Source organism: Erysipelothrix sp. HDW6A, assembly GCF_011400295.1.
GTDB lineage: Bacteria > Bacillota_I > Bacilli_A > Erysipelotrichales > Erysipelotrichaceae > Erysipelothrix.
This window is the reverse complement of record NZ_CP049859.1, coordinates 1,614,802-1,730,144: the sequence shown is the minus strand read 5'-3', so window position 1 is coordinate 1,730,144 and position 115,343 is coordinate 1,614,802. Positions and strand designations below refer to the sequence as shown.

Annotated in this window: 116 protein-coding genes and 2 riboswitches (2 of these 118 only partly in view); of the genes, 96 read left to right on the top strand and 20 right to left on the bottom strand. The window is 35.1% G+C overall.

Annotated features, from left to right (window positions below):
- From G7059_RS08875 to G7059_RS08815, 13 genes are all read left to right on the top strand, one after another.
- Positions 1-789, top strand: the 3' portion of a protein-coding gene (locus G7059_RS08875) for an SIS domain-containing protein (protein WP_166081735.1). It extends 189 nt beyond the left edge of the window; only the last 789 of its 978 coding nucleotides appear in the window; the start codon falls outside the window, past its left edge; it ends in the stop codon at positions 787-789.
- A gap of 3 nt (positions 790-792) precedes the next feature.
- A complete protein-coding gene (locus tag G7059_RS08870; RefSeq protein WP_166081737.1) occupies positions 793-1,449 on the top strand; it encodes an HAD family phosphatase in 657 nt (218 codons plus the stop codon).
- A complete protein-coding gene (locus tag G7059_RS08865; protein WP_166081735.1) occupies positions 1,446-2,423 on the top strand; it encodes an SIS domain-containing protein in 978 nt (325 codons plus the stop codon). The genes G7059_RS08870 and G7059_RS08865 overlap by 4 nt, the downstream gene beginning before the upstream one ends.
- A 3-nt stretch (positions 2,424-2,426) precedes the next feature.
- The gene (locus tag G7059_RS08860) at positions 2,427-2,834 is read left to right on the top strand and encodes a PTS sugar transporter subunit IIA (protein ID WP_166081734.1); all 408 of its coding nucleotides are present in this window, start codon (positions 2,427-2,429) and stop codon (positions 2,832-2,834) included.
- A 16-nt stretch (positions 2,835-2,850) separates the two neighbouring features.
- Positions 2,851-3,312, top strand: a complete 462-nt coding sequence (locus G7059_RS08855) for a PTS sugar transporter subunit IIB (protein ID WP_166081733.1) — start codon at positions 2,851-2,853, stop codon at positions 3,310-3,312.
- Positions 3,313-3,330: 18 nt separating this feature from the next.
- Positions 3,331-4,074: a PTS sugar transporter subunit IIC gene (locus G7059_RS08850; protein WP_166081732.1), complete on the top strand. Its 744-nt coding sequence runs from the start codon at positions 3,331-3,333 to the stop codon at positions 4,072-4,074.
- Position 4,075: 1 nt separating this feature from the next.
- Complete coding sequence (locus G7059_RS08845; protein WP_166081731.1) at positions 4,076-4,900, top strand: PTS system mannose/fructose/sorbose family transporter subunit IID; 825 nt, start codon at positions 4,076-4,078, stop codon at positions 4,898-4,900.
- Between the two features lie 527 nt (positions 4,901-5,427).
- Complete coding sequence (locus tag G7059_RS08840) at positions 5,428-5,634, top strand: helix-turn-helix transcriptional regulator (protein ID WP_166081730.1); 207 nt, start codon at positions 5,428-5,430, stop codon at positions 5,632-5,634.
- The gene (locus tag G7059_RS08835; protein WP_166081729.1) at positions 5,631-6,731 is read left to right on the top strand and encodes a DNA cytosine methyltransferase; all 1,101 of its coding nucleotides are present in this window, start codon (positions 5,631-5,633) and stop codon (positions 6,729-6,731) included. Before G7059_RS08840 ends, G7059_RS08835 begins: the two co-directional genes overlap by 4 nt.
- Positions 6,718-7,953, top strand: a complete 1,236-nt coding sequence (locus tag G7059_RS08830; RefSeq protein WP_166081727.1) for a DNA cytosine methyltransferase — start codon at positions 6,718-6,720, stop codon at positions 7,951-7,953. The genes G7059_RS08835 and G7059_RS08830 overlap by 14 nt, the downstream gene beginning before the upstream one ends.
- A 2-nt stretch (positions 7,954-7,955) precedes the next feature.
- Positions 7,956-9,692, top strand: a complete 1,737-nt coding sequence (locus G7059_RS08825) for an AAA family ATPase (RefSeq protein ID WP_166081726.1) — start codon at positions 7,956-7,958, stop codon at positions 9,690-9,692.
- Between the two features lie 10 nt (positions 9,693-9,702).
- The gene (locus G7059_RS08820) at positions 9,703-10,926 is read left to right on the top strand and encodes an LlaJI family restriction endonuclease (RefSeq protein ID WP_166081725.1); all 1,224 of its coding nucleotides are present in this window, start codon (positions 9,703-9,705) and stop codon (positions 10,924-10,926) included.
- Positions 10,927-11,441: 515 nt separating this feature from the next.
- Complete coding sequence (locus G7059_RS08815) at positions 11,442-14,069, top strand: PRD domain-containing protein (RefSeq protein ID WP_166081724.1); 2,628 nt, start codon at positions 11,442-11,444, stop codon at positions 14,067-14,069.
- 61 nt (positions 14,070-14,130) lie between these two features.
- On the opposite strand, the gene G7059_RS08810 is transcribed toward G7059_RS08815, so the two are convergent.
- Positions 14,131-14,559 carry a DUF3284 domain-containing protein gene (locus G7059_RS08810; RefSeq protein WP_166081723.1) on the bottom strand — a complete coding sequence of 143 codons (429 nt, stop codon included), beginning with the start codon at positions 14,557-14,559 and terminating at the stop codon, positions 14,131-14,133.
- A gap of 308 nt (positions 14,560-14,867) precedes the next feature.
- Here G7059_RS08810 and G7059_RS08805 point away from each other — a divergent pair, with 308 nt between their 5' ends.
- The 9 genes from G7059_RS08805 to G7059_RS08765 all read left to right on the top strand — a co-directional run bounded on the left by G7059_RS08805 (position 14,868) and on the right by G7059_RS08765 (position 23,432).
- Positions 14,868-15,200, top strand: coding sequence for a PTS lactose/cellobiose transporter subunit IIA (locus G7059_RS08805; RefSeq protein ID WP_166081722.1), 333 nt, complete (start codon positions 14,868-14,870; stop codon positions 15,198-15,200).
- A gap of 3 nt (positions 15,201-15,203) precedes the next feature.
- Complete coding sequence (locus G7059_RS08800) at positions 15,204-15,503, top strand: PTS sugar transporter subunit IIB (protein ID WP_166081721.1); 300 nt, start codon at positions 15,204-15,206, stop codon at positions 15,501-15,503.
- A gap of 14 nt (positions 15,504-15,517) precedes the next feature.
- Positions 15,518-16,846, top strand: a complete 1,329-nt coding sequence (locus tag G7059_RS08795; RefSeq protein ID WP_166081720.1) for a PTS sugar transporter subunit IIC — start codon at positions 15,518-15,520, stop codon at positions 16,844-16,846.
- A 49-nt stretch (positions 16,847-16,895) separates the two neighbouring features.
- Positions 16,896-18,332, top strand: a complete 1,437-nt coding sequence (locus G7059_RS08790; protein WP_166081719.1) for a glycoside hydrolase family 1 protein — start codon at positions 16,896-16,898, stop codon at positions 18,330-18,332.
- 13 nt (positions 18,333-18,345) lie between these two features.
- Positions 18,346-19,827 (top strand): family 1 glycosylhydrolase, encoded by a 1,482-nt coding sequence (locus G7059_RS08785; protein ID WP_205700204.1) that lies wholly within the window; start codon positions 18,346-18,348, stop codon positions 19,825-19,827.
- A gap of 6 nt (positions 19,828-19,833) precedes the next feature.
- On the top strand, positions 19,834-21,306 hold the full coding sequence (locus G7059_RS08780) for a glycoside hydrolase family 1 protein (RefSeq protein ID WP_305038674.1): 1,473 nt from the start codon (positions 19,834-19,836) through the stop codon (positions 21,304-21,306).
- Entirely contained in the window at positions 21,303-21,611 is a 309-nt protein-coding gene (locus G7059_RS08775; RefSeq protein WP_166081716.1) for a PTS sugar transporter subunit IIB, read from the top strand. The genes G7059_RS08780 and G7059_RS08775 overlap by 4 nt, the downstream gene beginning before the upstream one ends.
- A complete protein-coding gene (locus G7059_RS08770; protein WP_166081715.1) occupies positions 21,612-22,322 on the top strand; it encodes a glucosamine-6-phosphate deaminase in 711 nt (236 codons plus the stop codon).
- Positions 22,323-22,451: 129 nt separating this feature from the next.
- A complete protein-coding gene (locus G7059_RS08765; RefSeq protein ID WP_166081714.1) occupies positions 22,452-23,432 on the top strand; it encodes an EcsC family protein in 981 nt (326 codons plus the stop codon).
- Between the two features lie 15 nt (positions 23,433-23,447).
- On the opposite strand, the gene G7059_RS08760 is transcribed toward G7059_RS08765, so the two are convergent.
- Positions 23,448-23,993 (bottom strand): glutathione peroxidase, encoded by a 546-nt coding sequence (locus G7059_RS08760; protein WP_166081713.1) that lies wholly within the window; start codon positions 23,991-23,993, stop codon positions 23,448-23,450.
- 175 nt (positions 23,994-24,168) lie between these two features.
- Between G7059_RS08760 and G7059_RS08755 the strand changes: the two genes are divergently transcribed.
- The 6 genes from G7059_RS08755 (at position 24,169) to kdpC (ending at position 31,864) form a co-directional block, all read left to right on the top strand.
- Positions 24,169-26,769: a sensor histidine kinase KdpD gene (locus G7059_RS08755; protein ID WP_166081712.1), complete on the top strand. Its 2,601-nt coding sequence runs from the start codon at positions 24,169-24,171 to the stop codon at positions 26,767-26,769.
- Positions 26,744-27,430: a response regulator transcription factor gene (locus G7059_RS08750; protein WP_166081711.1), complete on the top strand. Its 687-nt coding sequence runs from the start codon at positions 26,744-26,746 to the stop codon at positions 27,428-27,430. The genes G7059_RS08755 and G7059_RS08750 overlap by 26 nt, the downstream gene beginning before the upstream one ends.
- A 97-nt stretch (positions 27,431-27,527) precedes the next feature.
- Positions 27,528-27,605, top strand: a complete 78-nt coding sequence (gene kdpF, locus G7059_RS10695) for a K(+)-transporting ATPase subunit F (RefSeq protein WP_166082103.1) — start codon at positions 27,528-27,530, stop codon at positions 27,603-27,605.
- A 15-nt stretch (positions 27,606-27,620) separates the two neighbouring features.
- A complete protein-coding gene (gene kdpA, locus G7059_RS08740) occupies positions 27,621-29,258 on the top strand; it encodes a potassium-transporting ATPase subunit KdpA (RefSeq protein WP_166081710.1) in 1,638 nt (545 codons plus the stop codon).
- A gap of 15 nt (positions 29,259-29,273) precedes the next feature.
- Positions 29,274-31,301 (top strand): potassium-transporting ATPase subunit KdpB, encoded by a 2,028-nt coding sequence (kdpB, locus tag G7059_RS08735; protein ID WP_166081709.1) that lies wholly within the window; start codon positions 29,274-29,276, stop codon positions 31,299-31,301.
- 8 nt (positions 31,302-31,309) lie between these two features.
- Positions 31,310-31,864, top strand: coding sequence for a potassium-transporting ATPase subunit KdpC (gene kdpC, locus G7059_RS08730; protein WP_166081707.1), 555 nt, complete (start codon positions 31,310-31,312; stop codon positions 31,862-31,864).
- Positions 31,865-32,013: 149 nt separating this feature from the next.
- Here the strand turns inward: kdpC and G7059_RS08725 are convergent, their stop codons facing one another.
- The gene (locus tag G7059_RS08725; RefSeq protein ID WP_166081706.1) at positions 32,014-33,543 is read right to left on the bottom strand and encodes a PTS transporter subunit EIIC; all 1,530 of its coding nucleotides are present in this window, start codon (positions 33,541-33,543) and stop codon (positions 32,014-32,016) included.
- Positions 33,544-33,565: 22 nt separating this feature from the next.
- Positions 33,566-34,891 (bottom strand): 6-phospho-alpha-glucosidase, encoded by a 1,326-nt coding sequence (locus G7059_RS08720; RefSeq protein ID WP_166081705.1) that lies wholly within the window; start codon positions 34,889-34,891, stop codon positions 33,566-33,568.
- 148 nt (positions 34,892-35,039) lie between these two features.
- On the opposite strand from G7059_RS08720, the gene G7059_RS08715 reads away from it, so the two are divergent.
- From G7059_RS08715 to G7059_RS08630, 18 genes are all read left to right on the top strand, one after another.
- Entirely contained in the window at positions 35,040-35,816 is a 777-nt protein-coding gene (locus G7059_RS08715) for a MurR/RpiR family transcriptional regulator (RefSeq protein ID WP_166081704.1), read from the top strand.
- Entirely contained in the window at positions 35,803-36,558 is a 756-nt protein-coding gene (locus tag G7059_RS08710; protein ID WP_166081703.1) for a MurR/RpiR family transcriptional regulator, read from the top strand. The genes G7059_RS08715 and G7059_RS08710 overlap by 14 nt, the downstream gene beginning before the upstream one ends.
- 85 nt (positions 36,559-36,643) lie before the next feature.
- On the top strand, positions 36,644-37,045 hold the full coding sequence (locus G7059_RS08705; protein ID WP_166081702.1) for a hypothetical protein: 402 nt from the start codon (positions 36,644-36,646) through the stop codon (positions 37,043-37,045).
- Between the two features lie 346 nt (positions 37,046-37,391).
- Positions 37,392-37,877 carry an LURP-one-related/scramblase family protein gene (locus G7059_RS08700; RefSeq protein WP_166081701.1) on the top strand — a complete coding sequence of 162 codons (486 nt, stop codon included), beginning with the start codon at positions 37,392-37,394 and terminating at the stop codon, positions 37,875-37,877.
- A 107-nt stretch (positions 37,878-37,984) separates the two neighbouring features.
- Entirely contained in the window at positions 37,985-38,353 is a 369-nt protein-coding gene (locus G7059_RS08695) for a YegP family protein (RefSeq protein ID WP_166081700.1), read from the top strand.
- 210 nt (positions 38,354-38,563) lie between these two features.
- Positions 38,564-41,662 carry an ABC transporter ATP-binding protein/permease gene (locus G7059_RS08690; RefSeq protein ID WP_166081699.1) on the top strand — a complete coding sequence of 1,033 codons (3,099 nt, stop codon included), beginning with the start codon at positions 38,564-38,566 and terminating at the stop codon, positions 41,660-41,662.
- 77 nt (positions 41,663-41,739) lie between these two features.
- Positions 41,740-42,732: a macro domain-containing protein gene (locus tag G7059_RS08685; protein WP_166081698.1), complete on the top strand. Its 993-nt coding sequence runs from the start codon at positions 41,740-41,742 to the stop codon at positions 42,730-42,732.
- Between the two features lie 73 nt (positions 42,733-42,805).
- Positions 42,806-43,450, top strand: a complete 645-nt coding sequence (locus G7059_RS08680) for a vWA domain-containing protein (RefSeq protein ID WP_166081697.1) — start codon at positions 42,806-42,808, stop codon at positions 43,448-43,450.
- Between the two features lie 190 nt (positions 43,451-43,640).
- Positions 43,641-45,257: a peptide ABC transporter substrate-binding protein gene (locus G7059_RS08675; RefSeq protein ID WP_166081696.1), complete on the top strand. Its 1,617-nt coding sequence runs from the start codon at positions 43,641-43,643 to the stop codon at positions 45,255-45,257.
- Between the two features lie 69 nt (positions 45,258-45,326).
- Positions 45,327-46,280, top strand: a complete 954-nt coding sequence (locus tag G7059_RS08670) for an ABC transporter permease (RefSeq protein ID WP_166081695.1) — start codon at positions 45,327-45,329, stop codon at positions 46,278-46,280.
- Positions 46,273-47,280, top strand: coding sequence for an ABC transporter permease (locus G7059_RS08665; RefSeq protein WP_166081694.1), 1,008 nt, complete (start codon positions 46,273-46,275; stop codon positions 47,278-47,280). The genes G7059_RS08670 and G7059_RS08665 overlap by 8 nt, the downstream gene beginning before the upstream one ends.
- 8 nt (positions 47,281-47,288) lie before the next feature.
- Positions 47,289-48,365: an ABC transporter ATP-binding protein gene (locus tag G7059_RS08660; protein ID WP_166081693.1), complete on the top strand. Its 1,077-nt coding sequence runs from the start codon at positions 47,289-47,291 to the stop codon at positions 48,363-48,365.
- Entirely contained in the window at positions 48,362-49,288 is a 927-nt protein-coding gene (locus tag G7059_RS08655; protein ID WP_166081692.1) for an ABC transporter ATP-binding protein, read from the top strand. The genes G7059_RS08660 and G7059_RS08655 overlap by 4 nt, the downstream gene beginning before the upstream one ends.
- 136 nt (positions 49,289-49,424) lie before the next feature.
- Positions 49,425-50,090, top strand: a complete 666-nt coding sequence (locus tag G7059_RS08650) for a peroxiredoxin (RefSeq protein ID WP_166081691.1) — start codon at positions 49,425-49,427, stop codon at positions 50,088-50,090.
- 121 nt (positions 50,091-50,211) lie between these two features.
- A complete protein-coding gene (locus tag G7059_RS08645) occupies positions 50,212-51,045 on the top strand; it encodes a Nif3-like dinuclear metal center hexameric protein (protein WP_166081690.1) in 834 nt (277 codons plus the stop codon).
- A 10-nt stretch (positions 51,046-51,055) separates the two neighbouring features.
- Positions 51,056-52,438, top strand: coding sequence for a DUF2130 domain-containing protein (locus tag G7059_RS08640; protein ID WP_166081689.1), 1,383 nt, complete (start codon positions 51,056-51,058; stop codon positions 52,436-52,438).
- A gap of 85 nt (positions 52,439-52,523) precedes the next feature.
- A complete protein-coding gene (locus tag G7059_RS08635; RefSeq protein ID WP_166081688.1) occupies positions 52,524-53,063 on the top strand; it encodes a hypothetical protein in 540 nt (179 codons plus the stop codon).
- Between the two features lie 25 nt (positions 53,064-53,088).
- Positions 53,089-53,709: a nitroreductase family protein gene (locus tag G7059_RS08630; RefSeq protein ID WP_166081687.1), complete on the top strand. Its 621-nt coding sequence runs from the start codon at positions 53,089-53,091 to the stop codon at positions 53,707-53,709.
- 22 nt (positions 53,710-53,731) lie between these two features.
- On the opposite strand, the gene G7059_RS08625 is transcribed toward G7059_RS08630, so the two are convergent.
- On the bottom strand, positions 53,732-54,478 hold the full coding sequence (locus G7059_RS08625) for an NADPH-dependent oxidoreductase (protein WP_166081686.1): 747 nt from the start codon (positions 54,476-54,478) through the stop codon (positions 53,732-53,734).
- A 108-nt stretch (positions 54,479-54,586) separates the two neighbouring features.
- On the opposite strand from G7059_RS08625, the gene G7059_RS08620 reads away from it, so the two are divergent.
- From G7059_RS08620 to G7059_RS08560, 13 genes are all read left to right on the top strand, one after another.
- Positions 54,587-55,381, top strand: coding sequence for a MerR family transcriptional regulator (locus G7059_RS08620; RefSeq protein ID WP_166081685.1), 795 nt, complete (start codon positions 54,587-54,589; stop codon positions 55,379-55,381).
- A 50-nt stretch (positions 55,382-55,431) separates the two neighbouring features.
- Positions 55,432-55,884, top strand: a complete 453-nt coding sequence (locus tag G7059_RS08615) for a hypothetical protein (RefSeq protein ID WP_166081684.1) — start codon at positions 55,432-55,434, stop codon at positions 55,882-55,884.
- 106 nt (positions 55,885-55,990) lie between these two features.
- Positions 55,991-57,328: an FGGY family carbohydrate kinase gene (locus G7059_RS08610; RefSeq protein ID WP_166081682.1), complete on the top strand. Its 1,338-nt coding sequence runs from the start codon at positions 55,991-55,993 to the stop codon at positions 57,326-57,328.
- A 135-nt stretch (positions 57,329-57,463) separates the two neighbouring features.
- Positions 57,464-57,561, top strand: a riboswitch (purine riboswitch).
- Between the two features lie 46 nt (positions 57,562-57,607).
- Positions 57,608-58,441, top strand: coding sequence for an ABC transporter permease (locus G7059_RS08605; RefSeq protein WP_166081681.1), 834 nt, complete (start codon positions 57,608-57,610; stop codon positions 58,439-58,441).
- On the top strand, positions 58,434-59,213 hold the full coding sequence (locus G7059_RS08600; protein ID WP_166081680.1) for an ABC transporter permease: 780 nt from the start codon (positions 58,434-58,436) through the stop codon (positions 59,211-59,213). Before G7059_RS08605 ends, G7059_RS08600 begins: the two co-directional genes overlap by 8 nt.
- Positions 59,214-60,188 (top strand): ABC transporter ATP-binding protein, encoded by a 975-nt coding sequence (locus tag G7059_RS08595; RefSeq protein WP_166081679.1) that lies wholly within the window; start codon positions 59,214-59,216, stop codon positions 60,186-60,188.
- Positions 60,189-60,197: 9 nt separating this feature from the next.
- Complete coding sequence (locus G7059_RS08590) at positions 60,198-61,241, top strand: ABC transporter substrate-binding protein (RefSeq protein WP_166081678.1); 1,044 nt, start codon at positions 60,198-60,200, stop codon at positions 61,239-61,241.
- Positions 61,241-62,908 carry an adenine deaminase C-terminal domain-containing protein gene (locus G7059_RS08585; RefSeq protein ID WP_166081677.1) on the top strand — a complete coding sequence of 556 codons (1,668 nt, stop codon included), beginning with the start codon at positions 61,241-61,243 and terminating at the stop codon, positions 62,906-62,908. The genes G7059_RS08590 and G7059_RS08585 overlap by 1 nt, the downstream gene beginning before the upstream one ends.
- 29 nt (positions 62,909-62,937) lie before the next feature.
- Positions 62,938-64,191: an amidohydrolase family protein gene (locus G7059_RS08580; RefSeq protein ID WP_166081676.1), complete on the top strand. Its 1,254-nt coding sequence runs from the start codon at positions 62,938-62,940 to the stop codon at positions 64,189-64,191.
- A 63-nt stretch (positions 64,192-64,254) separates the two neighbouring features.
- Complete coding sequence (locus tag G7059_RS08575) at positions 64,255-64,530, top strand: rhodanese-like domain-containing protein (protein ID WP_166081675.1); 276 nt, start codon at positions 64,255-64,257, stop codon at positions 64,528-64,530.
- A complete protein-coding gene (locus tag G7059_RS08570) occupies positions 64,520-66,163 on the top strand; it encodes an FAD-dependent oxidoreductase (protein ID WP_166081674.1) in 1,644 nt (547 codons plus the stop codon). The genes G7059_RS08575 and G7059_RS08570 overlap by 11 nt, the downstream gene beginning before the upstream one ends.
- 3 nt (positions 66,164-66,166) lie before the next feature.
- Complete coding sequence (locus G7059_RS08565; RefSeq protein WP_166081673.1) at positions 66,167-66,460, top strand: rhodanese-like domain-containing protein; 294 nt, start codon at positions 66,167-66,169, stop codon at positions 66,458-66,460.
- The gene (locus G7059_RS08560; RefSeq protein WP_166081672.1) at positions 66,450-66,701 is read left to right on the top strand and encodes a metal-sensing transcriptional repressor; all 252 of its coding nucleotides are present in this window, start codon (positions 66,450-66,452) and stop codon (positions 66,699-66,701) included. Before G7059_RS08565 ends, G7059_RS08560 begins: the two co-directional genes overlap by 11 nt.
- Positions 66,702-66,892: 191 nt before the next feature.
- On the opposite strand, the gene G7059_RS08555 is transcribed toward G7059_RS08560, so the two are convergent.
- From G7059_RS08555 to G7059_RS08545, 3 genes are all read right to left on the bottom strand, one after another.
- Positions 66,893-67,225 carry a hypothetical protein gene (locus G7059_RS08555; protein WP_166081671.1) on the bottom strand — a complete coding sequence of 111 codons (333 nt, stop codon included), beginning with the start codon at positions 67,223-67,225 and terminating at the stop codon, positions 66,893-66,895.
- A gap of 229 nt (positions 67,226-67,454) precedes the next feature.
- Positions 67,455-68,003 carry a hypothetical protein gene (locus G7059_RS08550; RefSeq protein ID WP_166081670.1) on the bottom strand — a complete coding sequence of 183 codons (549 nt, stop codon included), beginning with the start codon at positions 68,001-68,003 and terminating at the stop codon, positions 67,455-67,457.
- A 273-nt stretch (positions 68,004-68,276) separates the two neighbouring features.
- Positions 68,277-69,485: a M20 family metallopeptidase gene (locus tag G7059_RS08545; RefSeq protein WP_166081669.1), complete on the bottom strand. Its 1,209-nt coding sequence runs from the start codon at positions 69,483-69,485 to the stop codon at positions 68,277-68,279.
- A 199-nt stretch (positions 69,486-69,684) separates the two neighbouring features.
- Between G7059_RS08545 and nagA (G7059_RS08540) the strand changes: the two genes are divergently transcribed.
- From nagA (G7059_RS08540) to G7059_RS08530, 4 genes are read left to right on the top strand one after another with little or no spacing between them, the layout of a single operon-like run.
- On the top strand, positions 69,685-70,842 hold the full coding sequence (nagA, locus tag G7059_RS08540) for an N-acetylglucosamine-6-phosphate deacetylase (RefSeq protein ID WP_166081668.1): 1,158 nt from the start codon (positions 69,685-69,687) through the stop codon (positions 70,840-70,842).
- Positions 70,839-70,961 carry a hypothetical protein gene (locus G7059_RS10600; RefSeq protein ID WP_255489624.1) on the top strand — a complete coding sequence of 41 codons (123 nt, stop codon included), beginning with the start codon at positions 70,839-70,841 and terminating at the stop codon, positions 70,959-70,961. Before nagA (G7059_RS08540) ends, G7059_RS10600 begins: the two co-directional genes overlap by 4 nt.
- Complete coding sequence (locus G7059_RS08535) at positions 70,919-71,575, top strand: copper homeostasis protein CutC (RefSeq protein ID WP_370519191.1); 657 nt, start codon at positions 70,919-70,921, stop codon at positions 71,573-71,575. The genes G7059_RS10600 and G7059_RS08535 overlap by 43 nt, the downstream gene beginning before the upstream one ends.
- The gene (locus G7059_RS08530; protein WP_166081667.1) at positions 71,565-72,713 is read left to right on the top strand and encodes a MalY/PatB family protein; all 1,149 of its coding nucleotides are present in this window, start codon (positions 71,565-71,567) and stop codon (positions 72,711-72,713) included. The genes G7059_RS08535 and G7059_RS08530 overlap by 11 nt, the downstream gene beginning before the upstream one ends.
- Positions 72,714-72,716: 3 nt before the next feature.
- Here the strand turns inward: G7059_RS08530 and G7059_RS08525 are convergent, their stop codons facing one another.
- On the bottom strand, positions 72,717-73,211 hold the full coding sequence (locus G7059_RS08525; RefSeq protein ID WP_166081666.1) for a hypothetical protein: 495 nt from the start codon (positions 73,209-73,211) through the stop codon (positions 72,717-72,719).
- A 116-nt stretch (positions 73,212-73,327) separates the two neighbouring features.
- Here G7059_RS08525 and G7059_RS08520 point away from each other — a divergent pair, with 116 nt between their 5' ends.
- From G7059_RS08520 to G7059_RS08465, 12 genes are all read left to right on the top strand, one after another.
- Entirely contained in the window at positions 73,328-74,062 is a 735-nt protein-coding gene (locus G7059_RS08520) for a sugar isomerase domain-containing protein (protein WP_166081665.1), read from the top strand.
- Positions 74,059-74,586 (top strand): hypothetical protein, encoded by a 528-nt coding sequence (locus tag G7059_RS08515; protein WP_166081664.1) that lies wholly within the window; start codon positions 74,059-74,061, stop codon positions 74,584-74,586. The genes G7059_RS08520 and G7059_RS08515 overlap by 4 nt, the downstream gene beginning before the upstream one ends.
- On the top strand, positions 74,586-75,515 hold the full coding sequence (locus G7059_RS08510; RefSeq protein WP_166081663.1) for a hypothetical protein: 930 nt from the start codon (positions 74,586-74,588) through the stop codon (positions 75,513-75,515). Before G7059_RS08515 ends, G7059_RS08510 begins: the two co-directional genes overlap by 1 nt.
- A gap of 481 nt (positions 75,516-75,996) precedes the next feature.
- Positions 75,997-76,491, top strand: coding sequence for a PTS sugar transporter subunit IIB (locus G7059_RS08505; RefSeq protein WP_166081661.1), 495 nt, complete (start codon positions 75,997-75,999; stop codon positions 76,489-76,491).
- Positions 76,492-76,550: 59 nt separating this feature from the next.
- Positions 76,551-77,351, top strand: coding sequence for a PTS sugar transporter subunit IIC (locus tag G7059_RS08500; protein ID WP_166081660.1), 801 nt, complete (start codon positions 76,551-76,553; stop codon positions 77,349-77,351).
- Complete coding sequence (locus G7059_RS08495; protein ID WP_240920487.1) at positions 77,341-78,225, top strand: PTS system mannose/fructose/sorbose family transporter subunit IID; 885 nt, start codon at positions 77,341-77,343, stop codon at positions 78,223-78,225. Before G7059_RS08500 ends, G7059_RS08495 begins: the two co-directional genes overlap by 11 nt.
- A 66-nt stretch (positions 78,226-78,291) precedes the next feature.
- Positions 78,292-78,696: a PTS sugar transporter subunit IIA gene (locus G7059_RS08490; protein WP_166081657.1), complete on the top strand. Its 405-nt coding sequence runs from the start codon at positions 78,292-78,294 to the stop codon at positions 78,694-78,696.
- Positions 78,697-78,841: 145 nt separating this feature from the next.
- Positions 78,842-80,083 (top strand): neutral/alkaline non-lysosomal ceramidase N-terminal domain-containing protein, encoded by a 1,242-nt coding sequence (locus G7059_RS08485; RefSeq protein ID WP_166081656.1) that lies wholly within the window; start codon positions 78,842-78,844, stop codon positions 80,081-80,083.
- 99 nt (positions 80,084-80,182) lie between these two features.
- Positions 80,183-80,407 carry a hypothetical protein gene (locus G7059_RS08480; protein ID WP_166081655.1) on the top strand — a complete coding sequence of 75 codons (225 nt, stop codon included), beginning with the start codon at positions 80,183-80,185 and terminating at the stop codon, positions 80,405-80,407.
- The gene (locus G7059_RS08475) at positions 80,389-80,916 is read left to right on the top strand and encodes a hypothetical protein (protein WP_166081653.1); all 528 of its coding nucleotides are present in this window, start codon (positions 80,389-80,391) and stop codon (positions 80,914-80,916) included. Before G7059_RS08480 ends, G7059_RS08475 begins: the two co-directional genes overlap by 19 nt.
- A gap of 9 nt (positions 80,917-80,925) precedes the next feature.
- Complete coding sequence (locus G7059_RS08470) at positions 80,926-81,675, top strand: sugar isomerase domain-containing protein (protein WP_166081652.1); 750 nt, start codon at positions 80,926-80,928, stop codon at positions 81,673-81,675.
- The gene (locus tag G7059_RS08465) at positions 81,675-82,400 is read left to right on the top strand and encodes a sugar isomerase domain-containing protein (protein ID WP_166081651.1); all 726 of its coding nucleotides are present in this window, start codon (positions 81,675-81,677) and stop codon (positions 82,398-82,400) included. The genes G7059_RS08470 and G7059_RS08465 overlap by 1 nt, the downstream gene beginning before the upstream one ends.
- 52 nt (positions 82,401-82,452) lie before the next feature.
- On the opposite strand, the gene G7059_RS08460 is transcribed toward G7059_RS08465, so the two are convergent.
- Entirely contained in the window at positions 82,453-83,166 is a 714-nt protein-coding gene (locus G7059_RS08460) for a GntR family transcriptional regulator (protein WP_166081649.1), read from the bottom strand.
- Between the two features lie 88 nt (positions 83,167-83,254).
- On the opposite strand from G7059_RS08460, the gene G7059_RS08455 reads away from it, so the two are divergent.
- The 3 genes from G7059_RS08455 (at position 83,255) to G7059_RS08445 (ending at position 86,260) form a co-directional block, all read left to right on the top strand.
- Positions 83,255-84,052, top strand: coding sequence for an HAD family hydrolase (locus G7059_RS08455; RefSeq protein WP_166081648.1), 798 nt, complete (start codon positions 83,255-83,257; stop codon positions 84,050-84,052).
- Between the two features lie 15 nt (positions 84,053-84,067).
- Positions 84,068-84,919, top strand: a complete 852-nt coding sequence (locus tag G7059_RS08450; RefSeq protein WP_166081647.1) for a MurR/RpiR family transcriptional regulator — start codon at positions 84,068-84,070, stop codon at positions 84,917-84,919.
- Between the two features lie 147 nt (positions 84,920-85,066).
- Positions 85,067-86,260 carry a coenzyme F420-0:L-glutamate ligase gene (locus G7059_RS08445; RefSeq protein ID WP_166081646.1) on the top strand — a complete coding sequence of 398 codons (1,194 nt, stop codon included), beginning with the start codon at positions 85,067-85,069 and terminating at the stop codon, positions 86,258-86,260.
- 29 nt (positions 86,261-86,289) lie between these two features.
- On the opposite strand, the gene G7059_RS08440 is transcribed toward G7059_RS08445, so the two are convergent.
- From G7059_RS08440 to G7059_RS08425, 4 genes are all read right to left on the bottom strand, one after another.
- Positions 86,290-88,038 (bottom strand): ABC transporter ATP-binding protein, encoded by a 1,749-nt coding sequence (locus G7059_RS08440; RefSeq protein WP_166081645.1) that lies wholly within the window; start codon positions 88,036-88,038, stop codon positions 86,290-86,292.
- 84 nt (positions 88,039-88,122) lie between these two features.
- Positions 88,123-89,298, bottom strand: coding sequence for a M20 family metallopeptidase (locus G7059_RS08435; protein WP_166081644.1), 1,176 nt, complete (start codon positions 89,296-89,298; stop codon positions 88,123-88,125).
- Positions 89,298-90,038: an amino acid ABC transporter ATP-binding protein gene (locus G7059_RS08430; protein ID WP_166081643.1), complete on the bottom strand. Its 741-nt coding sequence runs from the start codon at positions 90,036-90,038 to the stop codon at positions 89,298-89,300. Before G7059_RS08430 ends, G7059_RS08435 begins: the two co-directional genes overlap by 1 nt.
- Before the next feature lie 12 nt (positions 90,039-90,050).
- Positions 90,051-91,601 (bottom strand): ABC transporter substrate-binding protein/permease, encoded by a 1,551-nt coding sequence (locus tag G7059_RS08425; protein WP_166081642.1) that lies wholly within the window; start codon positions 91,599-91,601, stop codon positions 90,051-90,053.
- A 68-nt stretch (positions 91,602-91,669) separates the two neighbouring features.
- Positions 91,670-91,835: riboswitch (Lysine riboswitch) on the bottom strand.
- Positions 91,836-92,062: 227 nt separating this feature from the next.
- On the opposite strand from G7059_RS08425, the gene G7059_RS08420 reads away from it, so the two are divergent.
- From G7059_RS08420 to G7059_RS08365, 12 genes are all read left to right on the top strand, one after another.
- On the top strand, positions 92,063-92,824 hold the full coding sequence (locus tag G7059_RS08420) for a MurR/RpiR family transcriptional regulator (protein WP_166081641.1): 762 nt from the start codon (positions 92,063-92,065) through the stop codon (positions 92,822-92,824).
- Between the two features lie 118 nt (positions 92,825-92,942).
- Positions 92,943-94,268, top strand: coding sequence for a 6-phospho-alpha-glucosidase (locus tag G7059_RS08415; protein WP_166081640.1), 1,326 nt, complete (start codon positions 92,943-92,945; stop codon positions 94,266-94,268).
- A gap of 1 nt (position 94,269) precedes the next feature.
- Entirely contained in the window at positions 94,270-95,442 is a 1,173-nt protein-coding gene (locus G7059_RS08410) for an NADP-dependent malic enzyme (protein WP_166081639.1), read from the top strand.
- A gap of 110 nt (positions 95,443-95,552) precedes the next feature.
- Positions 95,553-97,106 carry a PTS transporter subunit EIIC gene (locus G7059_RS08405; protein ID WP_166081638.1) on the top strand — a complete coding sequence of 518 codons (1,554 nt, stop codon included), beginning with the start codon at positions 95,553-95,555 and terminating at the stop codon, positions 97,104-97,106.
- Between the two features lie 57 nt (positions 97,107-97,163).
- A complete protein-coding gene (locus G7059_RS08400) occupies positions 97,164-97,535 on the top strand; it encodes a hypothetical protein (RefSeq protein WP_166081637.1) in 372 nt (123 codons plus the stop codon).
- Between the two features lie 23 nt (positions 97,536-97,558).
- Positions 97,559-98,377: an amidohydrolase family protein gene (locus G7059_RS08395; protein WP_166081636.1), complete on the top strand. Its 819-nt coding sequence runs from the start codon at positions 97,559-97,561 to the stop codon at positions 98,375-98,377.
- A complete protein-coding gene (locus G7059_RS08390; RefSeq protein WP_166081635.1) occupies positions 98,370-98,852 on the top strand; it encodes a PTS glucose transporter subunit IIA in 483 nt (160 codons plus the stop codon). Before G7059_RS08395 ends, G7059_RS08390 begins: the two co-directional genes overlap by 8 nt.
- Positions 98,853-99,620, top strand: coding sequence for a hypothetical protein (locus G7059_RS08385; protein ID WP_205700202.1), 768 nt, complete (start codon positions 98,853-98,855; stop codon positions 99,618-99,620).
- On the top strand, positions 99,617-100,807 hold the full coding sequence (nagA, locus tag G7059_RS08380) for an N-acetylglucosamine-6-phosphate deacetylase (RefSeq protein ID WP_166081633.1): 1,191 nt from the start codon (positions 99,617-99,619) through the stop codon (positions 100,805-100,807). The genes G7059_RS08385 and nagA (G7059_RS08380) overlap by 4 nt, the downstream gene beginning before the upstream one ends.
- Positions 100,791-102,005, top strand: a complete 1,215-nt coding sequence (locus tag G7059_RS08375; RefSeq protein WP_205700201.1) for an MFS transporter — start codon at positions 100,791-100,793, stop codon at positions 102,003-102,005. The genes nagA (G7059_RS08380) and G7059_RS08375 overlap by 17 nt, the downstream gene beginning before the upstream one ends.
- Before the next feature lie 75 nt (positions 102,006-102,080).
- Positions 102,081-102,686: an HAD family phosphatase gene (locus tag G7059_RS08370; RefSeq protein WP_166081631.1), complete on the top strand. Its 606-nt coding sequence runs from the start codon at positions 102,081-102,083 to the stop codon at positions 102,684-102,686.
- A gap of 130 nt (positions 102,687-102,816) precedes the next feature.
- On the top strand, positions 102,817-103,749 hold the full coding sequence (locus G7059_RS08365; RefSeq protein WP_166081630.1) for a dipeptidase: 933 nt from the start codon (positions 102,817-102,819) through the stop codon (positions 103,747-103,749).
- 14 nt (positions 103,750-103,763) lie between these two features.
- On the opposite strand, the gene G7059_RS08360 is transcribed toward G7059_RS08365, so the two are convergent.
- The 5 genes from G7059_RS08360 to G7059_RS08340 form a co-directional block, all read right to left on the bottom strand.
- Complete coding sequence (locus G7059_RS08360) at positions 103,764-104,006, bottom strand: (4Fe-4S)-binding protein (RefSeq protein ID WP_166081628.1); 243 nt, start codon at positions 104,004-104,006, stop codon at positions 103,764-103,766.
- A 7-nt stretch (positions 104,007-104,013) separates the two neighbouring features.
- The gene (locus G7059_RS08355; RefSeq protein WP_166081627.1) at positions 104,014-104,217 is read right to left on the bottom strand and encodes a DUF4649 family protein; all 204 of its coding nucleotides are present in this window, start codon (positions 104,215-104,217) and stop codon (positions 104,014-104,016) included.
- Between the two features lie 119 nt (positions 104,218-104,336).
- Positions 104,337-104,612: a DUF1294 domain-containing protein gene (locus G7059_RS08350; RefSeq protein ID WP_166081626.1), complete on the bottom strand. Its 276-nt coding sequence runs from the start codon at positions 104,610-104,612 to the stop codon at positions 104,337-104,339.
- A 27-nt stretch (positions 104,613-104,639) separates the two neighbouring features.
- The gene (locus tag G7059_RS08345) at positions 104,640-105,596 is read right to left on the bottom strand and encodes a helix-turn-helix domain-containing protein (RefSeq protein ID WP_166081625.1); all 957 of its coding nucleotides are present in this window, start codon (positions 105,594-105,596) and stop codon (positions 104,640-104,642) included.
- A gap of 175 nt (positions 105,597-105,771) precedes the next feature.
- Positions 105,772-105,987, bottom strand: a complete 216-nt coding sequence (locus G7059_RS08340) for a cold-shock protein (protein WP_166081624.1) — start codon at positions 105,985-105,987, stop codon at positions 105,772-105,774.
- Between the two features lie 345 nt (positions 105,988-106,332).
- Here G7059_RS08340 and G7059_RS08335 point away from each other — a divergent pair, with 345 nt between their 5' ends.
- Complete coding sequence (locus G7059_RS08335; RefSeq protein WP_166081623.1) at positions 106,333-107,295, top strand: type I phosphomannose isomerase catalytic subunit; 963 nt, start codon at positions 106,333-106,335, stop codon at positions 107,293-107,295.
- Between the two features lie 117 nt (positions 107,296-107,412).
- A complete protein-coding gene (locus G7059_RS08330; protein WP_166081622.1) occupies positions 107,413-108,327 on the top strand; it encodes a phosphotransferase in 915 nt (304 codons plus the stop codon).
- Positions 108,328-108,447: 120 nt separating this feature from the next.
- Here the strand turns inward: G7059_RS08330 and G7059_RS08325 are convergent, their stop codons facing one another.
- The gene (locus G7059_RS08325) at positions 108,448-109,839 is read right to left on the bottom strand and encodes a phosphoglucomutase/phosphomannomutase family protein (RefSeq protein ID WP_166081621.1); all 1,392 of its coding nucleotides are present in this window, start codon (positions 109,837-109,839) and stop codon (positions 108,448-108,450) included.
- 157 nt (positions 109,840-109,996) lie between these two features.
- Here G7059_RS08325 and G7059_RS08320 point away from each other — a divergent pair, with 157 nt between their 5' ends.
- The 4 genes in view from G7059_RS08320 to G7059_RS08305 are tightly spaced (at most 57 nt apart) and all read left to right on the top strand, a layout consistent with a single transcriptional unit that may run on beyond the window.
- Entirely contained in the window at positions 109,997-111,013 is a 1,017-nt protein-coding gene (locus G7059_RS08320) for an ABC transporter substrate-binding protein (RefSeq protein ID WP_205700200.1), read from the top strand.
- Positions 111,014-111,070: 57 nt separating this feature from the next.
- Positions 111,071-112,135, top strand: coding sequence for an ABC transporter ATP-binding protein (locus G7059_RS08315; RefSeq protein ID WP_166081620.1), 1,065 nt, complete (start codon positions 111,071-111,073; stop codon positions 112,133-112,135).
- A complete protein-coding gene (locus G7059_RS08310) occupies positions 112,128-113,804 on the top strand; it encodes an iron ABC transporter permease (RefSeq protein ID WP_240920486.1) in 1,677 nt (558 codons plus the stop codon). The genes G7059_RS08315 and G7059_RS08310 overlap by 8 nt, the downstream gene beginning before the upstream one ends.
- A 9-nt stretch (positions 113,805-113,813) precedes the next feature.
- On the top strand, positions 113,814-115,343 hold the 5' portion of the coding sequence (locus G7059_RS08305; RefSeq protein WP_166081619.1) for a sensor histidine kinase. The gene runs 192 nt beyond the window's last position; the window shows 1,530 of its 1,722 coding nt (coding positions 1-1,530); it begins with the start codon at positions 113,814-113,816; the stop codon falls past the right edge of the window.

The window sequence follows — 115,343 nt, the reverse complement described above, 5'->3', positions numbered from 1 at the left end:
ACTCCTAAATCACTTGGTGAACACTCTTTAGTTATTTCTTGCTCACATTCTGGTAACACTCCCGAAACAGTTGAAGCAACAAAACTTGCTCGTCAGCGTGGAGCTTTGACAATCTGTCTATCCAATGAGGTTGAATCTCCACTTTGGAAGGAAGCAGAATATGGAGTTCATTATGACTGGGGACAAGAGGTTGATGATAGTGATAAGAATAAAGGAATCCTATATGGCTTACTTTTCTCACTATTAAACTATTTTGAACCAAGTGAAAAATGGAATGTATGTTTAAAAGATCTAGAACAATTGACTGAGCTTAGTACAAAAACTAAACAGCTCTACGAAGAACGTGCAGTCACATGGGCTAAATCTCACAAACGTGATGAACTAATTTATGTTATGGGAAGTGGATTAAACTATGGGGAAGTCTACTCAACAGCTCTTTGTTGGTTTATGGAAATGCAGTGGATTCAATCATGCCCAATCCATACTGGAGATTACTTCCATGGTCCATTTGAAATCACTGATTACGATGTTCCTTTCTTACTCGTAAAGAGTATTGGCAAGACACGTCACCTCGATCAACGTGCTGAAGATTTCGCAGTAAAATATACAGATAAACTTGAAGTATTAGATCAAAGTGAATTACCGCTAGATACTGTTTCAGAAGCGGGTAAACAATATATAGCGGCAATTCTATCTGGAGTAGCAATTAGACATTATGTTGAGAAAATTGCATTTGAAAGAGGTCACTCACTTGATGTCAGACGTTATATGTGGCAAATGGAGTACTAAAAAGTGTATGAACTCTTAATATTTGATGTTGATGGATTGCTATTAGATACTGAAAGAGTCTGGTATGAAACTTGGAACCATGTCGCTGAAAGACGACAAATCCCTGAACTACAAAACATATTTTTACAAATGATTGGGTCTAACAGACAAGCCGAAACAATACTATTAAATAATCTTCTTAAGGATACTGAATTAGTCAAGGATATCTTTGATGAAGTCGGAAGTCTAGGATTAAATAGAATCGAAAATGATTTGCAAGTAAAAGATGGAGTTATAGAAATCCTAGAATATGCAAATCAAAACAATTTGAAAGTTGGAGTCGCAACCTCTACAAATAAAAAAAACACCTTAAAAAGATTGAAAAAAGTAGATATTATTCATTATTTCGATTACATCATCTGTGGTGATGAAGTTACTCATATGAAACCTCATCCAGAAATATACGATACCGTTATTTCAAAGTTTGATATTGATAAAACCAAATCGATAATATTAGAAGACTCTAGTATCGGTGTCGAAGCAGCTCATAGATCTGGTGTTGACTGCATTATGGTTGAGGATCTAGTAGTACCTACTGAAGTTGAAATAGATAGAACTGTATTAGTTTGTAAGAACTTACATGAAGCATTAGATTATATTAAAAAGGAGAATAGAAAATGAGAACAGAACATAAAAATCAAATTGAGACAGCACTTGAGGCCGTCAAAAGTCACAAGGGTATTACTAACATTTACTTTGTAGCTTGTGGTGGATCACAAGCAGTATTAATGAGTGGGCAATATATTTTCGATAAAGAAACTGATTTACCTTCTCAAGTGTATACTGCTAATGAGTTTATTTATGAGACTCCTAAATCACTTGGTGAACACTCTTTAGTTATTTCTTGCTCACATTCTGGTAACACTCCCGAAACAGTTGAAGCAACAAAACTTGCTCGTCAGCGTGGAGCTTTGACAATCTGTCTATCCAATGAGGTTGAATCTCCACTTTGGAAGGAAGCAGAATATGGAGTTCATTATGACTGGGGACAAGAGGTTGATGATAGTGATAAGAATAAAGGAATCCTATATGGCTTACTTTTCTCACTATTAAACTATTTTGAACCAAGTGAAAAATGGAATGTATGTTTAAAAGATCTAGAACAATTGACTGAGCTTAGTACAAAAACTAAACAGCTCTACGAAGAACGTGCAGTCACATGGGCTAAATCTCACAAACGTGATGAACTAATTTATGTTATGGGAAGTGGATTAAACTATGGGGAAGTCTACTCAACAGCTCTTTGTTGGTTTATGGAAATGCAGTGGATTCAATCATGCCCAATCCATACTGGAGATTACTTCCATGGTCCATTTGAAATCACTGATTACGATGTTCCTTTCTTACTCGTAAAGAGTATTGGCAAGACACGTCACCTCGATCAACGTGCTGAAGATTTCGCAGTAAAATATACAGATAAACTTGAAGTATTAGATCAAAGTGAATTACCGCTAGATACTGTTTCAGAAGCGGGTAAACAATATATAGCGGCAATTCTATCTGGAGTAGCAATTAGACATTATGTTGAGAAAATTGCATTTGAAAGAGGTCACTCACTTGATGTCAGACGTTATATGTGGCAAATGGAGTACTAGAAAATGACTCAATATGACTATGATATAATAATTGCATCCCATGGTTCAATGGCTAAAGGAATGGCGCAAAGTATCGAGATGATATTAGGAGAACAAGAGTCACCGATTCATTATGTAGGTTTTGAATTAAATGAATCTTTAGAAAGTTTTAACGAAAGAATCACAAATGAAATTCAAAAAATTAAAGAGAAAAATGTCCTTATACTCACTGACATTATCGGTGGAACTCCGACAAATGTTAGTCTTCAACATGTTGATTCGAATATTCATATTGTCTCCGGAGTTCACCTTGCACTAGCTTTAGACCTATTTGTCCGTAGAAATAATTTTGATTCTTTAACTGACTTAGACATAGTGAGTATTATCGAAGAATCAAAAAAGGGAATATTATATTTGAATGATTTAATTTAGTAGAAAGGATGACACGATGATTAAATTAGTTAGAGTTGATCACAGATTATTACATGGACAAGTAATATTCTCGTGGACAAAACAGAAATCTGTGAATCACATTATTGTACTTGACGATGAGGTTCCAAAGCAACCTATCACAGTAATGGCATTATCAATGGCAAAACCAGCCGACTGTGGACTAGATATTATTGGATTTAGTGATTTAGAAGAGGCACTATCAAAAGTTGAAAAAAAGAATGTAATGATTCTAATAAAAGGACCTGTTGAAGCACTTCAATTAGTCAATAAAGTACCAGAAATAACAGAAATTAATTATGGAGGAGTTGCAAAGAAAAATAGTTCTAAAGCTTTTGGTAAAGCTGTCTATTTAACTCCAGAAGAGTTGTTAGCAACTCAAAATATACTGAACAAAGGTGTTTCGATCTATGTTCAACAAGTACCTAGTTCCTCAGTTGAAAATGTAGACTTTAAATAAGAGAAAGGGAAAAATTATATGTTAATACAAGCAATTTTACTTGGATTAGTAGGAGTATTGGCAGTAGCAGACTCACGATTATTCGGTCGACAAAACATTAGTAGACCATTAATTTTAAGTAGTTTAGCTGGTCTAGTACTTAATGATTTAACAACGGGGATTGTACTTGGTGCATCTCTAGAGTTAATGTCTATGGGATTCGTTGCTATTGGAGCTGCTGGACCTCCTAATATGCAACTTGGAAGTATCATCGCTACTGCATTTGCAATTACAACAGGAGCTTCAACAGAAACTGCTTTAGCTATTGCAATACCAGTTGCTATTGCTGGGGAATTTATGAGTATTATAATGCGTATGGTTATCGCTCAATTTACACACGTTGCTGATAGCGCTATTGAGAAGGGGAATTTTAACGTCGCAAAAGGAATTCATACCTATGGAGCATTTATCTTTAATGCATTCGTTTATTTCATTCCAATTGCTCTAACTGTATACTTTGGAACTCATGTGATCGATAATGTCGTTCAAGCTATTCCAGACGCTGTAACAAAAGGACTTACTGTCGCTGGAAACTTGCTTTCAGCACTAGGGTTTGCAATGTTATTAAGCACAATGCTAAGCAAAAAAATGTTTGTTTACTTCCTATTCGGATTCTTAGTAGTAGCATACTCAGGTTTGGATCTAATCGGACTTACACTATTTGCTATTATCTTTGCATTCGTCATGGATAAGATAGTATATGGTAGAGAGGGCTCAGAATAATATGAAACAAATAAAAAATGAAAATTTAGTAACTGAGAAAGATTTAAGAAAAGTTTTCTTGAAATCTTTAACGATCATGTGTTCCTGGAACTATGAAAGACAAATGCATATGGGATTTATGTATGGAATGTCACCAGTTCTAGACAAATTATATCTTGATGATGAAGAGGCTAAAATACAAGCGTATGAACGCCATATGGAGTTCTTCAACTGTACACCTCAAATGACACCATTTATTCTCGGATTAGCTGCTTCTATGGAAGAGCAAAACGTATTAAGTGATGGTGACTTCAATACCGATTCAATCGGAATGATTAAGACTTCGTTAATGGGTCCTTTTGCTGGAATCGGAGACTCCTTCTTCCAAGGAACACTCAGAATCATCACATTTGGTATTGGTATTTCTTTTGCTCAACAAGGAAGTGTATTGGGTCCTATTTTAGCAGTTGCCCTATTTGCTGTTCCATCACTTCTGTTTGCTTACCATACAACATTCCTAGGATATAAATCAGGAAATAAGTATCTAGCAAAACTATATCAAGATGGACTAATGGATCGAGTGATGCAATTTGCATCAATTATCGGACTTGCAGTAGTAGGTGGAATGATTGCGAGCATGGTTCCAATCACTACATCAATAACATTTACTGCAGGGGGAACAGAGCTTGTTCTCCAACAAATGTTGGATTCAATTTTTCCAAAACTATTACCGTTGCTAGTGACTCTTGGACTTTACTCTTTAATTAAGAAGAATATTAAAACAAATTATCTTCTGCTTGGGGTCATCGTCTTTGGTTTAGTGATGAGTATGATTGGTATTTTATAATCTCTAAAAAGATAAACAATAGAGTCTGACTAAAAATCAAAGATCAGTAATTTATATCATACATTAAAAGAGAATAATATTAATCGCGTATGTAGTAAAACTGGCTCTTAGGTTTATAGTTTTGGTATAAAATATCTTATGTTATTGAAGAACGAGATCTTCGAGGAACTTTTAGAAAATAAAGAGAAAGCATCGAGGAACGTTGAGATTTTAAGGGATAATTATTAAAGTTATCCCTTTTTTGTTGATACAATATATTTCTGCGCCTTAAATGATCGAAATTTCTATAACCTTCTTTTTTTATTGCTATGTATAATTCGTGTTCCCATCCAATGCTGTGTTATTTTACAATTATTCGCATAAAAGTATTATTTCTTTTGTTTCATGGAAAAAAGGGCAGTTAAATCGGATTGCTCAGGATTTCTTATTGTTGCAAAAGTACGAGAAAAAAGAAAAAAGTAGTGCCAAAATAGTAAATTGATGGTATAATGCCTTAGCTAACTGTATTAAAATAGCTGGAGGGAGAAATGAAAGAACTTTGTTATAAAAAACTCTTTAAAAAGTTAATTGACGTAGAAATGAAAAATTACGAACTTATGGAAAAAGCAATTATAAGTAAAAGCACTTTTTATAAGCTGAAAAATAACGAAAATGTAACTACCGATATACTGCTTAGGATATGCAATGTGTTGGATTGTGATATTTCTGAAATTGTGGAGTGTGTGGAAGAATGACTTTAAACAAAACAGGTAAATATACGGTGATTGATTTATTTTGCGGAGCTGGCGGTCTATCTAGAGGATTTTTTGATGCTGGATTTAATGTAGTCTTAGGCATTGACTTTGATGATAAAGCCCTCGAATCTTTCTCTCACAATCATGGAAATACAAAAGCTTTAAAATTAGATTTATTCAATTTCGAAAATATAGATATTATTTATGAAGAAGCTAAGAGAATAACTTCTAAAATTGATGTTCTAGTTGGTGGACCGCCATGCCAAGGATTTTCTTTAGCTGGAAAGCGTGAAGCTGACGATGAAAGAAATACTCTATACTTAGCAATGGTTAAAGTTGCCGAAAAATTAAAACCAAGAGTAATAGTTTTGGAGAATGTTCCTGGGATGTTAACCTTGTACAACGGAGCTGCGAAAGATCGAATATTTGAGGACTTTGAGAGGATAGGGTATAACATGAGTGTTAAAGTCCTATATGCCCCAGACTATGGAGTTCCCCAAATTAGAAAAAGAGCATTCTTCGTTGGATTGTTAGGTTCCGATGAGCCTTTTGAATTTCCATTGCCTAGCCATAGTGAAAATATGTACATATCTTGTGAAGATGCAATCGGTGATTTGCCAGCACTAGAAGGTATTTATGGGGATGAAGTACAAGACTATGAAACTAGAGCCAAGACTGATTATCAAAAAGAGATGAGAAAAAATTCTAAAAAAATCTATAATAATTTGGGGACGATTCACTCTGAGAAAACTATTAAGATGATTTCTCTTGTTCCAGAGGGGAAAAATTATAAATCTCTTCCTGAAGAATATAGAGGTATGTATAAATATAATGAAGCATTAACTAGGTATAGTAGCTCAAAACCTTCACTAACCATTAATACTGGACATAGGTCACATTTTCATTATAAACACAATAGAATACCAACGGTGCGAGAGAGTGCGAGACTACAGTCTTTCCCAGACGATTTTATTTTTTATGGAACTAAAACAGAACAATATAAGCAAGTTGGTAATGCTGTTCCACCGAAGCTTGGAAGAGCAATTGCTAACGAGGTTGAGAAGTATCTAAAGAGGTCGAATAATGAAAAAGTTTAAATTTGTTGATCTGTTTGCAGGGTGTGGGGGGCTAGAGGATGGCTTCTTACAAACAGGATATTACGAGTGTGTTTCCTCAGTTGAGTGGTTAAAGCCCCAGGTAGAAACGTTACGACATAGACTAAAAACTAAATGGAATTACGATGATGCTGATAATAAAGTATTGCATTTTGACATACAAAGAGAAGAAGAATTATTTAGTGGATGGGATGATTCTGAATTTGGTATTTCAAAAGGACTTGATTATTTAGTGAAAAAATCTGACGGTATTGACTTGATTATGGGAGGACCTCCATGCCAAGCATATTCTGTTGCGGGTAGAGTCAGAGACGAGAATGGAATGAAGGATGACTACAGAAATTATTTGTTTGAACATTATTTATCTGTTGTTGATCGATATAAACCTAAGCTTTTCATATTTGAAAATGTCCCAGGTATTCTTAGTGCAACACCTAAAGAAATTAGTATAATTGATACTATAAAAGAGGAGTTTTCTAAACATGGATATCTTATTAGTTCTGATTTAAAAAAATATGGAGTAATTAATGCTGCTGACTATGGCGTTCCACAGAATAGAAAACGTGTGATTATTTTTGGTGTACGAAAAGATTTATGTGGTGATGCAGCTATTGAAGTCGTGGATGACTTCTATAAAATAATATTGCCAAAGTACAAAACAGATAAAAGATATACAGTGGAAGATGCAATTGGTGACTTGCCTGTTATTTATCCTATATGGGATGAAAAACATAGAAAACAAAGAAAATCATATAATTTCGATGAAACTGTGAACTGGCATAAACCTAGATACCACAGTTTAAGAGATATGGAGATTTTTCAACTACTAGCAAAAGATATTGAAACAGGAAAAAACAAATATATTGAAGCTAAGGAATTGACGAAATTATATGCGAAAAAAGTTGGTTCAAATTCTCCAATTCATAGATATCATGTACTTAGAAAAAACCAACCTGGAACTACTATACTTGCTCATTTATACAAAGATGGAAATAGATTTATTCATTACGATTCTAAGCAAGCAAGGACAATTACACCTAGAGAAGCTGCAAGAATACAGTCGTTTGATGATGATTTTGAATTCCTTGGGTCTCAAGGTAATGTATATCAAATGATTGGTAACGCAGTTCCTCCAAAACTTGCATATGCTATTGGAATGGCGGTAAATGATATTTTAGATAAAATAGAAAATGAAGGGAGCTAACTATGTATCATTATTTATATACCAACGATATGAGAGTATCAAATTTAGAGGAAAAAGCAGTAGAATTTTCTAAAATGTTTCTTACGGATACAGTACCTACAGCAGAAGAAGATAAATCAATAAATAATAGTGCACAGACAATTGGTTTTTATCTTAATCTGACTAACAAAGGAAATAGTGCTTTACTTGCTGCGCAAAATGATGTTAGAGGAGTTATCTTAAACTTTATTAAGACATTTCAATTTCCTAATACTAGAACAAAAGGAAATTTTAACGATACAATAGATGATAAGATTCAAGTTGCTCCTCTCAGAGAAATTATTAAGCTCTTATTTTTATTTCAACAAATGGATAAGGATAGTGCATATTTATCTGTGGAGGAGATTTTGTCTTTTATTTTTTATAATGATGCAATTGCAAAAAGTTCTAGCCCTGATAGAGTTGCGGTAATAAAAGAAATAATAGAATTTAGAAAATCTAAGAAACTAGGAAGCAATATTGCTTCATTAACTAATAGGTCTTGGAAACACCAAGACAGACAGATAAAGGAGCTGTTAAGCATACTAAGCTGGTCTAAGTTTGTTGATTATTCTGGAGATAAAATAACCCTTATATTAGACATGCAAGATGATGATATTAAATATAAATCAGAACTATTAGATATAATAACATTTGATGAGTTTTGGGATTATGAAGATCCAGACAAAAAATTTAATGAGCTACGGACTTCTTATTTTGATTATGTTGATTCTTGGATTCCTCAACAAAAGGATTACATAAATCCAGATGATATTGAGCATCATAAGTGTAATAGCGTGATCCAGAAGCTATATTTTGGAGCTCCAGGAACTGGGAAAAGCTTTGATGTATCGAAATTAATAAAAGAATGTTATCCATCAATTGAAGAAAAGGATAACCCTTATGTTTTCAAAACTACAGTTTTTTCTGATTACTCATACTATAATTTTGTTGGAAATATAATGCCAGTATCTCGAAATGGTGAGATTGGTTATGATTTCCAACCTGGAATATTTACGCAAGCATTAGCTATGGCATTAAATTTTGCTGAGAAAGATATATTTCTAATTGTTGAAGAGATGACACGAGGTAATATTGCTAGCATTTTTGGAGACCTGTTTCAATTGTTGGATAGAGATAAATTTGGGATTAGTGAGTACTCAATTAATAATGATCTAATATCTCATTATTTTGAAAGAAAAGCTATCGATATAAATAAAATATATTTACCATCGAACCTTCATATAATTGGAACAATTAATACAAGCGATCAAAATGTTAATGTAATGGATACGGCCTTTAAGAGACGCTTTGATTTAATATATGTTGATGTAGAGCCTGTTAGAGATAGGGATTCTAATGAGCTATTAAATACTTTTGTGTTTACATTCAATGATGGTAAAGAATTTGAATGGAATAAATTATATTTAGGAATTAATGAGTTTATTATAGAAAAATTGAAGTTAAGCGAAGACAAACAATTGGGACAATTCTTTATTAAATTTGATAATTATAAGAATGACACTGAAAAATATGAATCTTTGCAAAATAAATTGTTACACTACTTATGGAGTGATGTCCAAGGGGCAGCTATGTTAGACGACTTTAGTATATTCAAAGAAGATTTCTCTTCATTTTCTAAATTATACAAAGCGTTTGGAAATAATGATAATGTATTCAGTGAAGACTTCATAGAAATTTATGACTCAACAGTATACTAGAGGTGAGCTGATGAAGTCGAAAGAAATGATAATAATTAATGATGGTCAAAGAATAGAAAGATCTTTTGCAGAAAAACATCAGATTACTGAGTATTGTGATGTAAGAAATGGAATTATGACAATTTCATTTGTGGGAACCATTATTCAAAGAGATTTATGTATAATTTCATTTCCTAAACATTATGAGGTTTCTAGTTTTAGTGACAACGATGGTGAGTGCATCAAAAAAATATTAACTTTAATCTCAATGAGTAGAATTAGTTCAGGAAGTTTCGATAATGGTGAAAAGAAGGAATTTCCAGTAAGGGCGTACTGGGAGATTGCAAATTATTACAAGAAATTCGGGCTTTACAAAGATAGTGAGAAATACAACGAACTTGGGTACGTAGGTAATGTAGATTGGAATAGAACTGTAAACACATCTAACAAACTTATTGTGAAAAATGGAATAATTTTTTCTCCGTTTGTATTGAGAAAGACGAGGAATAAAAGTGTTTTATTGAGTGAATGTATGGATTTCGCTCTTGGAGATGCAGCTAATTATTCTGAAATGATTTCTGTAATATTTAATTATAATAGAAAAGGTAACAATCGTATATTTGAAAACTTAGAATATGTTACCATTCAACTAAACAGAATTAAAGCTAATTATTTCAAGGATGCTGAGAAACGCCTGATTCATGGATTGATCGAATACATGGAATGGAAAAGTAGATTGAAGGACAATGTTCGCTTATTAACTTTAAAATTTGAGGACTATTGGGAAAAAATGGTTGAAGTTTATTTAAATGGTAATTTTGGTGGGTATACCGATGATAAAATTGAGTTTATTGAAAATAGTTCTGCTAGTTTTAAAAAGCCGAAACAATATTATGTTGAGTCCAATGCAATAAGAAAGAAAAGAGGAAGTCAAGGAAACGACTTATTCTATCGAATTGAGTTGGATCACTTATATGTTGATGATGTGGTTTATGTTTTTGATTCCAAGTATTTTAATCAAGATATTAGAGACATGAATTACAAACAAGCGTATTATCACTATCACATGAAAACATTATATCCAAATCAACAGATTGTGAATGGATTAATAATGCCAACAAATAAGAATTATTATACGAAAACACATATAGATAGAAGCGATATAGATGGCGTAAAAATTATTGAACATTATATAAATTTGCCAAGCGTCATAGATTATGTCCTGAAACATAAGAAAAATATTGATTTCAAATAACTGTACTTAGTGGAGGGATAATAAGGGATTTAAGTATTTGGCACTTAAATAGTTTAGATTTAGTTTTTGATAGGTAACTCTACTATTTTCAAAAATCTCGCTACTGTAAATTAGTATGTGGGAGAAAATGACTAATTTTGAAGTGAACCCATTATTTGGGACTTTGAATTTCTAAGATTAAATTTTAGGATTGAATTCTGTATTTTGAGGAGTCAGTCCTTTTATTTGATTGAAACTCGTTTGTTAATAATATATTCCAAATATTTTTCTCTTGTGTCAGAGCTTCTAATAAGTTTAATGCATATTCTTTTCTAATAGACTTATCCTTCTTATAACTCCAAGGAGTTTTCTATTGGCGAGTCATCTAAGTAATTCACTTTTCATGACATAGATTGACAAGCTACAAATGCTAATAGTTAATAGAAGTAATATTTATTAAGTTCAAGTCTAAGTTTGAATCAGTGTTTCTTTTATCGTATACTAAAATCAATATAATCAATTGGGGGTAAATTGCATTGAAAACAAGTAAAGAACTAATTTATGAGTACATTCAGAAAGAAACCTACACTAATAATGATTTTACTTCTGGTATAGATACAAAAAATGTAGCTCTTGCACTAAACATGCAAAGATCGAATGTAAGTGCGGTCCTTAATGAGTTAGTACAGGAAGGAAAATTAGAAAAAAGTGATTCTCGTCCGGTGCTATACAGCATTACGAAACAAACAGGTGCAAGTGCATATTATAGTACTTTTGAAAAACTCGTCGGCTTTGATGGTAGTTTAAAGAATGCAGTTCAGTTGGCCAAAGCAGCGATACTGTATCCTAAGAAAAGTTTAAACGTACTACTGATGTCTCAACGTGGAACGGGGACATCCTATTTTGCACGGCTAATGTACGAGTTTGCTATTGAGAGAGGAATTCTTCAAAGCAATGCCCCATTTATTAGAATTAACTGTAAGCATTTTATTAAAACACCAGAATTATTAACTGACGAAATATTTGGCTATAACGATGACTTATCCAAGAGCTCCTTTGCTAAAGCTCAAAATGGTGTTCTGTTTATTGATAACTTTGACATTTTAGATGGCAAGCAACAAAGTCGATTATTCGAGTTCATTGATACTGGGAGAGTAAGTAACTCAGATTTAAGTGAAGTCCAAGTATTTGATGATATTGTTCTTATTATTGCAAGTCCAACCTTAACAGGAAACGATATCAATCAAAAAATCCCAATGACTATAGAACTTCCGAATCTTTCTGAGAGAAGTATAGAAGAACGCTTTGAACTGGTAAATCACTTCTTTACAATTGAAGCTACGAACTCAGATCGAAATATTATTGTGGAAAGAGATATCGTGTGTGCCCTAATTGCTCATGAGTTTGAATACAATATAAAAGAGATGGAGATTGAAATCATCTCTGCCTGTGCCAATGCTTATGTTCGTGTTGTGAATGAACAAGATGAAGATGTGTATGTTTACCTGTCAGATTTCAAACAAGAAATACGTAAGAGTCTACTTATAGCAAGAGGCGAATCATTAGAGATTAATCAGTTAATAGGTGATGAACCTTCATTAAGTTATGATAAAAAGGTTGGCTTACTTCTAAATAATCATCGAAAAGATGACATGTATGCTGAGATACGTAAGCAATATGATGAACTATCTAATCGAGGAATCAACACAGAGAGTATTGAAGATATAATCAATGAACACGTATCTAATTTATCAAGACAATATCGTTACTACTTGCAATCAGATGATAAAAACCAAGTAGACCAGTTGTCTAAAATAGTAGACAGTCGAGTAATTTCAAAGGTATCTGCATTCATTGATCTATGTAGTCAAGAACTAAAACGTACATTTAAATCCAATGTCTTCTACGGCTTATGTCTGCATATTAACTCCTTACTATCTACTGATACGAAGATGAAGCGAGTCGATGATACACGTATTGTTGATATCATTCAAAACTATCCAAAGGAATATGCACTAAGTATTCAATTTGCTGAGAAGTTAAAGCGATCTCTAGATATTGACTTACCTATTGAGGAAGTGGTTCTCATTACGATGTTTATTATTGAAAATGATGAGGATAAGAGCGAAGGGAATCCTGTGTTACTCTATATTATGCACGGTTCAAGTACCGCTTCATCATTAAAAGAAGTAACGAATGCACTAACTCATTCCAACAACGCTCATAGTTATGATTTGGAACTATCAACTGATACTAGTGAAGCACTCGAAGATATTCGAAACCTAATCTTAAAAATAGATGAAGGACAAGGCGTACTTGTTCTCTATGATATGGGTTCAATAAAAACCATGTTGGATACGTTAAGTGAAGAATTGCCAATAAAGATTCGTACAATCAACATTCCAATTACACTAATGGGTATAGACATTGCTCGAAGATGTTCTATGGAGACTGATATCGACTATGTTCTCCATATGACGAACCTAAGTTTTAGTAAGTATGCTAAGAATGAAGAACGCCAGAATGAAGTTATTATTACGCTTTGTCATACGGGAGAGGGTGGAGCTCTTCAATTGAAAGATTATATAGATAACTCATCACTACTTGATATGAAAACAATTCCACTTGCAATTAGTAATAGAGAAGAACTAATACTAAGAGTTACAGAAATACGTAAGGTCTATAAAATACATGCATTTGTAGGAACCTATGATCCTAAGCTATTTGGAATTCCATTTATATCGATTTCTAAAATCTTTGAGACTAGAAAAGAATTCTTAGATCGTATCTTGATGTTCCAACCTGTAAACTCAACCAATTTTGATTATGAGCAAATCTATGAACATCTGGAAGAACAGCTGCGTTATGTCTCTGTTCCTAAGTTGAAAACAACTTTACCAGAGATTGTTGATCAATTAAGTATTCTATACCCACTTACTGAAGATCAGCGTTTGGGCTTATTTATTCATCTAGCGAGCTTATTAGAAAGACTGCTAGAAGGTATACATCCTCACATTAATAAAGACCGAGATAAGATAATTAATATGTTTGAGGAAGATTACGAAGTAATTAGTCGTCATATGAGAGACTTAGAAAAACGATTTAAGGTAATGATTGATGATAATGAAATCGCAACAATTATCATGATGTTGAAGAAAATATAGAAAACCCGATAGAGTGTGGGGCTGGTTGATTCCAGTTCCCATAACTCACATCGGGTTTTTTTTATTGTTCATTATTCTTGTCTATTGCTTTTTGAATGTCATAAAGTGTGTCAGACATTCTCCCAAGATATACACCTTCACTGAACATTCTAAAGAATCTATTTTGTTTCTTGTTCTCAAAGCTTTGGATGATTTGTTCAAATTCTATGGTTAACCCTTTAGGGTCTTTGCTAGTTGTATAAGAAATCTGAATGGTGTCCGAAGCAGAACGGATTGTTACTGCATAATTTGTTCCACGTTTATAGTATGTGACAAGTACATCAGCGCTCCCAAACTGTTTGTCGCCCACTTTTTTAAAACGAAGACCTTTAACGATATTATCAGCAGTGATTGTTTTTCCTGTAGACTCTTTGTATTCTTCTATAAGCTGTTTCTCTAAGAAGTTATAGAAGTCATCAGAATCTATTTTTAAGGTTCTTATTAGTTTCATATTCGTATTATAGCATAGAATATTTCAAATAAAAGGATTCGAGGTTTCTCAAAAACAGGAAATTATTCATCAAAAATATACATTAAACAAACGAAGTATACACTAGCTTGATAAAAAGCGAAATGATTATACACTAATTCAAACAACAAGAACTTTCACTAATAATAGGTGATTTTTATCGGTTTTTGAGTATAAACTAAGAAAACACTGTATATTATGTGAATTTCGGACTTTTTTGTCTCCTTGACTGTATGGTGTTTTATACACTAAGATGTGGGTGTTCAAGTTGACATGAAGGAGGTAAACCGATGAGTGATAACAACCAACTCGAATTAGCGTCAATGACAATTATTGCTAATTCAGGGGATTCTCGCTCATTTGCATTTCAAGCTTTGGAAGAAGCTAAGCAAGGAAATTTCGAAGAAGCAGATCGCTTAATGAAAGAATCCGCCAAGTCTGGAAATCTTGCCCACAAAGCACAGACAGATTTATTAATTGCGGAAGCAAATGGGGAAAAAGTTGAAATTAATGTACTTCTCATTCATTCTCAGGATCACTTAATGACAAGTATGTTAGCAAGTGAACTGATCAGAGAAATGATAGAAATGTACAAAGATAAAGAAAGAAGCAGAAAGGAGTAAATTATGAATATATTATTAGTATGTGCTGGTGGAATGTCAACGAGTATTTTAATGAAGAAGATGGAAACTTATTGGAAGGAACATGGTCAAGAATTAAATATTAAGGCTGTGGGACTTAGTGAGTACCAAGATGTATATCAAGACTTTGATATTGTTATGATGGGACCTCAAGTATCTTATCGTTTAAAAGAAGTTAAAGAGAATACTGGTTTACCTACAGAAGCAATTCAATCATTTGATTATGCTGTTGCTAACTGCGATAACATTATGAAACTCGCAAATAAACTATACGCTCAAAAATAGAGGAGAAAGAATAAATGGAGAATTTGTTTAATAGTCCAATGATGGCAAAGTTGCAAGATTTTGGACAAAAACTTGGTAGTAATAAATTCTTAGCTGCACTTCAATCAGCAATGATGGGAGTTATGGCGGCTATAATGGTTGGGGCTATTTCCCAAATCGTTTGTTCAGTAGGTAGTGAACAAATGCTAGGATTATTCAAGACTGGTGATGCAGTTTATAATCTGATTTATTTACCTTATCAATATACAATGAATTTATTGTCATTATGGGTAGTTGCATTGTTTGCATATAACTATGCAAAGAACTTAAAAATGAAATCACCTATTATGAACGCAGTTGATGCATTAATCTGTTTCCTAATTGTAGCTGGTGGTCTTACAGTTGTCGAAAACCCTGCTGCATTAGGTGGAATGAGTACAGCAATCATGATGGATTACTTAGGAGCAACAGGTATGTTCGTTGGATTCATCGTTGTATTCTTCTCAGTTAGATTAGAGAAATTCTGTGTGGATCATAATATCCGTATTAAAATGCCAGATGTTGTGCCTCAATTCTTACAAGACAGTTTCTCAGCAATCTTACCATTGTTCATTAGTTTGGTAATCATCCTTGGTGTATCTGTAGCAGTGTCAACAACTACAGGTGGTCAGTATACAATACCTTCAGGATTTATGGCATTGTTAAGTGCACCTCTTAGTGCATTAACATCCGTACCTGGTATGTTCTTAATTGGTATCTTTGCAACACTCTTATGGTGCTTTGGTATTCACGGTACAATGATCGTTGTTCCAATTATCATGCCTTTATCAATCCAAGCAGCAGTAGCTAATGCTACAGCATACGCAGCAGGTGGAATCGATGCATTACAATTCTATCCTGTAGCACTCTTTAGTGCACTTGCAATGGTTGGTGGTACAGGTAACACATTACCATTAGCAATCTTTGGATTACGTTCTAAATCAAAACAAATTAGTGCAGTTGCTAAGATCTCACTAATCCCTGGTTGGTTTGGAATTAACGAACCACTAACATTCGGTATGCCTATAATGTATAACCCTATCTTATGTATTCCTTACGTATTAAACGTTCCAGTCATTATGATTCTAACGTGGATGGGTTACAAGTTCGGTCTATTAATTCCTGCATTTATTCCAATCTCGGCACTGTTACCAATGGGATTTGGTCGATACTTAGGATCACTAAGTTGGGTAAACTTTATCTGGGATTATATTATGATAATTCCTGCAGCATTAATCTACTTACCATTCTTTAAAGTTTACGAAAAACAACTTATTAAACAAGAAGCTGAAGCAGAAGCGCTAGAAGCACAAGAAGCAGTTTAAAAATTTATGGCGCCAGTATACGGCGCCATTTTTAGAAAAGAGGGCAAATATGAGTTTTCCAGAAAATTTTTTATGGGGTGCTAGTTCATCCAGCGCACAAATTGAAGGTGGTTTTGATAAAGACGGTCGTGGATTATCAATTTGGGATGTAAAGAAACCTAATCCAGGAACATGTTCTTTCCATTATGCATCTGATTTCTATAGTCATTACAAGGAAGACATCGCTATGATGGCAGAAATGGGATTTAAAGCATATCGTATGTCATTATCATGGAGTAGAATCCTTCCTACTGGTGAAGGTGAAGTTAATCCAAAGGGAATTGAATTCTACAAAAATGTATTTGCAGAATGTCATAAATACGGAATCGAACCAATCGTTACGATTTTCCACTTTGACTTACCACTTGATTTACAAAACAAGTATGGGGGTTGGGGAAATCGAAAGATGATCGATGCGTATCTAAATTATTGTAAGGTAGTATTTGAGAACTTTAAAGATGATGTGAAGTACTGGTTAACATATAATGAGCAAAATATGCTAATTTTCTTTGGAGCTTTCGATATGATCGGTGGTTCAGGAAAATTCAACACGGGTACAGAGCTTTACAATCAAGCACACATCCAATTAGTAGCACAGGCAAAGGCAATTATTATGTGTCATGAAATGTGTCCAGATGCATTAATCGGACCTGCACCAAACATTACAACGTCATATCCTGCAACAGCAAATCCAGAGGACTATATTGCTGCATTAAATATGGATGATTTAAGAAATAACTTCTATCTTGATTCATTAATTTTTGGTAGATACCCTGCAAGTGTATGGAAGTACTTTGAACAAAATAATATCGTTATTGATGTACAAGAAGGTGACTTTGAGGTTATGAAAGCATGTAAACCTGACTACATTGGGTTTAATTGCTATGGTAATGATACTACTGAATATCTTGAGTATTATGAACTAGATTTAAGTGATCTTAAAGATGCAGATAACCGTGATATTAGTTACTTAATGAAATTAATGGATAAACCTGGTGTTGGTAAGGCTGTTAAGAATCCTTTCCTTCCAAAAAACTCAGTTGATGGCAATACTTATGATCCATACTGTATACGAATCACTGCAAGACGCTTAACCGACCGATACAACTTACCATTGATTATTACAGAGAATGGGTATGGTCGACCAGATACACTAGAAGAAGACGGTAAAGTACATGATCAATATCGTATTGAACATCTAAGAGAAACAATCAAACACATGAAATTTGGAATTGAAGAAGGTGCAAATATTATTGGCTATTGCCCATGGAGTGCTTTAGACCTTGTATCAACACGTGAAGGAATAAATAAACGTTATGGATTCATTTATGTTGATAGAAATGATGACGATGAAGTAGCAAAAAATTCACCTATGAATCGTTATCCTAAAGATAGTTATTATTGGTACAAAGAAGTCATTGCAAGTAATGGTGAAAAACTAGACTAGAAAAGGAGAAATTATGTTTCCAAAAGATTTTTTATGGGGAGGAGCTACTGCTGCTAACCAATATGAAGGTGGATATTTATCGGGTGGTAAAGGATTGAGTACATCAGATGTAATTGTAAGTGGATCACATACAAGACCTAGAGAAATTACTTGGATTAATCCTAAGACACAAGAAACTGGGAGAACAGGTATTGGATTTGCTTCAGCAATGTCATTTCCTGTAGGTGCAATTCCTGCTGTATTAGAAGATGAGTACTATCCAAGTCACGTTGCTACTGACTTCTATAATCACTATGTAGAAGACATTGCTTTGATGGCAGAAATGGGATTCAAAACATTTAGAATGAGTATGAACTGGGCAAGAATATTCCCTAATGGGGATGATTCTACTCCAAACGAAGAAGGACTAGAATTCTACGATGCAGTCTTTGATGAATGTATCAAATACGGCATCGAACCACTTGTGACATTGTCACATTACGAAACTCCACTAGCTCTAGCAATTAACTATGGTGGATGGGCAAATCGTAAAGTTATCGACTTCTTTGAAACATACAGTTCAACCGTATTTAAACGATACAAAGGTAAAGTAAAATATTGGCTAACATTTAACGAAATTAATATGATGGAATTTGCAGGATTTATGGCTGGTGGTTTAATGGTAGATACACCTCAAACTAAAGCACAAGCTGCCCACAATCAGTTCGTAGCAAGCGCAAAAGCAATCCGTACTGCTCGAAAGATAGATCCAACAATCCAAGTAGGTATGATGTTAGGCTATCAACCGACATATGCTTATACAGCTGATCCTAAAGATCAATTGTTAATACTTGAAAAATCGCAAACAGGTTTATTCTATGCAGATGTTCAAATGCTTGGAGAGTATCCAAAACACCGTCTATTAAAATACAAACGTGAAGGAATTGTTCTTGAAGATACAGAAGAAGATTATCAATTATTGAAAGAATTCACACACGATTTTATGAGCTTCTCATGCTACGGTTCAAGTACTTATACAGTACATACCGAGAATCTTGAAGCAAGTGGTGGGAACTTCATCATGGGCATCAAGAATCCTTATTTAGAAACAAATGCTTGGGGATGGTCTATTGATCCTGCATGTCTTCGAATCTCATTAAATACACTCTATAACCGTTATCACAAGCCACTTTGGATTGTAGAAAATGGAATTGGATGGGACGATGAGCTTACTGAAGATAATAAAGTACATGATGACTATCGAATTAACTACCTAAAACTTAACTTCAAATCCATGGAAGAAGCAATCAATCTTGATGGTATTCCATTGATAGGTTATACAATGTGGGGGTGTATTGACTTAATATCTGCAGGTACTGGTGAAATGAAGAAACGTTATGGATTTGTATACGTTGATAGAAATGATGACGGAGAAGGAAGTTTAAACCGCTATCCAAAAGACAGTTTCTACTGGTATAAGAAAGTTATTGAAACACAAGGAAAGGACTTAGACTAAAGGTGAATTATGTTTCCTAAAAATTTTTATTGGGGTGGTGCAACTGCCGCTAATCAATGTGAAGGTGCTTGGAATGTAAATGGAAAAGGGATGACTGATAGTGACATCACAACAGCAGGAAGTTTTGATACTTTGCGTGCTAAAACGTATCAGTTGGAGAATGGTGATGTTATTGAAGTTCCAATGTTCCAATCAAAACCTGAAAATGCTAAAGGTTACGTAAAAAGTGATCGTTATTATCCAAGTCACAATGCAGTAGATTTCTATAACCGTTATAAGGAAGATATCGCTTTATTTGCGGAGATGGGATTTACAATGTACAGAATGTCGATTGCTTGGTCACGAATCTTCCCTAAGGGTATTGAGGAAGAACCAAATAAAGAAGGTCTTGAATTCTATCGAAATGTATTCTTAGAGTTGAAGAAATACAATATTGAGCCTCTAGTGACTTTATGGCATTTTGATACTCCGATATATTTAGAAGAAGAGCTCGGAGGCTGGTCTAACCGTGAAGTAATCAAACATTTCGATCGCTATGCTAAGACTGTTTTTGAAGAGTATAAGGGACTTGTAAAATATTGGTTAACCTTTAATGAAATCAACAATCAGTTAATGTTTGTGGAATTTGCAAAAGATATGCCAAAAGAAATAATCAGCAAAAGATTCCAAGAACTTCATAATCAATTTGTTGCAAGTAGTCATGCTGTAAAACTGGCACATGAGATTAGTGAAGACTATAAAGTTGGTTGTATGATAAATGGTATTACACCGTATCCACTAACACCGAATCCTGATGATGTTCTTGCAGCACAAAAATCATTCCAAAGAAATATTTATTACTGTGGTGATGTACAGGTAAGAGGTCATTATCCTGCGTTCGCACAGAGACTATGGGATCAATTCGGTGTTGAACTCGACTTTACAGAACAAGATACAATTGATTTAAAAGAAGGTACAGTTGAATACTTCAGCTTCTCATACTATATGACAATGTGTGTTACAGCGAAAGAAGATGTAGAAAAAGCAAGTGGTAACTTCTCATTTGGTGCAGTGAACCCACACCTAGAATATAGCGAATGGGGATGGGCAATTGACCCAACAGGACTTCGTTATTTCTTGAATGAAGTATACGGAAGATATGAAGTTCCATTAATGGTTGTGGAAAACGGACTCGGTCAAGATGATGTTCTTGAAGAAGATGGATCAGTTCACGATGAATACCGTATCGATTATTTCCGAGAACATATTAAGGCAATGGATGAAGCTATTCAAGACGGAGTTGATTTGATTGCATATACTTCATGGGGTTGTATCGACATTATTTCTGCGGGTACAGGCGAAATGAAGAAACGTTATGGTTTCATTTACGTTGACTTAGATAATGAAGGAAATGGAACAATGGATCGTTATAGAAAAGATTCATTCTATTGGTACAAAAAAGTAATTGAATCAAATGGTCAAGATTTAGATTCATTATGAAAATTCTCTTAGTCTGTGCTGGAGGAGCTTCAACAGGACTCCTCCTTAAAAAAATGGAAAAACACTGGGATAGCATTGGTGTTGAACTGAGTATTAAAGCGTGTGGATTGGGTTCCTATCAATATCATGCTGAGAACTACGATATAATATTAATGGGACCTCAGGTCGCTTATCGAATTAAAGAAGTCAGAGAGAACACCTCTATACCAGTCAGCCCAATTGCAACCCTAGACTATGGTTTGCAAAACTGTGAAAATATCTATAAATTGGCACAAGAGATGTACAACGACAAGGAGAAGAATTAAATGAAAGTAATCGTAACAAAGAATTATGAATCAATGAGTAGGGTGTCAGCACAAATCGTTCTTACAAAAATGTTGTCTGAATACCGTGTGAATATGTCCCTAACTGCAGGCAACACTCCAAAAAGAATGTATGAGATTCTCGCAAATGAATTGAAAGATATTCATACAGACCTTAAGGCACATTTTTACAATTTCGATGAGATTGGAATTAAGAATGAGGCAATGGGTGTTACAATGCAAGAACTATCAAAGTCGTTCTATGTACCTTGCGGCATTGATAAAGAATTCATTCATGAAATGACAGCTGATAATTATCAAAACATTGCAAAAGACCTAAGCAATACAGGTGGTATTGATTTGATAGTTATCGGAATTGGTGAAGATGGTCATTTCTGTGCAAATATGCCACAATACACAAAATTTGAAAATGATATTTATACGATAGAATTTGATGAAAATAGTGTGGAATATAAAATGATGAAGGAACACATGGGTATTGAACCTACAGGTAAAGGTGTAACATTTGGTCCTAAGACAGTACTCAATGCGAAGCAAATTTTACTGTTCGCAAATGGTAAACACAAAGCTGAAATTCTAAAGAAAGCCTTGGAAGGTCCGGTTACATCAACTGTTCCTGCATCAATACTAAAACTACATCCAAATTTAACGGTAGTCCTAGATGAAGATGCTGCGTCTTTGTTAACACGATAAATATAATTAGTAAAGAGCACCTTGTTACTTAAACGGCAAGGTGTTCTTTTATATTAAAATCTTATATATTGATGTAACTATTCGAATAATATGATAAATTAGTATTATAGGAAAATATAGGTGGATGATATGAAAAATAATGACGAATTAGATTCACAAGTAGTGGTAGAAATTGAAGAAGACGATCAAAATTTACCAGCCATAGCGGATGATAGTTATGATTTAGGGGAAAACCCATTAATAGGAGTAATAGAAAAAGCAATTACTTTACCAGGGGTAAAAGTTAATCGAACTACATTCTTGATGGAAGCATATAATCTTAGTGCTATTGAAGCTGATGGGGTTGATTTTTTTCAAGACCTAAGTATTGAAACCATGGACAAGGTAGCCTCATCAATTATTGCAAAGAATGTTACAGCTTCAAGCTCTGCTGCATTTCTTTTAGGCTTGCCCGGAGGCTTTGCAATGGCTGCATCAATACCAGCAGACGTTATGCAAAACTTTGCGTTTAGCTTAAGACTTGCACAGCAAATTGCATATACATATGGATTCTCTGATCTATTTGAAAGTGATGAGTTAAGTGAAACCAGTAGGAACACATTAATCCTATTCCTAGGGATAATGTTTATGGCTACTGGTAGTGGAACTGTTCTAAGGGCAATCTCACCAAACGTTGGTAAGTATGCAGCTAAGCAGATTCTTTCTAAACCACTTACCAAGACAGTGTGGTATCCTACACTTAAACAAATTACAAAAGTTGTTTCTTCTAAGACACTTACTAAATCTTCATTATCTGGATTTGCTACCAAAGCTATTCCAATAGTTGGGGGAGTTGCCTCAGCAGGTATCAATACCGCTACAATGGTTCCCATGGCAAATAGATTGAAGAACGAACTTCGTAAATATCATTTACCTGAAGAAGAAATTGTTGAGCTTATTGAAGAAGACAGAGCTTCATTTGGAGAAAAAGCTAGCGACTTCATTTCAGATGTAGCTGCCGGTACAGTGAAAGCTGCGGAAAGCACTCGTAATATGGGTAAGAAGATGGGTAAGTTTATGAAAGATATTGAAACTAAAACTCGGATGAAAATTGAGAAGGATAAGAAATAAACGAAACAAAGGACCCTATTGTGGGTCCTTTAACATGTCTCGTATCACTTCTCTAAGTTCAGAAGGTTCTACCGAAGGAGAAAAACGATGAACTACGTTTCCATTCCTATCAATTAGAAACTTAGTAAAATTCCAATTGATTGCATCTTTCTCTTTACGATGTTTAAAGTTTGCTAGTTTCAGAGCAAAGTCTTTTGCATGAGTTCCTTCATCCTTTGGTTGTTGTTTTCTAAGATAACGATAGAGTGGTGTCGCATCATCTCCATTAACATCAATCTTTTTATAGCGTGAGAAACTCGTATTATAGTTCAAGGAACAAAATTCATTAATACCTTCATCGTCTTCTGGAGCTTGATTCATAAATTGGTTGCTTGGGAAATCGAGTATCTCAAAGTCCTGACCTTTAAACTCTTGATATAAACTTTCGAGTCCTTCGTACTGTCCTGTAAATCCGCATCGTGTCGCTGTATTCACAATTAAGAGAACTTTATTCTTGTAGTTTACAAGAGATTCTTCAGTTCCATCTTGTCGTGTTATTGAATAATCATAAATAGTATTCATATGATTCACCTCTAACTCAATCATAATCTCAAATATGGATGCAATCAATTTCTTTGCCCACTACTTAAGTAAAAACGTAATCCAAAGTGACCTCACAGACCATTATCTTAATACACTCTTAATACCTAGAGTGATATAATGAATTCAACTAGAATCTAATTGTCGGAGATGAATTATGGAACAGAAACAAGGGAAACTTAAAATCTTCTTAGGGTATGCAGCGGGTGTTGGAAAAACATACGCAATGCTTGAGGCTGCTCAAAGTCTTCGTAAAGCAGGAGTGGATGTTGTTGCGGGGTATATTGAACCTCATCAAAGACCAGAAACTATTCAAAAATCCGAAGGGTTAGAGTCTATTGAACCATTGATCATCTCATACAAAGGAATCCAAATTAAAGAGTTTGATTTGGAAGCAGCTTTATCAAGACATCCAGAAGTTATATTAGTAGACGAACTTGCCCATACTAATGTACAAGGAATGAGGCACCGGAAACGATACCAAGATATTGAAGAGCTTCTAAGAAATGGTATTAATGTCTACACTACCGTAAACATTCAACATATTGAGAGTCTTAATGATGTTGTTGAACAGATAACTGGAGTTGTTGTTAAAGAGCGGATACCAGATCACGTATTTGAAGATGCAGATACTGTTGAACTTATCGACATTTCTCCATCAGAATTAATGTTACGGCTCAACCAAGGAAAAATATACAAAGATATTCAAGCTCAACGTGCATTATCAAACTTTTTTCTAGAAGAAAACTTGATTGCCTTGCGTGAGATTGCCTTAAGGAAAACAGCGGATCAAATCAACCAACGAAACTACTTGCCATCAAGTAGCTTCACAAAAGAACACATCTTAGTTTGTATCTCTGATTCACCTACAAGTGATAAAGTTATTAGAACAGCTGCGAGAATGGCAGATGCTTTTCATGCACAGTTTACTGCGGTTTATGTTGAGTTTGAGGAAATAGATTCAGTACGTGATAAAAGTGTTAAAGAGAATCTTCGTTTAGCAGAGGAACTTGGTGCACAATTGACGACACTCTATGGTGATGATATTGCGAATCAAATTGCTGAATACGCCAAAATAAGTCATGTCTCAAAAATAGTAATTGGTAAGAGTTCTAAGAAAAGGGTCAGATTTGGACAATTATCCATCATTGACCAACTTGCAGAGTATGCCCCTAATATTGATATTCACGTTATCCCAGACTCATCAACAGTTTACTATGAGAAACGTTCTAATATTTTGGGTAAAGAAACATTTAGACTCAGAGATGGTTTGAAAGTCTTTGCGATGTTAAGTATAGCGACTGCTATCGGTTACTTCTTCTTTGAATTAGGCTTTACTGAAGCAAATATAATAATTGTCTTTATTCTAGGTGTACTCATTACTTCCCTTATTACTGATGGACGAATATGGTCAATCATATCCTCAGTACTCGCGGTATTGGTGTTTAATTTCTTCTTTGCAGATCCACGATTTACCTTTGCAGCATACGATTCAGGATATCCTTTTACATTCTTATTCATGTTTGCGACAGCGTTTATCACAAGTACCTTAACTACGAAATTAAAACAAAGAAGTATTGATTCTGCTAAGAAGACCTATAGAACCGATATACTTCTAGAGACAAGTTTGAAGCTCCAAGGTGCAAACACAAAGGCAGAGATAATTGCTGCAATCGGTAATCAAATTAAGAAACTAGTCAATGAAAATGTCATCATCTATACTTTTGAAGATAGTCAACTCGTCCCAATGGTATTTGTCGATGCAACGCAAGAATATGTTCATGATATTCTGTTAAGTCAACAAGAACGGGCCATTGCAGAATGGGTCTATGAGAATAATAAACGTGCAGGAGCACAAACAAATACGCTTTCAAATGCAGTATGTACCTATCTTGCAGTTCGTTCATCAGACAAGGTAGTGGCTGTAGTAGCTGTTGAACTCCATGATCCTTTGGAAGCCTTTGAAAAGAACCTTTTGGTATCCTTGATTAACGAAGGAGGATTAGCCCTAGAGAAGGCTATTCTTAATGAAGAACAAAAAGAGTCCACACTCAGCCTCGAGCAAGAGAAATTACGTTCAAACATATTACGCACGATTTCCCACGACCTTAGAACGCCACTAACAAGCATATCTGGAAACGCTGATCTCTTGATTAAGAATCCTGAGTTAGAAAGCACACAAAGACTTAACTTGTATGAAGGAATTCATAAGGATGCTGTTTGGTTGATTGATCTTGTTGAAAACCTTTTAGCAGTAACACGTATTGATAATTCTAAGACCATGCTTCATTTTGAAGGAGAAGTCTTAGAGGACTTGATACAGGAAAGCATTGATAGAGTTCAATCAAAACTAGGGAATCGCACACTTGAATACAAGACGAGTGAAGTTATAGATACAGTAAGTGTCGATTCTAAGCTAATCATTCAAGTATTTACAAATGTTTTAGATAACGCAATAAAATACACACCTGCTGATGCAAAGATTAAAATTAGCACACGATCAAAGAAAGATACAGTCAGTGTTATTATTGAAGATAATGGACCTGGCATCAAAGATAAGTCTCAACTGTTTGATATGTTTTATACAGAAAAGCAGGATAGTAGACGGGGCATGGGACTGGGACTTTACCTAGTTCATGAGATTGTAAAGGCACATGGTGGTAAAGTTAAAGTTAATGATGTTACCCCTCATGGTGTATCATTTGAAATAAGCTTAAGGAGGTATGTTGTCGATGAAAGCAAAAATCTTAATCATTGAGGATGATCCAAGAATTCAAGATTTAGTTGGAGCCACTCTTTCTTTAATCGACTACTCTTATCAGTTTGCAAGTTCTGCAAGAGAGGGGATTCAACTATTCCATGCTAATAATCCTGATGTTGTTCTTTTAGACCTTGGCTTACCAGATAAAGATGGTGTAGAAGTTGTTCACAAGATTCGAGAAGAATCCAATGCTCCCATTATAGTGGTAAGTGCTCGTTCAGAAATGATGGATAAAATAGCAGCACTGGATGCAGGTGCTGATGATTACCTTACAAAGCCATTTGATCCAGATGAGTTACTCGCTCGAATTCGAGTGGCAATACGTAGGCTTCAATCTGTTGATGGTTCGCAAGATATTGTGGTTAACGGATTGTTGAAAATGGATGTGTCACAAAGAACGGTAATGGTTGATAATCATGAGCTCCATGTAACTCCTACTGAGTACAAGCTACTTCTTTTGATGCTACAAAATGTTGGTAAAGTCTTGACCTACAATACGATTCTAAAAGAAGTATGGGGTCTCTATTCCGATAACATCCCTGCACTCAGAGTCTTTGTAACGACCCTAAGAAAGAAAATTGAAAAGTATGATCCCAACAACAACTACCTGCAAACACATGTAGGAGTTGGCTATCGAATGATCAAAATAGAAAACTAAGATACTGTTCACCCGGTATCTTTTTTTAATCTTAATACTATCTTAATATCTTCGGTGCTATAGTAATTCCATTGATTAAAAGAGAGGGATTTTGCTAATGATTTACCTACTAATTATCGTTATATTACTGCTAGGCTATCTTGTCTATGCACTTATGAATCCAGAGAAGTTTTAAAAGAGGGGAAGTATCATGGAAACATTAATTATCTTTATGATCCTAGCTGCATGTGTCGTCATGCTTTCGGGTCGCTACTTATTTTATTTATTGAATGAACCAAGAACTCAGAGTCGTGGAATTGTTTCAAATATCGAAGGAGTTCTTTTGAAATCGTTCTCAGCACCAACTGAACCAATGACTTGGAAACAGTACTTTTGGGCCCTATTTTCAATGAATATGGTCTTGTCTATTATTGGCTTTATCATTATCCTATTAACGTCAGGAAGCCTTATGAGTGTTGACCAAGCTTTCAATACAATTGTAAGTTTTATGACGAATACAAACTTACAACATTATGCCGGTGAAACACAGTTGAGCTTGTACTCTCAAATGTTTGTAATTATCACCTTTATGTTTGTATCAAGTGCCTCAGGAATTGCTGTAGGTTTTGCATTCATTCGAGGATTAACAGGTAAACCTTTTGGAAATTTCTATAAAGATATCGTGAAAATACTAATACGTTTCTTAATACCTGTTTCATTTGTGATTGCAATCCTTCTCGTATGGCAAGGCGTACCTCAAACACTACAAACACAAATGGAAGTAACTACAATCACAGGAAGACACCAGATTATTAATTTAGGTCCTGTGGCAGCTCTAGAAGCAATCAAACACTTGGGTACAAATGGTGGAGGATTCTTTGGTGCAAGCTCTGCAATGCCTTATGAAAACCCTAATCTTGTTACGAATATTATTAATATGCTAGCGATGATTACGATACCTGGGGGTTTACTTGTTGCCTTTGGTTTAAGTGCTAGAAAACAAGGTGACAAGAAGTCTTGGTTAGAAAGCACTCCTTTGATTATTGTCTCAATGATTTTCTTTCTTGTTGCTTTCCTTACGATTACTTATGCAGAGTATCAAGGATCACCAGTTCTCGCAGACTTAGGACTTATGAACACTGGAAACTTAGAAGGTAAAGAACTACGCTTTGGTATTTTGAACTCATCAATCTTTACCACAGTATCATCGTCTTTTACCACTGGATCAGTGAATAGTATGCATGATTCATTAACGGCACTGGGTGGCTTAGTTCCAATGTTCCTAATGATGTTGAATATCGTCTTTGGAGGTTCAGGTGTTGGTTTTATGAACCTTATGATGTACGTCTTCTTAACTGTGTTTATTTGTGGCTTAATGATAGGTCGTACGCCTTCTTACTTTGGAAAGAAAATAGAAAGTCAAGAAATGAAACGAGTAGCTATGGTTATTATTATTCATCCACTTTTAATTCTAGGTTTCACTGCTATTGCTCTCAAAGTATTGGGACTTACAGGGATTAGCAATCATAATTACTCACAAATACTCTATGAGTTTACATCAGCTTCCGCAAACAATGGATCTGGATTTGAAGGTCTACAGGATAATACATTGTTTTGGAATGTATCCACAGCTTTAGTTATGTTTATTGCGCGATATGTCACGATGTATCTTCAACTCAGTGTTGTTGGTTTATTGTATAAGAAACAAACAATGAATGATTCCATCGGAACACTTCGTACAAATACAGGAATATTTACCATTGCTTTACTCGTTATTATTATTTTGATATCAGCACTAACATTTTTCCCAGCACTAATTCTGGGACCTATTACAGAAAGTTTACTCTAGAAATAAGGTGATTGTATGAATAAAGATATTATTAAAACATCGCTCTTAGGAAGTGTTAAGAAATTGAATCCTAAAGATATGATTAAGAATCCTGTCATGTTTGTAGTTGAAGTAGGCTTTGTCTTAACAACACTGCTTACCTTCTTTCCTACACTATTTGGCGATAGTGATCCTAAGCTAAGACCTTTGAATGGGATTGTGGCGGTAATTTTATTACTAACATTACTCTTTGCGAACTTTGCGGAATCCATCGCAGAAGGTCGTGGTAAAGCTCAAGCAAACACACTACGACAAACAAAGAAAGATATGATGGCGAATCGACTTACCTCTGATGGAACTATCGAAAGCATCAGTGCAACACATTTAAGAAAAGGTGATGTTGTGATTGTCAAAGCAGGTGAAGTTATTCCAAACGATGGTGAAGTAATCGAAGGGGTAGCGACTGTTGATGAATCAGCAATTACAGGAGAATCTGCTCCAGTAGTCAAAGAACCAGGTGGGGATTTCTGTTCAGTAACTGGTGGAACAACAGTAGCCAGTGATCAGCTAAAAATAGTAATCACCTCAATGCCAGGGGATTCATTTTTAGATAAAATGATTTCAATGGTAGAAGGTGCTTCACGTAAAAAGACACCAAACGAAATTGCTCTTAGTACACTTTTAGTTTCTCTAACGATTATTTTTCTCATCGTTATCATTACCTTACAGCCTATGGCAAAGTCACTAGGAATAGAGATACCATCATCAATACTTATCGCTTTAACTGTATGTTTAATCCCAACAACTATTGGTGGACTTCTATCAGCTATAGGAATCGCAGGTATGGACCGTGTCACTCGTTTTAACGTGATTGCAATGTCTGGCAAGGCTGTTGAATCCTGTGGTGATGTTGATGTCATGATATTAGATAAAACAGGAACCATTACTTATGGTAACCGTATGGCAGCAGAGTTTATCCCTGTTGAAGGTGTTGAACTGAATGATTTGATTTATCATGCTTCATTGTCTTCAATTCAAGATACGACTCCAGAAGGCAAATCTATTATCGCTTTAGCAAGAAAATTTGATATAGAAATTACTGATGATATGTTGAGAGAATCACTGTTCGAAGAGTTCACAGCTCAAACTCGTATGAGTGGCTATATTAGTGAATCCTTAAAAGTATACAAAGGTGCAGCAGATGCAATAAAAACGTATGCTGAAGCAAACTATGGTGCAATACCATCAGATCTAGACCTTAAAGTACAGTCTATTTCAAAATTAGGTGGTACGCCATTAGTGGTTATTCGTAACCGAGAAATACTAGGAGTAATCTACCTTAAAGATACGATTAAAGAAGGTTTAGTCGAACGATTTGCAAGGCTTCGTTCAATGGGTATTAAGACCATCATGTGTACGGGAGATAATCCCTTAACAGCAGCCACGATTGCTCAAGAAGCAGGGGTTGATGGTTTCTTAGCAGAATGTAAGCCTGAAGATAAAATAGAAGCCATTAAGAAAGAACAAGACCAGGGTAAAATCGTTGCAATGACTGGTGATGGAACTAATGATGCACCTGCTTTAGCTCAAGCAGATGTTGGTATTGCAATGAATAGTGGAACTATTGCTGCTAAAGAAGCTGCAAACATGGTCGATTTAGATTCTGATCCTACTAAAATACTGGATGTTGTTGAGATTGGTAAACAGTTATTAATGACACGAGGAGCATTGACTACATTCAGTATCGCTAATGACTTAGCGAAGTACTTCGCAATCTTACCAGCACTATTTGTATCTGCTTTCCCAGCAATATCTGTATTAAATGTAATGGCATTAAGTTCAGCAAACTCCGCGATTCTTTCTGCTCTTATATTCAATGCACTTATTATTCCTGCTTTAATACCTCTTGCAATGAAAGGGGTAAAATATAGACCAGACAGCTCGGATAAGTTATTAGTAAGAAACATGATGGTTTATGGTTTAGGTGGAATTGTGACACCATTTGTAGCGATAAAACTTATTGATCTTGTAATATCGCCAATACTCGCAATGATTTCTTTATAGGAGGGTGTATGAAAAAAATAAGAACGTTGATTCTATTCTCATTACTTTTAGTGTTTCTCTGTGGTTTTGCATTTCCAGTAGCAATTACAGGTGTTGCTCAACTTGTGTTTCCGTATCAAGCGAATGGAAGTATGATTACGATTGATAATCAGGTTGTTGGTTCGGAACTACTTGGACAAGATTTTACAGAAGAGAATCTATTTTGGGGAAGACCTTCAGCAAACCAATACAACATGACTGGTGTTAATACAGCATCAGGTTCAAGCAATCAAAATGTGAGCTCTTTAGAGTACAAAGAGCTTATAGAGAAAAGAATCCAAGTGTTGTTGGAGCAACATCCGGGACTCGAAGTAAATGATATACCTATGGACTTAATTAGTGAGTCGGCATCAGGATTGGATCCACACATTAGTAGTGAAGCAGCAAAGATTCAAATACAAAGAGTTGCTAAAGCAAATAATGTTTCAATTGAAAAAGTGCAAGAAATCGTCGATGGACATACCGATAAGCACAAGTTGGTAAATGTATTAGAACTGAATATTGAGATTCAAAAATTAAATTAGGGTTAAGATGCCACCAATATTATTTATAGCCTAGATTCATATTTGTATCTAAGGTGATTAATAACTATCTAAAAGGGTTGATTTCTTCGTAAGACTGAAATCAACCCTTTTGTATTGCATGATGTATCTAGAAAAATATATTTCTATTTTTAGTTATTCTCTTTAATTATTTTCTTAACCCCAATTGCAACAGACTCAATTGCAGGTCCATAGACAACATGAACATGTTTATCTGACTGTTTGATTATTCCCATTGCTCCTGTTGATTTTAGCAATGATTCGTCAACAAGTGATGAATCATTGATGTCTACTCGTAGACGAGAAATACAGTTATCAACGGATACGATATTATCAAATCCTCCAAGACCTTTCACTATGTTAAGGGACTTGGTATCAGAACTTATTTCATTTACTTCTGGTGAGTCGATGTATTCGAGTTCTTCATCTGTACTTTCGATAACGATACCTTTTTTAGTGAAGTACCACTTGAACGTATAGTAATAAATAAATGCGAATGGAATACCAATAAGGATTACTCTAAACCAATTTGAACCGGGTTGCATTACCCCCCAAATTACAAGGTCGATGAGTCCACCACCAGTATTACCTATTACAACCCCTGCCATAGAAACAAGCATGAATGACAAGCCTCCCATAATAGAATGGAATAAGAATAGAGGAGGTGCAATAAACATAAATGCAAATTCTATTGGCTCTGTAATACCTGAGACAAAGGATGCAGCAACTGCTGCAATTAGAAGGGCTTTAACGCGACTTTTCTTATCTTCTGGCGTAGTTTGGTATATTGCTAGTCCAGCTGCTGGTAACCCAAATATCATAAATGGAAATTTGCCTTGAGCTAAAAATCTAGTATAAGGAGCAAGTACAGACATGTCTACTTGACCAATATTTTGTAAGAAAATATTTAGTGCTCCTTCAACACCATCTAGCACTCCACCTATTGAGGTTGTTCTGAAAACACTATTTAGTATGTGATGAAGTCCGGTTGGAATTAAGAGTCTTTCTAGGAATCCGAAGATAAAGACACCGAACTGTCCAGCACTAGTAATTAGTTCTCCAAGTAAATTAATTGCGTTTGAAACGGGACCCCAAACAAATGGCATGATTTGTCCGACAAGAGCCATAACTACAATTACTACAATGGTAACAAATCTTTTTCCACCATAGAAAGCTATAGCGTCAGGGAATTTTATATTATGGTATTTATTATGTAAGGAAGCTACAATTAAACCAGTTAGAATTCCGGCAACAGCTCCCATATCAATAGTTTCAACCCCTAATATTGAAGCTACTCTTAAATTGTCGACTGCAATAAAACCAGACTTAACTAAAATGCTAGCACTAACTAAGAATGTATAGTAACCAACAAATCCAGCAAAAGCAGCAGTCTCTTTATCAGTTTTGGCAAGACCAAGAGCAATTGAAATTGCAAATAATGCTGGAATAAGAGTAAATACGACACCTGATACAGATCCGATCATTGATACTGCGTAAAATACATATTCATTTCCTAAAAACGGCAGTAATTCGATAATTTCAGGTCGTTTAAGTGCACTTGAAAGCCCAAGAAAGATACCTGCTGCAGAGAGTGCAGCAATTGGCATCATGAGACTTCTACCTAAATTTGATAGGATAGATAATATTTTGTTTTTGTTCATTTCTTTCCTCCGAAAAGTTATATTATTTCAACTCTGGCCAATATCCTTTATTGGCTTCAATAAGAGCATCAAGAAGTTCTCTAGCTACTGTTACATCATTAACTAGACGGTTAATTGTAAATGCATGTAATGCTTTAGTATATGAATTCTCATAGTAAGCATCAACAAGGAGTTTTTCGCTAGAAACCTGATTTGCTAGTAATCCATAGTATAGTTGTGGAATATTACCTACTCGCATTGGACGAGGACCGTTTATACCTAATTCACAAACAACTTCTACCATAGCATCATCTTGAAGATTGTTAATTGCTCCATTGTTTTCAACAATTAAGATATATCGATTATTTTTATTGTAAGCGATAGAAATTGCTACTTCAATCATCATCTCAGCGTGAGCATCGCTAATTGTTTCAAATTTATCACCAAGTGTACCGGCTTTAATTACTTCTTCACATTCACTAAATACACGTTTCTCACGGCTTGCCATAACTTCATCAGCACGTGTGTAGTTAGGATCTAGTTTACTAAACTTATATTCAGGATACAAATAGTACTGATTGTATGTGTTTGGTAAATAGTCTGGGAAATCTTCCAACATTTTTTCTACAAAGCCATATGTATCTAACCAAGAAGCATCTCTTTGCTCTGCATCTTGTGGTAAGAAGCCTTTTTCTTTTACAATCTGTTTAACCTTAGGGAGTAGGTCTTCTCCTGTATTGACATCATAAATATGTTTAAACCATCCAAAATGGTTAAGACCAAAATAAATTGGGTCTAAATCTTCCCAATCCACATTAAGTAGTCGACTTACGGAACGAATAACATTCTCTGGCTGATCACAAATGTTTAGGATTTTCTTGTCATCTGGAAATTCTCGGCGTAAAGCCTCTGCAACGATTGCTGCTGGATTCGAATAGTTTAATATCCAAGCATCTTTTGCGTAAGTTCTAATATCATAGATAGCTTTTATCATATCAACGACAGATCTAAGACCATATGAAAGTCCACCAGCACCACAGGTTTCTTGTCCTATTTTTCCATGTGCAAATGGGATATGCTCATCTACCTGACGCATTGGGAGACCACCAGATCTCATTTGCATAAAAATAAAGTCCATTCCACTATAAGCTTCTTTAATATCAGTTGTATAAGAAAAGTCAAGTTCTGGGAAATGTTCTTTATATAAAATTTCTCCAAACTTTCCTACAAGCTCTTGTCTTTCTTTATCAATATCAAACAACACTAATTTTTTAATTGGAAATTTTTCTCTTAACCTAACAAACGATTTCAAAAATCCTGGAGTAAATGTACTTCCTCCACCAACAATACAAACACTATACTCTTTCATAATTTCACCTTCCTAATAAATTCTAGTAGCTACACCCATAAAGTAACAAATAAATTCTAGACAGACAATTGAAAGGGCTAACATACTCTGTTGTTACTCAACTTGGAATTTGTTACAATTAGGGTAACAAAATATTGGAGGTACGAATTTGTTTAGTAGAAGAATTAACGAAGAAGTAATAAATAGTCTGAATGAAAGTGAGTTATATATATTAAAGTATATAAATAGTAATAAAAAAAGTGTTGAAAGCATGACCATTAGAGATCTTTCAAATTTTGTTTCTTATTCAACCGCCACCGTAAGTAGATTTTGCAAGAAAATTGGCTACTCGGGATTTTCTGAGCTAAAGTTTGAACTGAAATTGGATAATGATAGTAGTGTTTCTTTAAGTTCAGTAAATCACCATGAGAGTATAGATTTAATATTTAAGGACATTCGAAATACGATAAAACTTCTAGATCCCAAGTTAATTGATGAGATAGCTCATTCAATTCTTATAGCAAAAAATATTCACTTATTTGGTGTTGGTATATCAGCAAATACTGTAAGTTATTTTGAAAAGCTATTGTTTTCTGCTGGAATATTCAATGTATACTCTTATAGTTCTACCAAGTTAATAAATCACGCAATATCGATGATGAGTCAAGATGATTTAGTTATTTTAACAAGTGCTACGGGAGAATTTAAGCCTGCAATAAACACAATAAAAATGGCAAAAATATCCAATATCAAAACATTAACAATAACGCCATACAATAGAAATGAAATTGCCCAAAACTCTTATTATAATCTTAATTATTTTGGAGAATTAAGAGAAAACAATGGTGCAGAATTTACAAATAGGATTACAACTTTCTATATATTGCATACTATATTTGAGTGTATTATTAGAAAGAAAAAGGAGGGGTATGATGAAAATCTTTAATAATATTTCTCACATAGATCTTAATGAGTTCGAATATGAGTTTATTGATTTTTGTGAAAAAAATACGAATATGATTATTGATATGTCACTCGATGAACTATCAAAACAAATGTTTATTTCACCCTCTAGTATAACTAACATGTTGAAAAAAGCTGGATTTTCAAATTTTAACGATTTTAAATTTAATCTTAAAAGAGATTTATACAGACAAGAAAATAATTCTCTAGATAACAGTGAAAATCTACTAAAGTTGATTGAATCTGACTTATTAGAAATGCAGACAAATTTGGATTTATTTTATTATGAAGAAATTGCAACTCAGATTAAAAAATCAGAAAGAATTGTTGTTTATGGAACAGGGTTAAATTCTGCTGTAGCAAATTATTTTTATAATAACTTGCTAACTCTTGATATGTATGTCGTTTTGATATCTGAATTACATTTTCTCAAGAATTTAGCAGAAAATGATAATACTGTATCGACGTTGATAATATACTCAAATAGGCTTCAAGATGAGAAGTTCCTGGATGTTTTAACAACATTTAAGAATACAGGAGTAAAGGTAATATTAATTACTTCAAAAGATTCAAATTCAGATTCGATAAAATTAGTTGATTTTGTTATTCGAACTACGGACGAAGAACGTATTTTCAATTCTATGGATACAAACTCAAGAATCGGATACTACCTCTCAACACAAATACTAATTGAACTTTTGGTATCTAATACAGATGAGAGATAGCAAACTTGCAATGCACATGATGATAGGTGGTAAAATCGACAATTATTTAACTCAATAATATATACGTAGTTAAAGTAGGTGACGTATGACAAAAATTAAAAAGCATTTTGAAAAAGGGGATGTAATCATAACCAATCCAGAAGAAGGACATTTTGGTATTGCGGTGGTATTAAGCTACAGAGACAAAACAGATCGCTTTCTACCAATGTGTCATATTGCGATAACTCCACTCTTATTCACATATGAGGTGAGTCTTGAAGACGTTGATTTGAATGGCTTGAAGCCATTATGCTTTAAAAGGACAATGAACTATATTAAAAGAGGGAAATCAGTTCAAGGAGTAAGAGAAGATCTAATGATAACAATCTATTCTACTCGTAATAAAGCTGGATTGAAAGTAATTGGAAACATTGATACAAGTTCGGTATATAATGGAGAACTCCTTTGGGAACCTCAAGAAAACAAATTTCATTTTGGGGAACGATAAGTAATAATCTCGGGAGAGAGGCATTTCTTGCACTTCATCAAGAGAATGATGGTATTTGAAAAGGAAAGTTTAGTCTTTCCTTTTTTGATGGAAAATATAAATAGCTTCAAATGAATCACAAATTTTTAGACCATAAAAAGCATGAGTTCAAGACATGCAATAAAACCAAAGGATGACTATTCTAATGAATATTTGCTAGTAGGGTTGTTAAGATTACATAAAAATTTTTTTGTTAATGTTGGACTCAAATATATTCATATCATAAAATAATAGTGAGAAATATTTTATCAGAATATGGTAAACTATTGAAAAGGAGACAGCAAGATATTATTGCTAGGTAGATAATATGAAACTTTATATAAAACAAAAAGTATTTTCAATTGGTGAACGATTTTATGTTCGCAATGAAGATGGAGCGGATGTATTTTATGTCGAAGGATCATTTCTAAGAATCCCAAAAGAGTTTAGAATTTACGATATGTCAGGGAATCTACTGGCGACTATTGAGAAACAAATGTTTCGCTTGTTGAGCCGTTATGATATCCAAACTGAACACGAATTCGTAACCTTAAAACGTCACTTTACTTTTCTATTCAATCGATTTTCATTAGAAGGATTGGATTGGGAATTAGAAGGTAATTTCACATCACACGAGTATCAACTTATTAAAGGGGAACGTCCAATTATGTCTCTCACCAAACATTGGTTTACTTGGGGAGATAGCTATGAATTAAACATTGAACACTCTGAAGATGCACTACTTTGTTTATGTATTGTTATTGCAGTTGATGCTGCCGTAGCAAATGATGGTAATAATGCCCAAGCAGCCTAATTAGTAGTCCCCATTAAACAAGAATTATCCATATAATTGATAGATAAGATTCGTTGTTATCACAAATATGATTTGCTATAATTCTTTTATAAAGGGGGGTATTTACCATGGGTAAATTTATTTTAAAGTCGACAAATACAGGCTATAAATTCGATTTGTTGGCTGGTAATAGTGAAGTAATAGGAACTAGTGAAGTTTATACTTCTAAGAGTGCTGCTTTGAATGGTATTGAGAGTGTTAAAAAGAATGCTACAGTTCATGTTGAAGATCAAACAGTAGACGAAACTTTGAAACACCCTAAATATGAATTGTATACTGATAAGTCGGGAGAGTTCCGATTCCGCTTGAAAGCAGTGAATGGAGAAATTATTCTTGCATCTGAAGGATACAAATCAAAAGCAGGCGCCAAGAATGGAATTGAAAGCGTCAGTAAGAATGCACCAAGCTCAGAGATTATAGATATTACAGAGAATTAATTATATTAAAACAAGATACCTTATCACTTTAGGTATCTTTTATTTTGCAACAATTTACAAGTGAATTTATTATGAAATAAATTGAACTGTGTTCATTTATGTTGTATTATTGTATTAACTGTATAGTATAGCGAAAAAGAAACAGTTGGATAACTGAAAGTGTGATTGCTATACAAAATCGGCTAATAGTGACTAAAGAGGGATAAAACTATGCTTAAATTAACGAACATTAGAAAATCATATAAGACTTATGATTTTACACAAGTGGCTCTAGATGACGTGTCACTTTCTTTTAGGGATAATGAGTTTGCGGCAATACTTGGAACATCAGGTTCAGGTAAAACTACCTTACTCAATATTGTAGGGGGCTTGGATCGTTACGATTCAGGTGACCTTGAAATTGACGGTATATCTACGAAGAAATATAAATCTTCCGATTGGGATACATACAGAAATAACCGAATTGGATTTGTTTTCCAAAGTTATAATTTAATTCCTCACCAAACTGTTCTTGCTAACGTTGAGCTCGCATTAACACTAAGTGGAGTATCACGTGCTGAGAGAAAAGAACGTGCGATTAAGGCTCTTGATGAAGTTGGTTTGAAAGACCATATTCGTAAACGACCAAGTCAACTAAGTGGGGGTCAGATGCAACGTGTAGCGATTGCTCGTGCACTTATTAATGATCCAGAGATTGTTCTTGCTGACGAACCAACAGGAGCACTTGATAGCCAAACAAGTATTCAAGTTATGGACTTGCTTACCAAGATTGCTAAAGACCGTCTAGTTATTATGGTTACTCATAATCCTGATTTAGCTGATAAATATGCAAACCGTATTATCGAGTTAAAAGATGGAAAAGTAATTGGTGATACCAATCCTTTCGATACTGATGAAGTAAAAATTAGTGAGAAAAAACATGGAAAAGTTGGCATGTCATTCTTTACTGCAATTTCTTTATCTTTAAGTAACTTAATGACCAAAAAGGGTAGAACATTTGTAACTGCTTTAGCAGGTTCGATTGGGATTATTGGTATTGCTGCTATCTTAGCATTAGCGAGTGGAATCAATGCCTATATTGGAAATATCGAAGAAGAAACAATGAGTAATTACCCACTCACTATTCAATCTTCGGGAATTGATATTACTAGTTTTATTACCGATGCAGATAATTTTGGTCCAAGTGGTTCAAAAGAAGAAGAGCAAAAAGGTGATGTTGGAGTTCGTAATGTATTTGAATCAATGTTTAACTATCAAAACAAAAATGATTTAAAATCACTGAAGGCTTACATACAACAAAATCAAAACTCATTAGAACCTTATATTAAAAACATTCAATATAAATACGATATCACTCCTCAAATATATTTGAAAAATGTTGATTACAACATCAGTCAAGTAAGTCCAGATGCTATACTTGGAAGTTATGGTATCGGAAATAGCTCAGGGATGAATGCTTTTATGGGTGGTGGTAGTGCAGGGATGAATAATTTCCATGAACTCCCAGGTAAAAACGATATGTTTGAATATCAGTATGATATTAAATCTGGACGCTGGCCATCTGCATATGATGAAGCGGTCGTTGTGTTAATGGGAGATGGAAGTATTTCTGACTTCGTATTGTATTCATTAGGCATAAAAGATCGAAGTGAACTACATGGAATGTTGGATACCTTTGTAAATAATCCAGGGAAATCATTAACAATCGATAATAGTAATCTTGATATTAAATATGATGATCTATTAAATTCAGAACTAAGTGTTATTGATGCTGCAAATAAATATGTTTATGATGAGAACTATGGTGTTTGGATGGATAAATCTGACAACGAATCCCATATGAAAACAGTTATTGAAGATGGGGTTCAATTAAAGATTGTAGGTGTTGTTCAAGCTGATTCGGATGCAACAGCAACAATGCTTTCATCAGGTATCTATTACACACCTGAACTTGTTCAACATTTATTAACACAGGCATCAGACCACGATATTGTCCAAGAACAATTGGATAATCCAAGTGTTAATGTTTTTACTGGTGAAACATTTATTTCGGAGAATGTAAAAGATGATAAGGCATCCTTTAATTTTTCTGACCTATTTACCATTGACGAGACAGCGATGAGAAATGCATTTAAGTTTGATACTTCGAAACTTAATGTAAAGGTTCCTGACTTAAGCATCGATGTTAATGCATTGAAACTACCTGAATTTGATATTGCAGGTATGAACAAAGAAATCGCAAGTCAAGTAGAAATACCGGTTGACCAGCTGAATGCAATCTTCACTTCAACATTAGATGCGTTTATGAAGGAACAAGCTCAAGCAGGGATTACTGACCCACTGCAAATGGCTCAAAATCTGAATGAATATCTTAGCCGACCTGCTGTTCAAAAAGCATTAGCAGAACAATTACAAGCAAGTGTCAATCCTTCTCAAATCAGTCAACAAGTCACAGAAGTGATTCAAAAATACATTTCTACAGCATTACGAGGAACAATGAATGAACTAATGACAACTGTTCAGTCACAAATTCAATCACAACTTCAATCAACACTTAAACAATTACCTCAACAAATTCAAAGTGCAATATCAATTGACCAAGCTGCGTTTATGCAAGCATTCAAGCTTAAAATCAATGAAGAAGATATCTTAGATTTATTGACTGCTCTCATGAATCCAAAAGTTAGCACGGTTGAATCAAATCTTAAGAAGCTTGGATATGCAGATATAAATACTCCTTCACAAATTGGTTTGTATCCAAAAGACTTTACAACGAAAGAAAACGTCATCGAGTTTCTAAATAGCTACAATACACAAATGGAAAACTCAGGTAATAAAGAACAAATCGTAAAATATACGGATTTGGTTGGAACCTTGATGTCTTCAGTTACAGATATTGTTGATACAATCAGTTATGCTCTTATTGCCTTTGTAGCGATATCATTAGTGGTTTCATCAATTATGATTGGTGTTATTACTTATGTATCCGTACTTGAACGTAAGAAAGAAATTGGTATTCTACGAGCTATTGGAGCAAGTAAACGAGATATTCGTCGTGTCTTTAATGCTGAAACGATGATTATCGGATTTATTGCTGGTGGTATAGGGGTAGGTGTTACGTATCTCATTAGTATCGTTGCCAATATTGCAGTATACAATGAGTTTGGAATTGCGAATATCGCTCAATTACCTACTCAGGCAGCTGGAATACTTGTAGCAATTAGTATGGCATTGGCCTTTATTTCAGGTCTCTTCCCATCTTCTGCTGCAGCTCGTAAAGATCCAGTTGAAGCTTTAAGAAGTGAATAAATAGTTGAAGCTGCTTATGCAGCTTTTTACTTTATAGAAGCTATGTTATTATGTGCTTAGTGATGTAGGAGAAAATTATGCCTTTTATTATATTAAGACAAGATATTACTGTTATGGAAGTTGATGCAATCGTCAATGCTGCAAATAGCCAATTGGTACAAGGCGGTGGTGTTTGCGGTGCAATTTTTAAGGCAGCTAATTCTGATGCGTTAATGCTTGAATGTCAAAATCTTGCTCCTGTAGCAAGTGGAAATGCTGTAATTACTTCAGCATATAACTTACCTGCCAAACATATCATCCACGCAGTAGGTCCGGTCTATGATTCTGTGCATCCTGAGCTAAGTGAGAGTATATTGCGAATGACCTATCAAAGTGCTCTGAGTATTGCAGCGAATGAAGGGTTTAATAGCATTGCTTTTCCATTAATTTCAAGTGGAATCTTTGGCTATCCTCAAGAAGAAGCCTTTCGTATTGCTGCCTCAGAAATTGAAAAGTTTTTAGACAATCATGAAATGACCATCTATCTTACTATCTTTGATAAGCAATCGTGGAAAATTAGTCGTGATCTAGTAGGAGATGTTCAGTCCTATATTGATGACAACTATGTAGATGAGAATTTAATCTCAAGAGAACTGTATTCTCCAAAGTTCTTTGAATATGAAGTAGACCATAAAGCAAAATACTCCATACCTGTCGCCGCTAATAATTTAGATGACATGTTAGAGAATCTTGATGAACCCTTTGTATCAACACTGTTTCGCTATATTGACCTAAAGAAAATGAGTGATGTTGATGTCTATAAAGGTGCCAATATCGATCGCAAACTTTTTTCGAAAATTCGTTCAAATGAAAATTATATTCCGAGTAAGAATACTATTCTCGCTCTAGCAATCTCTTTACATCTAACACTTGATGAAACACAACATCTTCTAAATACTGCAGGATATTCATTGTCCAAAAGTAAGGTATCAGATGTAATCATAGAATACTTTATTGTTTCAAAGAACTATAATATCTATGAACTTAATGAAATCTTATTCTCCTATGATCAATCTCTGTTAGGGTCGTAGAAAGTGTCGCTTAACAGGCGACCTTTTTTTATGCATCCTTAGGTATTCTATAGGTACCGAAGGAGGATATATTATGAAAAATACAGTTACGGAATTAGTCTTTATTTTAGATAGAAGTGGGTCAATGGCAGGTCTTGAAATGGATACAATAGGTGGTTTTAACTCCATGTTGAAGAAACAGAAGTCTCAAGAAGGTACATGCTATGTGACGACAATGCTTTTTGATAATGAGTTTCGATTGTTGCATGATCGTATTGATATTAGGGGTATTAAAGAAATGAGTGAAGAAGAATATCAAGTGGGTGGTTCAACTGCATTGTTGGATGCAATGGGAATGTGCATTCGAAAGATTGAGAATGTTCAAAGGAATACACTACAAGAATATAAATCAGATAATGTCATGTTTGTAATCATCACAGATGGTGAGGAAAACTCGAGTCGAGATTATAACATAAAAGATATCCGGCAAATGATTGAATACCAGAAGTCAAAGAATGCATGGGAATTTATATTCCTTGGAGCGAACATAGACGCTGTAGAAACTGCAAGAATGTATGGGATATCTAAAGATCGTGCACAGAACTTTCATCCGGATGGACAGGGTGTGACTCTGAACTTTGAAGCAATTAGTGATGCTATAAGTCATTATCGGTGTGCGTCAGTTATGCCGGATACTTGGAATGAAGAAATATCAAAAGACTATAAAAAACGAAAATAAGGCTCCGCAAGGGCCTTTATTATGACTAAAAGACATAGATCGAGATACCAATAAGACATTAAATTTACTTTGCACAACAAACAAATATGGGAAAAACACAAAATGTCTTGACAAGCAATGTAAAAATATGAATAATGTATGTAAATCTTACATAGTCGTATGAAAGATATTTCAGAAGAGGGAGGGAACTATGAAAAAGTTATTCAAAAGTGTCACAATAGCTTTATTGGTATTAAGCTTAGTAGCGTGTAGTCCCAAGGGCGGTGGCGGTGCAACAGGCGGTAAAAAGACAATAACATTTGCGAAAGAAAATGATATTGCCTCTATGGATAGTCGTTATGCAACAGACGGAATGTCGTTTGAAATTATTGCGGCAACGACCGAAGGTTTAATGAGTGTTGATAAAGATGGTAAAGTTATTCCAGCATTGGCAGAAAGCCATGAAGTGAGTGCTGACCAATTAACATGGACATTTAAACTTAGAGATGCTAAATGGGTCAATGGTGATCCTGTAACAGCTCATGACTTTGTATTCGCATGGCAAAATGCCAATACGAACCCAGACGCAATCTATAACTATCTCTATACAGGAGATGGTGCGGGTATTGTAAATGCAGCAGATGTACAAAGTGGAGCTAAAGATAAAGCAGAACTAGGTGTTAAAGCTTTAGATGATAAAACTTTAGAAATTGAACTGGATAATCCTGTTAGTTTCTTTGATAGTCTTATGGCTTTCCCTGTATTCTTCCCACTTAATGAGAAGTTTGTAACAGAAAAAGGCGATAAGTATGCAACAGGCCCAGATGCACTTCTAGCGAACGGTCCTTACAAAATGATTAGCTGGGAAAAAGGTTCTAAAGTAATTCTTGAGAAGAATGAAACATATTGGGATGCAGCAAATGTAAAAACAGATGAGTTAGTCTTCAATATCGTAGCGGAAGCAAGTACAGCTGTTCTTGACTTCGAAGGTGGTTCAACAGACTTCTTGAAATTAAACTCAGATTTAGTTGATAAATATAAAGGCTCAGAGGCATTCAATAACGTACTTGAAGGATACCTTTGGTATATTATGTTCAACTTCAAACATGAAGCTCTTGCCAATAACAACATTCGTCGTGCAATTGCTCTAGCAGTTGATAAAGGACAACTTGTAAATAACGTTCTTAAAGATGGATCTGTTACAGGTGATGGATTTGTACCTGTAGGACTTGCAACTGGACCAGATGGAAAAGACTATCGTGAGTCAGCACCAGTTTACAATAAAACAGACAAAGTGAAAGCTAAAGAATTGTGGGCACAAGGTAAGAAAGAATTAGGTATTGATACTCTTAAACTTCGTTTCTTATTTGAGACAAGTGATCCTGCAAAACCTGCAGCAGAGTTTATTCTATCTGAACTTACAAATACTTTAGAAGGCTTACAAATTGAGATGGAAGGTATTCCAAAAGAAAACCGTCTTGCAAGACAACGTGAAGGAGACTTTGATCTTCAATTAACACGTTGGGGACCAGACTATGCTGACCCAACAACCTACTTAAACTTAATGATGTCAGATAGTACCTATAACTTCGGTGGTTACTTAAACCCTGAATACGATAGACTTGAAAAACAAGCGCTTGTAACTTTTGATGTAACAGAGCGTTGGAACCTACTTCAAGCTGCTGAAAAGGTATTGATGGAAGACTTGCCAATTGCACCAATGTTCCAAGTTGGTGGAGCGAGCTTAATTAATCCTAAAGTAAGTGGAATAGAAGCACATGCTGTAGGCGTTCCATTCATTTATAAAAACGTCGATATTGCTGAATAGTTATCAGCATGAAAACAGCACAAGACACAGTTTAACTTGTGCTGTTTTTTATAAGAAAAGGAGTAAACTATGAGTAAATCTACATTGAAATATATTGGGAAACGGCTCCTTATCGCACTTGTTACACTCTTTGTAATTATTGCTATTCTGTTTTTCATGTTAAAACTTATGCCTGGATCACCATTTAATAGTGAGAAGTTAACACCAGATCAAATGGCAGCAGTCTTTGAAAAGTATGGACTCGATCAACCGATTCATATCCAATTTATTAATTACTTTAAGAATATGATTTCAGGTGATTTTGGTATTTCATATTCAATTTCAAAGAATGCATCCGTTGCTGAACTGGTAGTACCACGTGCTATTATTTCGTTCTCCATTGGTATTATTGCAGTAATTTTTGGAACAGTGATTGGAATAATCTTAGGGGTATTTGCCGCACTGAATCGTAATACAATATGGGATACCATTTCAACGATTCTATCAGTACTGGGAGTATCCATTCCATCGTTTGTTTTTGCACTCTTATTACTCATGTTATTTGGTGTAAAAATTCCAGTTCTACCGATTATTTATAATTCCAGACAACCAATTTTATCTTCAATCATCCCAATGTTAGCTCTATCAGGAAGTGTCATCGCTAACGTTGCGCGATTTACTCGAAGTGAAATGATTGAGGTATTAGGTAGTGAATATATGTTACTTGCTGAAGCGAAAGGTATCAATCGCAAGATGTTAATCTTTGATCATGCCTTACGCAATACGTTGATACCGGTCATCACTGTTTTAGCTCCGATTATGATCTCGCTAATTACAGGTAGTATGGTGATCGAGAAAATTTGTGGAATACCGGGTCTTGGTACCTTGCTAGTAAAAGCAATTGAAGTCAATGATTACAACGTTATTATGGCTGTAGCTTTCCTTTACAGTTTACTCTACATTGGAATGATGTTAATTGTTGACGTATCGTACGGGGTCATTGATCCTCGTATTAGACTCACGAAAGGAGAAAACAATGGATAAAATTGAATTCATGGAACACGACTTTGAACTTGTAAACAGAGATTTCTCAAATTCCCAGGACGAAGTCATTGAAGCTGTTCCTTTTTGGAAAGATGCTTTAAACAGATTTACGTCCAATAAGGGTGCTGTTGTCGCATTATTCATTATTCTTTTCTTAATTGTAGTAGCCATTGTTGCTCCTCTATTGAGTCCTTACTCATACGATCAAGTGTTTACTGAAAAGCAAAGTATGGGACCTCGTATTCCCATTTTGGAAAATTTAGGAATCTTTACAGGAACCGTGAATGGTGTTAATAAATATCAAACATTAGGACTCGTAAATGAGTTTCACTATTTTGGAACTGATGTGCTTGGAAGAGATTTGTGGGTGAGAGTTTGGGAAGGTACCCGAATTTCACTGACAATTGCCTTTATTGCCGTAATTATTGATATCTGCTTTGGGATGATTTACGGACTAATTTCAGGATATTTTGGTGGCAAAGTTGATACTGTTATGCAACGTATTGTTGAGGTTATCAACAGTATACCGAACCTCGTAATACTGGTACTCTTATTAGTTGTAATGAGTCCATCACTCACAACAATCATTATTGCTCTAATGCTTACGGGATGGATTGGGATGAGTAGAGTAACACGTGCACAGGTTCTTAAAATTAAAGAACAAGAGTTTATTCTTGCTTCCAGAACTCTAGGAGCAAGTGATTTCTTTATTATCTTTAAAGAAGTGTTACCGAATATATTTGGACAAATCATTATTATGTCCATGTTCTCAATACCAAGTGCAATCTTCTATGAAGCGTTCCTTGCCTTTGTTGGTCTTGGTCTACCGATTCCAATGGCAAGTCTTGGTACATTGATTAATACAGGGTTTAAGTCAATCTTAGTAACACCATTTATGACGATTATTCCTGTTGTTGTATTGGCTCTCCTAATGCTTAGTTTTAACATACTAGCTGATGGATTAAGGGATGCGTTTGATCCTAAGATGAAAGAAATGTAGGTGGTACTATGACAAAAGAAAACGTACTAAAAATTCGTGATTTATCCATCTCATTTAAGACAGATAGTGGAGTCGTGGATGCAATTCGTGGTATCCGTTTGGATCTTTTTCGCGGAGAAACTTTAGCGATTGTTGGTGAGTCAGGATCTGGTAAATCAGTAACTACGAAAGCGATTATGGGTATCTTAAGTGGTAATGGATTTGTGAATGGTGGACAAATTATTTACACCTATAAAGATGATAATAATGAAGAATGTAGTGAAGATTTATTAAGTCTTACTCGTGCAGAAATGAGTAATAAAATCCGTGGTAAGAGGATTGCGATGGTATTCCAAGACCCGATGACTTCACTTAACCCAACAATGACAATTGGAAAGCAAGTAATGGAAGCGATGATATACCATTATAAGTATTCTAAAAAGGATGCGTATCAAAGAGCAATTGAACTCTTAGAACGTGTAGGAATTGTCGATGCTGAAAAGAGAATGAAGAACTATCCTCACCAATTATCGGGTGGTATGAGACAAAGGGTTGTTATTGCGATTGCATTAAGTTGTGATCCTGACGTTCTCATTTGTGATGAGCCTACTACGGCACTTGACGTTACAATTCAAGCTAAAATCTTGGAATTAATTCAAGACATTCAAAAAGAAAAGAACCTGTCTGTTATTTATATCACTCATGATTTGGGTGTTGTTGCCAAGGTGGCTGACTATGTTGCGGTAATGTATGCAGGACGTATTGTTGAGAAGGGGACAATTGATGAAGTCTTCTATGATCCAAGGCATCCTTATACATGGGGTTTATTATCTGCGATGCCAGACATTGATACCAATAATGATGAACTCTATGCAATACCAGGAACACCACCAAATCTTTCGAAGCCAATCGTTGGCGATGCCTTTGCACCACGAAACGAGTTCGCTTTGAATATTGATTTTAGATTAGAACCACCACTGTTTAATGCGGGTGGAAATCATCGTGTTGCAACATGGTTGATGCATGAAAATGCACCAAAAGTTGAAATGCCAAGAAGTCTTCAAAAGAGACTTGAAAAGATGAAGAGGGAGGCTGGAATGTTATGACAGAAAGAGTTCCTTTGTTAGAAGTTAAAGACTTAAAACAACACTTTAGAATATCATCAAAATTTACTGTCAAAGCAGTTGATGGTATTTCCTTTGAAATCTTTCCAGGAGAAACCTATAGTCTTGTTGGTGAATCTGGATCAGGGAAGTCTACAACAGGTCGAAGTATTATTCGTTTGTATGAACCGACAGCAGGATCAGTGTTATTTAATGGAAAAGAGATATCAAAAAAACTAAACAGAGATACACAAAAATTATTGAATACTAAAATGCAAATGATATTCCAAGACCCTATGGCTAGTCTTAATCCACGTAAAAAAGTCCTTGATATCATTGCTCAGGGATTGGATATTCATAAGATGTATAGTTCGCAAGAAGAGCGTGAAGAAAAAGTTTATGAAATCTTGGAGATGGTTGGCTTATCCAGAGAACATGCTACAAGGTTTCCACATCAATTCTCAGGTGGACAACGTCAAAGAATCGGTATTGCTAGGGCATTGATTATGAACCCTGATTTAATTATTGCGGATGAAGCAATATCAGCTCTAGACGTGTCTATTCAAGCACAGGTTGTTAACTTAATGAAGAAGATTCAAGAAGAGACAAACACTGCTTATTTGTTTATTGCTCATGACTTAAGTATGGTTAAGTACATATCCGATCGTATTGGAGTACTTCATTTAGGACATCTTGTAGAAACAGGGTCAACGGAAGAAATATTTAGCAATCCAATTCATCCGTACACTAAGTCACTCTTGAGTGCTATTCCTTCTCCCAACCCACGCGTAGAAAAGAATCGTAAGTCACTAAGTTATGATTATGCTACTAGTGGTATTGATTATGAAAAAGGGAAGAAGCAACATATTTCAGGAAGTCATTATGTACTAGCGACCGAAGAAGAACTAGAAGAATGGAAAAAATAGATGCTTGAGGGCATCTGTTTTTTTTGGGTATGATTTGTATTATGTGAAGTTGAAAGAATTATGAGAAACTCCTCGATATCATTGTATTGATAATCATTATCACTTATAATGAAATGTAGGAGGTATGAGGTATATTATGGAAAATACAGGAATGCCAATGTTGGGGGCAAAATTCCCAACACTTGAAGTAACTACTACGCATGGTGCTTTAACATTGCCAGAGGACTACAAAGGTAAGTGGTTTGTATTGTTTAGTCACCCAAGTGACTTTACACCAGTATGTACAACAGAGTTTGTAGGTTTCGCACAAGCTCAAGAAGAATTTGATGAACTCAATACTAAGCTAGTTGGACTATCAATTGATGGTGTAACATCGCATCTGAAATGGGTTGAGTGGATCAAAGAAAATATTGGGGTCGATGTAAAATTCCCAATTATAGCAGATGAACTCGGTAGAACTGCTCTTAAATTAGGAATGGTTCATGATGCTGTTGGTACAAGTACAGTTCGTTCAGTATTCATCGTGGATGATAAAGGTGTTCTACGTTTGATTATGTATTATCCAATGGATGTTGCTCGTAGTATTGCTGAAATTCTAAGAGCGGTTAGAGGACTTCAAATGGCTGATATTAATGAAGTCGTCATTCCAGAAAACTGGCCAAATAATAAGATTTTAGGAGATGCAGTACTATATAAACCTGCTAAAACTGTTGAAGATGCGTTAAAACAAAAAGAACGCATTGAAAAAGATGGTGGTACCTATGTTGATTGGTGGTATTCCTACAAGAAATTAGATAAATAATAATTGAAGCTTATGGGTGAGAATCCATAAGCTTTTTATATATTTAGCTGAAAAGACCATCGCTTCTTGAATTTCCGTTGTATAATATAATATAGAAAGAAGATATAAGAGAGGGATCATTATGTTAATACGAGAGATTATTTATCGGACAAAGTCTTATTATCGTGGTATTGATGCAAAGGGACATCGCATTGATGATGAAACAACACGTGATAAGGTCTTGTTTGGAAATGTTGATCTAGAGTGTACAGGTATTGCCGTGACATGCTTTGCTTCTGTTGAGGTTATTCAACAAGCTATTGAAAACAAGGTAAACTTAATAATATGTCATGAAGCACTTTTCTGGAATCATGGTGATAAAACAGATTGGCTTCAAGATAATACAATCTACCAACAAAAACTTAAGTTATTAGAAGATCATAAGATTGTAGTCTGGAGAAATCATGACTATATTCATTCTGGATTACATGTTGGTGATCGATATCATGATGGAATTTTCTATGGTGTTATTAATCGCCTACAATGGGAAGACTATGCAGTTTCAGACTTTGAGTTCAAGTTCCCAGGTATTGACGCACAAGAGATTTCAAGACAACTTATCGAGAAACTGAACTTAAATGGAATTAGACTTACCGGCGATGCTTCAATGCAGATAAAGAGCTTGATTATCCCTGGTCATATAATGGGAAATGATCAATTTATTATCGAGATAATGGAGAAACACGATGTCGATGGAATCCTAGGTATGGAAGTCATCGACTATACAGTCAGTGAATATATAAGAGACTCATCATACTTAGGTAGACCACGAATTATCTTTGGTGTCGGTCATTTTAATTTTGAAGAGTACGGAATGGAATACATGTTAAATTATTTACCTGAGATTGTAGAAGAACCAATACCTCAGTACTTCTTCCAATCGGGAGATAGCTTTACTTACCAATTAGCAGAATAAGGAGAAACCAATGCACGAAATTATTTGTCCACACTGTGGAAAGGCCTTTACAATTGATGAAGCTGGATACGCAGATATCTTAAATCAGGTTCGCAACCAAGCTTTTCATGAGGAAATTCACGAGAAATTAGAACTTGCCAAGAAACAACATGCAAGTGATTTAGAACTCGCTTTGGAGAGAGAAAAGCGTTCTTTTGATACTGAGTTAACTTTAAAAGATAAAGAAATCATAGAATTAAGAAGCTTAACACAATCAGTAGAAAAACAAAAAGAATTAGAGATCCAACAAGCACTCCAAGATAAAGACAAAGAACTTGCACACTATCAACATCTGGTTGAGAGCTTTGAACAGGAGAAAAAGCTACTATCGCAAGATGCTGAGAAACATTTACTTAATGAAATTAATATACGAGAACAACGAATACTAGAACTTAATGCACAGAACAAAAACTTTGAACTAGAAAAACAACAAGAATTAGAGCGATTAAAACACGAGAATGAACGAAAAGTTTCAGAGTTAAATACGCAAATTCAGATGCAATCTAAAGAGAACGAATTAGAAAAGAACGCCTTGAAAGAACATCATGATTTAACACTCCGTCAAAAAGATGAAACGATTGCTTTCTATAAAGATTTTAAGGCTAAGCAATCTACTAAAATGGTTGGAGAAAGCTTAGAACAACACTGTGAAATTGAATTCAATCGCTACCGAATGACTGCTTTCCCAAACGCACAGTTTGGTAAAGACAATGATGCTACTTCTGGAAGCAAAGGTGACTACATTTACCGTGAGTTTGATGAACATGGAAATGAAATCATCTCCATAATGTTTGAAATGAAGAACGAAAATGATGAGACTGCTACTAAGAAAAAGAATGAACATTTCTTTAAAGAACTTGATAAAGACCGTCGCAATAAAAAGTGTGAGTATGCAATTCTAGTTTCCATGCTTGAAGCTGACAATGAACTGTATAATGATGGAATCGTAGATGTTTCCTATATGTATGAAAAGATGTATGTGATACGCCCACAGTTCTTTATTCCTATTATTACGTTATTAAGAAATGCAGCGTTGAATTCTCTGCAATACAAACAAGAAGCTGCACTTATGAGAGCACAAAACATCGATATTACAAACTTTGAAGAGGACTTAGATACATTCAAGACATCCTTTGCGAAGAACTTTGAACTAGCAAGTCGTCGCTTTAAGACTGCAATAGATGAGATTGATAAAACAATTACCCATCTTCAAAAGACAAAAGATGCATTGTTGTCATCAGAGAATAACTTACGCCTTGCCAACAATAAAGCAGAAGATTTAACTGTTAAAAAATTGGTGAAGAATAACCCTACAATGAAAGAGAAATTTGATGAAATTCATAAAGATGAATAAGATAATTCGCTTGTGAACTTGATGTGAATTAATGGTAATTAAGATATTGTTTTATAAGTGTTGTATAGTGTAAATGGTGATAAATATGAAAGTACCACGCTATAAGCGTTTTGAGAAAATAGCTCTCAGTATTGTTGTAGGATGTACCATTATTACAATAGGTTTAAGTGGGTATAGGGCAATTGTAGAACATCAAGGATATAAGTTTTATGGAATCTTTGATAGAGTATACCACTGGTTTCTAGTAATAAGCTTTACCTCAGCAAACATCTATCTGTTTTATTGGTTAGTGTGCTGGGTAAATATTAAGAAATCAATTTTAGGGAATGTTTTATCAATAGCAGCTTGGCTAGCTTCAATAGGATTTGCTTTCTTTACATTCGCGTTCTTGATGGGAGAAGTATTAATGCTTTCCTATCATGATGTTGAAGTTAGGGTTAATGAAACTCCCTATATTGTCCGTGTTCATAGCTGGCTTGATTACAGCTTTGAGTACTATGAAAAGGAATCACCCATCTTAATTAAAGAGAAACCTGAGTTTAGTGGATCATTAAAAAAAGATTTAAAGGGTGATTACAACGACTATTTAAATGATTTGGAGAATCTTCATTTGCATGAATATTAGTAGTATATAGATAGAGGGGACAAAAATGAAAACATATAAAGAAGTTAATGAATCAAGACAATCAATAAGACAATATGAGATTGGCTATAAAATTAGTCGAGAAGAGCTTAGTGAAATAATTGAAGAAACAGTTTTTGCACCATCATCACTTAATATGCAACCAGTTCGATTTTTTGTTGTTGATAGTGATGAGGGTAAGAAGCGTCTTGAAGAAAGTGTTAAGTTTAATAAAAAACAATTAGAGACATGCTCAGCAATGGTTCTAATATATGGTGATATTAAGGCATTTGAAAACTATGATGCTATCTATCAAAATGCAGTTGATCAAGGGACAATGTCGCTTGAAGCTTTCAACTCGCAAAAGGAACGTCTAACTAAGTACTACCAAACGATCCCAGCTGGAGAGCTTAAAGAAAAAATTATGCTTGATGCAGGAATGGTTGTTATGAACTTCATGTTAGCTGCTAGAAATCGTGGTTATGATACCTGTCCAATTGGTGGCTTTGATAAAGATTCCATTATGGAAGTTGTAAATATTACGGATTCTCGATACTTCCCAATTTTATTGATTTCGATTGGTAAAGCTGAAGAAGAAGGTCATGCAAAACAAAGACTCGATGTTAATGCACTGATGCAATGGTTATAAGAAAACGCTCCGATTGGAGCGTTTATTTTTTTAGGAGACCTTGTTCGTGCAATCTCTCGAGGTTTTGCATACGTTTTGGATGACGCATATTCATTTGAGTACTCATTTGATTTGAGAATGAATCAACACGTTTGTTGCTGTTTCTTAAATCATAATAAGTCTGTACGGTTTCATTGTATTCGCTAAGTTCGTTGTTAATATTTTCAAACTTGGTATAAGTGTTTTCAAAGTACACAAACTGTTTTGGTAAGCGAGGTTTTAATTGTGGCTCTTGATCAGGATAACCAATTGCTAAGCCTAGGATTGGGAAGGTATATTCAGGAAGTTCAAGCATCTCAATGATAGCTTTTGAATCATTTAAGATACTACCTAAGATAACTGCACCTAAACCAAGACTCTCGGCAGCAACTACCATGTTCTGAGTTAGAAGGGCACAATCCATTGATGCTGCCAAGAATCTATCGGTAGTTTCCAGGACGCTGGTATCGACTCCCTTGTCACGAGCAATCGTATAATTTCGATATTGATCCAGCACAACAATGAATAAATGTCCTGACTCTGCTACATAATTTTGATCGCATATTGTTGCGATTTGTTGTTTCTTAGTCTCATCAGTAATGCTTATAATGGAATAGTTTTGTCTAAAGTTACTTGTTGATGTATGTTGAGCTACGTCTACTAAAGTATTAATGATATCTTGGGATATCGCTTCTTGTTTAAATTTTCGAATAGAACGATGTGCTAATTGTGTTTGTATTGTTTCATTCATGGGTCTACCTCTTTCTCTCATTCACCCTCAAGTCTAGCTAAAGTAAATCTGATTTACAAGTATAGCTATTTTAGTGTTAATGATATAATAAGTAAAAGGAGAATAATCATGGATGTAAAATATTACTCAATTAGTGATTTTTCTAAGCGTTCAAATTTACCTATTCGAACACTTCATTACTATGATAAGAAGGGAGTTTTAGTTCCTTCAAGAATTGATGAATCGAATGGCTATCGCTATTACACGGAAAGTCAAGTGATTACAGCCACAACTATAATAAACTTCAAGCTAGCAGGATTTAGCTTGGATGAAATTAAACAACTTATTCAAAACGCGAAATATGAAACAATGAGAGCTAAGGTGAAATCGAAAATACATGAGCTTCATGATGAAATAAGAATAAAAAACGATATTATTAAGCTGCTTGAGTCATATTGCAAAGAAGAAGATGAAAGTATAAGAATAAATAGTAACAAGGAAAGTGTCATTGTCTATTTCAGAAGTATTGATGTAGGAAATCCGGAAGCGATAAAAAAAAGGTACATTGAACTTATTAACTTAATTAAGAAATTCAAACTTTACCCAATTGGTCCCATGTCCTTAATTAATCATGACGACTATAGGGACTATAATAAAGATAGTGTTGATATCGAAGTCTTTGTGGAAGTTAGTACTTCAGAAATTATTCCTGGAGTCACACGATTGTTGGAGGCTTACTATTCTACAGACTGTCGTTATACTGGAAATTATTCATCTATGCTAAAGAAATATGGAGAAATGCTAAAATGGATTGAAGAGAATGGATTCACCTATAAGGGTAAAACCATTGAAAAGTATCTTGTTGACTGGACTCATACTGAAAATAGTAATGATTTTGTTACGGACTTGCAAATAATCATTTGACTCTACACTATGAGTAGAGTTTATACTTTAGCAATAGGAGGGTATTAACAATGTCAAATTGGTATGAAGATAAAAAAGGCTTTGCAGAACATCTAGTGTATCTTGATAGCAAAGCAAAAGAACTACAAAAAATGTTGGACCACGAGAAGTCAATGATAATTAGAGGGGCAGCTGGAAGAAAAACTCCTTTAGGTGGACGGGTTAGACAAGGGGATATGTTATATTTTGTTGAAACAGGTGGTGATCTAATGGTTACTCACCGTGCAATTGTAACAGAGGTTGTCGAATCTGAGAAAATGACAGTTGATCAGTCCCATGCGTTCGTTGAGAAATATAGCGATAAACTAATGCTGGCAAGTCATCAAAAGAAACGATGGGCTGGGAAAAAATTCTTATGTGTTATTTCAGTAGGAGAGCTCGAAGCCATTGAACAATTTAAGTATAATCGCCTAAGTAATATGGATGATTGGATTATTACAAACTCAATTGATGAGATAAAATAATTTCCAACTACTACTGCTTTAGAGATTATATTATGTCAGAAGAATGCATTTTTAAAATGAAATAATGATATACTAAAGATAATAAAGGTGTTATCGAGGTACATTAATGATTCATTTAGGAATAGACATGGGAACAACAGCGGTTAAGGCTGTTGTTACTGATAAAGACTTACAGGTTATAAAAACTTGGGATTGCTCATATCCTACTTTTTATGATGGTGATAAAGCCACACAGAATATCCAAGATATTATTACGATTGTTGATGACATTATTGCTCAAGCCAAATCTGAATTCACAGTTAATGATATGGCATTATCATGTGCAATGCACAGTGTGATTCTCTTAAACGATTCTTTAAAAGTAATCTCAGATTTATTAATTTGGAGTGATAGCCGTGCCAAAGACGTTGTTGACGAGTTCTTAAAACGTGATGATGCACTTGATATCTATCAACGCACAGGAACTGCAATTCATCCAATGAACCCATTTATGAAGTTAATGTGGTTCAAAAAACAAGGTCAACTCAATGCAGATGTGAGAGTAGGCGATTTAAAAAGTGTTGTCTTTCATCATCTAACTGGTGTTTTTGCAGTAGATAAAGGAATCGCAAGTGCTACTGGGCTCTATAATACTGATACTATGAGCTATGATGAAAAAATATTAAACATACTTGAACTAAGTGAAGATGCACTGCCTCGTGTTGAGGATGGTCGCTATAAGCTATCGCTACAAAATGACGCATCTATAGAGGTTTATTTAGGTGGAAGTGATGGTGGTCTTGCTAATATCTACTTTGATCCAGAGTATACTGGTAACGGTGTATGCAATGCTGGTACAAGTGGTGCTTATCGAAGAATTGCACAAGTAAAACCACGAACATCGAAACAAGACGTTTTTAACTATATCATTGATGACAATGCTTGGATTGTAGGCTATGCAAGTAATAACTGTGGTAATGTCCTTGATTGGATGTTGGCAGGTATTGCTCAAGATTATACTCTATCGGAGTGCATTGATATCTATAAAGAAAGAAGTGAGAGTGACAGACCATTCTTTCTCCCGTTTGTTTATGCAGAGAGGGGAAAAGACTGGAACTACCACAAAACTCAAAAGTTCGTAGGACTTTTAGAACACCATACCTTAGAAGATAAGATTGCAAGTATTGTTGAAGGGGTACTCTTTAATCTTGCATCACTTGCTGATATTAGTGAAGAAAATGAAGTCATTAATATCACAGGTGGTCTATTTAAAGAACCTTTTTTCAGACAAATCTATGCAGACTGTACGCAACGAAAATTACGATACATTACTGAAGATTTCGCATCAGCTTTAGGGGTTATTGCTTATGTCAAAAAATACACTCAAAGAAGTAATGAAAGCATTGATATTTATCCTCAGAAATCCAACAAACGTTTTCTCAAATTCTTGGAAATTAGCGCTTAAAATACACTGTATCTTTTTCAATAATCCCCTTTGGAAAGAGCTTTAGAAAACTTTTGTCTTTTCTTGCTTTTTCACGTATGAATGATATAATGAACATGTTTTTAACATGGTCTTTACCACTGCTAAAAACTTAAAATATAAAACAAAGATTTTTATCATATATGCATCAAATACGGTGATGCGTTTCTACCTGAGACCTTAAATTTCAGACTATGATAGGAAACCTTCTTTTAGGCTTTCTATCGTTATGGTAGAAAGCCTTTGTTTATGGGAGGTAGAATGAAGAAAAAAACCTATGCCCTGTTAATAATACCGTGTGTGATATTAATTACTGTGGTTTTAGTATTTCCATTAATATCCATCATCTATCCATCATTCTTTGATGGGGTATTTACGTTTGAGCATTATTCATCGTTTCTTAGTGATCCATTTTATCAAAAGATTTTATGGAGAACGGTGAAGCTTTCATTAATCACGACTCTAATATGTGTAGTCTTAGGTGTGCCAACAGCATACTACATTTCAACACAACGTAAATCAGTTCGAGGAATCCTAACGATACTTATCATGTTCCCACTTCTAACGAATGCAATTATTCGTGGATTTGCATGGATGACAATCTTAGGATCAAACGGCATTATTAACTCATTATTAAAGAGTTTATCGATTATTGATAAACCCTTGTCACTGTTATATTCTGAATTTGCTATTGTAATAGGTTCTGTTTATTTATTCTTACCAGTTATGGTTACGACTTTAACTTCAGTAATGGATAGTATTGATGGAGATATTGTGTATGCTACACAAAGTCTAGGAGCGAAGCCTTGGCAAGTATTTATGAAGGCAATTGTTCCCTTATCATTTTCAGGAATTATTATTGGTTCAGTTCTAGTGTTTACTGGTACCATGAGTGCTTATACAACACCTTCATTATTAGGTGGTAATAAGAACATGATGCTCGCAACACTTCTATACCAACAAGCCAACCAATTATCAAATTGGACCCAAGCAGGAATGATTTCCTTAATTATGATTATTCTTTCTTATGGCGTTATGAAGATCATGAATGGTATTAATCTTCGCTTAGATAAGAGAGGTTACGAACATGAATAAACATAAAGGACTTAAGTTTATTAGCTTCCTAACAATCTTATTCTTACTGTTACCCTTACTAATGATAGTTGTGACAGCATTTGGAAAAGAAGCAATCATCCAATTTCCTATTAAAGGTTTTACTTTTGATTGGTTTGGAAAAGTGTTTGCTTCACGAAGTCTTGTAAGTAGTTTAAGTACAAGTTTACAATTAGCGTTTATCGCTTCATTTATTGGTATTCTATTAGGCTTACCAGCAAGTTATGCCCTGACTAAAGTTCCTTCTAAACTTAGTGATCGCTTATTATCGTATTTCTTATCACCAAGTTTAATTCCAGGAATTGTTATGGGATATGCATTGTTTCAAACGCTAACCTTAACTTTCAGATTACAAGTTTGGGTATCGTTAGTACTTGGTCACATCTTAGTGGTCTTGCCCTATTCAATTCGAATCCTTGCGGCAGGTCTAAAAGAAATGGATGACAGTATTGAAGAGGCAGCACGGAGTCTTGGCTGTAAACCCGTACCAACATTCTTTAAAGTATTATTACCAAATATTAAATCATCAATCATTGCAGCTGCTATGATGTCATTTATTAACTCGTTTAATAACTTACCAGTATCCTTGTTCTTAAAAGGTCCTGGTATCAATACATTACCAGTAGCCTTGATGAGTCATCTTGAATACAACTTTGATCCAACAGTTAGTGCTATTTCTGTAATTATTATGGTAGGTACATTCACATTGATGATGATTATTGAAAAAACAACAGGATTAGCGGAGGTGCAATAAGTGATTAAAGGACAATTAAAGAATATAAACGTTAGTTACAATAAAAAAGATTTAGTTCTTAAAGACCTGAATTTGGATATCCAAGAAGGTGAACTTCTTTCCTTATTAGGACCATCAGGTTGTGGTAAATCAACGACCCTAAGAACCATTGCAGGATTTATTGATGTGATGGATGGTGAGTTCTTACTTGATGGTGATAACTTCACCAATAAAGCAATCCATGATCGTGACTTTGGAATTGTATTTCAAAGTTATGCATTATTTCCTCATTTATCAGTCTTTGATAATGTGGCATTTGGATTGAAGCTACGTAAACTTGATAAAGCGTCAATCAAACAAAAAGTTGATGAGATGTTGCGAATCTGTGATTTAACAGGATTTGAAACACGGTTCCCTAAGAACTTATCAGGAGGACAACGTCAACGTGTTGCCTTAGCTCGAGCTTTAGTCATTGAACCAAAGCTACTCTTACTTGATGAGCCACTCAGTAACCTCGATGCTCAATTAAGAATTCAAATGCGTAATGAAATTAAACGTATTCAACGTGAATTAAATATTACAACTATCTTTGTTACTCATGACCAAGAAGAATGCTTCGCAATTAGTGATCGAGTAGCGATTATGAAAGATGGTCAAATTGAACAATTGGGTACACCAGAAGAAATATATTCACATCCTAAAACAGAGTATGTGGCACGATTTGTAGGTTTTGATAACTTCATACCTGTAGACAAATTCCCACATACCATCAACAATTCCAACGCGAGCTTAGCTTGTATCCGTCCTAATGATATTCTAGTTTCAGAATCAGGATGGTTAAAAGGAAAAGTTGTCACAAGTGAGTTTTTGGGAAACACATATCAGCATCGTATTGAAACAGATCTAGGCACCATCCACTGTAATCATAACCTACGTATTGAAGAAGATGCGGAAGTTCTATTAGATTTACCAGAAAACAAACTACGATTCATATAGGAGGAAAATATGAAAAAGATTCTATCAGTATTACTTATTGGTTTATTAGTATTATCAGGGTGTTCAAGCTCAAAAGAAGAGGAACAAAAAACGCTTATTATATCAACATGGGGACTCAGTGAAGATATCCTTATTGAAGATGTATACGGACCTTTTGAAAAAGAATTCAACGTTAAAGTTCAATTGGATACAGGTACAACAGCAGAACGTTACGCTAAATTAAAAAATGATCCTAACTCAACAGTTGATGTCATTGAACTCTCACAAAAAGCTGCAGCTGACGGATATGCTGACGATCTATTTGAAAAAATCGATTACTCAAAGATTCCTAATGCAGAAAAATTAATCCAAGGTGCTAAGGATCTTACAAAATCAGGTTATGGACCAGCGTATACTATTAATAGTATTGGTATCATCTATAATCCAGAAACTTCACCTATTGAAATAAAAGAGTGGAAAGACTTATGGAGTCCAGAACTTAAAGGTCAAATTGCATTACCAGATATCGTTTCAACATTTGGACCTGCTGTAGTTTCTATGGCAAGTGATGTGAAGGGTGTAGACCTTGCAAGTGATGGTGGTAAAGCAGGTCTTGCGGCACTGGAAGAATTGAAACCAAACGTTGTGAAGACATATTCTAAATCATCAGACTTAGCACTTATGTTTGCTTCTGGAGAAATTTCAGCTGCAATTGTTGGCGACTTTGGTTACCCAGTTATTAAGAAATCAAATGAAGCTGTTAAATACGTAATTCCTGAATCAGGTACTTACGCAAACTTTAATACACTTGATATTAATAAAAACTCAAAGAATAAAGATCTTGCTTATAAATTTATTAACTTCCGTTTAGGATTGGAGTTGCAAACAAAGAATGCTTCACCAAAAACACTAAACGAAGCACCAGTTAACTCAGAAGTTGTATTATCAGGAGCAGATGCAGAAAACAAGACATACGGTGATGTAGCGGCACGTGCTAAAGCATTAGACTTTAGTATTATCAATCCATTAATGTCCGATTGGATTGACCAATACAACCGAATCATGAATCAATAATGATTACCCGAATATCAAACATTCAAGTCTACAATACGTCTCGTCGTATTTTTGAGAAACTGGATGTTTATATCAAAGATGAATATTTTTATCACATAGGGAATGATGACATTCCCTATGATGTTTTAGTCGATGGACACGACCATTACATGATCCCGGGACTCATTGATTCTCATATGCATATTGAGAGTTCAATGACGACACCACAAGAATATTCAAATACAGTTCTCCCACTTGGGACAACCACAATCCTTGCTGATGCGCATGAAGTTGCGAATGTTTTTGGAGTGCAAGGTTTACTTGAGTATATGAATCAGGAACAAACGTTAGATGTATATTGGGCAATACCTTCATCTGTTCCTTCGACAAACTCGACCTTAGAAACAACGGGCGGAACGATCGGTGACCACGATGTCGTTGAACTTGCGAAACATCCACGAGTGATTGCTCTAGGTGAGATTATGAACTTTAAAGATGTGACTTCCGATGAAGACACACTTACAAAAAGAATTATTAAATCATTTCGCTCAGCACTGCCATTAGCACCTGTTGAGGGACATATACCTCGTGTGTCAGGTTTAGAGTTGTCTAAGTTTATTGAACTTGGAATTGGATCCGATCACACCCATCAATCGGTTGATTCACTCATTGAAAAGACACGTGCCGGTATTCTTGTACAACTTCAAGAAAAATCACTGACACCAGAAATTATTCAAGCAATCTATGATTATGAACTTCTTCACAGTATTGCTTTAGTTACTGATGATGTCTTACCTAATGATTTAATGGATACAGGAAGTCTTAACCATATTATTAAGAAGGTTGTATCCATGGGAATGGATATTAAAGATGCAATCTTTGCATCAACCTATACTCCTGCACAACGTTTACGACTCTTTGATCGAGGGATTATTGCACCAGGTAAGATTGCCGATGCTGTTATTCTAAGTTCATTAGATGACTTTGTGATTGAAGAGGTTTATAAAAAAGGGCGTAATATTAACGATATCGAAAAAGATACAATCGTAAATTTTAATGAATCAAGCTACCATTCAATTCAAAGAAATCCTGTAAGTATTGATGATTTCATTGTGAAAGCCGAAGGGGATAGCGTCAAAGTTCGCGTTATGGAACGTGAAAGTGGAGCTACCTTTACTCATGAAGAGTTTGTGGATGTTGCTGTTAAGGATGGCATTGTACAGTGGGAAGAGGCTGGATTATCCCTCATTAGTGTTATCGAACGATACGGACACAATGTCCCAATCACTTGGGGATTTGTGAAGAATGGATTTACTACTAAAGCAGCCATCGCTTCCTCATGGGCACACGACCATCATAATATTCTTGTAATGGGTACAGATGTTCAAGAGATTGTAGCGACTGTAAATCGTGTTATCGAGATGCAAGGTGGTATCGTATGGCATGGTGAGAGTGTTGTTGAAGTACCACTTCCTTATGGGGGCGTTGTATCATTAGAACCAATGCCTCAACTTGCTCAGAAGATAAAAACAATATCAGAAGAGATGCGTACTGCTGGGTATGAAAGCATTAACTCTATTATGAGTTTCTCAATCCTAGGACTCTTAGTGTCTCCGTATTTAAAGATAAGTGAGCATGGCTATGTTGATGTTCGTACGCAAACATTTAAGTCTTGGAACGCATCATGAGAACCTATACTAACTTACGAATTGTGACGGTGGACTCATCATTCACAGTTTATGAAAACGGCTTTATTAGTGTTGAAAGTAAACTGATTCAAAATATTGGTGATATGAAAGATTTTACGAGTGAAGGTGAAAAAATTATCGATTGTGAGGGAATGATAGCCATTCCTGGACTTATTAATGCACATACTCACTTAGGACTCATACCTTTAAGATCACTGGGTGAAGATATGCCAGATCGTCTTAGAAAGTATCTCTTCCCCATGGAACAAAAATACATGGATAAAGAAACGGTGGTTTCTGCAAGTCATTATGCAGCATTGGAGTCGTTGTTAAACGGGACCACTACGGTAGCTGATATGTATTATTATGCAGAAGATGTTGCAAAGGAGCTCGATGCTGTGGGTATTCGTGCTTTAGTTGGTCAAACAATCATTGAAACATCGCAGATAGACTACGGAACGGAAGAGAAAGCATTAGAGCATACTCAGTCTTTAATCGAACAATGGAAAGACCATGATCGCATTAAGCCAATGATTGCTCCACACTCACCAGTATCGGTTAGTGAAGCAAGTCTCTTAAAGATTCGAGATCTATCTAAATTGACAGATACAAAGGTTATGATGCATGTATCTGAGATGGATTATGAGATGGAACACTTTGCTCCTAGTACTCCAGTAGCTTACTTAGATTCAATAGATTTTATCGATAAGAACTTTCTTGGTGTTCATATGATTCATACCAATGATAATGACCAAAGTATCATGAAGAAAAACGGTGCTCATGTGATTCACTGTCCAGGTGCAAACATGAAAGCAGGTAAAGGAATTACAGACCTTAAGGGCTTTTATGCACATGGTGTGAAAGCTGCACTGGGTACAGATGGACCGATTAGTGGAAATACTCTTGATATTATGACGGTTATGAAACTTGTTGCTATGGGACAAAAAACGAAATATCATGAACGTGATATTTTCCCAAGTTCAATGATTCTTGAAATGGCTACAATCAATGGTGCGAAAGCATTAGGAATTGATGCGCATACTGGAAGTCTTGAAATTGGTAAGCGTGCAGATGTTGTTTTGATTTCAACAGAAGAAGCAAATATGTATCCGCTCTATGACCCGATTCCAAGTATTGTATATCAAGTTCAAACACAAAATATTCATACGGTTATGGTTGATGGCGATGTTCTTGTAGAGAACCATAAACTAACAAAACACTCTATCAATGACGCACGGAATGCGTTAAATGAAGTTGTAAATAAAATTAGTCAAAATAGTTGAGCATGTCTCTTGAATTAATATACCCCATGGGGTATATTTTTCTTTGTTGAGGAGAATGATATTATGTTTTTTTTCAAGAAAGTACCAACAGTCACATGGAGTGACTTAAAACCAAGTGACCAAATAATCGATGTTCGTGAACGTCACGAATTTAAATCAGGTCATGCTCGAAACGCAAAGAATGTACCACTTTCAAATATTCCTAATTTTGACACCAACAAAGAAGTCTTTGTAGTGTGTGCAAGTGGATCAAGAAGTAAACGAGCAGTTAAAATATTAAGAAAAAAAGGCATTGATGCCAAAAATGTACGTGGAGGGATGATGTTATATGGACGTTAAAAGAATTGTAGTCGTTGGAGGAGTCGCTGGTGGCATGAGCTTTGCAACGCGTTACCGTCGATTAAACCAAGATGATCATATTATTGTTTTTGAGAAAGGGCCGTATGTCTCTTTTGCAAACTGTGGATTACCATACTATATTTCAGGAGAAATTAGTGAACGTGAAGATTTAATTGTTGCATCCCAACAAATGCTTCAAGACCGTTTCCAATTAGATATCCGCAACAATCATGAAGTAATTTCAATTAACCCGGAAGCAAAAACTGTGACTGTTCAGATTGGTGACCGTCAAGAAGATGTTGCTTATGATGAACTCGTACTATCTACAGGTGCTAAACCAATCGTTTTAGATATCCCAGGTCGTGATAATAATGAAGGTGTTTTCACATTACGTAATATACCTGATGTTGATGCGATCACAGCTTATGTAGAAAATAAGAAACCACAATCAGCAGTCGTAATTGGGGCAGGATTCATTGGTTTAGAAATGGCAGAGAACCTAAAACATTTAGGACTTGATGTCAGTGTTGTCGAGAAAGCACCACAGGTATTACCACCGTTTGATGAAGAAATGGCAAAGTTTGCTTTATTTGAATTAAACAAACATGGTGTTAAAGTCTATACTGATACAAGTGTGACTCGTTTCGAAGGATCATTGGCTGTACTTGAAGATGAAAGTACATTAAATGCTGATTTAGTTATTATGTCAGTAGGAGTGCTTCCTGAAACTAAGATTGCTAGCGATGCAGGATTAACACTTGGTATGCGTGGTGGTTTGGTTGTTAATGAAAACTATCAAACATCTAACGAGCATATTCACGCTGTTGGTGATGCAATCATCGTTAAACATACTGTAACTCAAGATGACGTTATGATTCCTCTAGCTTCACCTGCAAACCGTCAAGGACGTCACTTAGCGGACATCTTAAGTGGTATTGAACATAAGAATCATGGCTCATTAGGAACAGCAATTGTAAGATTGTTTGATTTAACCTTTGCATCAACAGGATTGAATGAACGTCAACTTAAGGGACGTGACTACAAAGTCATGCATTTATATGCAAACAATCATGCAGGGTACTTCCCAAACGCTACTAAGATTAACTTGAAACTAATCTTTGATCCACAAACAGAAGCAATTTTAGGAGCACAAGCAATCGGTGAAGATGGCGTTGATAAACGCATTGATATTATTGCTACAGCTATTAAAGCAAATATGAAAGTTACAGACTTACAAGAATTAGAACTTAGCTATGCACCACCATTTGGTTCTGCAAAAGATATTGTGAATATGGCTGGATATGTAGCTCAAAATATCTTAATGGGAACAACTAACTTAGTACAATGGCATGAGATTAAAAAACTTCAAGATGAAGGCGCGCTTATCCTTGATGTACGTGAAGATGATGAAGTAGCTGAAGGTGCTATTGAGGGATCTGTTCATATGAAACTCGATTCCATGCGTTGCAGTATGATTCAATTACCACGTGATCGACATATCGTTCTCCATTGCGAAAGTGGTGTTCGTTCATACAACGCAGAACAAATATTAAAAGCCTCAGGTTTTAATGTATCAAACCTTGATGGTGGTTACCAACTGTATAAAGTTGCGACAGGAAAAGTAGGGAATTAAAGAATGCGCTCAATAACAATGCGAGAAATGATGAATTTAAAAAATATTGATGTTCTAGATGTAAGAGAATATGAAGAAGTAATTTCTGGGATGATACCAGGAGCAACTCATATTCCTTTGGGAATGATACCAGGTCGTGTAAGTGAACTTAGTAAGTCAAAAGAGTACTATGTAGTATGTCATACAGGTTCACGATCAATGATGGTCAGTCAATTCTTATCACAACAAGGTTATAAAGTTGTGAATGTGATGGGCGGTATGAGTGCCTATCGAGGAGCTTTAAACTATGAAATGTGATCCAAGTATTCAAAATCGCGTTAAACGAATTAATGGACAAGTTCAAGGTGTTCTTAAAATGATGGAAGAAGAAAGAAGCTGCGAGGATATTGTGACACAATTAAGCGCAATTCGCTCAAGTGTTGATAAAGTGATGTCACTTATCACTACAGCAAATCTTGTTTCAACTATTGAAGAAACATATGATATCTCTTTAGAAGGTATTGATGAAGCTTTAAATCTAGTCGTAAAAAGCAAATAAAAAAGTCAGAAAAACTGACTTAAATATCGTGTTAGAAGTTCAACATATTTTAAATTTAAGGGGTTGATTCCAGTGTTATCTGGTAGTCAATCCTTTTTTTACAAAATGTGGTTTCTAATATTATAAGATCTTAACCAGAACAATACTAAAAGAGAATTCTTAAATTCAGGAAGAGCGAAGAAATGAATTAATTATTGTTCTTTCATTAAATCACTAATTATTTGTCCAAAAGTCATTGAACAAATAGATACTCTTAACCAAAAGAAATTAGATTTTCTATCAATATCTTTTGGTTTAACAACAAAATTAGAAGCATAAATATCTGTGTTAGAAACAACAGCTTCTATTTTAGGAACAGAAAATACGAAAATTAGTGAAATAAAGAGTGATAATACCAAATCAATATAAATACATTTCTCATTTTTTACTTTTTTATTTTTAAGAAAAATTATAGGAATAAGAAATGAAATGATTGGGAAAAATATATATAATGAAATTTGAAAATCACCATTAATATTTTCCAATAAAAAGGTGAAAATGGAAAGTTTAACTGTTCTTCTATAGAGTCCAAAGAACAAAATTATTATACTAAATAGCATTACAGAAAACAGACTTTTTTTCCATTAATGCTTGTTTTGTTTTTTTTTGCTTAATACTCTTTTGTTTGTCCTATCCGAATACATGGATTAACCTCCCTTGTCCCTACAGAAAGAATGGCTCCTGGAAAGAATAAGCCATTTGATGAATGCATTTTTAAGCAGGTTTTTCAACTATGTTATTGTTGGTATCTGTAAAGATGAACTCTTTAGTATGGAAGTTGTAAGATACTCTATGTATATCATTAATAGGTTCTTTAAAAACATATATAAAAGCAAACAATTCAATTTGTTTGTTTAAAATAGCCTCTCCATCAGTAAATTTATAGGGACTTCCAATAAAACCATAAATTTCCTTTACTAAAGAACAAGGATAGTTACACACATCTTCTTCATAATCTCTCATTCCTAATATATCTCTATCTTTGTCATCTTTTAAATTAACTAGTATATAATAATAATTAATTTCCTTTTCAGTGTGATTAATTACAGAACCTTGGAGACCAAAAAAATTTTCCATATCTGCTAAAGGAAAAGTTTTAACATTGGTGACTTCTATTTTTTTTAATGTAAGAGGATCGATAAACTCTTCGCTAATAAATAGATTGTTCTTTTGGTTTACATCTTTTTTTTCTTCATTTATTTCTTTTTTTGTACATGAACATAAGGTTAAAACAACAAATAGTAAGGTAATTATTTTTTTCATAGTGTTGAATCTCTCTTTTATATGATTAATATTATAACATAATTGCTAAAGATGAGGAAAATAGTAGGATAGCACCCTAACTGCGTTTTTATAAGAGTTGAGTTTTATTTAGAATGTTGTCAAAGATAACTGATAATGTCTAAAAGTAAAAATCTTGCCAAGTTACTATGAAATAATTCTTAAATTAAAGAACAACTGAATATTTTGACATTTAAAATGCACCTCCTAGAGTTTTTTCCAACTTTAGGGGTGCACATCAAAACCGATTTTTTCTTACTTATTTTGATCTAACCAGTTCAGTGCTGTCGCAACATAAGCAACGACCCCATAAGGAATGCAAGCCTCATCAAAGACAACTTTAGGATGATGAACTCCGTATACCCCACCTTTTCGGCTATCACTTGCTGCAATGTTAATTGAAGTAGCAGGGATGATTTGTGATATCAAAGCAAAGTCTTCGGAGCCCATTGTTGGTATGTCTTGTTTCATTGGTGGAATCAGTGTTAAGTCTGGGATATATTTTCCAAGAACTTCGTTAGCAACGTTAGATACCTTTTCAGATGAATCGAAGAATGGAACGCCAGCAGGGAAGGTAACACTTCCTTTACAACGCATTGCTGTAGAAATACCTTCTACAATTTGTACCATACGATCTTTAATAAACTGACGATGTTCTTCGTTATAGGAACGAATTGTTCCACCCATTGCAACACTTCCCGCAATTACGTTTGATGTTACTGCTCCACGAATATCACCAACAGTAATCGTTGTTAAACTGTTTGGAGGTAGTTCTCGTGATTGAATTGCTTGGATTGCTTGAAAGATTAGGTTCATAGGAATTGTTGGATCGTATGTTAAGTAAGGAGTAGAACCGTGTCCACCTTTACCTTCAATGTTAATTTCAAACCAATCTGAAGATGCCATAGCTGGGCCATGAGGCATTAAGATTAGTGAACCTACATCTAGTGGATAACCTGGAGCAACGTGTACCATCAGTGCTGCATCAGGTTTCGGATTCTCTAGGATTCCGTGCTCCAACATATCTTTGGCACCCAGCAATAATTCTTCCGCAGGTTGGAACATGAATTTAATAGTTCCTGGGATACTGTCTTTATGTTTTTGTAGAAGCTTTGCTGCTCCTAATAACATAGTTGTGTGGATATCATGTCCACATGCATGCATTTTTCCCTCAATTGTTGATTTATAATCAAGATCGTTATCCTCAACAATAGGTAGAGCATCCATATCTGCACGAAGTAAGAATACTTTACCTTCATCATTTCCAACTGTAGTCGTTAAGCCAGCTTGTCCAACACGTGTTACATCATAGCCAAACTCTTGCAGTTTCTTTTCTACGAAATCACGAGTTTCATATACTTCAAGTCCTAATTCAGGATTTTTATGAATATGTCGACGAATACTAATTAATTCATCCATCATTTCTTGAGCTTCACTCCATAATACATCTTTTAATAATGTCATATACCCTCCTCATATGATAATACAGATATGATATCATACCCTTAGAAAATTATTCTTTATCTTTAAGATTTCAGTTAATTTAACATGATATACGTTACAATATATGTAGTCATAAAATAAAGGTTTTGTGAAAGCGCTTATTATTTGTGTTTTGTATGTACAATCTATGCTACAATAAAAAAGTAAAGGAGGGATAATAATGATTATTCAGAGTAAAAATGTTTGGTATCGTGATAGATTTCAACCACTGCAACTTAAAATAAGTGATACAGGAACGATTGAAGCTATCAATGCCTATGATGATGCATTATCTGAAGAAGATTATAGTGGACGTATTATGCCAGGTTTTATTAGTACTCATGACCATGGAGCTCTTGGAAGCTCTGCAAATGAAGCGACACATGAGTATCTAGATTCTTGGTCAGAGTTTCTAATTAAAGAGGGAGTTACTGCTTTTTATCCTACAACTTCAACACTATCAAAAGAAGGCTTATTACAAGCTCTTGAAGTGTTGGGAAGTTATCAAGGGAGTAAAGAAGGAGCACAGTTCTTAGGTATTAATGCTGAGGGACCAATGTTTTCCCAACATCCTCAAGCACGAGGTGCTCACATGCCTGAGAATATATTCCCAGCTACCCTAGATTTATTAGAAGAGATGGTGGAAGCATCCAACCATCAAATTAAGATTATTACCATAGCTCCAGATATCGAAGGGGCAATGGATGTTTATGATGCATGTGTTAAGCAAGGCATCCGTATTTATATGGGACATATGAATGCAAATACACAGCAAATCAGAACAGCTATTGATCATGGTGCAACAGGATTTACTCATTTGTATAATGGGATGACATCCTTCCACCATCGTGATGTTGGTCCAATAGGGATTGGTTTATTAGATGATGAAACGTATGTCGAGATTATTGCAGATGGTGTCCATGCATCCGAAGAAGCGATAGAGCTCGTGTATCGTGCTAAGAATCCTAAGAAAATCATCACAATTACAGATGCTATCTTTGCGAAAGGTCTTCCTTCAGGAGAATACCATAGAGCAGATAAAGGCAGTTATATTCGTGTTGATGAAGAAGGTAGGGTATTCTTAGAGTCAGGACGTTTAGCAGGTAGTACCAATCGTTTAAATAATCTTGTCGATTACCAAATTAATACACTTGGTTTACCAGCAAAACATGTCATCGCATCCGTTACAGAAAACCCTGCAAGAATGATGGGCTTAAATAAAGGTCTTATCAAAGTAGGATATGATGCAGACTTAATTTGTGTTGATAATTCATTTAGAGTGCTTGATGCATTTGTAATGGGTAAACATGTATTTGATAATGTGAAGGAGATAGTATGAAACCAGTCATTGAAGTACTTTGTGAAACAGTAAGAGGATGTATTATCGCTAAAGAGTGTGGTGCTGATCGTATCGAATTGAACAATGCAACACTTTTAGGGGGCTTACACCTACAGTAGGAACACTAATCGAAGCGAAGAAGCATGTTGATTTACCAATGGTAACCATGATTCGTCCACGTACTGGTGGTTTTCTCTACGATGAATATGAAGTCGAGCAAATGTATTTTGATGCCGTTCAACTTTTAGAGAACGGAGCTGATGGGATAGTCTTTGGATTCTTAGATATTGATCGCAATGTTGATGTGGAACGAACGAAACGTTTTGCTGACTTAGCACATCAATATGGAAAAGAGGCTATATATCATCGTGCTTTTGATAATGTACGGGATCCGTATGAAGCAATTGAAGCTCTGATTGAATGTGGAATAGAACGTATTCTTACAAGTGGACTTCAAGCGAATGCGATTGATGGAGTTCCTTTACTTAAGGACTTACATGAAAAATATGGAGATAAAATAGCACTGCTTCCTGGAGGTGGTGTTGTGGCAGCGAATATTAAAGAAATCCTTGATAAAACTGGAATTCCAGAAATTCATGGTTCCTTTAAGGAATGGATTAGCGACCCAACTTCATCACGTTATAGTGATATTGGTAAGAAGAGAGAGCCAGATTACTTTGATGTAAGTAGGGAAGAATTAGAGAAAGCGGTACAACGAGCACATGGAGAATGATTTAATAAGTAAACGACGATTCTATGGTGCAACCAAGTGGACACTTGTTGAAGAGGATGTCATTTCTCTGATTCAGGCTGATATGGATTTGCCGGTATCTCCTGCAATCTTAGAAGCGATTCAAACTCGAGCAGAACATCCAACCTTTGGTTACACTGATCGTGGTATTGAGTATCAACAAGCTTTTGCTGATTGGTTAAATCGAAAGCATAAGTATCAGGTCGAGACACATAATATAGCCCTATCAACAGGAGTAATGTATTCAATTAGCGCAGCAATACAGCTTCTTTCTGAACCAGGAGATGGAGTTCTCTATGTTGAACCTACCTATCCACCCTTTAGAGATATGGTGCTAAAGAATGGCCGTGAGTGTCAGGTAAGTGACTTAGTACTGAAGGACTCATGGACTTATGATTTCCTTGATTTAGAATCTAAAATTAAAGAGAATACAAAGATTCTTTTACTATGCAATCCTCACAATCCGACAGGTAAAGTCCTAAATGATGAGGAAGTAAAAGAAATCGCAAGAATAGCAGAGAAGCATAATCTGTATGTGGTAGTCGATGAGATTCATGCAGACTTTGTATTCGATAAACCACATCTACCTTTAATGAATGCTAGTGAGTATATGTTGAACCATACAATAGCGTGTGTATCAGTAAGTAAGACGTTCAATGTAGCAGGTTTAAAAGTATCGGCATGCATCATTAAAAACAAAGAGTTGATGGAACGCTTTCGACATTATGCAGCAACAGTAGGGATTCATAGTATTAATCTCTTCGGCTTAGCTGTACTAAAACCTGCACTGTACGAATCAGATGCATGGTTGGAGAGTGTTAAGAATCTTATTATTGAGAATAGAAATCGAGTAGTGAGTTTCATCCAAGAGCATAATTTACCACTCAGTACATCAATTGAAGATGGTACCTATTTTATGTGGATAGATTTCTCAAAAGTAAATGAACCAGGACTAAATAAAACAATGCGTGATAAAGCTCGCATTGCATTTTCGGATGGAATAGATTTCGGTCAAAACTTTGAAAACTATCAGCGATTAGTTCTTGTGTCACCACCTGAAATTATTCAGGAGTTTTTAGAAAGACTCTTAGATTTCATGAAAAAAAGTAAACTCATTTAGAGTTTACTTTCTAGCTTTAATCATTCGATCTTCAAGGAATTGAAGTGCGTTTGTAGGCATGATGATTGTCTCACCAGAGAACAAGAGGACTTCTGTTGAAAGATTAAACTTACCTGGCTTAAAGGAACGGACACTTTTATAGCGAACATAGTTTGCGGTATTGAAGAAACCATCCTCATTGTAGTAGGTAGTGTTAATCATATAAGTACGAAGAAGATCTGTTGCACTTGTAATTGCGAGTACAGCATAGACTAAGTACCACATCGTCTTATCATCTGCTGTACCAATATAGGTAAAGATAGCAGCTCCAATTGAAGCGACAATCACAAGACCATAAACAACGTAGAACCAAGAAAAAGATCGATAAATCTTAAATTTCTGTTTTTTTGAAATATTTTGTAGGCTCACGGTATGATCGTAATAGAGCTTTACTCGTGAATACACAATATAAACCATTAATGCAGCTATTAATAAATAGGTAATCGAATTTAAATCCATAGTATCATCTCCATTTAGTTGAATTATAACATGACAATGTTGTACATACAATAATGGTTTTCTTTACATGGAACTTGAATGTGATAATATATACTTAATATACAGGAGGCAAGTATATGATTAAGAATCGTTATTTTAAAGCAGTCGATGAATTACAAGAAACAATACGAAATACACAGTCAGAAGCAATGAGTGAAGCAGCAGCAATGTGTGCTGAAGCAGTTGCAGCAGGACATTCTATTCACTTGTTTGACACCGGTCATATTATTGATTCAGAAATTAAGAATCGTGCAGGTGGCTTTAACTTTATCCGTAGTTTTAAATATGGTTTAAATGTAGATTCAATTGCTCGTATCCAAGACGATCTTGAGGGTGATAAAAATCGCTCCATGGAAGGACTCGCAGAATTTGCTTTACGTGCATCCAATGTTTACCCAGGAGATGTAATGTTTATTGGTTCTGTATCAGGAAACTCAATTAGTGTTGTTGATCTAGCACTTGCAGCACAAAAGCTAGGTGTTAAGATTGTAGCTCTTACATCAGTAACCTATACAAAACAACTTAATGCACTCCACTCATCCGGTAAGAAACTTTACGAAATTAATGATGTATTAATTGATAACTGTGCACCATTTGGTGATGCTATGTTAGATGTAGAAGGTGTAGACCGTGCATTTATTCCAGCATCTGGTCTATCAGCAGCTTATATTATGTGGACTGTAATGGCTGAACTTCTTGATCTCTTATTAGAAAAAGGGTTAAAACCTGGAATTCTAGGTAGTGTGAACTATCCAGAAAACGTTCAATATAATATTGATCTTGAAACACTCTACAAGGAAAAAGGCCTATGATAGAGATTGAACGTATTTCAGTTCAAGATCTACCATCGCATAAAATTGTAAAAGATGTAAGCAATCGTCAGATTATTACCTTTATTGTGCCATCTTTGATTGGCGTCTTGATGATTCTATTCGGACCAAATTTAGCGAAGGTTTTTGGACTCATTTTCGTAATCTTTACCTTAGCTGTTTTTATTCGATTTAAAGAACGAAAAGTAGCAACAATCACAGAAACACAATTAATTGTCTATGATATAAAAAATCCAGAACTTTGCCAAGTAATTGCTTGGGAAGATATATTCACTTGGGATTTACAAAGTAATTCTGGTGGAGAAGATTGTATTCTTATTGAAGATCATGACAATAAGATAATGTATGTCTATTTGTTTAGTCCGTATAGGATTACAAAATATATTGAAGAATATGCTCCAAAAACAAGTAAGCAATACCGTCTTAAAGATGAACAGAATAAACGTGGGGAAGGCAATAGCCTCAAAGAAGTAATAAATTATTTTGGGAAGAGGAGAAATCGCTGATGGATTTACAGGAGAAAGCACTTAAATATGGTATCTATTTAGGAAGACGCTACAAAGACAATGAAAAAGAACTCTTTATCAACGAGATTGGTAGTGAGTTTCAAAAGTTGGGCTATGATGTACAAGCACGTTATACTAAGTTAAAACGTTTTAAGGGCTTGAATCTTTATGTTGGTGACCTAGTCAATGCGAAGAACATTGTCGTTGCACATTATGATACTCCTATTAATTCATTTGATAAGAATATGGTTTTCTATCCCTTTAACATTGAGGGGACGGAGCGTAATCAACAAGAAGTATCCAAACGTGTTGTTTTATACATTGCTTTAGCAGCGTTTGTATTAATGTTTCTAATCTTTAAGTTTTCAGGTTTAGAACAGATGACCTTAAACATACTCGCGATCATTATTACCTGTTTGCTTAGTGCTGTAGGGTTTTATATATTACGAGGTATTGGTAATCCAATTAACTCAAACTTGAACACGTCTGGTGTTCTAGGGGTTCTAGCGATTGCTGAGAAACATCCTAAAGATACAGCCTATGTCTTAACTGATAGGGAGTGTATCGATAACCTTGGTGATGTGATGTTACAGGAATCTTTACCAAAATCAATTCATACTAAGAACGTTATTCATCTGCGAGGTATCGGTAGTGATGTGAAAAGTATTGTTGTTGGACACACTGTAAGTAATAGAGACTTTGCAGAAGAGATATCCAAGGGTCAGAAAAATGTATCATTGTATGAATTAACAGATACTGATTTGAAACGACATTCACTTTCATATTATGATCGTGCAGTATCTATCTCAGCAGCATCTAATGAAGATGGTTTTTGGGAAATAAAAGATGTTTTTAACAACAAAGATTTAGAAATTAATGAGGCAATGTTTACACAGGTTGTAAATATGTGTCTTGACTACTTAAAGTAAGAATAATTATTAGAAGATGGTGGTTTATACTGCCATCTTTTCTATATTCATCACATAATCGCATTAAAATAATATTTCAAAGTCTAGAAATGACAAATAAAATATGAAATACAGATTTCACGCAAATTTCATATTTTTACTAAAATTTCAGTAACATTTGAGAAGAATGATTCCATTTCATTCAATTTGATATCAAGAATATGCTCTGTTTTTAAGGTTTTCACACAAGTGAAATGGGCAAATACCCTTATATAAGTAGTTGTCTATACAAAACTGAAAATTTACATAAGAAACAGCGTTTCATACATACGAAACTTCGTGAAATGAAATACTAAAACTTTCAAGACGTAAAATGTGTGAGAAATTCGAAAAATGTGACTCAATCCCATAATTAGTCTTTGACATCAAAGAAAGTGGTTGCTATAATCGAGATGTAAGCGCTTAGTCTTGAAATAATGGCGCAGATGATTGGAGGATTCTTATGGAAATTGTGAATATTAGAATTGATGAGCGTCTCATACACGGACAGGTTGCCGCGTACTGGACAGCAATGTTAAAAGCAACACGTATTGTTGTTATTGACGATTTTGCAGCAAAGGACCAAATCCAAAAAATGGCACTTAAGATGGCTACGCCAAAAGGTGTTAAATTATCAATATTAACGGTACCTACTGCATCAAAGAATTTACAGGAAGGTAAATACGAAGGCGAGCGCGTCTTTGTAATCGCACGTAATCCTAAAACACTCGTTAGAGCTTGGGATGAAGGATTCCACTTTAAAACAGTGAACGTTGGGAATATGTCAGAAAAATTCGGAAGTGTTCAGGTTCGTCGTACAGTTGGTGTAACCAAAGAAGATGTTGAGAGTTTCCGTAAGTTAGTTGATCATGGTGTTAAATTAACAGCACAAATGATCCCTACTGATGATATCGTAGATTTTGCTCCACTTATTGCAAGTGACTCAATCTTTGATTAATCATCCACTAAATCTAGGCAGTAAAATTTAAAGAAATAGAGAAAAAAAGGAGGAGCTTTATGGAATTAAATATATTGCAAGTATTATTCCTGTCACTCTATGCAGGTATTGCAATGGTTGATGGATTATCATTTGGAATCGGTCTAAATGGTATTATCCAAACTGGTGTAGTTACCGGAATCTTCGTAGGACGTCCAGAATTGGGTCTTATCGTTGGTGGTACACTTCAATCATATGCATTGGGTATTGGTACTTATGGTGGTGCTTCTATTCCTAACTGGACATCAGCAGCAATGTTGGTTACAGCTTTAGGTACAAGCGTTGATCAAGCTCAAACATTAATTACGATGGTTGGGGTTCCGCTAGCAGCACTTGGTGTTCAGTTCGATATCTTAGGACGTATGTCAAATACATTCTTCCAACGTCGTGCTGACAAGTTTGTTGAAGTTGGGGATTTAAAAGGTATTGAGCGTATGAACTTAATGGGTACAATCCCATGGGCATTATCACGTACAATTCCTATGTTTGTTGCTCTTTATTTCGGTGGGGAAGCTGTTACAAACTTCACTGCATTTATTAACAACAATATTCCTTGGTTAACACAAGGTTTCCAAATCGCTGGTAAGATTTTACCTGGTGTAGGTTTCACAATCTTACTTAAATATTTACCTGTTCAACGCCACTTCACATGGTTAATTGTCGGTTTCGTATTATCAGCATACTTGAAGATGGATACTTTAGGTGTAGCGTTAATCGGTCTTGCAGCAGCATTACTAGTATACCGTACAAACGTTGAAGGAGTTGGTGGAGTCGCAGCAGGTCCATCAGATATGGGAGGGGATGACGAATATGACGAGTAAAGCACACGGACGTTATGATAAAAAACAACTGAAAAAATTACACTATCGTTGGATTTGGCATTCACAAATTGGATGGAACTACGAAAGAATGCAAGGTCTTGGTTATTTAACAACCATGCTTCCTGTTCTTAAAGATTCTTATGGTGATAATCCTGAATTAATGGATAAAGCACTTCGTGTTCACTCACAATTCTTTAATACACAACCTTCAATGGGTGATATCATTGTTGGTATGAACATTGCTCTTGAAGAAGAGTTCGATGGCGAAGACGTTATCGATACAGCAGCAGCTATTAAAACATCATTGATGGGTCCATTTGCTGGTATTGGTGATACCGTATTCGGTATGATCGCTGGTACAATCTTAGGATCAATCGCTGTTACATTCTCTTTAGATGGAAACTACTTTGGTCTTGCACTATTAGTTGCATGGTCACTCTTAAACCTATTTGTAATCCGTCCAATCTTCTTTGATTTAGGATACAAACAAGGTACTGCTTTAGTTACAACATTAAGTCATCAATTAAACGCATTTACCGATGCTGCTTCAGTATTGGGGGTTACAGTTATTGGTGCGATGATTGCTTCCATGGTTAACGTTAACTTTGGTGGTATTCGTAATGGAGTCAAACTGATGAAAGAAGTTGAAGTTAACGGAGCTAAGAAAATGGTTCCTGACTACTTCCTAAACCTTCAAACAGATTTATTTGACAAGTTAATGCCAAAAGCTGGTGGAGTTATGATGGTTGCTCTTTGTTACTGGTTACTCGGTAGAAAGAATATGAACTCTAATAAACTTATCTTTGGAGTTATTCTATTCTGTCTTTTAGCAGCAGCATTAGGAAACTACACAGTTGTTGAACTTCTTGTTTAATACATAATTCATTAAAGGAGGAAGTATCATACTTCTTCCTTTTTCTTTCTTAAAAGGAGACACACTATGAAGGCAGTGTTAATAGTATCACACGGAGATTTCTCCAAAGGTTTAAAGATGTCAGTAGAAATGATTGCTGGCGAAAGAGATGATGTATTTTCTTTAGGTTTATATCCAACAGAAGGACCAGACCAATTTGAAGAAAAATTAGAAAACTTGATTTCACAATTAACAGACTATGATGAAATCTTTGTATTCACGGACTTACTTGGTGGATCACCAGGAAATACTTCATTCATGAAATTAGCAGTCGATCCACGTTTCCACATTGTTTCTGGGGTTAACTTCCCAATGCTTCTCACAACAATACTTACAGATGGTATTACAGTTGAAGAAGTGATCAATGCCGGTAACGAAGGAATTGTTGATTTAAGAAGTATGCTTGATGATGATATGGAAGAAGATGAGTAATAAACAGACATACTTTGTTTATTGACTTTTAATGAGCGACATTATCTTTCATGCATAAAATATTTAAATAAATAATTATGTGGTTAAAATGATCGTTACTAACAACTATCGTTTTAACCACATTTTTAATAAAGAGAGGATTAAGATGAGAATAGGATATAGTTTGCGGGATATTACTCCTGAATATAATATGGAACTTGTTGGTTTTATACCAAGTAGAATGAGTACTGGTATTCATTCAAAACTACATGTCAAAGTATTAACACTTACTGATGGTGATAAGCGTTATGCTTGGATGGTTACAGATTTACTGGGTAATGATCTTTATCTCAAAGAACAGATACTTTCACAATTAGAGGCTAAAGGATATCACTATGATGACTTCCAAATGTTTTCGACCCATACTCATTCTGGGCCAAGAGTTCTTAATGAAAGTCAGTATTATGAACAAGATGAAAACGGTCCAGAACGTCAGTATTTTGATCGTTTGGTTTCTCTATGTGTTGATGCCTTTATTGAGAGTAATGCGTCCCTTGAGCCCTTTAAAGTTCGCATAGCTCGTTCTATGATGGAAGGATTCCAGTCAAATAGAATCAATCAAAAATATGAAGATGATAAAGAAGTATTGGTAGTGGAAGTAATCTTGCCTCATGAAACAATATTACTCTACTCATTTGGTGGACATCCTACCATACTGGATAGAAACAGTACACTGTATTCATCAGATTACGTTGGTGAAGTTGATCGTGTACTTCAAGAAACTTATCCCTTTACAATGTTCTTCAATGCACCCTGTGGTGATATGAGTACTCGTTTTTATCGTAAAGAATCAAGTCCTGCTGAGTGCAGACGTTTGGGTACCATTGCCGTAAATTGTGTAAAAAGAGCTGTACAAGAAATGGGAGATGAAATTGAAATTAGTAAGTACGAAGTACATAATTATAATTTTGATATTCAATTGAAGAAGTTTGATACAATCGACGAAGCAAAACGAAAAGTAAAATATGCCCAAGACGAATACAATGAAGCACTTGCTCACAACATTGATGGTACTGAATTACGAATCATAAAATCACGCTTAGAAGGCGCTCTTTTCAATGAGCATTTAAGTAAGGGGTTTGTTGGTAAAACGGTGAAGGGTTTTGATTACTCAATAATAAAAATTAATGATTATGATGTAATAACTCTAAGTAGTGAAGTGTTCTCAGAACTCGTTAAACCTTTAAAAGAAAAAGGGAATACATGGCTCATTTCTTTAGGTAATCAATATCAATCATATTTACCAAATAAGAGAGCCTTTGATATTGGGACTTATGAAGCTTTATCGAGTATTTACGAACGGGGTGAGGGAGAGCGCCTTGTGAAAGAAATAGAGTCTAATCGTTAGTATTCGTGAAAGATGGATGGAATTACCACGAATACATTGACAAAACCGCTTACATTTGGTAGTTTTAATATAGATTGTATATACAATAAGGAGGAAAGTATGCAAGCTAAGAAGTATGTTGAAGTAGCGATGAATTCAATTAATACTGCTGTTAATGGAGCTGAAAGTGACATCCGAGATGTTGCTCACTTCATTAAAGATATCATGGTTGATGAGGGAATTATTCAATTATTTGGTATCGAACATGACTTAGAATTTGGTATGGAACTAGGATTCCGTGCGGGGGATTGGTTCAGTATCACCAAATGTCAATTAAAGATTTAGCGTTTAGAGGGCATATTCCTGCAGAGGAAGCACTAGATCCAAATTTCTATGATCGTGAAGATTTAGCTCAAAAACTTTGGGATATGTATGAAACAGATCCAAGAGACGCACTTGTAATTTATGCTGTCGAGAATGTATATAACGTAACACTAGCTCTCGCAAAACTTGCGAAAGAAAAGAATCATAAAGTGATTGTAGTAAGTTCAGAAGCTACAATTGTCCAAACAGAATATGCTAAGAATGCTAAAGAGCTTCTAGCATTAGCTGATAAGAGATTAGATTTGAAGATTCCATATCCTGACTTAGTAATGGATGTTAAAGGTACACAAGTATGCCAAATCGCAAACTTAATTGGTAACATGTTTGCACAATCATTAACAATGGAAATCTATACTGCATTAATCGAATGTGGCCATGAAGCTGGAGTATTATGGAGTGCTAACATTGTAGGTGCTGATGAGCACAATGATTCTATCTGTTCGAAATTTGACGGACGTTATAATTCATAGGGAGGGCATATGACAACAATGAACACACAACGTTTCTTAGAAGAAACACATAAAGTAGTCAATAAATACCAAGAAACGCAAATGGAAAATATGCGTAAAGCAAGTGAGATTCTTGCAGAATCAATTATGAGTGATGGAGTTGTTCACTTCTTTGGATCAGGTCACTCAGTAGGAGTTGGTATGGAGATGATTGGACGTCCAGGTAACTTGGTTCCAATCCATCAAATAGTAACCAGTGATTTCGTTACCAAAGGAATCACAACATTGGAAGACTTTAGAGACCCAGTCAATAAATTTGAGAGAAGACCAGGTGTTGCAGATAAGCTCTTCGATATGTACAACATTAAACCACAAGATGCGTTTGTAATTATTTCGAACTCAGGAATTAATGGAGTTGTTATTGATTTAGCTATAAAAGCGAAACAAGAGAACCATCCAGTAATTGTAATCACAAGTTTAGAACATACTACAGCTGAACCATCACGTCACCCAAGTGGACAAAAACTTATGGACTTTGGAGATATCGTGATTGACAACTGTGGACCTCGTGGTGATGCTATGATACCTCTTGAAGATGGTGGTAAGATTGGTTCGATATCATCAATTATTGGTATCTTAATTGCTCAGGGATTTACAGCAGAAGTTACATCAATCTTGAAAGATAATAATTATGAAGTACCAGTACTACTCTTCGAAGATAGTGCTGAAGCAAAAGAACATAACCAAGCTCTAAGAGCGAAGTATGAAGGGAGAATATAATGAAATACGAATTTGAATATATGAATAAATTGGATGAATTATTCCAAAAGGTGTATGAAAGCCAAAAAGAAAATATTAAGGAATTAGCAGTTAAGTTTGCAGAGAACATTAAGACAAATCATGTAATCCATACCTTTGGTACAGGTCACTCACACATGATTGGTATCGAATTGTTTGCTCGTGCTGGTGGTCTTGCGAACGTTAATGCGATGCTTGATCCTGATGTCTTAACATCAAACGGAGCACGTCGTTCCGGAGCAATGGAGAAACTATCCGGAGTATCGGATGTTGTTTACGATAGTTATAATATTCAAAAAGGTGATATTATGATTATTACTTCAAACTCAGGTAGAAATGCAATGCCAATTGAAATGGCAATGCGTGCTAAAAAAGAAGGTATCTATACCATCGCTCTTACAAACTTAGCACAATCACAAGCAACTACGAGTCGTCATGAAAGTGGTAAGAAATTATATGAAGTTGTAGATTTCGTACTTGATAACTGTGTTCCTTCAGGGGATGCAATGATGCAAGTAGGGTCTGTTGGTACAGGTCCTGGGTCAACAATGGCAAGTATTTTCATTTTAAATACCATCGTTAGTGAAGCAATAAAGATTCTTGGTGAAGAAGGTGTCGACATTCCAGTCTTCCAATCACAAAACGTTGATGGATTTGATAATGATGCATTGTATGATAAATACGAGGATCGTGTAAAACACTTCTAAAATTGAATGGATAAAGAAAAGAGCTAAAATAGAAATATTTTAGCCCTTATTCTTATTCTTGATTTAATAAAATACTTTCGAAACTAAAGCGTTCAGTGTGGTAATAACTAATACCATATTCAATAACTTCATTCTTATAGGTATAAGAAACACCTTCTACCTTTAACGAGAATCCTGAGTTTTTCTGATACAGGAAGTTACTGATTTCTCCATCAACCGGAGTTGCGGTTACAACTTCTTGTAAGTAGTAAATCTTCTTATGATACTTATTCACAATAATATCGTAAAGCGATTCCTTGGAAAAATCATACATCTCAATATCTGGGAATAAAGCAGTATTAATAAATACAACCTCATATAAGAATGGGTCACCATCAACCGATCGTTTTCGTACAACTTCTAATACCGTTTCGTCTTCATTAAGCTTCATAGCTTCACGAATCGTTTCATTAGGAATAATATGTTTAACACTTGGTACTTCTGTAGTGGGAACACTACCGGTATCTTTAATCATGTCGGTAAATCCAGTTATGCGATTCGCTTTACGGATAATTTCTTTCTCGACAAAGACACCTTTGTCAGGTACACGATAAGCGAGACGCTTAATAATGAGTTGGTCAATAATTGTACGAATTGTAGTCCTACTGACGTTGTAGGTTTCCATTAACTCTCGTTCTGTTGGGAGTTTCTCGTGGGGTTTATAAATATTATTTTGAATATCACTTTCTATGATAGTTTCGATTTCTTTGGCGGTATATTTCTTCATGATGCCTCCGTGCAAATTCAATATTGTATATATATTAATAGTGTATCAAATTTAGAGAATAATTTAAAGATATGAATAAGGAGAACCTATGGACATTAAGATATTAGTCTTCGATATCGACGGAACACTTGTAGATCGAAGCAAGCAAACGGTTGAGGATGATGCGATACAAGCAATGAAACAGGCTAAGGACAAGGGATACCAGATACTCATAGCAACTGGGCGTTCATTTTTCTTTATCCATGATGATGTAAGAGAAAGGGTGCCTAGTGACTATTATGTGACTGTGAATGGTGCACTCTTAAATGATGGAAAAGGTGAAGTAATCAAGAGTTACGGATATTCCCATGAATCCTTAAATAATCTTATCAACTTTGCAGAAGAACATGAGTTCCCAATAGGAATCAAATATCATGACTTTATTGGTATTCATGGTGACTATCAAGATTATGTAACACGTTATGTAGGTTTTGAACACCCTGGAGTTAAGTTTCTCTTACCGGATAATGAACGTAAATACTTAAGCGATAATAATCCTGTAGGTGCATTTTGCTTTGGTCCAAACGATATGATTTCAGTATTCCAAGAAAAGATGCCAGAGCTATACTTCACAAGAGCATCAGACATAGCTTTTGAAGTTACAAAGCAAGGTGTTGATAAGACAAAGGCAATTGAAGATGTCCTTAATATGAATGGCTTAAGCTGGGAGAACGTTATGGCATTTGGTGATGGTGATAATGATATCGAAATGCTTGAGAAAGCAAAAGTAGCTGTTGTAATGGGGAATGCTACAGATAATGTTAAAGAATATGCAGATTTTATTACAGATACTGTATTAAATAGTGGTATTATTAAAGCGATGAGAGCACTAGATATCATCGAATAATTGAGGGAGAAGCATATGAATAGTATAGTATTAAGAATTCGTAGTGTTTATGGGAGCTTAAGTAAAGTTAATCGTAATATTGCTGACTATTTTATTCATAACTTGGACGATGTAGCTCAAGAAACGGCACAGGAAATTGCCAAAAAAAGTAACACTTCACCAGCTTCTGTAATACGTTTTGCAAAGAAAATGGGATTTGCAGGACTTGAGGATCTCAAAGATTCTATGTTAACAGAAGAGGAAGAAGTTGAAGAAAATCCAATCGTTTTTGATCCGATTGTGAATGAAGGCGATAGCTTTGATGTTATGAGTCAGAAGATCCAAGTCATTATGGAAAATTCAACGAAAGACTTATTCTATCAACTTGATATGGAAAAATTATCAGAAGCAATTAATTTTGTAAAGCATGCAACTACAATCTACGCTTTTGGGATAGGGTCATCATCCTTACCAGCGTATGATTTAGCGCAGAAGTTCAATCGTATCAATAAGACCACTCATTTTAACTTTGATACCCATCTTACAAGCGTTCTCTTGAACAATGCGCGGAAGACAGATGTCTTGATTGTGTTCTCTTATACAGGGCGCTCAAGGGAGCCTATTTACGCTACAGAGATTGCGCAGTCAAAAGGTGTACCTGTTATCGCAATTACGGGAGATAGAGAGTCGAGACTCGCGAAACTAGCGGATGTATCCATAGGAATACCAGAGAATGAACCGCTCATTCGAGTAGGTGAAATTACATCCAAGATTAATTCGATGATTGTAGCAGATTTAATCTATTTAGGAGTAGTTCAGCCACATTTAAGCAGTTACCAAAAGATTTTGCATGAAACAAAAGACATTGCAAAACGATACAGAGAATAGAAATCTTTCATTGTGAAGATTTCTTTTATTATTTTCACGAAGTGAATGTGGAAAAATGAACTGAATATTTCCAATTGCTAGGCTAATTATGATAGAATATTCCTGGTGATGATAGTTATCATCCTTAAGTAGAAAAGAGGTCCAATAATGGGAAGAAAAGTTGGTACTGTTTCAAGAGGACTTAGAAGTCCGATTATTCGTGAGGGAGACGATTTAGCAAAAATCGTTGTGGACAGTGTTATTGATGCAAGTACAGTTGAGGGATTTGATCTTCATGATCGCGATATTGTTGCATTAACTGAGTCAATTGTTGCGCGAGCACAAGGAAACTATGCATCGGTAGATGCAATTGCGAAAGATATCAAGAACAAATTCAAATCAGATACAATTGGTGTTATATTTCCAATTACATCGAGAAATCGCTTTTCAATGAACTTAAAAGGTATTGCACGAGGTGTTAAGAAAATTTACTTAATGCTTAGCTATCCTTCGGATGAAGTAGGTAATGAACTCATTACATGGGAACAACTTGATGAATCAGGTGTGAACCCTTATGTAGATGTTTTAAGCTTAGAAGACTATCGCAAACATTTTGGAGATACAGTCCATCCTTTTACTGGAGTAGATTATGTATCTTACTATCAATCAATTATTGAAGAAGAAGGTTGTGAAGTAGAAATAATCTTCGCTAACCACGCTAAGACAATTTTAAATTATACAAGCTCCGTGCTAACATGTGATATCCATACAGCATATCGTTCCAAACGTATCTTAAAAGAAAATGGTGCTACAGAAGTATTAGGACTTGATGATATTTTAACGGAATCAGTTGATGGAAGTGGTTATAACGAACGTTATGGACTCCTTGGTTCAAATAAATCTACTGAAGATTCTGTAAAACTCTTCCCACGTGAATGTACAGATCTTGTATTAAGTATTCAAAACCAATTGCTTGATCGTACTGGTAAGCATTTCGAAGTCATGGTATACGGTGATGGTGCCTTCAAAGATCCAATGGGAAAAATCTGGGAACTTGCTGATCCAACAGTATCTCCAGCATTTACTCCAGGACTTGATGGAACTCCAAACGAGTTGAAATTGAAATACTTAGCAGATAATGATTTTAAAGATTTAAGTGGTAAAGAACTTCAAGAAGCAGTTGCTAATGAGATTAAGAATAAAGAAGATGATCTTGTTGGTAACATGGCAGCTCAAGGAACAACACCACGTCGCTTAGTTGACTTAATCGGTTCACTTTGTGACTTAACAAGTGGATCAGGTGATAAGGGGACTCCTATTGTTTTAGTCTCTGGATACTTCGATAACTTTGCAAACGAATAAACCACAGCATAAGCTGTGGTTTTCTTTTACTAATTCGTGATTTCTAAATCGCTAGGTAAGAAGTTATTGTTGCTTGCTTCATAAAGGTTACGATAATGACCTTCGGTAGCAAGTAATTCTTCATGGGTTCCTGATTGAGCAATACCATCTTGATCCATTACAATTATTTTATCTGCGTTTTGAACAGTCGTTAAGCGGTGAGCAACTACTAAGACAGTTCGTCCTTTTGATAATTCTTCAAGACTTGCTTGGATATAAGCTTCAGTAATATTATCAAGTGCACTCGTCGCTTCATCTAAGATTAATATCTTTGGATCTTTTAAGAAAATTCGAGCTATTGAAATACGTTGCTTCTGTCCTCCTGATAACATTACTCCACGTTCCCCAACCATTGTTTCATAGGATGCGGGAAGGGTAATGATGAAGTCATGAATTCCAGCTTTCTTTGCAGCGAGTTCAATGTCTTCTTGACTGGCTTTCGGATTTCCATAAGCGATATTCTCTGCGATTGTTCCCCAGAAGATAAATACGTCCTGTTGAACATAACCAATATGTCTACGTAGAGACTCTAGAGTAAAGTCATGAGTATTAATACCATCGATTGCAATCGAACCTTCTTGAATATCATAGAATCTTGGAATGAGCTGAGCGATGGTTGTCTTACCAACTCCACTTGGACCAACCAAAGCAACCATTTCACCTTGCTTGATCGACATACTAAAGTCATCAAGTATTTTTTTCGTGTCGTTGTTATATCGGAAACTCACTCCATCAAAATCGATCGTTCCTTTAACATCTAAGATATCACGAGCATTATCAGAGTCTTGAATTGTAATAGGTTCATTCATGAGTTCGGTATAGCGTTCGAATCCAGCAATCCCTTGTTGGAACGTTTCCAACATTGTCATAAGACGCTTGATAGGACCAACGAGCATACCAAAGTATAGAAAGTAAGCAACCATGTCTCCAGTTGAGAAGTTGCCATTAAGGACGAGTAGGGCAGAGCATACAAGTACCATGACATTTACAATCTGTACAAAGAACTGATTGGTAGCATTAGAAATACCCAGTGCTTTATAAGCAACATCATATGCAGCCATGTATCGTTGATTGTCTTTCTCAAAGCGATTGATTTCATACTCCTCATTTGAGAAAGCTCGTGTAAGGCGAATGCCAGAGATACTTCCTTCTAAACGACTGTTTATTTCTGCATGTTCTCTTCGTAAAAAGCGAAAAGCAGTGATTTGATTACGTCGTGAATAGAGAAGGGTAACGAGCATTACAATAAATAAAATAAATAAGAGTGTGGTAACCCAGAAATTAAGTTGAATCAAATAGATGTAACCAAAGACTAACATGAAACCAGTAGCGACCAGTTCTTCAATGCCGTGGTGAGCAAGTTCAGCCACTTCATGAAGGTCTGAAGTTAAACGAGCCATGATAATACCTGTTTTATTAACATCATAATACTCAAATCCTAGTTTCTGAAGTTTACGGAAAGCCTTAAGACGCATATCATTCTCAATCGATATTCCAAGCATATGTCCATAATAACCAACAATATATTGAAATAAAGCATAAAGGAATAGGAGTGCGACAAGGATGAGTGCAATGATGATGATTCCTTGTAGGTCACCTTCTGGTACTAAAGTATTTAGTATATGACGTGAGAAGATAGGAATTGATAATTCTATCAGAGCAAAGCAAATTACAATAAATAAGATAAACGCAAGTAAACGTTTATGGGGTTTGTAGTAACTAATAAAGTCTTTAAACATGAGTCCTCCTTAAACATTATTAACATTCTACCACATTATCACAAGCAAGACATGAAATATGAAAATAAGTCACCAAAGGGTGACTTATTGATTCAAATAGTCGTAAGCAATGATAGCTAAAGAAGCACTGGTTGTTTCCAAAATTTCATCATTCCACGCGAATTTAGGGTGGTGATGAATGGGTTCTTCTTCACCTTCAGACCATATTCCAACATTATAATAAGAGGAAGGAACATTTAAGTTTAAGTATGCAAAGTCTTCTGCTCCCAAGGTAGGGAATTCAAGTTCTGATACGATTTCCTTACCAAACTGAGCTTCTAAGCTTTTATGAGCAAAGGCTGTCATAGCGTCATCATTAATTAATGGCGGATAAGAAGGCATAAATTCAAACTCGTAGTCAGCTCCGTTTAGTTTGCAAATGGAAGCTAAAGTTTCTTGAATGTATGTAGATGCTTGTTCACGTGAGTCTGGATACAAGGTGCGGATAGTTCCTCCTATTTCACAGATATCAGGAATAACATTCAAGCCTTCACCGGCATGAATCGTTGTAAAGGATACAAGTGCTGGTTTAATTGGGTCAAGACGACGTGTGAAGATATACTGACAGTTTTGAATAAACTGAATTGCGATACTGATAGGATCAATTGTTTGTTCTGGACTAGCAGCATGACCACCTCGTCCAATAATTTTTATCTTGAACTCATCAGGAGCCCCATACATTGCACCGTACTTTACTTTGACTGTGCCATAAGGTTCGTGTCCTGCAAGGTGTAAACCAAAAGCAGCATCGACTTGTGGATTTGTAAGGAGTCCTTCTTCAATCATTGGAAGGGCACCTCCATCAGTCTCTTCAGCAGGTTGGAACATCAACTTAACATTCCCGTGTAATTCGTCTTTTAATTCATTCAGAATCATTGCAGCCCCTAGTAAGCCAGCAGTGTGACCATCATGACCACATGCGTGCATTTTACCAGCGACTAATGATTTATATTCAACATCAGCTTGTTCATCAATAGGTAGAGCATCCATATCTGCTCGTAGTAGTACTGTTTTACCAGGATGTGCTCCTTGGATTAATCCAACAACACCAGTACCTGCTAAGACGTGATTTTCTATGCCTAAATTATTAAGGAAATTGATAACATAGGCTTGAGTTTCAGTCTCTTCGTGTGCAAGTTCGGGATGCATGTGTAAATGACGACGAGCAGCAATCATTTCGGGAACGTAACGCTGTGCAAGTTCTGCAATTTTACTATTCATTATGCTGTCCTCCTATAACGACTTAAGAATGCTTTTGTACGAGCTTCTTGTGGGTTGTTGAAAATTTCTTCTGGTGTGCCATGTTCTAACACAACGCCACCATCCATAAATACAACATGTGTTGAGACATCTCTTGCAAAGCTCATTTCATGAGTTACTACAACCATTGTAAGGTCTTCTTGTGCGAGGTCTTTCATAACTTCAAGAACTTCTCCAACCATTTCTGGGTCAAGTGCACTGGTAGGTTCATCAAAGAGTAGAATCTTAGGATTCATAGCGAGAGCACGGGCAATCGCAACACGTTGCTTCTGTCCACCAGATAATTGCATGACATTTTGATGCATTGCCTCAATCATACCAACTTTACGTAGAAGTTCTTCAGCCGTAGCTGTTGCTTCTTCACGAGATCTTTTTAAGACAACCATTTGTGGCTGAATACAGTTTTCTAATACTGATAAATTACTAAAGAGATTAAAGTTTTGGAAAACAATACCAACTTGCGTATGAAGTTCTACAGTATCTGTTTCAAGAATGGATTTACCATTTAAAGTAATATCACCATCATCAAAGGATTCTAAAGTATTGATACAACGAAGTAAAGTAGATTTTCCTGATCCAGATGATCCTATAATAGAAACGACTTCACCACGATGAATATCTAAGTTGATATTTCGTAAAACACAGTTATTACCAAATGATTTTTTCAAATTATGTATTGAGATTAAAGTTTCTTTTTCCATGAGTGTGCCTTTCTATATATTAAGGTGTTTGTGATCAGTTACTGAAGCAGGATAGGACGTTGCAACTTCTTTTGTCTTATCAAGTTTTAATTCAACAAAACGAAGGATGATTGTAAGTATTGTTGTTAGTGTTAAGTAAATAATACTTGTGATTGTAAAGGTTTCAAATACTTTGAATGACGTCGATGCAATACCATTCGAAACGAAGAAGAGTTCAGTTACTGCAATAACGTTTAATACTGATGTATCTTTGACGTTTACAATTAACTCATTACCAAGTGCTGGGATTGCATTACGTATAGCTTGCGGTAAGATGATATATCGCATTGTTTGCCAACGTGTATATCCAAGACTCTTAGCAGCTTCAAATTGTCCATCATCTATAGCTTGTATACCACTACGCATTGTTTCTGACATATAGGAACCAGTGTTGATACTTACGATAATAAGACCAGCAATAATGTTACCAAAAGGTAGATTGGACCATCTAAAGCCATCAAATACCATTGATACTCCATAATAGAGAATCATTGCTTGAACCATCATTGGGGTTCCTCTAAATACTGTGATATAAATATTAGCTAAGATATTGGTAATTTTAGTATTACGTGTGATTGCTACAAATAAAGCAATGAAGAATCCAAGTGTTGTTGCTACAAGTGAGATACCTAATGTTGTTGCGGTACCACGTAAGAAGGATTGCCAGTTGTTTTGAACAATATTAACGACGGTTCCAAAGAATGAGTCACCTGTAAATGTTTTGGCATTTACAGCTGTATCCATGAGTTCTTGTTGTGTTTCCAAAGGAATTTCTGCAATTGCTGCATTGACTTCATTAAGTAGTTTGGTATTTTCTTTAGCGATACCAACACCAACTCCAGCCATTGCATCAGTAACAACGAATCCATTATCACCATCTAATTGTAAGTAGAGAAGATCAGGGTTATTGACATTGATAGTTCTACCAGTACCACTATCGGATATAAAACCATCAAGTTCTCCTGATTGTAGCGCTACAGTCATTGTCGCAAAGTCTTTGAGGTTTTCTGCTTTAGAGATACCATCCAGTTGGTCTAAGAGATCAACGTGGAATGTACCAATCTGAGCAGCAATATGAGCACCTGCAAAATCTTGGACACCTTTACCATTAGCGAAAGCTCCATCTTTCTTGACGACAACTCCGAATGCTGTTTCGTCACGATAGTAAATATCTGAGAAGTTAATTTCTTTTTTACGTTCCTCAGTAGGAGACATACCTGCAATAATGGCATCAATTTGTCCGGTTTGTAATGAAAGAATCAAGCCTTCCCAAGATAATTTCTTGATTACAAGAGTTTTACCGAGTTTATCAGCGATGATTTTTCCTATTTGAACATCATAACCGTCACAGTACTGACCACCATCAATTTGTACTGCAGAGTCTGTTTTTGAAGGCTCTGTCCAGTTATAGGGAGCATATCCACACTCCATACCAACTGTAAATGTATTACTTGTATCTTCTTTAGGACTACATCCTGTAAGGACAAGTAAGCTCAATAATATTACTACACCTATCTTTTTCATAAGTCTCTCCTTATTATTGAATACTGAGGAACAAAAAACTCTCTAACAGGATATATGCTAGAGAGTTTAGTCTTAATAGCACCAATCCAAGTGGATCGAGTGATAGTGATGTTCTCACTATCCCCATAAACTTCCTATGTCTAGTAGTTTATTCGGCGATGATTACCTTTCAGAATTTTCATAGCATACCTGCTCCAATTCGTACTCTGATGCACCGCAACCTCTATATTCAATTTCATTAAATATAATACTTATTCTTGATGAAGTCAAGCAATCTTATCAATAATTGAAAAATTTACATTTATATTGAAAATATTGAGTCAAAAATTGATGTAAATGGTGTTTTCATATCAGTCCATTTGTTCTCAGCGGTTAAAAAGTATGATACAATCACTGTAGATAATTAATGTAGCGCTTTCATAGGCGTATTGTTCTGTTTGTTTTTTGAGAGGGGAAAATAAATGAATCGTTTTACAGAAAACTTCGATATCATGTCGGAATCCGAAAAGAAAGTCTGTCAGTATATAATTAAGAATATGGACAAAGTGGTGGATATGAGTGTTTACTCAGTTGCAGATGCTGCGTTCACTTCTAAGACTGTTGTTATTAATACTGCTAAGAAAATAGGATTTACTGGTTTTACCGATTTGAAATATTATATTAAACAACACATTGGTGATACAAAGAAAACAAAAACAGTGGTGAAGTCAATGCAAGACTTTAATACTGAGTTAATTGAAACAACTAAAATGACCTGTAATTTTGTTGGAGAAAGAGAACTCGATACTACCGCTAGTAAGATATTAGAGTCCAAGACAGTCTATATTGCAGCTCGAGGCACGTCTAAATCGATTGCAAGTCACTTAAACCATATGCTTATTACGATTGGTATCAAATGCGTATTAATCGATGATTATAACTTACTTACTTTGATAGCTGATAGAATCGATAAAAATGAGTTAATGATCCTCTTATCTCTTTCTGGAGAAACTGCGAAGATTGTAGACGCAGCTCGAAGAGTAAAAGCACGAGAATCAAGCTTAATTGCAATTACTTCATTCACGCATAACAGTCTATCGAGAATGGCTGACATATCAATTTATAGTCTTGCCCAAGATACAGACACCATTGATAACGATTCAATCTCAAGACTTGGTATGTTTATCAACGTTGAAATGATTATCAATAGAGTCAAAGAAATAAACACAAAGTCCCGTCAGTGATGGGACTTTGGTCACGTTTGATGACCTAGATAATGGTATATGTTAAGAAAACCATAAAATATCATGTCCCGCAAAAATTACAGTGCTATTATGAAGATGTTAGAAAAGGGGAGTTAAAATGAGAGAGACAAAGATAATAACAATTGTTGGTGCTGGAAGTTCCAGAACACCTGCTCTAGTTGGATCGATTGTGGACTATAAAGAGAGGTTCCCACTTGAAAAGATAATCTTCTTTGATATTGATCCTATTCGTATGGGCAAGATGCAACGCTATATGGAGCTTGTATTGAAACAAGAAATGCCAGAATGTCAGGTAATCTTTACAACAGATAAAGAGCTTGCATACACGGGTGTTGACGCTGTTTTAGTTCAAATGCGTGCGGGTAATACTGCTATGCGTTCACTAGACGAAAAGATTCCATTGAAACATGGATTAGTAGGACAAGAAACTTGTGGTCCAGGTGGATTTGCATATGGAATGCGTTCTATTGGTGCAATGATTGAAATGGTAAATGATATTCGTGCTGTTAATAAAGACGCATGGATTCTTAACTATACGAATCCTGCAGCTATCGTAGCTGTTGCCTTAGATAAAGTATTCCCTGATGACAAACGTATCTTAAATCTATGTGATCAACCATACTCAATGATGCGTACTTACGCAAAAATTCTAGGTAAAGAAGAACATACCCTTAAAGCAGAATACTTTGGATTGAATCACTTCGGTTGGTTTACTGACATTGTAGGTAAAGAAGATAATAAGAGTTACTTCAATGAAGTCATGGACTACCTTGGAACTAATGAATTTAAACCATATAATGCAGAACAACGTTCGCAATCATGGCTTGAAACATATAAACGTGTTAATAAATACTTAAGCTTCTTTACAGAATATCTACCAAATACATACTTACAATATTACTTCTTCCCAGAAGAAATTGTAGAGGAAAGCGATCCTAATTATACTCGTGCCGATGAGGCAGTAGCATCACGTGAAAAAGATGTATTTGAACTCTGTGCAAAAGCAGAGGGTCGTGATACTTTAGGTGACTTAGAAATTCTTAAAGGTTCAGTATTTGGTAACCTTATGATTGAGGTTGCTGAGTCAATTTTATATGACTTAAATGAAGACTTTGTAGTCATCGTAAAAAATAATGGAATCATTCCAAATTTTTCACCCGATGCAATGATTGAGGTTGCGGGAACACTTGGAAAAGATGGACCAACAACACCTGTATACGGTGAAATTAAACCATTCTATAAAGGATTGATGGAAGGACAATATGCTTACGAATTACTAACTGTTGAGTCTTATTTAGAAGAAAGTTATGAAAAAGCACTTATGGCATTAACACTAAATCGCAGTATTGTGGATCCTCAAAAGGCAAAAGCAGTACTTGATGATTTAATGGAAGCAAACAAAGATTATTGGGTATTAAAGTAAGATGAGTATTTATGAACGATCACTAAGTCTTCATAAAGACTTAGAAGGGAAAATAAGTACTGAATTAAAAACAGGAATAAATTCGTTAGAAGATTTATCACTGGTTTATTCACCAGGGGTTGCAGCTCCTTGTCTTGAGATTTCGAAAGAAAAATCGAAAGTATATGATTACACCTGGAAAGGAAACACCATTGCCGTTGTATCAGATGGTAGTGCTGTTCTTGGATTGGGTAACATAGGAGCTGAAGCATCACTTCCAGTCATGGAAGGTAAAGCTGCATTATTTAAACGCTTTGCAGGTATCAATGCAGTTCCTATCGTTTTAGATACACAAGATACTCAAGAAATAATTAATATTGTGAAAGCAATTGCTCCTGGATTTGGAGGGATTAATCTCGAGGATATATCGTCTCCTCGTTGTGTTGAAATTGAACGAGCATTGGAATCAACACTTGATATCCCAATATTCCACGATGATCAACACGGTACAGCTATAATTGTTTTAGCTGGTCTTATTAATTCTTTAAAACATGTAAATAAGGAAGCATCAGAAGTAAAGTGTGTTATCTCTGGAGTAGGTGCTGCAGGAAGTGCAATCATAAAGTTGCTGAATGAATATGGTGTAAAGCACATTACAGCATTTAATTCTAAAGGAGTAATTAAGCCTTCGGTAACATACAATGATAGTGTTCTTGATGATATTAAAAACTATACAAATATGAATGATGAAGATATACGGCTAGATGAAGCACTTGTGAATGCTGATGTATTTATTGGTGTTTCGGTAGCGAATATCTTAACAGAGGCAATGGTTAGCTCAATGAACTCAGGTTCTATCGTATTTGCACTTGCAAATCCTGATCCTGAAATTGATTACGATTTAGCCAAACAAGCAGGAGCGAGTATTGTGGCTACTGGTCGATCTGATTATCCCAACCAAATTAACAATGTATTAGTGTTTCCAGGTTTATTCAAAGGGCTTCTAAGTTCTGGTGCTAAGAATGTGCCATCATCCATTATGGTTAAAGCAGCACATGCTATAGCACAAGAAGTAGAAGAGATCCATTCAGAGAACATTGTTCCAAATGTTTTTAATCCTGATGTCGCTGATGCAATTTCAAGAGAAGTTATTGACGAAGTTGAGAAACTAAGAAGGCGGGGGATTGATATATAAATGACAATGGTCATAATCAGGGACCATGGTATTTTGAAGTGAATAAGAAGTTTGAAGTTTCGTTGTAAACGCTTACCTACGATGGTAAATTTATAATAAGGAGGAGAATTATGAAAAAGTATAGTGAACAAATACAACGATTTGGGCGCTCCCTGCTACTTCCTATTGGTGTTATGGCACCGGTTGGATTGTTATTAGGGGTATCGGGAGCATTTTCACAGAGCTATATGATCGAACTTATTCCATTCTTAGGGACACCACTTGTCAATAAGATCTTCATTGGAATAAGAACCGTAAGTGATGTGATTTTTGGTAACTTACCAATTCTATTTGCTATGGGGGTTGCTTATGGAATGTCTCGCAAGGATAAGGGGATTGCAGTATTCTCATCAGTTCTTGCATATTTAGTTCTTCTAATTGTCATGAATGTCTGGTTAACAAATACTGGAAATTTAATTACTGAAGGTAATATTGCTGTCGGTGGACAAGCACGAGTACTCGGGATACAGACGGTTAACGTCAACGTCTTTGGTGGTATCGTTGCCGGTATTGTCGCTGCTTTAGCTACTGATAAATATTACGATTTACAACTGCCGATTGCCTTTGCATTCTTCGCAGGTAGAAAATCAGTACCATTAATCTCAATGTTAATTACAGCAGCAATTGGACTTGTTATTCCATTCTTCTGGGGATATCTCATCGCTTTCTTTGCAAGTATGTCAGGATTGTTATTAAGTCCAGTACTTGGTCAAATATTAAACGGTGTTATCAATAGAATGTTAATTCCATTTGGTCTTCACCATGTATGGAATGCTATGTTACGCTTTACTGAAGCTGGTGGAGTTTACACAATTAACGGTGTAGAGTACATCGGATATCTTGATGCAATGAATGAAATCTTATTTAACTTAGGTCCGGATAGTGAATACTGGGCAATGATGCCTTCATTAACACGATTTGGTGCACAAAACCAAATGGTCCGTACCATGTTTGTATTCCCTGCAATAGGTCTTGCAATGTATCAAACAGCACACAATGAAAACAAAGCAATGGCGAAAGGTTTAATTATTACCAGTGTGGCTACAGCCTTCTTTGGTAACGTAACGGAACCATTAGAATTTACATTCTTATTTATTGCTCCTGTTTTATACTTCATTTATGCAGTCATTGGATCTATTGGTGGAATCGCACTTTACTTTATGGGTACAGCTGTTGGATATATTCGAGGTACAATCTTTGACTTCATTATATTCGGAGTGATGTTTAAAAACTCAGGTTGGCTAAATATTGTAATTGTAGGTCTTATTGAAGCAGCATTAATCTACTTTATCTTTAAATGGTATATTGTTAAGTATGATGTTCCTACACCAGGTCGTGAAGACGAAGGTGGATCGGACAGTGTTCTTATTCAAGAACGTCGTTTTGATGAAGTAGCGAAACTCGTTGTTGCAGGACTTGGTGGTCCAGAAAACATCGGTAACGTTGAAAACTGTATTACACGTCTTCGTGTAGACTTTAAAGACAAGACGAAGATTGATAATGCATTAATCAAAGAATCGGGAAGTACTGGAGTATTCTTCCCATCAAGTGGACATATCCATATTGTTTATGGTCCATTAGTAGAATTCGTTAGAAATGCTGTTGACGAAGAATTAAAACGATAAAGTTCATGAAACGTTAATGGTGTATCCGTTAACGTTTCTGTTATAGAGGAGGGTCATATGTTACTTTATTCAAAAAATATTTATTTTCCAAATCAAATTAAACGTGAAGGTTACTTAGAACTTGAAGATGGTATAATTAAGAATTTTTATAAAGAATTACCTCAAGGAGCAGACTATAAAGATTATAGTGATTATCATGTAATTCCTGGATTTATTGACCAACATCTTCATGGTTGGGGTACAGGCTCATATAATAACGATCCTTCAGGTAAAGCTGTAAGAACGATGAAGGAACAATTGCCTTCAGTAGGTGTTACATCGTTCCTAGCGACTTCAGGAGCAACAACACTTGATGATGTCTATGAAGGTATTAAATCAACAGGTGAGATATTAAATACACAGAAACCGGGGATGGTGCAACATGCTTAGGAGTCCATCTTGAGGGACCGTTTGTGAATGAAAAACGTGCTGGGATGATGAATGTTAGTTGTTTCTTAGAACCATCAGTAGAAGTAATGCAGTCATTTATTGATGCACAAGTTTCACCACGTACTATTAAGTTAATGACAATGGCACCAGAGCTTGAAGGCTCACTACCTGTTATTAAACTCTGTAAGCAAGAAGGTGTTCAAATTAATATTGGACATAGTGATGCAACATTTGAAGAGATTGCTGAGCTTAAAGAATATGGTCTTGGTGGAGTTACTCATATGTTTAGTGGTATGCGTGGATTCCATCACCGTGAGTTAGGAGTTGCAGGTGCAGCCTTACACTTTGATGATTTATATTGTGAGTTCGCTAAGCAAACAGGATGGACAGTTAAGCCTGAAGCTTTCGCAATGGCTTATAAATTAAAAGGACCAGATCGTATTATTATGACAACGGATAACGGAGCTCTTGCGCTTGCAGAGAAAGAACGTTATCACTATACTCGTAAAGAGACACTTATTCCTAATGGTGATTTTATTACATTAAGACATGATGATGGTTCCGAGATTACTTACAATAGAACGAATTATGAAGAGATCAAAGACATTGAATTAAGCTATATTGGTTCAATTCGTAACTTAATTAAAAATGTACGACCATCAATTCATGATATAATTAAAATTACCGCGTTAAACTGTGCTCGATATCTAGGAATCGAAGATCGAAAAGGTTCCATTGAGCTTGGAAAAGATGCTGACCTCTTAGTGGTCGATGATCATTTTAATCTAAAGGCAACATATTGTATGGGGGTACTAAGTTACATGGAGGATGACAATGTTTAAGAACTTATTTAAACCAAAAGCTACAGATTGTGTAGCTCCAATGAAAGGGAAAGTAATTTCCTTAGAAAATGTAAAAGATCCAGTTTTCTCAGAGAAAACTTTAGGAGATGGATTCGCAATTGAATTTAATGAAGGAAATGTTTATTCACCAGTTGATGGAGAAATCATTATGACATTTCCGACAAAACATGCTCTAGGTATTAAAGCTGCAGATAGAAATGAATACTTGATTCATTTAGGTCTTGATACTGTAAACTTAAAAGGTGAAGGATTTAATCTTGTTGTTGAAACTGGGCAAGTTGTTAAAAAGGGTGATTTACTTGTAGAAGTTAATCATGACTTCTTCAAAGAACATAATGTAGATATGACTTCACCGGTGATTGTTACCAATCTTAAAGGTCGTAAAGTAGTCTTATTAAAAGAAAATGAAGTAGTGGATAAAGGTGAGGCAGGAATTTTTGCCATTAAGGTGTAGATGATGAAAACGATTAAACAATTAGCACGTACATATACAAAAGAAAACCGTTTTAAGATACTAGCATATGCTGCAGCATTCTCTGCAGTTTCTACTAGTGTTTCTTTAGTCTTTAATTCTTTAAATTTAGCAATAATAGGGGTAGTAATCTCAAGTGTCATAGTTTTCTTATATTTCGTAAAGATTAATGAGATTACAGCACGTATTGCTCGTGGAAAGAAACTTGATAAACAACACTTTTTATCGAAACCAGAAATTACTAAGAAACACGGTATTGGTTTTTCCTTGTATGTTGCGTTAGGTTTAATCGTATTTATTGGTTTATATTTTGGAACTCAGATTCCATCCATTATTGTATTACTAATGTTATTAATTGCAGTTCTATTTGCTTATGTTACAGGTGTAATTGCAATGTACTTTGAGTTTGAAGAAACAGGAAAAAATGCACTAATCAATGCGTTCAAAGAAGGTTGGAAAGAAAAGAAATTGCTATTTCATTACCTTTTTAGAATGTTAACGATAATCATTCAAGGTGCAATACTTACTTTATGCTTGAATGTGTTTGTCTTTGGACCTCAAATTCAAAAAGCACTTGAAACGTACAGTTCAGATAGTCCAGAAGTATTGCAATACTTTACAAACTTACCAGCAACATTTATTCAAACCGCTGGAGTTCAAGTAGCAATGTTCTATAGTGTATTCATTGGTTTCTTAATTTATAAAACTTATGTATTTCAAAGAAAACTACCAAAAAGGAGAAAGAAATGACAGTTTATTATAGTGACAACGTAGTCACTCCTCGTGGAATTATTTCTGCATATGTAATTGTTGAAGACAATAAAATCAAAGAAGTAATTAAAGAGTATTCTGGAGATTTCATTGATTATAGCGATAAAGTTATTTTACCAGGATTTATTGATGTTCATGTTCATGGTTGGGGTCGTGGTTCGTATTCCATTGAGAATACACCTGAGTCAATCATCAAGATGGGTGAAGATCAGGCTAGAGAAGGTGTTACAGGCTTCCTGGCAACGACATTAAATGCTTCCTTAGAAGATACCTATCAATATATTAAGACAGCAAACGAAGTCTACAATACTCATATTGAAGGTTCAAAATTATTGGGTGTCCATCTAGAAGGTCCATTCTTAAGTGTTAAACATAAGGGAATGCAAAAAGAAGAATTCTGCCTCGATCCAAATATGGAAATCATGCAAAAATTCTATGATCTTCAAGAAGATAAATCAATGATTAAGTTAATGACAATGGCTCCTGAACTACCAGGTGCTAAAGAAGTGATTCAGTTCTGTCATGCTAATGGTATTCAAATTTCTATTGGTCACTCCGGTGCAACGTTTGCAGAGATTAGTGAATTGAAAGAATTTGGACTGGGTGGAGTAACTCATATGTTTAGTGGTATGAGTGGTTTACATCACCGAGAACTGGGCGTTGCTGGAACAGCGTTATATTATGAAGACTTGATGTGTGAGTTTGCAAAACAAACAGGAATTACTGTGCGACATGAAGCGTTTGATATTACATACCGAATTAAAGGTGCAGATGGTATCTTTATGACAACAGACTGTATTGGATCAGCACGTCGCAAAGAACCAAGTTATCAATACACACGCGGAATTAACTATATTCCAAATGGTGATACCCTGATTATGAAATATGATTCTGGAAAAGTTGAGGAAGTAGATTTATCGAACTATGAGTCAATTAGAACTATTGAAATGAGTTATATTGATTCAATTCGAGAAATGCTGAAACATACTCCTATGACATATTTAGAAGTAGCAAAAATTACAAGTACTAACCCTGCGAAATATATTGGATTAGATGCATCAAAAGGACGTATTCAAGCTGGATATGATGCCGATCTAACAATCGTAGATAATGATATGAAATTAGTAGAAACAGTAGTTGAAGGTAAGCGTGTCTTCGTTTCGTAAGATTCCGAAGCCTGTGGTCGTCCTTATAGCTCTCTATGGTTTAGAGGGCTTTGCAGCTAACCTTGCCCATCCAGTTACACCTTCGCTCTTAAAAAACCTTGCGATGCCCGCATATGTATTCGGTTTAGCATTTGCAGTTATGCAGTTTTCAAACTTTCTTATGTCACCGTTTTGGGGCAACTTATGCAATTATTTCCAAGCGCGAAAAGTTCTTTTTGTGGGATGTATTGGTTATGCTGTTGGACAAGCAATTTTTGGACTTGCTCAAACGCAAGCACTCATCTTACTGGGTCGAATTGTATCCGGTGCATTTGTATCAGCAACTGCAATTGCAGCTGTTGTAAGTTTGATTAATTTAACGACTCCAGAAGAAAGAAAGACAAGTTTACCTATCTTGTTGACATCTTTTGTGGTTATGGGAACATTTGGTCAATTTGTTGGTGGAGTCCTTGGTGATTTTGGTATTGCAATACCGTTTATCATTCAAGTAGCCATCTTGGTGTTTTGTGCCTTTGCGTTCTTGCTCACGGGTAAAGAATTTACCGTCAAGGAACGTGACAAAGATAAATCAATTCTCAAGCAATCAAATCCGATTCAATCATTCATTGAGGTAAAGAACTACTTAACACCACTCTTTATGATGCAATTTATTACAGTATTCCTATTGAGCTTTGCATCAACATCCATCAGTCAAACCTTTGGTTACTACATTGTTGATGTATTACACCTTGGATCTTCAGTCAATGGGATGGCTCGTGGTGTAGTAGGGGTGATATCGATCATTCTTAATACCACCTTTACGATACGTATAGCTAAATCTGTACGTGCTGAAAAGAATGTATCCATAGCAATTGGATTAACAATACTCTCAATATTGATGATGTTGTTTAGTCCACATATTGTGGGAGTATTCATCGGAGGAGCAATCTTTGCTATGTCATTTGATACAATGGTTGTATCCATTATGCAAGACTTAAGTACAACATACGCAAGTCATGATAGCCAAAGTATTATCACGGGTGCTCATAACAGTATGAAGTCATTAGGCGCTGTTACAGGTGCATTAATTGCAGGTTTTGTTTATGACTTTAATGCTCTCTATCCATTTGCACTTGCTGCACTGTGTTATTTTGCATCCATCATAACAATTCAAATCCTCTTGCGATTTAAAGCGAAAGATACCTTGATTAATGAGTGAAAACTATATTATTTAACATGGAAAGGATGACTCGTTCATCCTTTTGTGTTATTTTAAATAAAAGAGGGTAAACATATGATAAAAAATTTCGTTTTTGATATGGGTAATGTTTTAATGGACTTTAGTCCAGATTATATACTATCGCGTTATACTGATGATCTCGACACAATTAAGGAACTTAAACGCGTTATTTTTACGAGTCCATTGTGGGGAATGCTTGATAATGGTGATATATCATTTGAAGAGGCTAGTGAGAAAATATCTAAAGAATCACCAGACCATCTACGCAATATGGTTGAGGATATCTTTAGTACATGGCAAAATCATAAGGTTCCAAGACTTGATATGCTAGAATTAGTTAAAGAATTAAAATCAAAAGGGTATGGGATCTATCTATGTTCGAATGCAGCAGCTAGATTCTATACTTATAAAGATAAATATGAAGTCTTTAATTATTTTGATGATCTCGTAATTTCTGCTGATATAAATATTTCTAAACCTGACGTAAGGATTTATGAATATCTGCTTGAGAAAAATAAGTTAAATGCTGAGGAATGTCTTTTTGTAGATGATATCATGGCTAATGTTATGGCTTCTCAAAAAGTAGGTATGTTTGCTTATCATTACAATGGTAATGTTGATTTATTTAGAGAATTTCTTAAGACAGTTCGCTTAATCTAATATAAGATCATGATTTGCATTTCTATGTATAGCTATAAAGAATAATTAGAGATGCTTTGGCATCTTTTTTTATTATTCTCACATGTCGTACTAAAAAGTGATATTATAGTAACAAAAGGTTGGTGATACTATGAAATATCCAGTAATAGATTGGCATTGTGACGCACTACTTAAATTACAAGAAAATCCAGACTTAGATTTTTATGATAGTGAAGAACTTGATGTAAATGTTGTAAAAATGCGCGAGGGTGGAATTAAAGTCCAAGCCTTCGCAATCTTTATTGATCCTGAGATTCCTTGGAATCAGAAATACGAAGCAGCACTGATGCAAGTTCGTATGTATAAAGAAAAAGTATTAGCACAAGATGGTTTTGTTCAGTTGTTTAATTTTCATGACATTCATAATTTGAAAGAACATGAAATTGGTACGTTTCTAACGCTTGAGGGATTAGATTGTGTTGATACAGATATTCATAAGGTAGAACACTTATTATCAGAAGGTGTCTTATCCATTGGTATGACATGGAATAATGCTAACTTAGCTTGTGATGGTATTGGAGAAAAACGTGGTGCCGGATTAACAGAGTTTGGTCTTGAGGTAGTAGAGCTCATGAATAAGAGAAATCTTTTCATTGATGTTTCGCATATTAGTCTTAAAGGCTTTGAAGATGTACTTGATCATGCCAAACATGTCATAGCATCTCACTCAAATGCTCAAAGTGTTGCATCCCATCGAAGAAATCTCAACGATGATCAAATTGAACGTCTCAGATCGAAAGATTCGCCAATTCATCTTGTATATTGTGAGCCATTTATTGTGGACGAGTTACCTGCAACAATAGATGATATCCTTACTCACTTAGAGTACTTTACGCAGAAAGGGTATCAAGCTTCCATTGGGCTAGGATCTGACTTTGATGGTATTTTCACCAAAGTTGAGAATCTTGTGGACAGCTCAGATACACAAAACGTCTTACAAGCCATTGAAAAACGTTATGGAGAAGATCGTGCAAGAGATATTGCTTACAATAACTTCATGCGTTATGTAGATAAATATATGTAAAGAAAAACGAGAACTTAGTTCTCGTTTTTTACTATGTATTGAAGAGCACCACTTGGACAACTATCTATTAGATTAATTAACGCTTCTTCTGTTGCGTTATCAGGTATTATCCAAGGCTTTCTGTTGAGATCAAAGACTTCACTAAGTCCTTTAACACAAATACCTGAATGTTGGCATATATCTTTATTAAAGTAGACATCTACTTTAGTTCCAACATATTTTCTATACCCTTTTTCTAAGAGTTCTTTTTCTGTCATACTTGCCTCATTTCTTTGTTAGGTAAGCGAATAATCCGCCAATTGTTTTATCTTGAAGTTCAATTTCTTTTCCATCGACTGTTGCTGATACAACTTGGAAATAGTCCTGCAAATCAGGTACTTCACGATACTGAGCACCTACAAAATCACTAACTGATGGATACTCTTTCTTTGATTCTGTTCCATTATTTAAATAATGAATAATAAACATCAAATCGCCTCCTATACTGTATATGTTAATTATATTGCTTTTACATCTCTTTAACAACTATGTGATTTATAAACAATATTCAAACAATCATTTTACAAAGGAAACGACTTAAATGCATATCAGACAAGATTACTGTTTAAATAAATGTAGATAAGAATACAATGTATGATAGCTGCAAGTGCTACTTTAAGTTGGAAACTTCTTTTCTGTGTTTTATGTCGAAATAGGGTCCCAGAGATAATCATTCCAATAAACCCACCCAATCCACTTAATAGCGTAAGGGTTAATTCCGAGACTCTTAGTGTATGTAGTTTTGCTTTTCTTTTATCAATTGCCATTACAATGAAAGAAACGATATTGATAAAGAGAAGATATACTAGATAATTTTTGATCATAAATACTCCTTGATTAATACATAAACTCTATTCTTTTGTGATAATTACATTAATTGCAGCGTAGATAAATCCTGCGATTGGCCAAATAATCCATGTTTTATGCCAGCCCATTGTAAAGAAACTTAGGGCAAGATAGAGACCTGTTGTAAGAATCCAGAATGCACTACTGAATGGTTCCGACTTCTTTTGAGCTGCTTTTGACTTTGGTGAGAATTCACCTTCTTGAAGAATTAAGGAATAACTGTTTTTCTCCATTCCGTAATAAGTAAGGATATATACTGCAAAGGATACTAAGACAAGCAATGATGCTGTAAGGTAAATAATGATATCTTCATTCAACATACTGCCAACTACTAGCTGCATTACAGCTACAAAAATAATTCCAATTCCTATTACTATTTTCTCATGGAGCTTATCTATAACTTTCTCTGCACGTTTCTCAACGACACCTCGTACGCCATACTCTAAATCAAAGTCTTCTTCATTTAGGTAATTGAATTTTGATAGTTTCATTGAGTAGGTGATAAAAATTGCGATAGCAATAAATGCAATAAGGAATAGAACAAAGAGTCCGATTGCAATTGCTGTATTTTCCTTTAATTGATTTGGGTTTGATTCAGAATAGGAGACCAGAGTTAGTAGTACAACAGGTGATAAAATACATAATGCTACTCCGAAAGCGATTTTTTGGTATGCCATCTTTGAGACAGTTAGATATTGGTTTGCTGTTTCTAAATCAATCTTCCTAACTGTTGATTCTTCATAATCGGAATATTCGACATCTTCTAGATCGTCAATAAGTAAGTAATCTGTACTTACACCAAATAGTTGGCTCATCTTAATAATTTTATCCAACTCTGGTATTGATGCAGTACTTTCCCACTTAGAGACTGCTTGTCTTGATACATTAAGTTGATGGGCTAATTCTTCTTGTGACCACCCTTGTTTTTTTCTTAAACTAATAATTTTATCTGCTAGGATCATTGTGTGATTTCTCTCTTTCTTGCTACTTAAACTTTACCAATTCATTCAGTTGCAAGCGAGAAACTGAAGCGTATAATGTGTCAACCACTGGTAGCAAAGTACCTATATCTCTATTATAGAGTGCAGTTTAGAGAAGCTCAACAATAAAAATTCCAAAACTACAAAGAAAAAGAGCTTATGCTCTTAAGAGTAAGCTCTTTACGTTGTGTGCTTGTTTACCATGTTGTCCCTCAACAATATCAAATGATAGTCGTTGTCCTTTAGTTAAAGTGACATAACCATCGATATTAATGGCGGAATGGTGTACGTATATTTCTTCTTTGGATTTATCGCGAACGATGATACCGAAACCTTTATCGATATCGAAAAATTTCATTTTTCCTGATTCCATTAATAATACCTCCTGTCTTGAATAAGAACACTATTCATAACAAAATTAATTATTGAACGAGTTTTAACCTTATTTCTGAGCTATCTTATCATAAGAATGGAGAAATGTAAAATAATTTACATAGTTTTCATTGTGATTGACTCAAGAATAGAACAAATATAGGTATGTTTTTCGGTTTTTCCCCCAAGAATACTCGTTTCATAAAAATATAATATATATAAGAAAATTATTTCAAAATCAAAGTCTACTAAGAGCCTTAAACACATAATTATTAAGGATAGCTTTGCTATAATTTTGGTGAAAATTGGATAGTATCACTTTTCATCAATTTAAACGAGGTAAGCCATGAGCGTAATAAAGTTAAATCCAAGTTATAAAGATTACTTATGGGGAGGGAATCTTTTAAAGAGTGAATATCAAAAAGATACCGATTTAAATCCTTTAGCAGAAAGCTGGGAAGTATCAACGCATCCTGATGGACCGTCTGTAGTTGCAAATGGAGAATACCAAGGTTTGACGCTTCAGGAATATATTAATAAAAAAGGTTCTGATGTTCTAGGTGACAACGGTAAGTCATTTGATCGTTTTCCAATCCTTATAAAATTCATCGATGCAAAGAAAGATTTATCAATCCAAGTACATCCAGATGATGAGTATGGTCTTAAGCATGAAAATGAATATGGAAAAACTGAAATGTGGATTATTTTGGAAGCTTTACCTGATTCTAAAATTTATTATGGTGTGAAAAATGAAATGACACGTGAAGAGTTTGCTGAAGCAATTCATGAAGATAGTATTCTCGACAAACTTAAGACTGTATCAGTAAAAAAAGGTGATGTGATTTTCGTTGAAGCTGGAACAATTCATGCTATTGGAGCTGGGATTGTGATCTGTGAGATTCAACAAAACTCCAATACGACCTATCGAGTTCATGATTTTAATCGTAAAGATGCTAATGGGAACCTACGTGAACTCCATATTCAACAATCAATCGATGTATCCAAGCTAAGTCCCTTAGATGTTTCGTTTAAACCATCTGGTTTACTTGAGACAACAGAATTTGGAAGCAAACAACTGTTGGCAAGGTGTAAATACTTTACAACCACAGGATATACCTTAAATGGTAGTGAGAAGTTCTCGGTAGATAATACAAGCTTCAATGCTTTAGTTGTACTTGAAGGTACAATGTCACTTACTAATGATAATCAAACGTTAGAACTTAAAAAAGGTGATTCTGTGTTCATTGATGCTGGTACTGACTCAATAGTGTTAGAAGGTAACGCAAACTTTATTAGAGTGAATGTTTAATTAAAAGACGCTAGGCGTCTTTTTTGTAGCTTAACTCATAGATAGAAAAAGTAGCAGTTTTCAACTGCTTTTGTTAAAGAAATTTTCATAAATTTAATATTATGCTATAATATGAACATGGAAAATATGAAAGAAATATATAATGTAATGGAAATGAATGATTTATCAACGAAAATGAACATTCTCGATATCTCGAGAATCGGAGGTTTAACTAATAGAAACTTCGTAGTTAAGACTATTGATCAGGTTTTTGTAGTTAGGTTACCAGGGTTTGAAACTGATAAAATTATTAACAGATCGGATGAAGGAGTTATTGTGAGAGCTTTGGAACATCTAAAAATTGATGCTCCTTTAGTCTTGTTTGATGATGTTAGTGGAATCAAAGTTTCTAAATATATCGAAGGTGCAGAAACAATGAATGCTGCAAAATTGAGAGATAAGAAAACAGTTATTCAAGTAGCGAACTTAATGAAGAATCTTCATACAGAGGCAGATAAAGTAGACGTACTGTTTGATATTAATGAAATGTTATCTCTTTATGAAAAAGCAATTAGCGACTCCAACGCAAGAACACCTGAAAATTATTATACTATCAGAGAACAAGCTTTGAATATTATTAATACATCGAAGTGTGATAAACGTGTATTAAGTCATAATGATCCACTACCTGAAAACTTTATTTTAGATAGCGATAATCGATTATTTTTAGTGGATTGGGAGTATGCTGGAATGAATAATCCTTATTGGGATTTAGCCGATATTTCTATAGAAGCTGACTACTCTGATGACTTAGATATGATACTATTAAGTACCTATCTCGAAAAAGAACCTGAGCTTGAAGATTTAAGAGAGTTTGAATTAAATAAATTGAGTATCGATTTATTGTGGAGCTTATGGGGTTTTATTAGAGAGACGCAGGAATCTGATAATTCAACTAACGATTTTTACCAATATGGTATTGAAAGATTTAATTGCTTAGTGGATAATTTAAGAAAATTTCAAGAAAAATATATTATAGAAGAGAATAATTAAAGATATTGAATGTTGTTGAATTCTTAGATTAGGAGTTCAACTAGAAGAGAAACCGACCTCACTTACAAATAGACAGTAAGTGAGGTCGGTTTTAATAATATATTTAATGAAATAAGATACTTACAGACCTAAGAACTCTTCCATAGTTCTAATCGCGAAAATATTATCTTGGTAGGTTTCTGCTTCAGCAAATATTCTAAGAAGTGGTTCTGTTCCTGAGAAACGTGCACTAATCCAAGAACCATCATCAAAGATTATTTTTAATCCATCGAGATAGCTAAATGAACGTATTTCTTTTTCAAACTCGGGTAATTTCTTTTGCTTGAATACAATATCATTGATTTCATCTTTCTTTTCCTGAGTGAAAGAATAATCGCGTTCGTCATTATATACACTGCCAAATTCCTTATACAGCTCATTTACTAACTGTCCAATCTGTTTCCCAGTCACACTAATCATTTCAACAAGTAAGGTTGCTGCAAAAATTCCATCTTTACCTTTAATGTGTCCAGAGATTGTTAGTCCACCACTAGACTCACCACCGATAATTGCATTATGCTCTTCCATTGCCTCAGTGATATGTTTGAATCCAACAGGTGTTTCAACGACATATTGTCCATACTTAGCTGCAATTTTATCGATAAGATGCGTGGTTGATAGATTTCGTACTGCTGGGCCATGCCATTTTTTTTCTACCAATAAATATCGATATATTAATGCAATTAATAAGTTGGGATGAATGTATCGCCCATTTTCATCGATTATTCCGATTCTATCTGCGTCACCATCAGTAGCAACACCCAAGTCATAATGATTCTCTCTAACTTGATCACTTAGTTTGTGTAAGGTTGCAGAAGCAGGGGAAGGAAGTTTTCCTCCGAAAAGAGTGTCGTGTCTATCGTTTATTATATCAACATCACAACGTGTAGTATTTAAAATTATAGATAAAGATGTTTTAGATACACCATACATTGTATCAACTAACACCCGTAGACCAGCTTTACGTATTGCTTCAGTATCAACAAAGTCTAAGATTGCGTCAATATAGTCGTTCTGTGGATTATAGTACTCAATTATTCCTTTATCGAGTCCTTCTTTAAAATCAATGTGTTTTATCTCAGGATTACTATCTGCATTCTTTTGAAGCACAGCTGTAACATCTTGTGTTGCATCGCGTCCACCTTTAGTAAACACTTTAACACCATTATAAATTGCTGGGTTATGACTTGCTGTAACAGCTAATCCAAAGTCTAAGTTTTGCTTCTCAGTCGCAAACATTATCATTGGAGTAGGTACTGCTTTTCTAATATAGTAAACATGAATACCGTTACCTGCGAAAACTTCAGCGAGCCATTGTGCAGCTGTATCCGATAAAAACCTACGATCAAACCCAATTACTATTTCTTTTTTCTCAAGTTCCGTAACAATAGATTGTGCCAATATTTGTACGTTTGCTTTTGTAAAACCATCAGCGATTATCGCACGCCATCCTCCAGTACCAAATTGAATCATATAATTTCCTCCTAATTCTAAATTATCGATATTTTCAAGTAAAAACAAGCTCTGTATCGGATATTAAACATTTTGACTGTTTTGATACATTGTTCATGTGAAATTCATGTGGTATTCTTAAAATATCATAAGAAAGCGTTTACAGGAGGAAAAGTAAATGAAGAAAATGTTTAAAGTAATGACAGTTGCATTTTTAGCTCTTGCTTTAACTGCATGTTCGTCAACAAGTAAAGGAGACGGTGGATCAAAGAGTGAAACACTGGTAGTCTATTCTCCTCACCCAGCAGAAACAATTAACTTAATTGTTAAGGAGTTTCAAGAAAAAACTGGGATTACAGTTGAGCCAGTTGCAGCAGGTACAGGTGAGTTACTAAAACGTGTGGAAGCTGAAGATGGAAATCCATTAGGTGATGTATTATGGGGTGGTGGTGCTGAATCACTTGCTTCATACACAAAATATTTCGAAGCTTATCAATCACCAGAATTGGCAAATATTGATAAACAATACTATGACAAAGATTACCGTTGGACAGGAGAAAGTCCATTACCAATGGTAATGATGTACAATACTAATTTAGTATCTGAAGAAAATGCACCTAAACTTTGGAAAGACATTCTAAATGAAGAATTCAATGGTAAAATTGCTATGGCAGATCCTGCTAAGAGTGGATCAGCATATACAATTATGGCAACAATGGTTCAAGCATATGGAAAAGATACTGATGGTTGGGGATTTTTAGAGCAATTCTACAAAAACCTTGATGGTAAAGTTCTTACAAGTTCATCAGGAGTTTATAAAGGTGTTGCTGAAGGTGAATACTCAGTTGGATTAACACTTGAAAAAGAAGCTATTAAATATGTAAATAACGGAGCACCAGTAAAAATTGTTTATCCTGATGAAGGAACATCTGCAATTCCTGATGGCGTAGCTATCATCAAAGGTGCTAAGAATATGGACAATGCAAAGAAATTTGTAGACTTCGTATTAAGTAAAGAAACACAAGAAATTATGTCTGATAAATTAAGTCGCCGCTCAATTCGTAACGATGCCAAAGCTCCAGAAGGATTGGAAGCATTATCAACAATTAAATTAATTGATTATGACTTTAATTGGGCAGCAGAACAAAAAGATGCAAACTTGAAAGCTTGGAAAGATATTGTTATTGGACAATAAGTAGAGAAAGAGGGCTTCCCTCTTTTTCTAATATTAGATGAGGATAGGAGATTTATTATGAGTGTTAATGTAGATATAATCAATACAGTAAAAATGTACGGAAGTTTTAAAGCAATTGACGATGTTTCTATTTCTATTGAAGAAGGGGAATTCTTTACATTATTAGGTCCATCTGGTTGTGGGAAAACAACTTTATTGCGAATGATTGCTGGTTTCAACTCAATTGAAGCTGGAGATATAAATTTTGGTGGCAAGAGAATTAATGACTCGCCTGCTCACAAACGTGATATTGGTATGGTGTTTCAAAACTATGCAGTGTTTCCTCACCTAAGTATCTATGATAACGTTGGTTATGGATTAAAAGCTCGAAAAGTTCCAAAAGAAGAAGCTCATGAACGAATCATGAGAGCTCTAGAAACGGTACAGATTGCTGACCTAAAGGATAGGATGCCACAGGCTCTATCAGGTGGGCAACAACAACGAGTTGCATTAGCACGAGCAATTGTTATTGAACCAAAGATATTGTTGATGGATGAGCCATTATCAAACTTAGATGCTAAATTACGTGTTCAAATGAGAACAATTATTAAGAAATTACAACGTCAACTTAATATTACTACTATCTACGTAACTCATGATCAGGAAGAAGCATTAGCAATCTCTGATAGAATTGCTGTTATGAATAAAGGTAAAGTAATGCAAATTGCGAAGCCTGATTACTTATATAAAGTTCCAGCTAACAAATTCGTTTCTAACTTTATTGGTACATCTAATTTCTTAAAAGGAGTAGTTGTCGATCAAAACTCAATTATTATCGGTGATTACGTATTTAATAAGAAGAATAAAGCGAATCGTGGTGAGGAAGTATTGGTGTCAATTCGTCCAGAACAGTTCCTATTTAGTGATGAAGCTGAAGGAATTAAGGGTACAATTACATTAGCTACTTTCTTAGGTGATTTTGTTAATTATGAAGTTGAGTTAAGTGATGGTTCAATAGTTGAGGTAAACGAGTATACTCAAACTAATAACTCAATACGACCTGAAGGTCCTGTTGTACTTAAAGTTGCGGAGGATAAAGTTAACATCTTCGATAAAGAAGGAAGTGTGAACCTCAATGATTAAGAAAAAAGGAAAATTAGTTAATAGAATGAGAAAAGGACAGATGGATTTCTGGGATATATCAAAAATAATGATCTTTATCATGTTCTTTGTTTTCCTAATATTTCCATTTGGTAAGTTGTTTGCAAGTAGTTTCTTTGATTATGATGGTAATTTTACACTTGAAAACTTTAAAACATTCTTCTCCTATAAGTACTATTATGAAACTCTCTTTAGATCATTAAAAGTAGCGTTAATCACTACATTATGTTCTGTGTTAGTAGGGGTTCCTCTTGCTTATATCACAACGCGATTTAATGTTTGGGGTAAACGTATTGTGAATGTAATGATTGTAATGTCATTAATGTCACCACCGTTTATCGGAGCTTACTCTTGGATTATGTTGTTAGGTCGTAATGGAGTCGTGACAAACTTTCTAACTAAATTGGGACTTAATGTACCGTCTATTTATGGCTACTTTGGTATTATCTTAGTCTTTACATTGAAACTCTATCCATATGTTTATTTATATGTTAAGGGGGCACTTGAAGGAATTGATGCTTCATTAGAAGAAGCGGCAGAGAATCTAGGGATGAGCAAATGGCGTCGTATTATGACAGTTACATTCCCAGTAATTCTTCCTACAATTGCTGCAGGGGCAATAATGGTCTTTATGTCTAGCCTTGCTGACTTTGGTACACCGATGCTTATTGGAGAAGGTTACAAAGTTCTTCCAGTCTTAGTATATGAAGAATTTATGAGTGAGATGGGTGGTAACCCTGGTCTTGCTTCTGCTCTAAGTATTATTATTGTGTCATGTTCATTAATTGTCTTACTCTACCAAAAACGAGTTGTCGATAAGAAACAATACTTTATGAGTTCTTTACGTCCTCCAAAAGTAGAGGAATTAAGTTTAATTCCTAGAATATTAATGAGCTTGCTTGTGTTTACTATTTCAACAATAACATTCCTTCCTCAAATAGTTGTAGTATTTACTTCTTTCTTGAAGACAAGTGGACCAATGTTCACGAGTGGATTCAGCTTAGACAGCTATCGTACAATCTTCTATAAACTCGGACGAAATATTACCAATACATTTACATATTCAACAGTAGCTATTATTGTTATAATAATAGTAGGTATAATTATTGCGTATCTGATTACTAAGAGACGTTCCAAGTCATCAGAAGTTCTTGATATTCTTGTAATGTTCCCATATGTTATTCCAGGGGCTGTTCTAGGTATTGGACTATCTATGGCATTTAAGTCAGGACCTCTTGTTCTTACAGGGACACCAATCATCATGATAATCGCATATGTTATTAGGAAAATGCCTTATACCGTAAGATCGTCAAGTGCTATGTTACAACAGGTTGATCAAAGTGTTGAAGAAGCATCCATAAATCTTGGAGTTTCTCCAATGAAGTCATTCTTTAATGTTACGGCACGCTTGATGTTACCTGGAATCATTTCTGGAGCAATCTTAAGTTGGATCAGTACAATTAACGAATTAAGTTCAAGTATTATGCTGTATACAGGTAAAACTGCTACAATTTCTGTTGCTATTTATACAGAGGTTGTTCGAGCAAGTTTTGGTACTGCTGCAGCCTTAGCAAGTATATTAACAGTAGCTACGATTCTTTCGTTTATTTTATTCAGTGTAATTAGTAAAGGAAAAGTTTCAGTAGTTTAAGGAGTATTAATGAGAACACCTAAAAATAGAAGTATAAAACGAACACTAACTCTCATCATTCTTTTGAGTTCGACGATTCCACTTCTTTTATTAGGTGTTTTTTCTGTATACTTTATTCAAACATCAACTCAATCAAACCTGAATGCAAGACTTAATGAGATTCTAATGTCAGCAAACGAATTAATTGACACCACAATAAGTAATCAAATTACAGATATTGAAACAATGGGAAGATCGATTATTCAAGAAGCTAAGTTTGATGAAGATTCTAAACTATTACCGGAATCTAAAGAAAATATTAATCGTGGTATGTATCAATACATGCGTGGAGATAAGTCCTTACAAAATATGTACTATATCATGACGGATGGCACTTATACCGGAACCTATGATTTACCAGATTTATATTCACTACCTAAATATCAAAATTGGGGAATATTTCGAACCCTAGAAGCTAATAATGCAAAGCATGCAATTTTCTTTCCGAACATGACATTAAATGACGATAAGTTTAAGCCGTCTTACTCAATTGCGTATAAACTACAGAGTCAAGGAGTAGACTATGGTTATCTCATAATGGACGTATCAACTGAGTATCTACAAAACATTCTTACCTCGGTAAAAGGAACGTCTTTTGGATACATTCAGTTTATCTTAACTACCAAAGCGGATATGATTATCTATAATGATTCAAGTTTTAGAAGTCAGGTCTCCTTCCTACAAAACATCTTTAGATACGATCGTTTAGACATTGATCAATCAAGTGATGTGAAAGTTCAATTAGAAGATATGACTATGATGACTCGAGTCAATGAGAAATATGGTATAAAAATCTATGGCTTAGTTCCAAACTCTATGTTGACTGACCAAGTTCGCTTTCTATCGATTTCTATTGCAGGTATGATTGCCTTCACAGGGGTTATTGCGACAGTCATTGGGTATAGGTCTACACGGAAGGTATCAGACCCTATATCAGAACTTGTGGATCGAATGCGTGAAATTAGGCCCTATGATAACGATGATACTAAAGAAAAGTATACGAATGAACTTGAAGAATTATCCTATCAATTCGATGAGATGTTAGAGCGTATTTCTTACTATCATGAGAATGACAATAAGAAACAAGAACTACTGAGAATAGCAGAGATTAAATCTCTAATGTCACAAATTAATCCTCACTTCTTAAATAACACACTTGATTCTATTAAATGGAGAGCTAAGTTAAGTGGGGTGAGCGACATACCCGAGATGGTAACGGAACTAAGTGTGCTTCTCAAAGCAAGTATGAATACAAATCCTTTTGTAAGCTTGGAAGAGGAGTTGTCGTTTGTTGAAAGCTATATTCATATTCAGCAATTCCGATACAAAGACAAAATAAGATATTTTAAAGATATTCAAGAAGAGGCACTAACTTACTCGATTCCTAAATTGATTATTCAACCTATTGTTGAGAACTCGATAATTCATGGTATTGAGCCTTCATCAAAAGAAGGAATAATTGAAATCAACTCATGGGTTGATGATAAGACTTTATATATT

What these genes read in the sequence shown, in the direction of transcription:
- G7059_RS08865 (WP_166081735.1), top strand. Translation starts at nt 1,446, where the DNA reads ATGAGAACAGAACATAAAAATCAAATTGAGACAGCACTTGAGGCCGTC.
- G7059_RS08860 (WP_166081734.1), top strand. Translation starts at nt 2,427, where the DNA reads ATGACTCAATATGACTATGATATAATAATTGCATCCCATGGTTCAATG.
- G7059_RS08855 (WP_166081733.1), top strand. Translation starts at nt 2,851, where the DNA reads ATGATTAAATTAGTTAGAGTTGATCACAGATTATTACATGGACAAGTA.
- G7059_RS08850 (WP_166081732.1), top strand. Translation starts at nt 3,331, where the DNA reads ATGTTAATACAAGCAATTTTACTTGGATTAGTAGGAGTATTGGCAGTA.
- G7059_RS08845 (WP_166081731.1), top strand. Translation starts at nt 4,076, where the DNA reads ATGAAACAAATAAAAAATGAAAATTTAGTAACTGAGAAAGATTTAAGA.
- G7059_RS08840 (WP_166081730.1), top strand. Translation starts at nt 5,428, where the DNA reads ATGAAAGAACTTTGTTATAAAAAACTCTTTAAAAAGTTAATTGACGTA.
- G7059_RS08835 (WP_166081729.1), top strand. Translation starts at nt 5,631, where the DNA reads ATGACTTTAAACAAAACAGGTAAATATACGGTGATTGATTTATTTTGC.
- G7059_RS08830 (WP_166081727.1), top strand. Translation starts at nt 6,718, where the DNA reads ATGAAAAAGTTTAAATTTGTTGATCTGTTTGCAGGGTGTGGGGGGCTA.
- G7059_RS08825 (WP_166081726.1), top strand. Translation starts at nt 7,956, where the DNA reads ATGTATCATTATTTATATACCAACGATATGAGAGTATCAAATTTAGAG.
- G7059_RS08820 (WP_166081725.1), top strand. Translation starts at nt 9,703, where the DNA reads ATGAAGTCGAAAGAAATGATAATAATTAATGATGGTCAAAGAATAGAA.
- G7059_RS08810 (WP_166081723.1), bottom strand. Translation starts at nt 14,559, where the DNA reads ATGAAACTAATAAGAACCTTAAAAATAGATTCTGATGACTTCTATAAC.
- G7059_RS08805 (WP_166081722.1), top strand. Translation starts at nt 14,868, where the DNA reads ATGAGTGATAACAACCAACTCGAATTAGCGTCAATGACAATTATTGCT.
- G7059_RS08800 (WP_166081721.1), top strand. Translation starts at nt 15,204, where the DNA reads ATGAATATATTATTAGTATGTGCTGGTGGAATGTCAACGAGTATTTTA.
- G7059_RS08795 (WP_166081720.1), top strand. Translation starts at nt 15,518, where the DNA reads ATGGAGAATTTGTTTAATAGTCCAATGATGGCAAAGTTGCAAGATTTT.
- G7059_RS08790 (WP_166081719.1), top strand. Translation starts at nt 16,896, where the DNA reads ATGAGTTTTCCAGAAAATTTTTTATGGGGTGCTAGTTCATCCAGCGCA.
- G7059_RS08785 (WP_205700204.1), top strand. Translation starts at nt 18,346, where the DNA reads ATGTTTCCAAAAGATTTTTTATGGGGAGGAGCTACTGCTGCTAACCAA.
- G7059_RS08775 (WP_166081716.1), top strand. Translation starts at nt 21,303, where the DNA reads ATGAAAATTCTCTTAGTCTGTGCTGGAGGAGCTTCAACAGGACTCCTC.
- G7059_RS08770 (WP_166081715.1), top strand. Translation starts at nt 21,612, where the DNA reads ATGAAAGTAATCGTAACAAAGAATTATGAATCAATGAGTAGGGTGTCA.
- G7059_RS08765 (WP_166081714.1), top strand. Translation starts at nt 22,452, where the DNA reads ATGAAAAATAATGACGAATTAGATTCACAAGTAGTGGTAGAAATTGAA.
- G7059_RS08760 (WP_166081713.1), bottom strand. Translation starts at nt 23,993, where the DNA reads ATGAATACTATTTATGATTATTCAATAACACGACAAGATGGAACTGAA.
- G7059_RS08755 (WP_166081712.1), top strand. Translation starts at nt 24,169, where the DNA reads ATGGAACAGAAACAAGGGAAACTTAAAATCTTCTTAGGGTATGCAGCG.
- G7059_RS08750 (WP_166081711.1), top strand. Translation starts at nt 26,744, where the DNA reads ATGAAAGCAAAAATCTTAATCATTGAGGATGATCCAAGAATTCAAGAT.
- kdpF (WP_166082103.1), top strand. Translation starts at nt 27,528, where the DNA reads ATGATTTACCTACTAATTATCGTTATATTACTGCTAGGCTATCTTGTC.
- kdpA (WP_166081710.1), top strand. Translation starts at nt 27,621, where the DNA reads ATGGAAACATTAATTATCTTTATGATCCTAGCTGCATGTGTCGTCATG.
- kdpB (WP_166081709.1), top strand. Translation starts at nt 29,274, where the DNA reads ATGAATAAAGATATTATTAAAACATCGCTCTTAGGAAGTGTTAAGAAA.
- kdpC (WP_166081707.1), top strand. Translation starts at nt 31,310, where the DNA reads ATGAAAAAAATAAGAACGTTGATTCTATTCTCATTACTTTTAGTGTTT.
- G7059_RS08725 (WP_166081706.1), bottom strand. Translation starts at nt 33,543, where the DNA reads ATGAACAAAAACAAAATATTATCTATCCTATCAAATTTAGGTAGAAGT.
- G7059_RS08720 (WP_166081705.1), bottom strand. Translation starts at nt 34,891, where the DNA reads ATGAAAGAGTATAGTGTTTGTATTGTTGGTGGAGGAAGTACATTTACT.
- G7059_RS08710 (WP_166081703.1), top strand. Translation starts at nt 35,803, where the DNA reads ATGAAAATCTTTAATAATATTTCTCACATAGATCTTAATGAGTTCGAA.
- G7059_RS08705 (WP_166081702.1), top strand. Translation starts at nt 36,644, where the DNA reads ATGACAAAAATTAAAAAGCATTTTGAAAAAGGGGATGTAATCATAACC.
- G7059_RS08700 (WP_166081701.1), top strand. Translation starts at nt 37,392, where the DNA reads ATGAAACTTTATATAAAACAAAAAGTATTTTCAATTGGTGAACGATTT.
- G7059_RS08695 (WP_166081700.1), top strand. Translation starts at nt 37,985, where the DNA reads ATGGGTAAATTTATTTTAAAGTCGACAAATACAGGCTATAAATTCGAT.
- G7059_RS08690 (WP_166081699.1), top strand. Translation starts at nt 38,564, where the DNA reads ATGCTTAAATTAACGAACATTAGAAAATCATATAAGACTTATGATTTT.
- G7059_RS08685 (WP_166081698.1), top strand. Translation starts at nt 41,740, where the DNA reads ATGCCTTTTATTATATTAAGACAAGATATTACTGTTATGGAAGTTGAT.
- G7059_RS08680 (WP_166081697.1), top strand. Translation starts at nt 42,806, where the DNA reads ATGAAAAATACAGTTACGGAATTAGTCTTTATTTTAGATAGAAGTGGG.
- G7059_RS08675 (WP_166081696.1), top strand. Translation starts at nt 43,641, where the DNA reads ATGAAAAAGTTATTCAAAAGTGTCACAATAGCTTTATTGGTATTAAGC.
- G7059_RS08670 (WP_166081695.1), top strand. Translation starts at nt 45,327, where the DNA reads ATGAGTAAATCTACATTGAAATATATTGGGAAACGGCTCCTTATCGCA.
- G7059_RS08665 (WP_166081694.1), top strand. Translation starts at nt 46,273, where the DNA reads ATGGATAAAATTGAATTCATGGAACACGACTTTGAACTTGTAAACAGA.
- G7059_RS08660 (WP_166081693.1), top strand. Translation starts at nt 47,289, where the DNA reads ATGACAAAAGAAAACGTACTAAAAATTCGTGATTTATCCATCTCATTT.
- G7059_RS08655 (WP_166081692.1), top strand. Translation starts at nt 48,362, where the DNA reads ATGACAGAAAGAGTTCCTTTGTTAGAAGTTAAAGACTTAAAACAACAC.
- G7059_RS08650 (WP_166081691.1), top strand. Translation starts at nt 49,425, where the DNA reads ATGGAAAATACAGGAATGCCAATGTTGGGGGCAAAATTCCCAACACTT.
- G7059_RS08645 (WP_166081690.1), top strand. Translation starts at nt 50,212, where the DNA reads ATGTTAATACGAGAGATTATTTATCGGACAAAGTCTTATTATCGTGGT.
- G7059_RS08640 (WP_166081689.1), top strand. Translation starts at nt 51,056, where the DNA reads ATGCACGAAATTATTTGTCCACACTGTGGAAAGGCCTTTACAATTGAT.
- G7059_RS08635 (WP_166081688.1), top strand. Translation starts at nt 52,524, where the DNA reads ATGAAAGTACCACGCTATAAGCGTTTTGAGAAAATAGCTCTCAGTATT.
- G7059_RS08630 (WP_166081687.1), top strand. Translation starts at nt 53,089, where the DNA reads ATGAAAACATATAAAGAAGTTAATGAATCAAGACAATCAATAAGACAA.
- G7059_RS08625 (WP_166081686.1), bottom strand. Translation starts at nt 54,478, where the DNA reads ATGAATGAAACAATACAAACACAATTAGCACATCGTTCTATTCGAAAA.
- G7059_RS08620 (WP_166081685.1), top strand. Translation starts at nt 54,587, where the DNA reads ATGGATGTAAAATATTACTCAATTAGTGATTTTTCTAAGCGTTCAAAT.
- G7059_RS08615 (WP_166081684.1), top strand. Translation starts at nt 55,432, where the DNA reads ATGTCAAATTGGTATGAAGATAAAAAAGGCTTTGCAGAACATCTAGTG.
- G7059_RS08610 (WP_166081682.1), top strand. Translation starts at nt 55,991, where the DNA reads ATGATTCATTTAGGAATAGACATGGGAACAACAGCGGTTAAGGCTGTT.
- G7059_RS08605 (WP_166081681.1), top strand. Translation starts at nt 57,608, where the DNA reads ATGAAGAAAAAAACCTATGCCCTGTTAATAATACCGTGTGTGATATTA.
- G7059_RS08600 (WP_166081680.1), top strand. Translation starts at nt 58,434, where the DNA reads ATGAATAAACATAAAGGACTTAAGTTTATTAGCTTCCTAACAATCTTA.
- G7059_RS08590 (WP_166081678.1), top strand. Translation starts at nt 60,198, where the DNA reads ATGAAAAAGATTCTATCAGTATTACTTATTGGTTTATTAGTATTATCA.
- G7059_RS08585 (WP_166081677.1), top strand. Translation starts at nt 61,241, where the DNA reads ATGATTACCCGAATATCAAACATTCAAGTCTACAATACGTCTCGTCGT.
- G7059_RS08575 (WP_166081675.1), top strand. Translation starts at nt 64,255, where the DNA reads ATGTTTTTTTTCAAGAAAGTACCAACAGTCACATGGAGTGACTTAAAA.
- G7059_RS08570 (WP_166081674.1), top strand. Translation starts at nt 64,520, where the DNA reads ATGGACGTTAAAAGAATTGTAGTCGTTGGAGGAGTCGCTGGTGGCATG.
- G7059_RS08565 (WP_166081673.1), top strand. Translation starts at nt 66,167, where the DNA reads ATGCGCTCAATAACAATGCGAGAAATGATGAATTTAAAAAATATTGAT.
- G7059_RS08560 (WP_166081672.1), top strand. Translation starts at nt 66,450, where the DNA reads ATGAAATGTGATCCAAGTATTCAAAATCGCGTTAAACGAATTAATGGA.
- G7059_RS08550 (WP_166081670.1), bottom strand. Translation starts at nt 68,003, where the DNA reads ATGAAAAAAATAATTACCTTACTATTTGTTGTTTTAACCTTATGTTCA.
- G7059_RS08545 (WP_166081669.1), bottom strand. Translation starts at nt 69,485, where the DNA reads ATGACATTATTAAAAGATGTATTATGGAGTGAAGCTCAAGAAATGATG.
- nagA (WP_166081668.1), top strand. Translation starts at nt 69,685, where the DNA reads ATGATTATTCAGAGTAAAAATGTTTGGTATCGTGATAGATTTCAACCA.
- G7059_RS10600 (WP_255489624.1), top strand. Translation starts at nt 70,839, where the DNA reads ATGAAACCAGTCATTGAAGTACTTTGTGAAACAGTAAGAGGATGTATT.
- G7059_RS08530 (WP_166081667.1), top strand. Translation starts at nt 71,565, where the DNA reads ATGGAGAATGATTTAATAAGTAAACGACGATTCTATGGTGCAACCAAG.
- G7059_RS08525 (WP_166081666.1), bottom strand. Translation starts at nt 73,211, where the DNA reads ATGGATTTAAATTCGATTACCTATTTATTAATAGCTGCATTAATGGTT.
- G7059_RS08520 (WP_166081665.1), top strand. Translation starts at nt 73,328, where the DNA reads ATGATTAAGAATCGTTATTTTAAAGCAGTCGATGAATTACAAGAAACA.
- G7059_RS08515 (WP_166081664.1), top strand. Translation starts at nt 74,059, where the DNA reads ATGATAGAGATTGAACGTATTTCAGTTCAAGATCTACCATCGCATAAA.
- G7059_RS08510 (WP_166081663.1), top strand. Translation starts at nt 74,586, where the DNA reads ATGGATTTACAGGAGAAAGCACTTAAATATGGTATCTATTTAGGAAGA.
- G7059_RS08505 (WP_166081661.1), top strand. Translation starts at nt 75,997, where the DNA reads ATGGAAATTGTGAATATTAGAATTGATGAGCGTCTCATACACGGACAG.
- G7059_RS08500 (WP_166081660.1), top strand. Translation starts at nt 76,551, where the DNA reads ATGGAATTAAATATATTGCAAGTATTATTCCTGTCACTCTATGCAGGT.
- G7059_RS08495 (WP_240920487.1), top strand. Translation starts at nt 77,341, where the DNA reads ATGACGAGTAAAGCACACGGACGTTATGATAAAAAACAACTGAAAAAA.
- G7059_RS08490 (WP_166081657.1), top strand. Translation starts at nt 78,292, where the DNA reads ATGAAGGCAGTGTTAATAGTATCACACGGAGATTTCTCCAAAGGTTTA.
- G7059_RS08485 (WP_166081656.1), top strand. Translation starts at nt 78,842, where the DNA reads ATGAGAATAGGATATAGTTTGCGGGATATTACTCCTGAATATAATATG.
- G7059_RS08480 (WP_166081655.1), top strand. Translation starts at nt 80,183, where the DNA reads ATGCAAGCTAAGAAGTATGTTGAAGTAGCGATGAATTCAATTAATACT.
- G7059_RS08475 (WP_166081653.1), top strand. Translation starts at nt 80,389, where the DNA reads ATGTCAATTAAAGATTTAGCGTTTAGAGGGCATATTCCTGCAGAGGAA.
- G7059_RS08470 (WP_166081652.1), top strand. Translation starts at nt 80,926, where the DNA reads ATGACAACAATGAACACACAACGTTTCTTAGAAGAAACACATAAAGTA.
- G7059_RS08465 (WP_166081651.1), top strand. Translation starts at nt 81,675, where the DNA reads ATGAAATACGAATTTGAATATATGAATAAATTGGATGAATTATTCCAA.
- G7059_RS08460 (WP_166081649.1), bottom strand. Translation starts at nt 83,166, where the DNA reads ATGAAGAAATATACCGCCAAAGAAATCGAAACTATCATAGAAAGTGAT.
- G7059_RS08455 (WP_166081648.1), top strand. Translation starts at nt 83,255, where the DNA reads ATGGACATTAAGATATTAGTCTTCGATATCGACGGAACACTTGTAGAT.
- G7059_RS08450 (WP_166081647.1), top strand. Translation starts at nt 84,068, where the DNA reads ATGAATAGTATAGTATTAAGAATTCGTAGTGTTTATGGGAGCTTAAGT.
- G7059_RS08445 (WP_166081646.1), top strand. Translation starts at nt 85,067, where the DNA reads ATGGGAAGAAAAGTTGGTACTGTTTCAAGAGGACTTAGAAGTCCGATT.
- G7059_RS08440 (WP_166081645.1), bottom strand. Translation starts at nt 88,038, where the DNA reads ATGTTTAAAGACTTTATTAGTTACTACAAACCCCATAAACGTTTACTT.
- G7059_RS08435 (WP_166081644.1), bottom strand. Translation starts at nt 89,298, where the DNA reads ATGAATAGTAAAATTGCAGAACTTGCACAGCGTTACGTTCCCGAAATG.
- G7059_RS08430 (WP_166081643.1), bottom strand. Translation starts at nt 90,038, where the DNA reads ATGGAAAAAGAAACTTTAATCTCAATACATAATTTGAAAAAATCATTT.
- G7059_RS08425 (WP_166081642.1), bottom strand. Translation starts at nt 91,601, where the DNA reads ATGAAAAAGATAGGTGTAGTAATATTATTGAGCTTACTTGTCCTTACA.
- G7059_RS08420 (WP_166081641.1), top strand. Translation starts at nt 92,063, where the DNA reads ATGAATCGTTTTACAGAAAACTTCGATATCATGTCGGAATCCGAAAAG.
- G7059_RS08415 (WP_166081640.1), top strand. Translation starts at nt 92,943, where the DNA reads ATGAGAGAGACAAAGATAATAACAATTGTTGGTGCTGGAAGTTCCAGA.
- G7059_RS08410 (WP_166081639.1), top strand. Translation starts at nt 94,270, where the DNA reads ATGAGTATTTATGAACGATCACTAAGTCTTCATAAAGACTTAGAAGGG.
- G7059_RS08405 (WP_166081638.1), top strand. Translation starts at nt 95,553, where the DNA reads ATGAAAAAGTATAGTGAACAAATACAACGATTTGGGCGCTCCCTGCTA.
- G7059_RS08400 (WP_166081637.1), top strand. Translation starts at nt 97,164, where the DNA reads ATGTTACTTTATTCAAAAAATATTTATTTTCCAAATCAAATTAAACGT.
- G7059_RS08390 (WP_166081635.1), top strand. Translation starts at nt 98,370, where the DNA reads ATGTTTAAGAACTTATTTAAACCAAAAGCTACAGATTGTGTAGCTCCA.
- G7059_RS08385 (WP_205700202.1), top strand. Translation starts at nt 98,853, where the DNA reads ATGATGAAAACGATTAAACAATTAGCACGTACATATACAAAAGAAAAC.
- nagA (WP_166081633.1), top strand. Translation starts at nt 99,617, where the DNA reads ATGACAGTTTATTATAGTGACAACGTAGTCACTCCTCGTGGAATTATT.
- G7059_RS08370 (WP_166081631.1), top strand. Translation starts at nt 102,081, where the DNA reads ATGATAAAAAATTTCGTTTTTGATATGGGTAATGTTTTAATGGACTTT.
- G7059_RS08365 (WP_166081630.1), top strand. Translation starts at nt 102,817, where the DNA reads ATGAAATATCCAGTAATAGATTGGCATTGTGACGCACTACTTAAATTA.
- G7059_RS08360 (WP_166081628.1), bottom strand. Translation starts at nt 104,006, where the DNA reads ATGACAGAAAAAGAACTCTTAGAAAAAGGGTATAGAAAATATGTTGGA.
- G7059_RS08355 (WP_166081627.1), bottom strand. Translation starts at nt 104,217, where the DNA reads ATGTTTATTATTCATTATTTAAATAATGGAACAGAATCAAAGAAAGAG.
- G7059_RS08350 (WP_166081626.1), bottom strand. Translation starts at nt 104,612, where the DNA reads ATGATCAAAAATTATCTAGTATATCTTCTCTTTATCAATATCGTTTCT.
- G7059_RS08345 (WP_166081625.1), bottom strand. Translation starts at nt 105,596, where the DNA reads ATGATCCTAGCAGATAAAATTATTAGTTTAAGAAAAAAACAAGGGTGG.
- G7059_RS08340 (WP_166081624.1), bottom strand. Translation starts at nt 105,987, where the DNA reads ATGGAATCAGGAAAAATGAAATTTTTCGATATCGATAAAGGTTTCGGT.
- G7059_RS08335 (WP_166081623.1), top strand. Translation starts at nt 106,333, where the DNA reads ATGAGCGTAATAAAGTTAAATCCAAGTTATAAAGATTACTTATGGGGA.
- G7059_RS08330 (WP_166081622.1), top strand. Translation starts at nt 107,413, where the DNA reads ATGGAAAATATGAAAGAAATATATAATGTAATGGAAATGAATGATTTA.
- G7059_RS08325 (WP_166081621.1), bottom strand. Translation starts at nt 109,839, where the DNA reads ATGATTCAATTTGGTACTGGAGGATGGCGTGCGATAATCGCTGATGGT.
- G7059_RS08320 (WP_205700200.1), top strand. Translation starts at nt 109,997, where the DNA reads ATGAAGAAAATGTTTAAAGTAATGACAGTTGCATTTTTAGCTCTTGCT.
- G7059_RS08315 (WP_166081620.1), top strand. Translation starts at nt 111,071, where the DNA reads ATGAGTGTTAATGTAGATATAATCAATACAGTAAAAATGTACGGAAGT.
- G7059_RS08310 (WP_240920486.1), top strand. Translation starts at nt 112,128, where the DNA reads ATGATTAAGAAAAAAGGAAAATTAGTTAATAGAATGAGAAAAGGACAG.